Annotated in this window: 99 protein-coding genes and 1 tRNA gene (1 of these 100 cut by a window edge); 44 read left to right on the plus strand and 56 right to left on the minus strand. The window is 38.0% G+C overall.

From position 1 onward, the window contains the following. The 7 genes from FVB32_RS08375 to FVB32_RS08405 all read left to right on the plus strand — a co-directional run. A protein-coding gene (locus FVB32_RS08375; protein WP_147743154.1) for an alpha/beta hydrolase crosses the window boundary here: on the plus strand, nucleotides 1-1597 show its 3' portion. The gene continues 215 nt to the left of window position 1, outside the view; only the last 1597 of its 1812 coding nucleotides appear in the window; its start codon lies beyond the left edge, outside the window; its stop codon occupies nucleotides 1595-1597. 19 nt (nucleotides 1598-1616) lie between these two features. After that, nucleotides 1617-2999 (plus strand): alpha/beta fold hydrolase, encoded by a 1383-nt coding sequence (locus FVB32_RS08380; protein ID WP_147743157.1) that lies wholly within the window; start codon nucleotides 1617-1619, stop codon nucleotides 2997-2999. A gap of 4 nt (nucleotides 3000-3003) precedes the next feature. Further along, complete coding sequence (locus FVB32_RS08385; RefSeq protein ID WP_147743160.1) at nucleotides 3004-3846, plus strand: DUF5694 domain-containing protein; 843 nt, start codon at nucleotides 3004-3006, stop codon at nucleotides 3844-3846. 78 nt (nucleotides 3847-3924) lie between these two features. Then, a complete protein-coding gene (locus FVB32_RS08390; protein ID WP_147743163.1) occupies nucleotides 3925-4431 on the plus strand; it encodes a hypothetical protein in 507 nt (168 codons plus the stop codon). Between the two features lie 6 nt (nucleotides 4432-4437). Then, nucleotides 4438-5139 (plus strand): LolA-like protein, encoded by a 702-nt coding sequence (locus FVB32_RS08395; protein ID WP_147743166.1) that lies wholly within the window; start codon nucleotides 4438-4440, stop codon nucleotides 5137-5139. Between the two features lie 25 nt (nucleotides 5140-5164). Then, nucleotides 5165-7327 (plus strand): xanthine dehydrogenase family protein molybdopterin-binding subunit, encoded by a 2163-nt coding sequence (locus tag FVB32_RS08400; RefSeq protein ID WP_147743169.1) that lies wholly within the window; start codon nucleotides 5165-5167, stop codon nucleotides 7325-7327. A 1-nt stretch (nucleotide 7328) separates the two neighbouring features. Then, nucleotides 7329-7775, plus strand: coding sequence for a (2Fe-2S)-binding protein (locus tag FVB32_RS08405; RefSeq protein WP_147743172.1), 447 nt, complete (start codon nucleotides 7329-7331; stop codon nucleotides 7773-7775). A gap of 3 nt (nucleotides 7776-7778) precedes the next feature. Here FVB32_RS08405 and FVB32_RS08410 read toward each other — a convergent pair whose 3' ends face one another. The 8 genes from FVB32_RS08410 to FVB32_RS08445 form a co-directional block, all read right to left on the minus strand. Continuing rightward, nucleotides 7779-8444, minus strand: coding sequence for a DUF2461 domain-containing protein (locus tag FVB32_RS08410; RefSeq protein WP_147743175.1), 666 nt, complete (start codon nucleotides 8442-8444; stop codon nucleotides 7779-7781). Between the two features lie 2 nt (nucleotides 8445-8446). Beyond that, nucleotides 8447-8782, minus strand: coding sequence for a hypothetical protein (locus FVB32_RS08415; protein ID WP_147743177.1), 336 nt, complete (start codon nucleotides 8780-8782; stop codon nucleotides 8447-8449). Between the two features lie 52 nt (nucleotides 8783-8834). Further along, nucleotides 8835-9206: a VOC family protein gene (locus FVB32_RS08420; RefSeq protein WP_147743180.1), complete on the minus strand. Its 372-nt coding sequence runs from the start codon at nucleotides 9204-9206 to the stop codon at nucleotides 8835-8837. 95 nt (nucleotides 9207-9301) lie between these two features. Then, on the minus strand, nucleotides 9302-10105 hold the full coding sequence (locus tag FVB32_RS08425) for a sigma-70 family RNA polymerase sigma factor (RefSeq protein ID WP_147743183.1): 804 nt from the start codon (nucleotides 10103-10105) through the stop codon (nucleotides 9302-9304). Continuing rightward, nucleotides 10093-10377 carry a Dabb family protein gene (locus FVB32_RS18050; RefSeq protein WP_147743186.1) on the minus strand — a complete coding sequence of 95 codons (285 nt, stop codon included), beginning with the start codon at nucleotides 10375-10377 and terminating at the stop codon, nucleotides 10093-10095. The genes FVB32_RS08425 and FVB32_RS18050 overlap by 13 nt, the downstream gene beginning before the upstream one ends. Nucleotides 10378-10389: 12 nt before the next feature. Beyond that, complete coding sequence (locus tag FVB32_RS08435) at nucleotides 10390-11004, minus strand: hypothetical protein (RefSeq protein WP_147743189.1); 615 nt, start codon at nucleotides 11002-11004, stop codon at nucleotides 10390-10392. Nucleotides 11005-11110: 106 nt separating this feature from the next. Next, nucleotides 11111-12481 (minus strand): SusD/RagB family nutrient-binding outer membrane lipoprotein, encoded by a 1371-nt coding sequence (locus FVB32_RS08440; protein ID WP_147743192.1) that lies wholly within the window; start codon nucleotides 12479-12481, stop codon nucleotides 11111-11113. A 6-nt stretch (nucleotides 12482-12487) separates the two neighbouring features. Continuing rightward, nucleotides 12488-15712, minus strand: a complete 3225-nt coding sequence (locus FVB32_RS08445; RefSeq protein WP_147743194.1) for a SusC/RagA family TonB-linked outer membrane protein — start codon at nucleotides 15710-15712, stop codon at nucleotides 12488-12490. A gap of 419 nt (nucleotides 15713-16131) precedes the next feature. On the opposite strand from FVB32_RS08445, the gene FVB32_RS08450 reads away from it, so the two are divergent. Together FVB32_RS08450 and FVB32_RS08455 are read left to right on the plus strand one after the other, a co-directional pair. Further along, nucleotides 16132-17223: a sensor histidine kinase gene (locus tag FVB32_RS08450; protein WP_147743197.1), complete on the plus strand. Its 1092-nt coding sequence runs from the start codon at nucleotides 16132-16134 to the stop codon at nucleotides 17221-17223. Further along, nucleotides 17220-17987: a LytR/AlgR family response regulator transcription factor gene (locus FVB32_RS08455; protein ID WP_147743200.1), complete on the plus strand. Its 768-nt coding sequence runs from the start codon at nucleotides 17220-17222 to the stop codon at nucleotides 17985-17987. The genes FVB32_RS08450 and FVB32_RS08455 overlap by 4 nt, the downstream gene beginning before the upstream one ends. A gap of 534 nt (nucleotides 17988-18521) precedes the next feature. On the opposite strand, the gene FVB32_RS08460 is transcribed toward FVB32_RS08455, so the two are convergent. Beyond that, nucleotides 18522-19394 (minus strand): AraC family transcriptional regulator, encoded by an 873-nt coding sequence (locus FVB32_RS08460; RefSeq protein WP_147743204.1) that lies wholly within the window; start codon nucleotides 19392-19394, stop codon nucleotides 18522-18524. 154 nt (nucleotides 19395-19548) lie between these two features. Between FVB32_RS08460 and FVB32_RS08465 the strand changes: the two genes are divergently transcribed. The 5 genes from FVB32_RS08465 to FVB32_RS08485 all read left to right on the plus strand — a co-directional run bounded on the left by FVB32_RS08465 (nucleotide 19549) and on the right by FVB32_RS08485 (nucleotide 23165). Further along, a complete protein-coding gene (locus tag FVB32_RS08465; protein ID WP_147743207.1) occupies nucleotides 19549-20640 on the plus strand; it encodes a glycoside hydrolase family 15 protein in 1092 nt (363 codons plus the stop codon). A 16-nt stretch (nucleotides 20641-20656) separates the two neighbouring features. After that, nucleotides 20657-21016 carry a gamma-glutamylcyclotransferase family protein gene (locus FVB32_RS08470; protein WP_147743212.1) on the plus strand — a complete coding sequence of 120 codons (360 nt, stop codon included), beginning with the start codon at nucleotides 20657-20659 and terminating at the stop codon, nucleotides 21014-21016. After that, on the plus strand, nucleotides 21017-21502 hold the full coding sequence (locus FVB32_RS08475) for a gluconokinase (protein WP_147743215.1): 486 nt from the start codon (nucleotides 21017-21019) through the stop codon (nucleotides 21500-21502). A 136-nt stretch (nucleotides 21503-21638) separates the two neighbouring features. Beyond that, nucleotides 21639-22211, plus strand: a complete 573-nt coding sequence (locus FVB32_RS08480; protein ID WP_147743218.1) for a TetR/AcrR family transcriptional regulator — start codon at nucleotides 21639-21641, stop codon at nucleotides 22209-22211. Nucleotides 22212-22367: 156 nt separating this feature from the next. Further along, complete coding sequence (locus FVB32_RS08485; protein WP_147743221.1) at nucleotides 22368-23165, plus strand: alpha/beta fold hydrolase; 798 nt, start codon at nucleotides 22368-22370, stop codon at nucleotides 23163-23165. Between the two features lie 62 nt (nucleotides 23166-23227). Here the strand turns inward: FVB32_RS08485 and FVB32_RS08490 are convergent, their stop codons facing one another. From FVB32_RS08490 to FVB32_RS08505, 4 genes are all read right to left on the minus strand, one after another. Then, complete coding sequence (locus tag FVB32_RS08490; protein WP_147743223.1) at nucleotides 23228-24145, minus strand: NAD(P)/FAD-dependent oxidoreductase; 918 nt, start codon at nucleotides 24143-24145, stop codon at nucleotides 23228-23230. Nucleotides 24146-24248: 103 nt separating this feature from the next. After that, complete coding sequence (locus tag FVB32_RS08495; protein ID WP_147743225.1) at nucleotides 24249-24440, minus strand: hypothetical protein; 192 nt, start codon at nucleotides 24438-24440, stop codon at nucleotides 24249-24251. A gap of 60 nt (nucleotides 24441-24500) precedes the next feature. After that, the gene (locus FVB32_RS08500; RefSeq protein ID WP_246139848.1) at nucleotides 24501-25106 is read right to left on the minus strand and encodes a TetR/AcrR family transcriptional regulator; all 606 of its coding nucleotides are present in this window, start codon (nucleotides 25104-25106) and stop codon (nucleotides 24501-24503) included. A 184-nt stretch (nucleotides 25107-25290) separates the two neighbouring features. After that, a complete protein-coding gene (locus FVB32_RS08505) occupies nucleotides 25291-26427 on the minus strand; it encodes an alpha/beta hydrolase-fold protein (RefSeq protein WP_147743227.1) in 1137 nt (378 codons plus the stop codon). Nucleotides 26428-26552: 125 nt separating this feature from the next. Here FVB32_RS08505 and FVB32_RS08510 point away from each other — a divergent pair, with 125 nt between their 5' ends. Further along, a complete protein-coding gene (locus tag FVB32_RS08510; protein WP_147743229.1) occupies nucleotides 26553-27437 on the plus strand; it encodes a winged helix-turn-helix domain-containing protein in 885 nt (294 codons plus the stop codon). Between the two features lie 65 nt (nucleotides 27438-27502). Then, nucleotides 27503-27892, plus strand: coding sequence for a hypothetical protein (locus FVB32_RS08515; protein WP_147743231.1), 390 nt, complete (start codon nucleotides 27503-27505; stop codon nucleotides 27890-27892). Between the two features lie 640 nt (nucleotides 27893-28532). Here FVB32_RS08515 and FVB32_RS08520 read toward each other — a convergent pair. Next, nucleotides 28533-28605, minus strand: a tRNA-Met gene (locus tag FVB32_RS08520). A gap of 113 nt (nucleotides 28606-28718) precedes the next feature. On the opposite strand from FVB32_RS08520, the gene FVB32_RS08525 reads away from it, so the two are divergent. Together FVB32_RS08525 and era are read left to right on the plus strand one after the other, a co-directional pair. Then, on the plus strand, nucleotides 28719-30086 hold the full coding sequence (locus FVB32_RS08525; protein WP_147743233.1) for an alanine/glycine:cation symporter family protein: 1368 nt from the start codon (nucleotides 28719-28721) through the stop codon (nucleotides 30084-30086). Continuing rightward, nucleotides 30073-30957 carry a GTPase Era gene (gene era / locus FVB32_RS08530; RefSeq protein ID WP_147743235.1) on the plus strand — a complete coding sequence of 295 codons (885 nt, stop codon included), beginning with the start codon at nucleotides 30073-30075 and terminating at the stop codon, nucleotides 30955-30957. Before FVB32_RS08525 ends, era begins: the two co-directional genes overlap by 14 nt. Before the next feature lie 29 nt (nucleotides 30958-30986). Here the strand turns inward: era and FVB32_RS08535 are convergent, their stop codons facing one another. Beyond that, nucleotides 30987-31490, minus strand: a complete 504-nt coding sequence (locus FVB32_RS08535) for a GTP-binding protein (protein ID WP_147743237.1) — start codon at nucleotides 31488-31490, stop codon at nucleotides 30987-30989. A gap of 76 nt (nucleotides 31491-31566) precedes the next feature. Here FVB32_RS08535 and der point away from each other — a divergent pair, with 76 nt between their 5' ends. After that, nucleotides 31567-32868: a ribosome biogenesis GTPase Der gene (der, locus tag FVB32_RS08540; protein ID WP_147743239.1), complete on the plus strand. Its 1302-nt coding sequence runs from the start codon at nucleotides 31567-31569 to the stop codon at nucleotides 32866-32868. A gap of 5 nt (nucleotides 32869-32873) precedes the next feature. On the opposite strand, the gene pbpC is transcribed toward der, so the two are convergent. Together pbpC and FVB32_RS08550 are read right to left on the minus strand one after the other, a co-directional pair. After that, a complete protein-coding gene (gene pbpC, locus FVB32_RS08545; protein ID WP_246139849.1) occupies nucleotides 32874-35210 on the minus strand; it encodes a penicillin-binding protein 1C in 2337 nt (778 codons plus the stop codon). Nucleotides 35211-35251: 41 nt separating this feature from the next. Next, nucleotides 35252-40807, minus strand: a complete 5556-nt coding sequence (locus FVB32_RS08550) for an alpha-2-macroglobulin family protein (RefSeq protein ID WP_147743241.1) — start codon at nucleotides 40805-40807, stop codon at nucleotides 35252-35254. Nucleotides 40808-41023: 216 nt separating this feature from the next. Here FVB32_RS08550 and FVB32_RS08555 point away from each other — a divergent pair, with 216 nt between their 5' ends. Beyond that, complete coding sequence (locus FVB32_RS08555; protein ID WP_147743243.1) at nucleotides 41024-41434, plus strand: nuclear transport factor 2 family protein; 411 nt, start codon at nucleotides 41024-41026, stop codon at nucleotides 41432-41434. An 11-nt stretch (nucleotides 41435-41445) separates the two neighbouring features. On the opposite strand, the gene FVB32_RS08560 is transcribed toward FVB32_RS08555, so the two are convergent. From FVB32_RS08560 to FVB32_RS08585, 6 genes are all read right to left on the minus strand, one after another. Beyond that, complete coding sequence (locus tag FVB32_RS08560) at nucleotides 41446-41925, minus strand: hypothetical protein (protein WP_147743245.1); 480 nt, start codon at nucleotides 41923-41925, stop codon at nucleotides 41446-41448. Nucleotides 41926-41998: 73 nt separating this feature from the next. Then, nucleotides 41999-42787 carry a TPM domain-containing protein gene (locus FVB32_RS08565; protein ID WP_147743247.1) on the minus strand — a complete coding sequence of 263 codons (789 nt, stop codon included), beginning with the start codon at nucleotides 42785-42787 and terminating at the stop codon, nucleotides 41999-42001. Continuing rightward, nucleotides 42768-43205 carry a TPM domain-containing protein gene (locus FVB32_RS08570; RefSeq protein ID WP_147743249.1) on the minus strand — a complete coding sequence of 146 codons (438 nt, stop codon included), beginning with the start codon at nucleotides 43203-43205 and terminating at the stop codon, nucleotides 42768-42770. Before FVB32_RS08570 ends, FVB32_RS08565 begins: the two co-directional genes overlap by 20 nt. A gap of 4 nt (nucleotides 43206-43209) precedes the next feature. After that, nucleotides 43210-43809 (minus strand): LemA family protein, encoded by a 600-nt coding sequence (locus tag FVB32_RS08575; protein ID WP_147743251.1) that lies wholly within the window; start codon nucleotides 43807-43809, stop codon nucleotides 43210-43212. 30 nt (nucleotides 43810-43839) lie between these two features. Next, nucleotides 43840-44169 (minus strand): MerR family transcriptional regulator, encoded by a 330-nt coding sequence (locus tag FVB32_RS08580; RefSeq protein ID WP_112377459.1) that lies wholly within the window; start codon nucleotides 44167-44169, stop codon nucleotides 43840-43842. Further along, complete coding sequence (locus FVB32_RS08585; protein WP_147743253.1) at nucleotides 44169-45146, minus strand: M23 family metallopeptidase; 978 nt, start codon at nucleotides 45144-45146, stop codon at nucleotides 44169-44171. The genes FVB32_RS08580 and FVB32_RS08585 overlap by 1 nt, the downstream gene beginning before the upstream one ends. A gap of 105 nt (nucleotides 45147-45251) precedes the next feature. On the opposite strand from FVB32_RS08585, the gene alaS reads away from it, so the two are divergent. The 4 genes from alaS to FVB32_RS08605 are packed head-to-tail and all read left to right on the plus strand — an operon-like array spanning nucleotide 45252 to nucleotide 50142. Then, entirely contained in the window at nucleotides 45252-47876 is a 2625-nt protein-coding gene (gene alaS / locus FVB32_RS08590) for an alanine--tRNA ligase (RefSeq protein WP_147743254.1), read from the plus strand. A gap of 3 nt (nucleotides 47877-47879) precedes the next feature. Continuing rightward, on the plus strand, nucleotides 47880-48539 hold the full coding sequence (locus FVB32_RS08595) for a hypothetical protein (protein WP_147743256.1): 660 nt from the start codon (nucleotides 47880-47882) through the stop codon (nucleotides 48537-48539). Between the two features lie 19 nt (nucleotides 48540-48558). Further along, nucleotides 48559-49515: a GSCFA domain-containing protein gene (locus FVB32_RS08600; protein ID WP_147743259.1), complete on the plus strand. Its 957-nt coding sequence runs from the start codon at nucleotides 48559-48561 to the stop codon at nucleotides 49513-49515. Further along, nucleotides 49516-50142, plus strand: coding sequence for a DUF4230 domain-containing protein (locus FVB32_RS08605; protein WP_147743261.1), 627 nt, complete (start codon nucleotides 49516-49518; stop codon nucleotides 50140-50142). On the opposite strand, the gene FVB32_RS08610 is transcribed toward FVB32_RS08605, so the two are convergent. The 3 genes from FVB32_RS08610 to FVB32_RS17725 all read right to left on the minus strand — a co-directional run bounded on the left by FVB32_RS08610 (nucleotide 50110) and on the right by FVB32_RS17725 (nucleotide 52774). After that, nucleotides 50110-51867: an aromatic amino acid hydroxylase gene (locus FVB32_RS08610; protein ID WP_147743262.1), complete on the minus strand. Its 1758-nt coding sequence runs from the start codon at nucleotides 51865-51867 to the stop codon at nucleotides 50110-50112. The two genes, FVB32_RS08605 and FVB32_RS08610, sit on opposite strands and share 33 nt — an antisense overlap. Nucleotides 51868-51969: 102 nt before the next feature. Beyond that, complete coding sequence (locus tag FVB32_RS08615) at nucleotides 51970-52548, minus strand: DUF4136 domain-containing protein (RefSeq protein WP_147743264.1); 579 nt, start codon at nucleotides 52546-52548, stop codon at nucleotides 51970-51972. A 64-nt stretch (nucleotides 52549-52612) separates the two neighbouring features. Then, a complete protein-coding gene (locus tag FVB32_RS17725; RefSeq protein ID WP_187269524.1) occupies nucleotides 52613-52774 on the minus strand; it encodes a DUF5522 domain-containing protein in 162 nt (53 codons plus the stop codon). 159 nt (nucleotides 52775-52933) lie between these two features. Between FVB32_RS17725 and FVB32_RS08620 the strand changes: the two genes are divergently transcribed. Genes FVB32_RS08620 through hemL form a run of 4 tightly spaced genes read left to right on the plus strand, consistent with a single transcriptional unit; the run spans nucleotide 52934 to nucleotide 56300 of the window. Beyond that, nucleotides 52934-53263: a hypothetical protein gene (locus FVB32_RS08620; protein ID WP_147743266.1), complete on the plus strand. Its 330-nt coding sequence runs from the start codon at nucleotides 52934-52936 to the stop codon at nucleotides 53261-53263. Nucleotides 53264-53272: 9 nt separating this feature from the next. After that, nucleotides 53273-54178 carry a 1-aminocyclopropane-1-carboxylate deaminase/D-cysteine desulfhydrase gene (locus tag FVB32_RS08625; protein ID WP_147743268.1) on the plus strand — a complete coding sequence of 302 codons (906 nt, stop codon included), beginning with the start codon at nucleotides 53273-53275 and terminating at the stop codon, nucleotides 54176-54178. After that, complete coding sequence (locus FVB32_RS08630) at nucleotides 54175-55026, plus strand: glucosaminidase domain-containing protein (protein WP_147743270.1); 852 nt, start codon at nucleotides 54175-54177, stop codon at nucleotides 55024-55026. The genes FVB32_RS08625 and FVB32_RS08630 overlap by 4 nt, the downstream gene beginning before the upstream one ends. Then, nucleotides 55023-56300: a glutamate-1-semialdehyde 2,1-aminomutase gene (hemL, locus tag FVB32_RS08635; protein WP_147743272.1), complete on the plus strand. Its 1278-nt coding sequence runs from the start codon at nucleotides 55023-55025 to the stop codon at nucleotides 56298-56300. The genes FVB32_RS08630 and hemL overlap by 4 nt, the downstream gene beginning before the upstream one ends. Nucleotides 56301-56372: 72 nt before the next feature. Here hemL and FVB32_RS17995 read toward each other — a convergent pair whose 3' ends face one another. The 4 genes from FVB32_RS17995 to FVB32_RS08655 form a co-directional block, all read right to left on the minus strand. Next, nucleotides 56373-56588: an endonuclease domain-containing protein gene (locus FVB32_RS17995; protein WP_317132204.1), complete on the minus strand. Its 216-nt coding sequence runs from the start codon at nucleotides 56586-56588 to the stop codon at nucleotides 56373-56375. 335 nt (nucleotides 56589-56923) lie between these two features. Further along, a complete protein-coding gene (locus FVB32_RS08645) occupies nucleotides 56924-58087 on the minus strand; it encodes an MFS transporter (RefSeq protein WP_147743274.1) in 1164 nt (387 codons plus the stop codon). 81 nt (nucleotides 58088-58168) lie between these two features. Then, nucleotides 58169-58753 carry a hypothetical protein gene (locus FVB32_RS08650; protein WP_147743276.1) on the minus strand — a complete coding sequence of 195 codons (585 nt, stop codon included), beginning with the start codon at nucleotides 58751-58753 and terminating at the stop codon, nucleotides 58169-58171. 48 nt (nucleotides 58754-58801) lie between these two features. Then, complete coding sequence (locus tag FVB32_RS08655; protein WP_147743278.1) at nucleotides 58802-59533, minus strand: hypothetical protein; 732 nt, start codon at nucleotides 59531-59533, stop codon at nucleotides 58802-58804. Nucleotides 59534-59747: 214 nt separating this feature from the next. On the opposite strand from FVB32_RS08655, the gene FVB32_RS08660 reads away from it, so the two are divergent. The 3 genes from FVB32_RS08660 to FVB32_RS08670 all read left to right on the plus strand — a co-directional run bounded on the left by FVB32_RS08660 (nucleotide 59748) and on the right by FVB32_RS08670 (nucleotide 61863). Then, on the plus strand, nucleotides 59748-60305 hold the full coding sequence (locus FVB32_RS08660) for a TetR/AcrR family transcriptional regulator (RefSeq protein ID WP_187269526.1): 558 nt from the start codon (nucleotides 59748-59750) through the stop codon (nucleotides 60303-60305). A gap of 69 nt (nucleotides 60306-60374) precedes the next feature. Next, nucleotides 60375-61340, plus strand: a complete 966-nt coding sequence (locus FVB32_RS08665) for an alpha/beta fold hydrolase (protein WP_147743282.1) — start codon at nucleotides 60375-60377, stop codon at nucleotides 61338-61340. 100 nt (nucleotides 61341-61440) lie between these two features. Further along, nucleotides 61441-61863, plus strand: coding sequence for a nuclear transport factor 2 family protein (locus FVB32_RS08670; protein ID WP_147743284.1), 423 nt, complete (start codon nucleotides 61441-61443; stop codon nucleotides 61861-61863). A gap of 63 nt (nucleotides 61864-61926) precedes the next feature. On the opposite strand, the gene FVB32_RS08675 is transcribed toward FVB32_RS08670, so the two are convergent. The 5 genes from FVB32_RS08675 to FVB32_RS08695 all read right to left on the minus strand — a co-directional run bounded on the left by FVB32_RS08675 (nucleotide 61927) and on the right by FVB32_RS08695 (nucleotide 66945). Further along, nucleotides 61927-62349, minus strand: a complete 423-nt coding sequence (locus FVB32_RS08675) for an SRPBCC family protein (RefSeq protein WP_147743286.1) — start codon at nucleotides 62347-62349, stop codon at nucleotides 61927-61929. Nucleotides 62350-62424: 75 nt separating this feature from the next. After that, entirely contained in the window at nucleotides 62425-63186 is a 762-nt protein-coding gene (locus FVB32_RS08680) for a helix-turn-helix domain-containing protein (protein ID WP_147743288.1), read from the minus strand. A gap of 314 nt (nucleotides 63187-63500) precedes the next feature. Further along, complete coding sequence (locus FVB32_RS08685) at nucleotides 63501-63947, minus strand: DoxX family membrane protein (RefSeq protein WP_147743290.1); 447 nt, start codon at nucleotides 63945-63947, stop codon at nucleotides 63501-63503. A 1-nt stretch (nucleotide 63948) separates the two neighbouring features. After that, complete coding sequence (locus FVB32_RS18000; RefSeq protein ID WP_147743292.1) at nucleotides 63949-64827, minus strand: IPT/TIG domain-containing protein; 879 nt, start codon at nucleotides 64825-64827, stop codon at nucleotides 63949-63951. A gap of 12 nt (nucleotides 64828-64839) precedes the next feature. Beyond that, nucleotides 64840-66945 carry a TonB-dependent receptor plug domain-containing protein gene (locus tag FVB32_RS08695; protein ID WP_147743294.1) on the minus strand — a complete coding sequence of 702 codons (2106 nt, stop codon included), beginning with the start codon at nucleotides 66943-66945 and terminating at the stop codon, nucleotides 64840-64842. Nucleotides 66946-67047: 102 nt separating this feature from the next. On the opposite strand from FVB32_RS08695, the gene FVB32_RS08700 reads away from it, so the two are divergent. Next, nucleotides 67048-67974 carry a DUF6607 family protein gene (locus FVB32_RS08700; protein ID WP_147743296.1) on the plus strand — a complete coding sequence of 309 codons (927 nt, stop codon included), beginning with the start codon at nucleotides 67048-67050 and terminating at the stop codon, nucleotides 67972-67974. A 22-nt stretch (nucleotides 67975-67996) separates the two neighbouring features. Then, nucleotides 67997-68482, plus strand: a complete 486-nt coding sequence (locus FVB32_RS08705; RefSeq protein ID WP_187269528.1) for an FMN-binding protein — start codon at nucleotides 67997-67999, stop codon at nucleotides 68480-68482. 74 nt (nucleotides 68483-68556) lie between these two features. Here the strand turns inward: FVB32_RS08705 and FVB32_RS08710 are convergent, their stop codons facing one another. Further along, nucleotides 68557-68973, minus strand: a complete 417-nt coding sequence (locus FVB32_RS08710) for a VOC family protein (RefSeq protein WP_147743300.1) — start codon at nucleotides 68971-68973, stop codon at nucleotides 68557-68559. 67 nt (nucleotides 68974-69040) lie between these two features. Here FVB32_RS08710 and FVB32_RS08715 point away from each other — a divergent pair, with 67 nt between their 5' ends. Next, the gene (locus tag FVB32_RS08715; protein WP_147743301.1) at nucleotides 69041-69898 is read left to right on the plus strand and encodes a helix-turn-helix transcriptional regulator; all 858 of its coding nucleotides are present in this window, start codon (nucleotides 69041-69043) and stop codon (nucleotides 69896-69898) included. A gap of 1 nt (nucleotide 69899) precedes the next feature. On the opposite strand, the gene FVB32_RS08720 is transcribed toward FVB32_RS08715, so the two are convergent. Further along, entirely contained in the window at nucleotides 69900-71006 is a 1107-nt protein-coding gene (locus tag FVB32_RS08720) for an adenylate/guanylate cyclase domain-containing protein (RefSeq protein WP_147743303.1), read from the minus strand. A gap of 54 nt (nucleotides 71007-71060) precedes the next feature. Here FVB32_RS08720 and FVB32_RS08725 point away from each other — a divergent pair, with 54 nt between their 5' ends. From FVB32_RS08725 to FVB32_RS08735, 3 genes are read left to right on the plus strand one after another with little or no spacing between them, the layout of a single operon-like run. Next, nucleotides 71061-71465 carry a DUF5367 family protein gene (locus FVB32_RS08725; protein ID WP_147743305.1) on the plus strand — a complete coding sequence of 135 codons (405 nt, stop codon included), beginning with the start codon at nucleotides 71061-71063 and terminating at the stop codon, nucleotides 71463-71465. Nucleotides 71466-71476: 11 nt separating this feature from the next. Further along, nucleotides 71477-71968, plus strand: coding sequence for an anthrone oxygenase family protein (locus tag FVB32_RS08730; protein WP_147743307.1), 492 nt, complete (start codon nucleotides 71477-71479; stop codon nucleotides 71966-71968). Nucleotides 71969-71995: 27 nt separating this feature from the next. Continuing rightward, the gene (locus FVB32_RS08735; protein WP_147743309.1) at nucleotides 71996-72832 is read left to right on the plus strand and encodes an NmrA family NAD(P)-binding protein; all 837 of its coding nucleotides are present in this window, start codon (nucleotides 71996-71998) and stop codon (nucleotides 72830-72832) included. A 42-nt stretch (nucleotides 72833-72874) separates the two neighbouring features. On the opposite strand, the gene FVB32_RS08740 is transcribed toward FVB32_RS08735, so the two are convergent. The 7 genes from FVB32_RS08740 to FVB32_RS08770 all read right to left on the minus strand — a co-directional run bounded on the left by FVB32_RS08740 (nucleotide 72875) and on the right by FVB32_RS08770 (nucleotide 80293). Beyond that, nucleotides 72875-74197, minus strand: coding sequence for a vanadium-dependent haloperoxidase (locus FVB32_RS08740; protein WP_147743311.1), 1323 nt, complete (start codon nucleotides 74195-74197; stop codon nucleotides 72875-72877). Nucleotides 74198-74362: 165 nt separating this feature from the next. Further along, nucleotides 74363-75085, minus strand: coding sequence for a DUF3307 domain-containing protein (locus FVB32_RS08745; protein ID WP_147743313.1), 723 nt, complete (start codon nucleotides 75083-75085; stop codon nucleotides 74363-74365). After that, complete coding sequence (locus tag FVB32_RS08750) at nucleotides 75082-75690, minus strand: transcriptional regulator (RefSeq protein ID WP_147743315.1); 609 nt, start codon at nucleotides 75688-75690, stop codon at nucleotides 75082-75084. Before FVB32_RS08750 ends, FVB32_RS08745 begins: the two co-directional genes overlap by 4 nt. A 187-nt stretch (nucleotides 75691-75877) precedes the next feature. Beyond that, nucleotides 75878-76690, minus strand: coding sequence for an SH3 domain-containing protein (locus FVB32_RS08755; RefSeq protein WP_147743317.1), 813 nt, complete (start codon nucleotides 76688-76690; stop codon nucleotides 75878-75880). A gap of 188 nt (nucleotides 76691-76878) precedes the next feature. Further along, nucleotides 76879-77325 carry a hypothetical protein gene (locus FVB32_RS08760; RefSeq protein WP_147743319.1) on the minus strand — a complete coding sequence of 149 codons (447 nt, stop codon included), beginning with the start codon at nucleotides 77323-77325 and terminating at the stop codon, nucleotides 76879-76881. A 105-nt stretch (nucleotides 77326-77430) separates the two neighbouring features. Continuing rightward, nucleotides 77431-77619 (minus strand): hypothetical protein, encoded by a 189-nt coding sequence (locus FVB32_RS08765; RefSeq protein ID WP_147743321.1) that lies wholly within the window; start codon nucleotides 77617-77619, stop codon nucleotides 77431-77433. A gap of 175 nt (nucleotides 77620-77794) precedes the next feature. After that, nucleotides 77795-80293 carry a zinc-dependent metalloprotease gene (locus FVB32_RS08770; RefSeq protein WP_147743323.1) on the minus strand — a complete coding sequence of 833 codons (2499 nt, stop codon included), beginning with the start codon at nucleotides 80291-80293 and terminating at the stop codon, nucleotides 77795-77797. Nucleotides 80294-80560: 267 nt separating this feature from the next. Between FVB32_RS08770 and FVB32_RS08775 the strand changes: the two genes are divergently transcribed. After that, entirely contained in the window at nucleotides 80561-81295 is a 735-nt protein-coding gene (locus FVB32_RS08775) for a hypothetical protein (RefSeq protein WP_147743325.1), read from the plus strand. 358 nt (nucleotides 81296-81653) lie between these two features. Beyond that, nucleotides 81654-81956, plus strand: coding sequence for a hypothetical protein (locus FVB32_RS08780; protein WP_147743328.1), 303 nt, complete (start codon nucleotides 81654-81656; stop codon nucleotides 81954-81956). A 77-nt stretch (nucleotides 81957-82033) separates the two neighbouring features. Here FVB32_RS08780 and FVB32_RS08785 read toward each other — a convergent pair whose 3' ends face one another. From FVB32_RS08785 to FVB32_RS08795, 3 genes are all read right to left on the minus strand, one after another. Further along, nucleotides 82034-83464 (minus strand): SLC13 family permease, encoded by a 1431-nt coding sequence (locus FVB32_RS08785; protein WP_147743330.1) that lies wholly within the window; start codon nucleotides 83462-83464, stop codon nucleotides 82034-82036. A gap of 124 nt (nucleotides 83465-83588) precedes the next feature. Next, entirely contained in the window at nucleotides 83589-86837 is a 3249-nt protein-coding gene (locus FVB32_RS08790; RefSeq protein WP_246139850.1) for a TonB-dependent receptor domain-containing protein, read from the minus strand. Nucleotides 86838-86917: 80 nt separating this feature from the next. Continuing rightward, entirely contained in the window at nucleotides 86918-88075 is a 1158-nt protein-coding gene (locus FVB32_RS08795; protein ID WP_147743332.1) for a FecR family protein, read from the minus strand. Between the two features lie 88 nt (nucleotides 88076-88163). Here FVB32_RS08795 and FVB32_RS08800 point away from each other — a divergent pair, with 88 nt between their 5' ends. Then, nucleotides 88164-88712, plus strand: coding sequence for an RNA polymerase sigma factor (locus tag FVB32_RS08800; RefSeq protein ID WP_246139851.1), 549 nt, complete (start codon nucleotides 88164-88166; stop codon nucleotides 88710-88712). 164 nt (nucleotides 88713-88876) lie between these two features. Here FVB32_RS08800 and FVB32_RS08805 read toward each other — a convergent pair whose 3' ends face one another. The 5 genes from FVB32_RS08805 to FVB32_RS18005 all read right to left on the minus strand — a co-directional run bounded on the left by FVB32_RS08805 (nucleotide 88877) and on the right by FVB32_RS18005 (nucleotide 95189). Then, a complete protein-coding gene (locus FVB32_RS08805; protein ID WP_147743334.1) occupies nucleotides 88877-89779 on the minus strand; it encodes a DUF6999 family protein in 903 nt (300 codons plus the stop codon). 9 nt (nucleotides 89780-89788) lie between these two features. Next, a complete protein-coding gene (locus FVB32_RS08810; RefSeq protein ID WP_147743336.1) occupies nucleotides 89789-91639 on the minus strand; it encodes a 3-oxoacyl-[acyl-carrier-protein] synthase III C-terminal domain-containing protein in 1851 nt (616 codons plus the stop codon). 96 nt (nucleotides 91640-91735) lie between these two features. Next, the gene (gene lysS / locus FVB32_RS08815; RefSeq protein WP_147743338.1) at nucleotides 91736-93427 is read right to left on the minus strand and encodes a lysine--tRNA ligase; all 1692 of its coding nucleotides are present in this window, start codon (nucleotides 93425-93427) and stop codon (nucleotides 91736-91738) included. Nucleotides 93428-93477: 50 nt separating this feature from the next. Beyond that, entirely contained in the window at nucleotides 93478-94035 is a 558-nt protein-coding gene (locus FVB32_RS08820) for a TlpA family protein disulfide reductase (protein WP_147743340.1), read from the minus strand. Nucleotides 94036-94154: 119 nt separating this feature from the next. Then, entirely contained in the window at nucleotides 94155-95189 is a 1035-nt protein-coding gene (locus FVB32_RS18005) for a response regulator transcription factor (protein WP_147743342.1), read from the minus strand. Between the two features lie 92 nt (nucleotides 95190-95281). On the opposite strand from FVB32_RS18005, the gene FVB32_RS08830 reads away from it, so the two are divergent. Genes FVB32_RS08830 through lipB form a run of 3 tightly spaced genes read left to right on the plus strand, consistent with a single transcriptional unit; the run spans nucleotide 95282 to nucleotide 96937 of the window. Continuing rightward, nucleotides 95282-95437, plus strand: a complete 156-nt coding sequence (locus FVB32_RS08830) for a YqaE/Pmp3 family membrane protein (RefSeq protein ID WP_082433465.1) — start codon at nucleotides 95282-95284, stop codon at nucleotides 95435-95437. A gap of 10 nt (nucleotides 95438-95447) precedes the next feature. Then, the gene (locus FVB32_RS08835; protein WP_147743344.1) at nucleotides 95448-96188 is read left to right on the plus strand and encodes a hypothetical protein; all 741 of its coding nucleotides are present in this window, start codon (nucleotides 95448-95450) and stop codon (nucleotides 96186-96188) included. A 32-nt stretch (nucleotides 96189-96220) separates the two neighbouring features. After that, entirely contained in the window at nucleotides 96221-96937 is a 717-nt protein-coding gene (lipB, locus tag FVB32_RS08840; RefSeq protein WP_147743346.1) for a lipoyl(octanoyl) transferase LipB, read from the plus strand. Nucleotides 96938-96967: 30 nt separating this feature from the next. On the opposite strand, the gene FVB32_RS08845 is transcribed toward lipB, so the two are convergent. From FVB32_RS08845 to FVB32_RS08860, 4 genes are all read right to left on the minus strand, one after another. Beyond that, on the minus strand, nucleotides 96968-97663 hold the full coding sequence (locus tag FVB32_RS08845; protein WP_147743348.1) for a TapB family protein: 696 nt from the start codon (nucleotides 97661-97663) through the stop codon (nucleotides 96968-96970). 3 nt (nucleotides 97664-97666) lie between these two features. Next, nucleotides 97667-98992 carry an OmpA family protein gene (locus tag FVB32_RS08850; RefSeq protein WP_147743350.1) on the minus strand — a complete coding sequence of 442 codons (1326 nt, stop codon included), beginning with the start codon at nucleotides 98990-98992 and terminating at the stop codon, nucleotides 97667-97669. A 131-nt stretch (nucleotides 98993-99123) separates the two neighbouring features. Beyond that, complete coding sequence (locus FVB32_RS08855; RefSeq protein WP_147743352.1) at nucleotides 99124-101583, minus strand: ribonuclease HII; 2460 nt, start codon at nucleotides 101581-101583, stop codon at nucleotides 99124-99126. Nucleotides 101584-101612: 29 nt separating this feature from the next. Continuing rightward, on the minus strand, nucleotides 101613-102209 hold the full coding sequence (locus tag FVB32_RS08860) for a ribonuclease HII (RefSeq protein ID WP_147743355.1): 597 nt from the start codon (nucleotides 102207-102209) through the stop codon (nucleotides 101613-101615). 235 nt (nucleotides 102210-102444) lie between these two features. Between FVB32_RS08860 and FVB32_RS08865 the strand changes: the two genes are divergently transcribed. Beyond that, on the plus strand, nucleotides 102445-104457 hold the full coding sequence (locus FVB32_RS08865; RefSeq protein ID WP_147743357.1) for a putative porin: 2013 nt from the start codon (nucleotides 102445-102447) through the stop codon (nucleotides 104455-104457). The last annotated feature ends 272 nt before the right edge of the window (nucleotides 104458-104729 follow it).

Consider the following 104729-nt stretch of genomic DNA (forward strand, 5'->3'; position numbering starts at 1 on the left):
AAATCTTTTTATTCCAAGAACAGTTGATAATCCGCCCATTGTTTTGTGGATTCATGGTGGCGCATGGGCTTTTGGTGGACGAAAATTTGAAACCGATCTGGCCCGAAGTTTTGCCAAAGAAGGAATTGCCGTTGCCGCCATTAGCTATAGGCATAGTCCAGCTACATGGAAAAACCCTAAATGGAATAGCGGTGTTCAACATCCCGAACACATTAAAGATGTGGCCAAGGCTTTTTCATGGGTATATGATAATGCAGCATCTTATGGATATGATAAACATTCCATCTTTGTCAGTGGATTTTCTGCTGGCGCTCATCTTTCGGCATTGCTTGCCATGGACCCAAGGTATTTAACAAACGAAGGAAGATCAATAAGAGAAATAAGGGCTGCAATTCCTATAGCTGGCGCTTACGATTTGGTTGCCTATTACAATTCTCATTTAAGATATAATGGTAAAGGAATGGCCGATAGCCATGTTAAAGGAGTATTCGGAAATTCAATGGAAGGCATTAACAATGCTTCACCTACCAAATACATGGACAACCAGTGGGTCCCGCAGCTTGTGATTTCCGAAAGGGAAACTTACGACTACACATTACTGTATGAAAATGAGGCAAAAAAAGCTGATTATAGAACCATGGAATTTCACCATGTGAAAAACAGGAATCATAATGGGTTATACCAAGACCTCAAGAATAATGAAAGCCAAAACAAAAAGCTAATAATCGATTACATCAAAAACAACAGGGCAAACTACAGGTATTTAAACAGAGATGGATTTAAGTTGGCTTATAAAATATTCGGGAATGGCGAACCCGTATTTCTACTCAATGGCGGACCAGGATTTTCCAGTCATAATTTTCAATCTCTAGCTGGAAAAATTGCCAAAGAAGCTCAAAAACAGGTAGTGTTATTTGACCAACGTGGTACTGGGTATTCAGAACTGCTTACCCCTAATCCGTCAAACATATCCTTAAACCTTATGGTGGATGACCTTGAAGCCTTAAGAGAATATTTGAACTTTGATCAGATTTCCCTAATGGGTCAATCATTTGGAGGAATCTATGCGATGGCATATACCGCAAAATACCCTGAAAATGTGGATAAAATTGTGCTATCGCACTCTGCTGGGATGAATATGGAGTTTATGCAAGATGTTGATGAAAGACTGAACAATAGTTTAAGCAGTCAAGACCATGAATTGTTGGATAAATCTATGTCTGAGAACAACCCTGACATAAGTTCGAAGTTGCGTTATAAAGCGCTTTCTTCCGGTTATGTTTTTAACAAGGAGAACAAAGAAAAAGTTTATAGAGGACTGGCGTTTAACTCCAAGTTTTATCCTGAAATCAACCGTTTGATGTGGCAAGACATGCGCAGTAATTATAATGTGGTAAACGCAATGAAGTCGATAAAAAGTCCGGTGCTCATTATACACGGGGATAATGACATTGTTAACCCAAAACATGCCCGGCACACGCACATGACTATTCCCAATTCCAAACTGGTTTTATTGGAGAATTGTGTGCACTATGGCTGGATAGATAATCCTGAAGTCTATTTCAGGGAGGTCTTAAGTTTTCTAAAAACATCATAACTCAATAAAAAAATTAAGAATGAGGTTAAAACTCTTGACATTTCTTCTAATATTAGCTTTCTCTTCTTGGTCACAAGAATTGCCCAGGAAGGCTGCCTTCGGAATCGGTGTTGTTAATTTAAACGATTCTATTATTAAAGCCAATAAACTCCAACAGAAAGAAGGAGTTTTAATAAATAGGGTATTGCCAAATACTACCGCTTCCAGCCTTAAGTTGCTACCAGGTGATGTAATAACCCAGATTAATCAAACTAAAATCACTCATCGAGTTCAAGTCTTTTCAATTAGTCGGGATGCGAGAGCAGGAGATAATTTTGAAATACATTATACAAGAGCTGATAAAAAACTAATATCAAAGGCAAAAGCCTTGGCTAAGCCAAAAGAAAACTCCCCCTTTGGGGAAGTGATTTATGGCAGTGTGCCCACGGAATTTGGTTTGCTAAGAACTATAATACATAAACCCACAGGGGTTGGGAATGCTCCGGCAATATTCTTTCTACAAGGTATCTACTGTTCATCCCAAGACTTTTGGTTGGCTTCAACCGAACCGACAAAACTATTAATAGACGATTTTGTCAAGGCAGGTTACATAGTCTATAGGGTCGAAAGGCCCGGTTTAGGGGATAGCGAGGGAATAAAACACTGCAGAGACCTAGATTTCAATGAAGAACTGGATATAACCAAATTAGCATACGAAGACCTATTAGGTCGAAAAGATGTGGACAGTTCCAATGTTTACCTGTTTGGTCACTCCATGGGAAGTGTAACCGCTCCATTACTGGCTAAAGAATTTCAACCCAAGGGAATTATTGTATATGCACCAATTTATAAAACATGGTTTGAATATTTTCTGGATAATTTCCGGGAACAACCGGTACATTTTGGAGTAGAATCCAAAGTCCAAATGGATGAAATGGTTAGAAATTCTATCCCGTTACTCTATCAATGGTTAATTGAGGGCAAGTCTCCTAATCAAATAAGAAATGACCCAAAAAATAAAGAGCTACTGAACCAATCACAAACTGTATTCAACTACAATCAGGGGCAAGATGAGTATTTCTTTGGAAGACACTATAGTTTCTTCAGCACTTTAAATTCTGTAAACAATGCCCTTGCTTGGTCAAAGGTAAAATCCCATGTTTTGGCTATTTACGGCACATCAGACTATGTTGCATTAAGTGAAGAAGGCGCACAAGATATCGTGGCCACCGTGAATGAAAATAATGAGGGAAAAGGAACTTATTTGGAGGTCCCTGAAGGCGACCACTACTTTGCCAAGGTAGCATCAAAAAGAGAAGGTGCCAAACTCTCTCAATATAACAATTACGTACAATACGCGAGACAAAATTATCATGCTGATATTTCGGCGAAAACCATTGAATGGATAAAAACAATAAACTAGAAAAATGAAAAGCTTGATTCCAGTCCTTCTAATCTTTCTTTCGGTGTTCAGTTTATCTGCCCAAAAGCTACCCAGTGAATTTTTCGAACAAAAACCAGTTGAAGTGATGGTTTTGGGAACCTATCACATGGCTAATCCTGGTTTGGATGCGGCCAACATCAAAAGTGATGATGTGAAATCCTTAAAAAGACAGAAAGAAATACAGCAAGTGGTTGAGAAATTGGCACAATTCAAACCAACCAAAATTGCAATTGAAAGAAGTTATAGTAAAAAAGATTTGTTTAATGAGAAATATAGAAAATACGTTTCCCATGGTATAAATGATAGTCTTTCGCGCAGTGAAGCTGAGCAAATCGGATTTCGACTAGCACGTAAATTAGGTCATTCTTCGATTTATTCAATTGACCACAAACTAAATATGGATAATGAAGCTATGAGAGAATTTCTTCAAAGGAACAGTGATGTGGCAAAAATCATTGGAGAATCAACCCAAAACATACAAAACGCATTAAATCAACTGACCGACGAGAAATTATTCAACGGTAGTATATGTGAGTTCTTAAAATTTATGAATTCCGAGGACGCCATCTACGAAAACCATCTAATGTATATGCAATTTCTAAGACTCATTGGGAAAGATGAAAATTATGGGGGCGTGGACATGGTCTCGAGTTGGTATAAGCGTAATCTAGGGATTTTCCATAATCTAACGAGGATTACAAACTTTGAAAATCCCGAGGAGGAGCGAATTCTAGTAATCTTTGGTCAAGGACACTCTTATCTACTAAAACAATTTATAAAGGAGGCAAATTATTACCGTCGCATAGATGCAACTAATCTCTTATAAAAGGATGAATATATCTATAGCTATTTGTCTCCTTTAATTTTAGCCTTTAAAAGGCTGGGATTGAAATAAAATCATGGAATGAAAAACCTCTGTATAATTGTTTTTTTCTTTGCCGCCAACCTTATAATCGCTCAACATAGCCCAGGATGTTCTAGTCAATCTTATGCCTTGATGGATTATTGGGTAGGTGATTGGAATGTCTATGAAAACGATGAACTGGTAGGAACCAACAGCATCGAAAAAATTGTTGACGGGTGTGCTGTGCTAGAAAATTGGAAAAGTAAATTTGGTCAACCAGGGTTAAGTCTTTTTTACATTGATAATAAAACCAAAACGTGGAAGCAGATTTGGGTCACTGGGCAATCCAATAAACCATGGGGGCAAAAGGAAAAGTCACTCATTTATCATAAAAAGGATTCTCTATTAATATTTCAGGGTTCATATGTAGTTAAACAAGAAAACTATTTGGATAGAACATTACTTCTCAAACAATCAGATACAGAAGTTCTACAAACTATTCAAATATCCAAGGATGGAGGTTTAACTTGGGAAACAACCTTTAACGCATTCTATAAAAGGAAGTGATTGACTATGAAAAAGTTGTATCTACTAATACTTGTACTAATTGCAGTTCAAGGAATATGGGCACAGCAAAGTGCACAAACTATAATTGAAAAATATGCCCAAAAAATTGGGGGCAAAAAAGCTTGGCAAGCCTTAAAGTCATATCACATGGAGCTTGACGGAAAAGCTGGTGAAAATCAATTTTCAAGTCATCAATATATGCTCAAACCCAATTGCTTTAAAATGACATTCAAGTATCCCGAAAGATTACGTGTTTTGAGTTATGACGGCATCAGTGGTTACATAACCAATAATGAAATACCAGAAGAAATGCCCAAGGGAATGGAAACCGAAATGCGGGAAGAAGCAGAATTCTTTGATGAATTGATACTGTATAAAGAAAAAAGATATACCACAAGGCTAGAACGAGATACAATAATAAATCATAAGGATTATTATAAAATAAGTCTGTATAAAAATTCCAAAGACACACAGTGGTACTACATTAATAAATCAAGCTATTTAGTAGAGATTGTTGAAGAATACTCTGAAGAAAAAAAATGGAATGGCACACTTTTTAAAACAGTCTTTGACAACCATCGGCAAGTTCAAGATGTCAAATTTCCTTTTAAAATAAGCTTATTTGCCAACAATGATTTATTAATGGAATACAGCATCACGAGAATTGAGCTGAACCCTCAATTATCGAAAGCCGATTTTAAACTATAAGATAACCAACAAGATATTTCTAAAGATGATCAATAGAAGAGATTTTATGAATCTAAGCTTTACAGCGGGTTCGGGCTTAATTTTAGGGGTAAACTACTCTTGTATTCAAGGAAACACTGAAAAGCATGAAAAGATTGAAATAAAAAATTACTCCTTTAACCCCTTTCTCGAACTTACTAACACCAATAAAGCTACTATATATATTCCAGTGCCTGAGATAGGCCAAGGACCAAGGACAGCACTCGCAATGATTGTATGCGAAGAATTGGAAATTCCCTTTGCTAATGTTAGTGTGAAGCAAGCTATTGCCTCGACAATTTATGGGGATATGTCAGCAGCAGGTTCAGAAACAATAGATAAATTTTATTTGCCATTAAGGGAAGCAGGAGCGACAGCAAAGGATATGTTAAAGCTTGCGGCCGCTAATATTTGGAACGTAACTTCCAAGAATTTACATTGCAAAAATGGCTATGTCCTAGACACTGAGAGTGAAAGAAAATTATCGTACGGCGAATTGGCTGATGAAGCTTCGAAGCTGCCTATTCCCGAAAGTGTTGGTCTGAAAAAACCACAGGACTTCAATCTGATAGGAACCAAACAAAAGAGCCCGGATCTAAGAGATATGGTTACCGGAAAAGCGATATATGGTTTTGATGCCTCATTGGAGGGCATGAAATATGTTTCAATTGTACGTCATCCAGTAAGAGAAGCCAAGGTCAAGTCATTTAAACCGGAAAGGGCCTTGGCCATTCCTGGTGTTTCACAAGTCATAGAAGTTAAGCACTTTAAACCGATTCCGTATGCCGAAGTTCTTCCTGGGGTTGCAGTGATTGCTAAAGATTCTTATACCGCTTTAAAGGCGAAAAAACTACTTGAAATTGAGTGGGACCTGAGCGAAATCGAAAATGAAGATGAGGAGGCTTTCCAAAATCAATATCAAAAGCTAAAATCTCAACCTCCTGAGTTCGTCTTGAGAAAACCAGATATAAGTAAAATAATCTCGGATAGGGTACTAGAATTTGACTATAAGATACCTTTCTGGGGGCATTTTTGTATGGAACCCATGAATTTTTTAGCTTCATATCATGATGACAAATGTGTGTTAATTGGATCCAATCAGCGACCCAACCTTATTCAAGATTTAATATCAAAAATATTTAAACTCCCTTTGGAAAATGTGATTGTAGAGACAACCTTAGGGGGGGGTGGTTTTGGTAGAAGATTGGCCGTTGATTATGCTCTTGAGGCTTTGATAATTTCCAAAGAAGTTGGTCATCCGGTCAAGACTCTTTGGACCAGGGAAGAAAATACTCTTCAAGACTATTTTAGAAGTCTTTCATATCATAATTTCAGAATAGGTATAAAAAATAACCAAATACATAGCTGGTTTCATCATATTATGACGAAACCTATAGCTGGCGGTCCAAGATATGAAGTCCAAGGAGCAGCAGATATTCCTTTTAATATTGAGAATATTGCTATTGGTTATACTCCTTTAAAAACAAACATCCGTATCGGGTCGTGGCGCTCGGTTTCACATTCTTACAACGTGTTTGTTGTGAACAATGTTATTACAGAGGTCGCATTGGGCTTAGGACTTGATCCTTTTAGATATTATTTAGAACTATTAGGCAATGAGAATTCAAAAACAATAAAACTGCCATTAAGAGGGTCACGAGGTACCGTTGAATGCAATCTTGATAGATTAAGAAATGTATTAGTCAAAGCAGCAGAATTATCAGGATGGAACGACCAAAATGGAAAAAACAGTGCACTTGGTATAGCTTGCACTTACTTTAAAAAATCTTATGCTGCTCATGTTGCAGAAGTAATTATGAAAAACAATAAAGTGCGCTTAACTAAAATTACATCTGTTTTGGATTGCGGGAAAGTGGTAAACCCTCTAGGAGTACGAGCACAAATGGAAGGCTCAATTTCAGACGCTATTGCAGTCACCTTGAAATCCAATATTACCATTCAAGATGGCCAACCTCAAGAGTTAAATTTTGATGCACATGATATAACAAGGATTCAAGATATGCCTGAATTACAACTCCATATCATAGATTCCAACGAGAACCCAAGCGGGGCAGGCGAGCCCCCTTTTCCTTCAGTCCCTCCGGCAATAGCCAATGCTGTATTTACATTGACCAACAAAAAGATAAGAACACTACCAATACAAATTTAAGATGATAACACTAACGATCAATAATGAAAAGTATCAAATAGATGCGTCTTCGGAAACTCCTTTGTTATGGGTGCTACGAGACCATTTGAATCTTAAGGGTTCAAAATACAGCTGCGGAATTGCAGCGTGCGGTGCCTGCAAAGTTTTGGTTGATGGAAATGCCGTACCTTCATGTGTATTGCCAATAGCATCTGTTATTGATGCCAAGATAACTACAATAGAAGGTTTGGGTACAGCTGAAGAATTACATCCCGTACAGAAAGCGTGGATTAAGGAAAATGTACCACAGTGTGGTTATTGCCAAACTGGACAAATCATCACAGCTGTTTCAATCTATGACAAACATGATAACTTAAAAAAAGATGAAGTACTTTCAATTATGAATAGCAATATTTGCCGCTGCGGTACATACGATAGAATAAAAAAAGCCCTTGACGGGCTCTTTTAACGATTAATTCAAAGCATTTTCGAAAAACCTATTTAATGGAAGTGCTTTTTTATACTTTGAAATCAATAATGCTATTAAATCATCTTTGAGTAATTCTTCTGGGCTTATCTTAAAATACCAATAAAACTCCTTGTTCTTTATCAGCGGTTGTTTTTGGGCAACTTCGGTATATTCTTTTGGAATACGTTGATGCTTTTCCCCTAAAATCTGGCCATACAAATCAACAAAATCCTTGCTCGAGATCAAATCATTAAATTCGGTCAAATGGACATTTATTTGCTCCCTAATGGATTGCAATTGTGTCTTGTCCAAACCATGACACCCCGAGTATACGCGCACATCCTTATGATTTGCTTGTATGTAAAACCCAGGTTTAGATTTGTCTTTTTTCCCATTTGGCAAAATAATTGACGACATCTGAATTTTATATGGAGTCTTATCCTGGCTAAACCTTGTATCTCTATTAATTCGCATAATAGAATGGTTCTCTTGGAGGTTTTTGTCTGGATACAACACTTGAAGATCATAAACTAGGTCGGATACAAACTTCTTAAAGGGAATTTTTACGGATTTTTCATATCGCTTCCGGTTTAAATCAAACCAAGATTTGGAATTGTTTTTTTCCAATTCTTTGAAAAAAGCCAAAAAATCTTCGTCAAAATACTTCATATTCAACAAATTGAAATTAATATCAAAACGATTGCCGAAATTGCAAAAATGCCATGAATTAAGATTGCTGATTTGGGTCCAAGCTGACCCTTTTTGTGGTTATTGACCAAATATAAACCTCCAAAAGCGGCCATTAAAAGCATGGCAAAAGCAATCCATAGTTCCAATATTCCCATTGTGATAGCATTGTAAAAGACCAATATTAAGACTAGAAGACCTATAACACCGTGAATATTTGCTGCAGACAGTGGTGGTTTTTTATTAGAAAAAATTGCAAACGCCAAATAAATACCTCCAATTACGGCTAAACTTAAAACTAGAATAAGAACGATTTTCATTTAATTAGATTTTAATTAGGAAAAAGTGGTTTGAGTTTCGTAATGGAACAAATTAAACTGCCGAGTGCAACCCAACAATGTTTCCTTCAGTATCCATTATTAGCGCTATGTTTCCAAATTCTCCAATATTAGTTTTGGGCATAATAATTTGACCCCCTGAACCGGGTACAAGACCTAAGACTTCGTCAATTCGTCCATTTACATCAAAATAAATGGTGGTTCCCTCGGTACTTGGCTTTTGTTGTGGATTAGATCCTATGGCTCCGCTTACACCACCATCCTGAGGGTTAGAAAAAAAGGCATTTTCAAATCCATCCGGACTTGGCATTCTAAACATTTGAATTTCTAGTACTGTACTATAAAATTCGATCGCTCTATCAAAATCTATTGATGGTAAATTAAACCAATTAATTACATTTTTCATTTCTTTAGTTTTTATTTATAAATGCGTACAATACTTAGACGATTTATAATCCAAAAACGGACGAAAAAAATTATAAATAATTAAAAATCAGTGATTTAAGCGTTCTTTGCAAGCTGATGTTTTGCCCATCGAGGGGAGTTTTCGATTAAGTAGTTGTGAAGATCAATGCCCTCTCCTTTTAAAGGATCAATATTGCGGGTAAGTTCCAATCGCAGGGCCAGAAGCTCTTCATAATTTTTATTTCGAGCTTCCTTTATCATTTTTATTTTATTTGACTCAATATATAAATCTTGATCAGGATTAAAACGCTTATTCAAACCTGTACATTGATGACATATGCCCTGCTTGTTGATCAAGGCGCAACGTTTTTTGAATATTCTTATCATGTCTTTTCGAGAATTAGCAATGGCATGTTTGACTTTACCCTTGGTTAAATTCGTAATAAACATTATCTCATCAATTTTAAAATTGTATACTTCTTTTAATAAAAGGCAAACCTGATTGGTTAGCGGTAATGTCTTGGTAACACAGCTAAAACAGTAGTTGATATGCTCTCTTATTATGAATTTACCATGCTCAGAGGTTCTGGATACTTCAAATTTCTTTTTTAGTAGTTTTTTATCCTGGATATGAGCATCTTTAACCAATTCCATCCAATCTTCTCCCCAACGCTGACGAGCTCTTAAGCTGTCTTTGGCCAAATTGATTGCGATGGTAAAAACCCATGTTTTAAAAGAGGCCTTTTGCTCATACGATTTTATGTTGGCGAAGGTTTTTATATAAGTCTCTTGAGCTATGTCTTCTGTTTCCTGTTTATGTGTAACAATGCGATATATAAATGATTTTAGCTCATCTTGAAATAAGATAAATTGATTCTGATAATGCTTTATATTGTCCATAGGTATTGCTGTAAAGTTTCCATTGAACTAAATTCCATATCAATAATAACATCAAAGTTTCCAGTAGACTTTTTAAAACTGTTTATTGATATATTATTTATGCCTTCGATTTTTAATGGCAATGAGTCAAATATCTTTAAAAATTCGAACTTACCGTTCTTGGGGACGTTTTTCGACCATTTATATAATAATATTTGATGAATATCTTTAGATTCTTGACCATGAACGTTTAAGATAACAACACTGAAAAAGAGAAAGAAATATTTGTGCATACTAAGGTTGTTTCAAATGATTGGAGAGAGAGGGTCGTACGAGATATGGGACATGTCATTTAAGAGTTGATAATCAATCAGTTCAATGCGCTGTTTGCCTCCTTGCTCCACAGCCTCTTTCCATAAATTTATTTTGCGGTAACTTGTCATTTCACCAAGAAAATACGTTTTACTTTTAGGATTAGAATTTCCATGTGCACTGGGATTGCCACCGTGATCTAAAGCAATCCAAAATATTGAATTGCCTTTGAAAGAAAAATGGATTTTGTTAGACTCCATTTCATAAGATAGATTTCGTTCTTTCCTAGATAACAAATGAAAAATTCGAGTTGGGATACCTTGCCAAAACAAATGATAATCATTGACTGTTTTTTCATCCCAAAATGAAGAAACACCTTTCTCAATAGTCCATCCATTCGTTCTATTTAAAACTTTGGTGCTATTCTTCTGGTTGCTTCTAGTTTGAATCTTAATCCTAGGTTCTTCGAAGTCTATCCAAAAACTCCTGACCATAGGCAATTCTAGATTTCTTTGGTGAGCTATTGCCAGCATATAACATCCTTTTGCATTTTTCCAGACCTCTTTATCACCAATGGCCTTCATGAGCTGCTTTACCAAATCTTGCATTCCTTGGAAGGTTATTCATTATGCTAATAATACTATAACAAAACCACCCAATTGATATTAATCAGGTGGTTGTTCTAACTCAAATCAACTATTTACTAATGTAAAATCAATTGCTTGGAAAAGCCCACAAATCATCATCTAATAAATGCCCCCCCTGTGATGATATTGCGGCCTCATAGTTAGCTGTGTTTGTCTGTCTTTCAGTAAGTGGATATAAATACCTTCTTGGAATAACCCCGGTTGGGTTTACGCTCGGTACAGCGTCGGGATTTGGCACTAAATCAGGATACCCTGTACGCCTGTAATCTACCCAAGATTCAAATGGGGCATTACCGTATAGAGATTTATACTTTTCTTCTATTATGGTTTCTATTTTTTCAGATTCAGTGCCTGAAATAGCTAAACTACTGGTGTATGAATCCGCATCGGTTTGCGACACCCCAATATATAGCATATTGGCTTCAACAGCATCTCGCAATGCTTGTAAAGCATCAGCATCAGCACCTCCAGTTCTAACAATGGCTTCAGCCTCTATAAATTTCACTTCCCAATAAGAAATCAATGGCGTGGGCGACGAAAATTGTCCCCAAAAGAGTCCTGCCAAACCAGCAAATGATTCACCGTCCGTTGTATATAGGGGTAATCTAGGATCGCCCACCATCATAGCACTTAATGTCGGTGAAAATCCCATAGTACTTGGTCTATCATTATCAAATAAGGCCAATGGATTTGCATTTTGAGCAGGCGAACTGTATATAAAATCTGGTTGTTCGGCAGTACTTGTAAAAGCTTGTTGCGCTTCCTGCAAGGCGTTTTGAGCGGCTGATACCCCGTTAACTGATGTAAGATGCATATAGTATCTAGCTTTTAAAGCGTGAGCTACCCCTTCCCAGTTTACGTTATCTGCTGAACCAGCACCCGCAAAGGCACCTACACCGGCACTAACTCCCTCGTTTATTGATTCATCCAACAATCGTTGGATAGCATCATATAAATTGGATTGTTGATCGTATACAGGGATTAAATTTCCTTGGTCTCCAATAAAAGCTTCTGAAAATGGAACATCTCCCCAAGAACTAGTTGCTACGCCTAAGTTTGCAGCCATGTATAATTTAGCCAAAGCACTAATTTCGCCAGAACTATTGTCAATTATTACAAAACAGTCCCGCATAGATCCTGCACCGTATAGACCAGTATCCCATAAACCGGCTACGCCACCCTCAGGAATATTATACTGGCCAATGGCAATCTGTTGCGCATCCAATCCTTCAAAATGTTGAATTATGATTCCAGCGGACCTACCACCAAGAGCGACCAAATTTCTATGTGTTTGAGCAATCATACCGGGATAGATCGCCCCAGCATTTATACTTTCTGCAGAAGGATTATCCGGGTCAACGTTTATATCAGTTATTTCACAAGAGAAAAAGACTGAGAAAAATAAAACTATTGATGATATTTTTTTAATTGTTTTCATATTCTTCTAAAAGTTAAGTTTTACATCAAGACCGTAGCTTTTTGTATTAGGTTGGTTAAAGTATTCCAAACCAAACCCATTAGTATCTCCGGTTAGGTTGGTTTCCGGATCCAATCCTGGATAATCAGTCTCTAGCCATAAGTTCCTACCATGAACAGAAATTGACAACCCTTCCAGAAACGTCTTATTCAATATTTTATCTGGAAAATTATAGGTCAACGAGACCTCTCTTAAACGTATCCAGGATGAGTCAAATACGGCACTTTCCGAAAGTCCACCGAAGCCATATCGTCGATAAAAATTATTGTTTTCACTAATAGTTGGATCTGATATCGCTACAACTTGATTGTTAACCTGGCCAGTGGATTGAACTACACCTGGAAAAACAGTAGTTTGGTCCCTGTTCAATGTCAACTCTGACACTCCGAAGTAGTTCAATATGCCACAGGTACCACACCAAACATCGCCTCCCTCTCTTATATCCAGCAAAGCTGTTAAAGTGATGTTTTTATATCTAAAAGAATTGTTGATGCCGGCAGTCCAATCAGGTATGGGGTCTCCTACTACTCCTTGCGTAGGATCAGCTAACGGATAACCATTATCATCAATTAGGACATCGCCATTATCATTGCGCAAAAAGCGAGTGCCAAATAATGCTCCATAGGGTTCTCCCACTACCGCCCTGGAACTAGTGCCCGCAAATCCATTTAAAGTAATGGATTGTACTCCTTCAACTAATTCCTCAACGGTATTTTCATAAGTTGTCCAGTTCACATCAAGATTCCACGTAAAATTTGCAGATTGAATCGGGACTATACCTAAAGCGACTTCGAAACCTTCATTTGTTACTAGTCCAGCATTCGCAATTCTCGTAAGAAAACCAGAAGACGAAGCAGTATTTACTGGTATGATTTGACCATCTGTTTCTTTATCATAGTATGTAAAATCCAATTTTACACGATTCTGAAACAAGCCTAGTTCTAGGCCAATTTCAAATTCAGTAGTTTCTTCCGGTTCTATAAATGGATTTCCTGCCTGGGATGATCTCTCAAATGAAGTACTATCGTAAGCTGGGAAGGTAACACTTTGAATAAACCCGTCACCACTCACAAAAGTACTTGCAAAGTTTGTAATGGTTGAGAATACAGGTGCATCGTTACCCTGCTTACCCCAAGAAGCTCTTAGTTTTCCATAATTAACGACTGAATCTTCTTTTAGCAATTCAGAAAAGACAAAGCTTCCCCCAAAAGAAAAAGATTGGAAGGTATTGTTCCCTACTGGTAAGGTTGAGGACCAGTCATTTCTAAAGGAAGGTGTAAAAAACAACATATTGTTATAGCCCACTGTGCCTGTTGCGAAGGCACCGATCAACTTCTTGGGAGTTTGCGATAATTCTTGGGCTTGCGTCGTACTAACGTTGCTTAAATTAAAAAACCCAGGAATTGTTAATCCATCTCCTATAACAGTTTGTCGATTACTTTTTGTGTAAAACCCATCATAACCTATTGCCCCGGTTAAACTAAGTTTTTCATTAAAATCATAATTAATATTAGCTAGAACATTCCAGTTAATATCTTGATTGGCAATTACGTCGTTGATAACCCTGCCGTTACCAAAACTGGCATCGATAATATCGAAACCTATTTTTCTAGTATCCGTATATCTGTCAATGGAAACGGTTGATTTTATGGACAACCAATCCCTGAAGTCATATGACAAACCTACTTTACCTATAAATCGGTTAACGTCATCCAGATTGGTGTTTCTAGCAACCGTGAAATAGGGATTGTTGTAAATCCCATTCCTATAACTTCGATGTCCTGGAAGCTCCGCTCCTGGAATGTCATAAAAATAAGAAGATTCATTATCCGCTCCAGCTTGTCCTGTCAAACCATTTCCATTGTCAAAAGTGGGAGTTGTTCTTAATAGGCCTAACATGATACCAGAAATATTTGAACCTCTTTGTACTCTATTACCTCCAGAATTGGTATATTGACCGGAAGCATCCAAGGCTAGTTTATCGTTAAGTTGGGCTTTGACGTCCAACCTATACGTTTGCCTATCAAACAATTCATTAGGTGCTATACCTTTTTGGTGCAATCTCCCAACGTTGAATCGATAATTTACTTTTTCGTTCCCTCCACTTACACCAAAATTGATGTCTGTACGCTGTCCTACTTTAAAGAAATCATAATGATCAAAGGTTCTAGCTTGCTGTCCATTGCCTGTGCCTGCAGGAACCAATCGACCTCTAGGATCAAAGGGGTATGTTGCGTCTCCGTCATATTCCAGATCTGCTACCCGTGGACCCCATGAATCGCCTTCAAAAGTTTCAGGCCCTCTCCATTGTAACCCGCTACCATCTGGATTATGACGACCCTGGGCGTATTCTCTTTGTAATCTAGGTACCTTATTGAATTCTGACAAAGAGGTGGAAGTGGAAAAAGTATATCTGGTTTTTCCTGCACTACCTTTTTTGGTGGTAACAAGTATTACCCCGTTAGCTGCACGTAAACCATATAAAGTTTGAGCTGCTACCCCTTTCAAGATATTTATAGATTCAATATCACTCGAGTTTAGGTCTACTGCCCTATTTGAGAAATCTGACCCTCCCAAGCTGGAATTGTTGAATGACTGTGTTGGATCTTCAGAAAAGGAAGAGTTATCTATGGGCACTCCATCAACTACAAATAGTGGAGAATTTGATCTCGTAATAGATGTATTACCTCTTATCCGAATATTTGCGGATGCCCCCACAGAACCGGAAGAAGTAGTAACCTGAACCCCGGCAGCTTTTGCGCTTAAGGCCGAAACCAAGTTGGTTTCTTGGGACTTGGTCACGTCATCCGAACCAACACTTTGAACGGAATAACTTAAAGAGCGTGGTGTAGCCTCGATACCTTGGGCCGTTACAACAACTTCATCCAGCGCATTACCAAAATTCAAGGAAGCATTGATAGTATTTGAACTCCCAACTGATATTTCTTGCTCGGTAAAACCGATATAACTGAAAACTAGTATATCCCCAGTGTCAGCGTTAATAGTATAGTTCCCATCAAAATCTGTTTGGGTACCGTTGGTGGTACCTTTAACAACAACGTTTGCTCCAGGCAGTGGTTCACCAGACTCATCTGAAACAGCACCTGAAATTACTCTTTCTTGTGAGTAGGTAAAATTGGTGAACATCATCAAAAATGCCCCCACATACAGAAGTTTTAAATTTTGTTTCATAAAACATTTTTTAAAGTTAGTTGGGTCAAATGTATCTGCTTGCAGCCTTGAAGAAGTAATTTATGATGCCGTTGGAAATTATTGTTGCGAGCTGTTTTGAAGGCAGGATTATCTTGGATGGGAAAAAGTAAAATCAGCTGTTGTGTCCAAAATTAAATCCTGTCGCAACATCAATTGTTCATTCGCAACATATTTTTTAATCTATAATACCTTAGGAAATACATTAGCAAAAAGTCCCACTTAGACTTTGTCTTACAGTGTGATTATTTGAATTAGCAAACAGGCCAAGGAGTGAATACCTTGGCTTTTTTGCTTTTTCTAATGGTATAAATCCCCAAAAAAGATGTAGAATGCAATTTTCGATGCGCATGACAATAATGAAGCAGAACTCAAAAAAAATTAATACCTAAATTGCAAGGATGCAATTCTTTAGAAGGAAGAAAGCTCCAATAAGGAGATTACATATTTATTTGATTGCTCTTTTGTTTGCTACAATTGTCACTATACAATCAGCTACAACAAATGAGAATGGTCAAATTGTACTGAACATCACTTTTATAATTCTATTTTATATAAACTACATTGTATGGGCTTTAATTTTTGATTGGGTTTTTGGATTGTTTTTAAGCATAAAGGAATTCAAAAAACCAGTATTAAAAAACCTTATCTCAGTAGTAATAAATTTGCTTCTATTAGCTCTTGCGCATAGTTTTATATCCAATATTATCTTTTATATCTATAGATTGATAATAGGTTCAAAGAAATTTAATGAGATAGTCCCTCAGTTTCTAGAGTATTTCTCACGAATATATTCGCAAAGACTTTTGGATATTATAATAATACTGGGGCTCTTAAAGATTCTTGATCTTTTTAGAACCTCTCAAAGTAGAAAATTAAAGGTGGCAGAACTTGAAAATCAACTTCACATGTCGCAACTACAATCTTTAAGAGCTCAATTGAATCCACATTTCTTATTTAATTCACTTCATGCTTTGCACACTTTAATAGGCCATAATGATGAAAAAGCAAAGAATATGGTAATTAAAATTAGCAATCTACTGAGAAGAATATTGGACCATAGTGACAAGCAATTAATAACTTTAGAAGAAGAATTGGAGTACTTAAAAGACTATTTGGATATAGAGCAAGAACGTTTTCATGACCGCTTGACCATAGATTTCAATATTGATTCAAATTCAAAAAAGTTCATGGTGCCGTCACTTATGTTACAAACTTTGGCAGAAAATGCCTTTAAACATGGTATTTCATTACTAGTGGGTAAAGGAATAATAAAATTATCTACTAAATTAAATGAGGATAGATTATTAATTTCAATGAGTAATACAACACCGCTGGAAAATAATGGCCTACGTAATAATTCGACCAAAGTTGGTTTAAAAAACTTAAGAAAACGCTTGATTGGAATCTACGGCGAAAATCAAAGTATCGCCACTATTAAGAACAAAACTATTTTTAAGGTAGATATCATGCTTAAAAGTACTCGAGAATGAAAGCAACCCTTATTATCGTTGATGATGAACCTCATGCAAGAAGATACATTCTCAGTCTTTTGCAAAAGGATATAGAGATAGAAATTCTAGGGGAATGTAAAAATGGTCGCGAGGCGCTTGAACTTATTTCCACCCATAAACCAGATATAATATTGTTGGATATACAGATGCCTGGAATATCAGGGATTGACGTAGCAGATAGTTTGAAAAACTCCAATTCTATTGTAATTTTTACTACTGCGTATAACCAATATGCATTAAAAGCCTTCGAAACAGAAGCTTTCAATTACTTGTTGAAACCCTTTGATGAAAAGCGTTTTTTTGAAGTAATTAACCGTGCTAAAAGTATCATTCAGTTAAAACAACGGGCGAATTTCAATAATAGGATTATGCGTTTGTTCAACGATTTCAACAAATCGCAATCTCCGCAGTTAACTGAATTCAAAATAAAAGATAAGGGCTTGGAGCGGGTGATTAAAATAAGTGAAGTTGTTTATCTAGAAGCCCGATCTGTCTATATCATTATCCATACTAAGGACAAGGATATCCTTTACAGAGCTGCCTTAAATTTGCTTGAACAACAATTACCTGCAAATTTTTTACGAATTCATAGATCGCAAATCATCAACCTTAATGAGGTGACGAAGTACAAGTACTTAAACAATAACACGTTTGATTTTATAATGTCAAATGATCAAAAAATTACTTCAAGTAGGTCTTACAAAAATCAAATAAGCAATAAGCTTATGGAATCTCAAAATTAATACTGTTTTATTTTTTAGAATATTCTTAAGAATTAAATTGACACAGATATTTCCGACTTAATTCCGGCATAATTTTTTATTATATAAGTTAAGCATTTGATAATCAAATAAATACAACCATTTAATATCTGCCTTCAAAGCAGACGGTATTGGTTCGAATCCTATCGCGATCACACCTTAAAAGTCCTAGTTTTTCTGTTTTTTTGTTATTACGAAGGTAATTCCTTCCTTGAGGAGTGCATCCAGTTGCAAATCCAAATTTTACTCTTGGGTGCTTACCCTGACGTATCCAAAAATCATATAGGTTAAGTTTAAATAAAGGTAAAAATCTAGACTATTTATTTAGTATTGGCAAATAGACTTTATGGAAATAGCGAACACATCATTCGTGAGAAGTTCAATAAAAAGCTGAATTAAATGTAATTAGATTGTCCCGTAAAAAGTGAATTAACGAAACTACTAAAAAAGACCAGAAATAGGACTCCATTATCAAAAGCGCTTACTCGAGCAAAAGTGTCTCAAAAAACGTTCCTTTTACGGGACCCTCATTTTGCGCAAATTCTTCTTTCTATAGAGCGTTGGAGTAGTTGCAATCACATTATTGAATGACTTATAGAAGTGAGGTATGCTGTTGAAGCCAACCCTGATTGAAATTACATTCACCTTAAGGTTTGTGTTAAGGAGTAAATTACATGCTCTTTGAATCCTGAATTCATTTAACATGGTTTTGAAAGTCTTCCCGGTTGTACCAACAAAAAAGCGACAGAAAGACGTTTCCGTCATGGACAATTCTTTCGCGACACTTCTTGTGCTTATCGGGTTTTGATAACCATCATTAATAATATCCAAAACCTTTCGAATCCGTTCCATGTCCCCTTTGGTAGATGCAACCAATTTTCCCGCACCTAAATTTATCTTATGGGGGGAACGCTGAATTTCACCTAGAATCTCAAACAGTTTTAAGAGCCTAAGAGCTGGTTTACGGTTCATCATTTCTGAAATAAGGGAACCGATATCATGTTTTGATCCGTGCTCGATACAAATACCGGTCTCCGCTGCCGTAAGAAGCTCTTTCAATTGTCGAAACTCCTTAAAGGTTTCTGCTATCCTTTCAATCTTTTCCTGCCCTATCTGAATGATATATTGCTCGCTATCATCGGTTGTACGGCCATAGTAGAAGGTGTTGTGGGGAATATTTGGGCCAATGATGAAAAGGTCACCATTCTGGAAATGACTAATGTTGGTATCTATATATCTCACCCCATTTCCCCTTGGCACATATACCAGTTCAAATTCAGGGTGAAAATGCCAAAAATCAAAACATCTCGGGGTAGGCCGTTTTTGGTGCAGCATATAAAATGATGACTGCGGTTGCGGTCTTATTTCCTCCAATCTTGGCTTGTTCATACGCTAAATTTCCATTAAAAGTATAAAATAAGACAATCTTGATTAGTAATTGGATAATCGGAAATAGGAATACGAATGCCAAAAGCTGGAATTTAGAGCCTTATTAATTACAGAAAAACAATCACATTAAATAAACATAAAACCCAAGAAAAGAATGGAAAAAACTAGACCTGAACTGGTCAATATAAGTCTGGAACTGTTGAAGGAGCATCAGCATAGCTCCGGCTCTTTTCCCGCTAGTCCCAATTTTAAGGAATTCAACTACTGCTTTTTACGGGATGCCAGTTATTGCGCCTATGCTTTGCTGTTATATGGTGAGGCCGGAAGCTGTAAAAAATTCCTTCAGTGGTGTCATAATACCATAATGGCTTGTTCAGATAATATTGAAGCCGTAAAACGTAAGGCATTGGGAAGTGACCATATAGAAACCAATGAATTTCTTGCCGTTCGCTTTGAACTTGATGGTAGCCTCGACAGAAGTGATTGGCCCAACTTTCAAATCGATTGCTATGGGGCGTGGTTATGGTGTTTGGAAGAATACGTTACTATGACAGGTGACCGAGAGTTTTTGTTGGAAGTCCGGACTTCTGTTGGGCTTACCGTTTCTTACCTTGAAACCGTATGGACCTTTGCCTGTTTCGATTGTTGGGAGGAACACAACTACAGAAGACATACATCATCCCTCGTCTGTGTGGCAGGTGGCTTAAATTCTGTAGCTCGATTGTACGGTAATCGAGATGCCAAGCAATTGGCAGAAAAAGTCCAATACCAAATATTGAAAGCAATAACCCCAGATGGGATTTTTCCAAAGTTCCTTACTGGATATGGTATTGACTCAAGCAACATATGGTTATCCGTGCCATTCAACGTTATTCCCAGGGATGCTCCGGCGATGGCCAGAACGATAGAGGCAATCGAATCCAATTTAAAAAAGGATGGGGGATTATACAGGTATCCAGAGGATTCATATTATGGTGGTGGTCGTTGGCCATTGCTCAATTCCTTTTTGGCTTGGCACAAAATTGAAATAGGCGAGATTGAGGAGGCCGAAGAACTGCTTGTTTGGGTCGAGGGCCAAGCAGATAAAAATGGGTATTTTCCTGAAAACAATTATGAAATTCCATTACATCCGGAAAAGACCCAGAAATGGATAGAGAAATGGGGTATCCGTGTATCGACCCCATTGTTATGGACCCAGGCCATGTACTTGATTGCCGTTCACTTTTTAGATGGAAAAAACAATTGACCAAGGAATGTATTTCATGAAGCCCAAAACTGAATTGTTGTTCTCCTATGGTACGCTACAAATGGAAAAGGTTCAGCTTGAGACCTATGGAAGGAAGCTGACGGGAACCAAGGATGCCCTTTCAGGATATTCGCTCGGAGAGATAGAAATCAAGAATCAAGAGGTACTATTGAAGAGCAACTTAAAATTCCATCCTATCGCCATCAAAACAAATAATATTGATAATCGGGTAAAAGGTCATGTTTATGAGATAACCCAAGAAGAGCTAATGGAAACCGATAAATACGAGGTCGGGAATTACAAAAGGGTACTTGAGAAATTCCAATCGGGCAAAAAAGCCTGGGTCTATGTGGCGAAAGAATTTGTCTATGAATAAATGATTATTGTGGTTATGGGTGTTAGCGGGTCGGGCAAGACGACCATTGGGAGAAAGCTGGCCGAAAGATTATCCATCCCTTTCCATGATGCCGATGACTATCACTCCGTGGCCAACAAAGACAAAATGGCAAACGGTAATCCTTTGAGCGATGCGGATAGACTTCCATGGCTCGAGGAGCTGGGCAATTTGCTCTTGGAGTGGAATTCTGATAAGGGTACCGTATTGGCCTGTTCAGCGCTCAAGGAATCTTACCGTGCCATATTGAACTCTAAATTGGAAGATATAAAATGGGTGTACCTTTATGGCTCAAAGGAAGTCCTTAAGTCCAGAATCGAAAAACGATTAGGCCATTTCATGAAGATTGAAATGCTAGATTCTCAAATCGGGGCTTTGGAACCACCTGACTATGGCTATCATTTTCCTGTGACAGATACACCAGATGCTATTGTCGAATCTTTTGTCAGAACTCTTCAAGTTAATTGAGTTGAATTGAGTGCTAAAAAAAGGCCTTTTTATGAAAGCTTTTTTCGGAACCATTTACATTAGAACATTTTAAAATGTTAGCACCAAGTTGTATAGAAAAATTGCAACTATGAATAAATATTCATAATTTTGATATATGTCCGACACCAAAACAAAACGTCTTAATCAAATTTTTGATGCGACACTTCGACTTACAGGAGAAGTTGGAATTGCAGGTTTGAAAATGTCCAATATTGCGCAAGAAGCATCAATAGCAACTGGCACACTTTACATCTATTTTGAAAATAAAGAAGAACTATTGAACGCTTTATATTTCAAGTTACAGAAAGAGAGTGTCCCAGCTATTATCAATGATATTAGCCACCTTGCAATAAATATTCAGCTGTACAAGATGTGGAAAATTGCTCTAGAGCGTTTGGTTGACAACAATCTTAGGATAATTTTTTTAGAACAATTCGTCATCTCACCATACATATCAGAGTCCAATAAACAAATAGATATTGGATTTAAGAATTACTTGAAACAAATATTAGAACAAGGGAAGTCAGAAAATTTAATTAAGGATGCCAACAGCGATATGCTCATCACATTGATAATTGGTTTTGTAAGAAGTTTTTCGACCCAAATAGTCAACGATTGTAGCGGGCAGCTCACTGAAAAATCCATTGATGAATCGTTCTCTATATGTTGGGATGCAATAAAGAAGTAAAAAAAATTAATTATAGAATGAATATTTATTCATAAAATAATAGATTATGAAATTGGAACTAATCCTACTGAACCTAATAATCCCCATAATTTTTATGCAATCATATGCACAAACTTCAAAATCAAAAACTAAGGAACATCAAAAAATATTTTCACTATGGATAAAACAAAGAAAATCGATATCAATGGAGAAAGCTTGGCGTATTTTGACAATGAGAAAGGAAATACAACATTATTATTTCTTCACGGCGCATTCATCAATAAGGAATATTGGAACGCGCAATTATCCTATTTCTCAAAAAACTACCGCGTTATAGCAGTCGATTTACCAGGTCACGGAAAATCTACTTATAATAAAGGGGATTGGACAGGTCCAAGATTTGGTAAGGACTTTAGCAAGTTCATTCAAGAGTTGGCATTACAAAATGTAATACTCATAGGACACTCTTTCGGTTCGGACGTTATGCTCGAGACCGTTGCTGTAAATGATACCGGTATTATTGGTTTGATTGAAATCGACCATATGAAAAACGTAGGGATTGAATTGCCCCAACAGGTCATTGACCAATTGGTACAAGGACTGAATGCTGACTTTGAAAATACTTGTCAGCAATTCGCTAAACAGGTATTGTTGACCGAAGCAACTGACCCAGAGATTGTTTCAAGATTATTGGCGGATTATAAAGAAATGAATCCCGAAATAGGCATTCCTTTACTTAAGTATGGTTTTAGCTATCCACAGCGCGAAGTAGAACTCTTAAAAGGCTTAAAATTAAAGTTGTATTCCATTCACGTGAACTATGTACCTACCAACGAAGAGAGTCTTAAAAAATATCTAGGTGATAATTATGAATTACATACTATGGAAGGTACTTGCCACTATCCTATGCTAGAGCATCCCTTGAAATTAAATACATTACTTGGAAAGCTTATTGGAGAAATTACAAGTAAATAGTAGTATTTAGTTCAATTCTCGAGGTATTATGATTTAATACCGTATACCAAGGCAAGTAGTGGTTAAGAATCTATCCAATCTTCCTGTATCATTTCCATATTGGAAACACCTCCAGAAAGATTTCCAGCATATACCGCTTGGGCAACCGAACGTATAAAAGTTGTGTTGTCCCCACAGGCAAACACGCCAGAAACGGATGTTTTTTGAAACATATCCACTTCGATATACCCGTTCTCGTCTAGTTCACATCCCAATGTTTCAGGAATAGCTGAATGCTGTTTAAAAGGTACTCGTGCATAAAGTGCCTTTAGGGTTTCCATAGTACCATCCTTAAATTTTAGTTTTTCAATATGACCTTCCGTATGCTCAATAGAAGCGATTGGCTTTTCAATTACAACGATATTGTTTTTGCTGAGTTCCTTAAGCTGGTCCTTATTCAATTCTGATTTTCCATTGGTGTAAATGGATAGTTCGTCCGTCCAGTTTGAAATCAGTTTTGCTGTTTCAAAAGCACCATCCCCATTTGCGAGGATTCCAGTTTTTACTTTCCGTACCTCATAGCCGTGGCAGTAGGGACAATGTACCACAGTGATTCCCCAGCATTCGGCAAAACCATCTATTTGGGGGAGAATATCCTTTATACCGGTAGCGAAGACAAGTTTTCTTCCCTGAAACGATTGACCAGATTGCGTTGTGATCTCAAAACCGTCTTTCGTTTTTTTTCCTTGTACCGCAAAATCCTTTAAAAATTGTACCGTTGGATATTCCAAAACCTGTTCTTTTGCTTTGGCTGAAATAGATGCGGGGGTAGCGCCATCTTGCGTAATAAAGTTATGGGAATGTGGGGTCTGCTCGTTGCAAGGGTTTCCCGCATCGATGATAAGTACATTTCTAAGTGACCTTCCCAAGGCCATTGCTGCAGAAAGACCTGCATAGCTGCCACCTATAATCAACACATCAAATCTTGTTTCTTTTGTCATAATATCTAATTTTTTAAAAGCAGATAACGGCAAGGGTAGCATTACCACCGCTGACGCAAATACACTTTGTTTTATAAATTTTCTTCGGTTTCCCATTGTGTTCTCAGAGTAAACTTTGGTGTAAATCATTAATGGCTTCCTCTATGGAATCACCATACCCTTTGAGAATTCCATCACCATTTAAATCAGTAAGTACGACTGTATATTTGGAATTCAGGACTTCTATTTTCAGGTGTTTTAAATCCATTGGATTTATGGAACAACTTTTTAAGTTTTCTTCTAAGGTTTCAATCATTGAGTTTCAAAGTTTTTATTGAATATGTCACAATTTTGAGACATATAGATTTAAATTTTTTTAAGGTGCAATTCCTTTTATAAATGAATTCCAAGCGAGATTTTTGATATTGGATTTTGATGATTTACTTGTGTCATTCATATTTACTGTACTATTAATGATTCCAGTGTGTAAATTTTGAATCCACTGAACGGTCATCTGTTCATTGATAATACCAGTTTTCTGCAACTCTTTAACGATGTTACTAAAACTGTTATATATGAAATCATAGTCAGCACAATCCTTATTATTCTTACTATGCTTATGACCATCTTGCTGATGAAGCTTGTAAAAAAACGAATACTTTGCACCACAATCAATGCCAGCGTATAGCATATTTTCAAGTTGAATCAATGGAACGTCAGAACCCTTTATTGCTGCTATCATTGCCTTCTTGCAACTTACTTCCATTTCGCGCTCACAGGTTGCAACAAGCTCTTCTCTATCCTTAAAATAGCGATGTAAGGTTCTTCGCGTAATTTTCGCATTGTTGGCTACTTTTTGTAGTGGTGCAGAAAAGTCCTGATTGAAAACTTCAATAGCTGATTCAATGATTCTGGATTTTGTAGTTACCAACATAGTTGCAAAGATGCAGATAATATTTAAAATGTCACAAATCTGTGACATGTAAATTTATACGAAATATGGCTTTTGCCCATCATGTATTTTAAAAAGGCCGTAATAAAGAACTGATTTCCAAGAACACATAATCTTTCTCTCGAGCGTCCTATTCTTGGTCTCTTTTAGTATTCTCGTTAATTCACTTTTTATGGGACCAATGGGTTTACTTTTTCCACCGAACCTTTACACCTCAATTTCCATTTAGCTTATCAAGTCTTTTTTTTGCATAATCATAGCCAGGATTCATCTTTAATAATGTCTCAAGGCAAAAAATAGCCTTCTCCTTGTCGTTGTTTTTGATATAAATATCTGCCATTGCATCATACGGCACTGGGATTGTAGGGTGTATCTCCGCATAAAACCCAAATACATCCAGTGCCTCATCATTTCGACTGTTCTCCATAAGGTAGTAACCATAGTTCATTAATGTCCTTTGAGGAACTTTGATAGGTATATTGTATTTATTTTTCAAATTGGCATAATATGTTTTCAAATACTCAAGCCCTTTGATCTTGACAATTTCATCTTCTAAAACAAGATCTTGAAATATAAAACGAAGTCCATCTAATGTTGCAATAAGAGGGGTTGTGGAATGGTTTTCTTTTTGATAGTATTCAAATTTCCAATTAAGATCGGACGGGGCTTCTTTTTTGAATAATTCATTGAGATGAAATACTGCATCTCCTTCGGGGTTGAGTTCATTTCCCACTGAAAAAAAGAACGATGTCGGTAAGGTATTCTTATTGCGGAAAAATCTTCTCAATTTATTTCCAGAATAGAAGTTGTCGTAAACGACGGTAGGTGTTATTGCAACATACGCGTTAAAAAGGCCAGGTTCTGTGTATAAGGTGTGTGTAGCAAATAGACCCCCAAATGAGTGTCCTATAAGAACTTTAAAATCATGGGTGCGATAGTTTTCGTCAACATATGGTATAAGTTCCTCCTTAAGAAAACGCAAAAAATTATCCGCTCCTCCACCAGACGTGGTTTCTCCATAGGCGGTGGGAGTTAGGTCTCTATCGCGATATGTACTTGGAATCCCGATAACCAACAATCTTGGAAAACCACTTTGATACAAAAGTTCGGCAATTCCAGAAGTAAAACCGGTATTCATGTTCCCATCTAGAACATATACTACAAAATACCTTTCGTTTCTTTCTTCATACAACGTAGGTTTGGAAATGAGTATGGGCCTTTTCTCCTTAAGGACTTGGGAACTGAAAGATATTTCCTCAATAGTTCGCCGTTCAAATAATTGTCCAACGGAAGGTGTTGACAAAACCAGAAACAGACAAGGAACCAAGAATCGTATCAACATTTTTTTCATCTTTGTTTACTTTTAATTCCACAATACTAGAAACCAAAGAGTTAGATTGGGGGAAGTTTTTCTGAATTCTTTCTGAATTAATGAGATGCCCTAAAGGTTGGTTCTGAAATATATCTGGATTACCCATGGGAGGACAAAATATTAAGTATTTGATTACTGGTTGGACCATAGACCCAGAGGCTCTTGAAATAGCCAAAGGGAAGAAAAGGATCAGAACACAGAACAGAATAGTTCAAGTACTGGTAGTTCTTATTGAGGCCAATGGTAATGTAGTCACAAAGGAGGAACTTTATAATAAAGTATGGAAAGGTATTGTGGTAACCGAAAATTCCCTGAACAAAGCCATTTCGGAACTGCGCAAAATATTTGGAGATTCACGTACCGAACCAAAATTTATCGAGACGATTCCCAAAAAAGGGTATCGAATGTTAGTAGAGGTGAAAAAGGTTGCGATTTCTAAAGATGACATACCGGTATATGTAAGGAAAAGAAAGCTAATTCTGCTGTTTTTTATGGTATCAATTCTCGTACTTTTGGCTATAGGTCAATATAAAAATCTTGAAATTAACCAACAGCAGGTATTATCGCCCGATGGAGAAAAAATAGCCTATTTTAAGAAAGGAAATGGACATTCCCAGTTGTTGGTAAAAAATGTAGTGAATGGGAAGGTTGACACTCTTGTACAATTGACCAAACCAGAATCCTTTGCCCTTAATTGGTCCCCAAAAAATGATAAGATTGTGTATAATGCCACCTTGCCACAAGACCCCTACTACTCAATCAATATTATGAATCTGGAAGATCGTAACGTATTGTATATAAAATTTGCCAAAAAAGAAGAGAACCATGCGTTTCAATCAGTCCCTGAAGACCTTGACAAGGAGTTACTCTTTTTAGACCACAGGGAGTTAGTTATGGGAGAGAATAAGATTCACCATATTTACTTGGCAAACAACGATACCATCAAAGTTCTTTTTAAGAAAGCGCTGATAAATGATTTTAATTGGTAAGTACATATGTGGTATTTCAAGTCGAAACTAGCAATGAAATTGATAAATTAAAGTTCAAATAAAGGGTGATCAAGAAACGAATTGATACCACATTGCATTACGCACAATTTTTAGGTATACGTTTTGGTTTGGCTGTGATTGTAGGATTCTTAATTTACAGCATTTGGATTCAAAGAACATCGGGAATTGTTTTTTTTACCATTTTCTTAATCTATGTATTGTTCATCTTAAAGAAAGTATTTGATAAACCTACAGAATTGTCTTTTGATGAAAACTATATTTATCTGAATGACGGAACCAAACATGTTGATTTTAAAAATATTACTTTGTTAAAGCGTGGTCAAATTTTTTATCATTCAGATGGCAAGGAATCAAAAATTAAACTGCCTAATTTCTATTTTTTGGACAAAAATTGGAAAGAATTAAGGCAATTGATAGACGAAAATAAGGAGTGAGGCCAGTAGAGCAAATGCATTAAAAGTTCAAAAAAACGATGAGAAGATGTAAAAAAAGAATGCTGACAGTAAGCGATGGATGGGCTAAACATTTACGGCCGTTCTATAAAAAGTTATTTTAGAGTTCAGAAAGACAAGCAGGTAAAAAAATGATAGATCGTGAAATCAAACAAAAATTCAAATAAACCGTAGCAAAGAAACGCCCTTCGGGCTCACTTTACACTCTTATCGCAAACAGGTATTTTTTTATCCAGTTGCAGGTCATTGGCTTTTGTTCGAATGAAATAATATTCAAAATAGAAACTCGATACTGAACCCTGCCGAAGTGTATTTTGATTTAAATTCCCTATCGATGTGGTTCAGTTGTTCCAAAAATAAAACTAAAATACAAGATGGAAATTGGTTTGACGGCGAGTAAGATTATGCATGTAATTGTAGAAGCTTTGACTATTGAATAAATCGAGGCTACTTTGATACAAAAATCACCAACAGAATACCTAAGATAGTATGCTAATATTGATTGATACATGTCAATCAATGTTTATATAGTAAAGATTTTCACAGGCATACTTTATATAAAATTAGTTTTAGGTAGAAATTAAAAAAGCTTCCGATTTCTCGGAAGCTTTTTCTTTTCTAGTAGCGGGAACAGGACTCGAACCTGTGACCTTCGGGTTATGAGCCCGACGAGCTACCTACTGCTCTATCCCGCGATGTGGACGGCAAAGATACAACCGTTTTTTGATTATTTCCAAATTAAAGTGAATATTCATCAAGCCGTTTCAACTCAGTCAAACATAAAATCCATAAATTCGGATTTTACTTTATGGAAGCTTTTAATGACTTTTTATCCGCTATGTTGCCATACACCGAATGGGCAATGCTTATTTTGCTAATTGGTGGGGGATTATTCCTTGTTTTTCAATCTAAATTTTTACCCTATCGACACTTTGGGCATGCAATCGCTATTACGGCGGGCAAGCACGATAAAGAAGATGCAAAAGGAGATGTAAGTCATCTGCAAGCTTTGTCAGCGGCAGTTGCTGCAACTGTGGGCCTCGGAAATATTTCAGGTGTGGCCATTGCCATATACATGGGTGGCCCGGGAGTCGTATTTTGGATTTGGGTTACCGCATTGATTGGCATGTGCATCAAGTTTTATTCCTGTAGCCTTTCCATCATGTTTCGCGGAACAGACTCTGAAGGGAAATTGCAAGGAGGCCCCATGTTCTATATAACACAAGGAATGGGTAAACAAGCCAAACCGTTGGCTACTTTTTTCTGTATAGCAGGACTCTTTGGGTTTTTAGGCGTATTTACAGCAAACCAGTTTACCCAGACTTTTATGAATGTGGTAAAACCAAACGAGAGTTTAGCATTACTGGGGGATTTTAATTGGAAATTGATTATAGGTATTGTTTTAGCAATAATAACCTCCTTTGTTATTTTTGGAGGCCTTAAAAAAATTGCCAAAGTAGCTTCGGCCATTGTTCCATTTATGGTACTTGTCTATTTTGTGGCGGTCTTGGTAGTTATGGCCACAAATACCTCAGAAATTTTACCCTCCTTTAAATTGATTTTTTCCGAAGCCTTTAATTTTGAAACTATGGTGAAGGGAGGATTTTGGGGCTTGGTAATTCTTGGGGTGCGTAGGGCAATGTTTTCCAATGAAGCAGGTTTGGGTAGTGCACCCATGTACCATGGACAATCCAAAACAGATGAGCCGGTTCAAGAAGGTTTGGTGGCTATGTTGGGTCCTTTTATAGATACTATTGTTGTCTGCACCTTAACTGCAATTGTTATCATTTTAAGTGGAGCGTATCTTGAAGCTGAAAGTAATGGCATTTTAATGACCTTAATTGCTTTTAAAAAGTCACTCTTTGGTTATGGTGATGTTTTATTGATGGTGATTGTTTCTGCATTTGCGCTATCAACCCTGTTCACCTATTCCTATTATGGAGTAAAATGCCTTTCCTTTTTAACCAATGCTAAAATTGGAAAGTACTACAACTGGTACTTTGTAGCTACCATAGTCTTCGCAGCTGTAGCTTCGGTAGATTTGGTCATTAATTTAATCGATTTGGCCTATGCCCTTATGGTTATTCCAAATATGATAGCGGTACTTTATCTTTCTCCCAAAGTGAATGTGGCAGCGAAAAAATATTTTTCAAAAATGAAGTATGAAAAAGCATAAAGCGGGTTTTGTAAATATTATTGGCAATCCCAATGTTGGAAAATCTACTTTGATGAATGCCTTTGTAGGTGAAAAACTTTCTATCATCACTTCCAAAGCGCAAACCACAAGACATCGGATTTTGGGCATTGTCAATGGAGATGATTTTCAGGTTATTCTTTCAGATACCCCTGGAATCATCAAACCAGCCTATGAGCTCCAGACTTCCATGATGGACTTTGTAAAATCGGCTTTTGAAGATGCTGATGTGTTGCTTTATATGGTGGAAATTGGAGAAAAAGGCTTGAAAGATGAAGCATTTTTCAAAAGAATTGTAAACAGCAAAATTCCTGTGCTACTGCTTTTGAACAAAATAGATACTTCTGAGCAACAAGTACTGGAAGAACAAATACAATACTGGCAAGAGTTACTTCCCACAGCTGAAATACACCCTATTTCTGCACTGGAGAATTTTAATGTGAAAGAGGTTTTTGAGCGGATTTTGGAATTGCTTCCAGAAGCGCCACCATATTATCCAAAAGATCAATTAACAGATAAACCAGAACGTTTTTTTGTGAATGAAACCATCCGGGAAAAAATATTGCTGCACTATAAAAAAGAAATTCCCTATGCGGTAGAAATTGAAACGGAAGAGTTTTTGGAAGACAAGGACATTATTAGAATCCGTTCTGTGATCATGGTAGAACGAGACACCCAAAAGGGAATCATTATTGGTCATAAAGGAAGTGCTTTAAAAAGAGTTGGCGTGGAATCGAGAAAGGATTTGGAAAAGTTTTTTGACAAACAGGTACATATAGAACTCTACGTAAAAGTCAATAAAAATTGGAGAAGTAGCTCGCGTCAGCTGAAACGCTTTGGATATAACAGTTGAATTTAAACAATCAGGCCGTACCCTTTTCTTTATGGTTTTTGATAATCTTGAATCAATTCCCTTAAGTAATTTTTAAGCTGATTCATTTGAGGTTGCCCTTTCGAACGGCCCATCCGTCCAAAAGCATAAAGTGCAAACCAAATCAAGGTCAAGAAAACCATACCCACCATCCAAAAGGTAATATCATGCCCAAGGGAATAGTTAGAATAGGCAAAAACCCCGAGAATAATAAACAAGGTCCCTACCCCAAAATGAAGGAACATAAAAAATGTCCATAAGGTCGGATTAGGCCCAAATACCCCATGAATCTTACTTACCCCTTTTTCAAAGGAGGTGAGCTCCAAATGAAGCTGGGGTGACCAAAAGGTAGTATCCATCTTTTTAAATCGGATATAGATGTGCTCATCCAAACGTTTTATTAGAAATTTATCCTGCTGACTTTGGTCAAAAGCAGACTTCAATGCTTCAATATCCGCCCTTAAAGAAACCTCAAAACGGGGACGTAATACAATTTCATTTGCCAAATCACTCATAACTAGTTGAAATTGATAAAAAAAGGTATCATTTTTTATTCATAAATAGTGGTATTTTTGCCAAAATTTAATGTAGATGGGAGCTATTGTAGCCATTGTTGGAAGACCAAATGTAGGGAAGTCCACTTTTTTCAATCGACTCATTCAGCGTCGTGAAGCGATTGTGGATGCTGTGAGCGGGGTAACGCGTGATCGTCATTACGGAAAAAGTGATTGGAATGGAAGGGAATTCTCCATAATAGATACTGGAGGTTATGTAGTTGGAAGTGATGACATTTTTGAACAAGAGATCGACAAACAGGTGGAGCTGGCCATTGATGAAGCGGACGCCATTATTTTTATGGTGGATGTAGAATCTGGTGTCACAGGAATGGATGAGGATGTTTCCAAATTACTTCGTAAAGTAAACAAACCTGTTTTTTTAGCCATAAATAAAGTAGATAATGCGCAGCGTGAAGCAGATGCCGTTGAATTTTATGCGCTTGGACTTGGGGATTATTATACCCTGTCAAGTATAAATGGTAGTGGAACAGGGGAGTTGTTGGATGCTTTGGTTAAAGTGTTGCCAGAGGTTGAAGAAGAAGAAAGTGAACTGCCCAGATTTGCGGTTGTTGGACGTCCCAATGCTGGAAAATCTTCGTTTATCAACGCCTTGATTGGAGAAGATAGGTACATTGTTACCGATATAGCAGGAACTACACGAGACAGTATTGACACCAAATACAATAGATTTGGTTTTGAATTTAATCTTGTGGATACTGCAGGAATTAGGAGAAAGGCCAAGGTTAAGGAAGATTTGGAGTTTTACTCCGTTATGCGTTCTGTTAGGGCAATTGAACATTGCGATGTCTGTATTCTGTTGGTAGATGCTACACGCGGATTTGATGGACAGGTACAGAATATCTTTTGGTTGGCACAACGCAATAATAAAGGTGTTGTGATTTTGGTGAACAAATGGGATTTGGTGGAAAAAGAAACCAATTCTGTAAAAGAGTACACCAAAAAAATACAGGAGGCGATTGAACCATTTGATGATGTGCCAATTCTTTTTATTTCTGTATTGACCAAACAACGAATTTTCAAAGCGATTGAAACCGCAGTAGACGTCTTTAAAAACCGTTCCAAAAAAGTGGTGACCAGAAAGCTGAATGATATTATGCTGCCTATTATTGAGCATACACCACCACCAGCATACAAAGGAAAATATGTAAAAATCAAGTTTTGCACCCAACTGCCAACACCCTATCCGCAGTTTGCTTTTTTCTGTAATTTGCCGCAATATGTACGTGATCCTTATAAGCGTTTTTTAGAAAATAAGCTAAGAGAGAACTTTGATTTTAGTGGCGTGCCCATCACAATTTTTATGCGTAAAAAGTAAGGGTATTAATTCGAGGCCATTTTTACGCTTAATTTTTGTTGAATCCTGTTGCCTTCATCATCCATAGCCGTTAAGAGGTAATCACCTAATTTGGCATCAAGAATTAATTCATGGAACTGGGTTGTGGAACCAACATAAGTTTCATCCAAATACCAATGAACTGTACTTTCAGATTGTTGATGGGCTAATTTAAATAGTACTTCTTGGGTATTTTTGCCTAAATCCTTTGGAATAAGGATTTCCTCATTTTTTTTAGGAAAAATAAATTCCATTAACTGGCTTTCCTCCGTAAAACAACCCTCAAGAAATGGAGGAATGACTTTATAGTTTGGATTGGAATTTACATAATAATATTCAACTACGGTTGGTAAGCGAAACCAGTTTTTTTGAACCATATTTTCCAAGGGATAGCAATCAGAATTTACCCTGAACTTCCCTTTTTCATCCAAAAATATTTGATGATGATATGGGCATTGTTTGCTTCTGGTTCCTTTTATAGGGAGAAATTCTTTCTGTGTAACATCACAAAATGTGGAAGCTCGAAATCCACTTTCTTTGCAAATTTCGAACTCCACAAGGTCATCAAAAGGTTCTTGAAACCATCCACTTTGGGGCAAAACGTCTAAAACATCAAAAAGAAGAGGTGCTGCAGCGGTTATGCCGGTGAGCCCTGGCCTGCCCTCACCGTCTGCATTCCCAGCCCAAACACCAATAGCATACTTCGGAGTTACCCCAACCGCCCAAGCATCCTTGAAGCCAAAACTGGTTCCTGTTTTCCAGGCAATGCGCTGTGATGAATCAAAAAACTGCCAATTCTCATTCCCGTCAGGCCGATTCACTTCTTGCAATGATTTAAATGTATGGTAAATAGCACCTGCATTCAGTATCGATGGTTCAAATTGCTGCGGACCAAAGTCTTTTTCATCCTCAAACAAATAGGTGGGGTCCACAAATTCATTAGCCCTGTAGGTGCTGGAGTTGGAAATGTAATAATTCAAAGTAGAAGCTGCCGATGCATAGGTTTTGGTAATATCCCACAAAGAGCTTTCAGCTCCACCTAAGATTAATGCTAAACCATAATGCCCAGCAGGTTTATCCAACTTCAAATTCATGTTATGAAGCTTGTTATAGAATTTTTGAAGCCCAAATTGTCTAAGTAAGCGAACCGCAGGTACATTTAACGAGCGCGATAATGCTCTACTTGCAGGAACAGCCCCAGCGTGCTTTTTGTTGAAGTTTTTCGGATTGTACCCATTAATTACCGTGGGAATGTCTTTTACCAAACTATTGGGAAGCAATTGGCCTTCATTAAGCAGTGAAGCAAATAAAAAAGGTTTTAGCGTACTGCCTGTGCTTCTTTTTTTGGTAATGATGTCTACCTGATTCCCATCCGCCGTGGTTGATGGAGCATTGCCAATATAGCTCAGCACCTTTCGGGATTCAATATCCAAGACCAAAATGGATAAATTCTGGATTTCGTTACTTTTTAATCGCTGAAAATGGCGTTCGGCCAGAATGTTGTTTTGATACTGCAAATGACGATCAATGGAAGTTTTGATACGTTTACCGGGATGCTCTTTTTTAATTCTTTCGGTAAGATGCGGAGCATTGTTGGGCAGCGTAAGCGGTTTTTGGGGCAAAGGTTCAGCAATGGCCAGTTCATAAGTGGTTTGATCAATATGGTTTTTATCCCACAACTTTTTTAGCAGACGATTGCGTTTTTGTAGCAAGGTTTGCTCATTCCTTCCTGGGAAAATCAATGATGGAGCGTTGGGTAGAACTGCGAGAGCTGCAGATTGCCCCCAGCTCAATTCATGTGCTGGTATACCAAAATAACGCCAGGAAGCGGTTTCCAACCCCACTACGTTGCCACCATACGGAGTGTGCGTGGCATACAACTTAAGGATATCGTCTTTAGAATATTTGAACTCTAATCGGGTTGCCATAAAAAGCTCAATGCATTTTTCAAAATAGGTTCTGGAAGTATTCTTTCTACTTAATCGGACGACTTGCTGGGTTATGGTGCTTCCACCTCGGCGGGTATTTTTGGTGAGATTATGTTTTATGGCATTGAAAATGGAAATGGGGTTGAATCCGGGATGTCTATAAAAATATTCATCCTCAAACAACAGCACACTTTGCTTGAATCGGTTTGGTACCGAATCTATTTGAGGAAAACGCCACTGGCCATCCTCAGCGATACGAGCACCAATCAATACATTATCAGAGCTTGTTACAACAGTTGAGGTTGGGTCTTCGAACAAGGTTTTGGGTAAACAAAACAACCATACTAAAAAAACAATCAACATCATCGAAAGCGTAATTCGATGTTTCTTAATCATATGTTTTAGTACCGATAGGAAACCTTTCATTCACTGGGGTATCATTGAACCACTTTTATCCATTTTCCTTTGTTTCGGGCGTAGTAGTTGTTGTCATACATGGCTTCAACTTGAGATCCAGGTAAATAATAATCCCCCAAAAAGGAAGCATTTAGCTTAATAGTAAACGTTGCCGCTTTTTTTGGACCTAAATCAAAATAAAGATTGGTGCGATCATCGCGGGTATCGATATAATCTGCTTTATTGGAATTGGAATCTCCCCCGCCAGCGTATGAGGTATTTACAATTTCCCAACCACTGGGCACAATTTGGGTTAAGGCCAGATTTTCAATAAAATCATCAGAGGCGTTAAACACAGTTAATTTTGCCTGTAATTCGGTACCCTGACGTAATTCTGTCACATCAATATTGTTTCCAACCGCATCCAAATATTTTACCGAGAGCCTTAAATTTTGTTGTTGTTCCAACTCTTGCCCTACGGGCAATTTTCCGCTTTGTGTAAGGGTAGCATAAATGGTATTGTTCTGTTTGTTTTCAATCTTGATTTCGTTTGTGGCTGATGAAATAACAAGACCCCTTTGCGCAATGGCACGATCTGTTTTTATCGTTATTTCCTTTCCGTTATTGGTGAAGGTTAGATCGATGGCCTTTCCTCCGTTTTTGGAAACCATTTTGGCCATTGCGAGCAAGGCATAAGCAGTTTCTTGGGTGCTGTACCAGCGTTGCGAAGAGAGGTTTTTCGCTAATGAAATAGCCATTTCTCGTTGTTGGGAATCACCAAGAATTACCATGGTTTCCAAAGCCATTGCTCTATTTCGGAAAACAGAACCATAGGTTCTATAATTGTAAGAATTGGGTTTGAAATTAATATTGGCAATTTGAACAAGCTCTTTGGCCACCTCCTTTTTACCTACTAAAGCATAAGCAGCTGCCAATCGCCATTTGGCTTCGTTGCTAAGATTTTTCGACTCTCGTAATCGGTTCATCGCAGCTAATTCTGGTTGTTGGGCCAGTGCAAGGGTATATAGTCTATATGCCTGTGCAATGTCATTGTTATACCTAGTGCTCTGATTACTCCATTGGCGTGCTGTATTTTTCTGATAGCGCAACCAATTGCTCAAAAAGGTCAAAGGCAATTGATATCCTTTTTGCTTCGCTTCCAACATAAAATGACCTGCGTAGGAGGTGCCCCAATCATTTGCAGAACCATAACCAGACCAATAACTTAAACCTCCGCTTGGCACTTGAAAGTCATTTAATCTTTTAATTGCTGCCTTGATGTTTTTTTCAATTTCCTTTTTCTTATCAAATGTGATATCCAACACTTCCGACAAAAACAATTGTGGAAACGCAGCAGAGGTGGTTTGTTCTACGCAACCATGTGGGTATTGTAGCAAATACTCCATACGTTTTGAAAAATCCATGGGAGGGAGGGTGGAAAATTCGATTGTGGCCGTATTGGTACCTGAAGTCCCAAAAGTGTCAAAAGAAATGGTTTGAGATTGATTTTCTACTATAGTATAGAGGGTACTTTTCGTGGTAATCGGATTTGGATTTTCCACATCAACTTCAGTTTCATTACTAGCTTGCTCACCATGTCCAGAAACGGTTACCTTTATGGTTTGAAATGATTTTGTTGGATTTACCTTAAAATCAAAATTCACAATTTGCTCCCCAACGGCATTGAATGTGATGTTTTTATACGTTGAGCCAATAGGTTCAAGTGCTTTTCCAGCATCTATGGAAACCTTTACATTTTTCACCTTCTTTTCCATAGCAAAAACAGTAACGGGAATAGTCACTTTTTCACCAGGCGACAATTTTCTGGGTATTGAAGTCAGTACCATCAGTGGTTTACGTACCGGGGTGGTTTTTTCAGTGTTGCCATAGGCGCTATTTTGGTTTCCGGCCACCACCATAGTTTTAACTGAGCCTACATAATTAGGCATATTGATGGTATGAGATGCTTTTTCACCAGCATTTAAAGTAAACGGCCCCAAATACGTTACCACAGGCTTAAATCGCTGTGCTTTTCTATTTTTAGAACCTTCACCAATTCCACCACCACCTATCTCATAGATATTGTCCACACTTATGGAATAAGCGCCCATGACATCATCAAAAATGTCAAAAGTCTTTACTCCAAGCGTTTGTCTAGCGTAGAATGTGCCGTGGATATCTGGTGTCTTAAATCGAGTTAAATCCAGCAACCCCTCATCAACAACAGCTAGGGAGTACGTCATTGGTTTTTTGTTGGTCTCGGATACGGTAACCTTAAATGATTGTTCTGGTTGCAATACCTCTGGCATTTGAAGTTCTGGTTTCAAAAAAGTAGCGGGATTTTCAACAAGAAGGGGTACAACTCCGTATAAACGAATAGGAAGATCATTGGCCACCTGTCCATGCGGTTGCAATAATGAAATATTCGCATAGGCATTAGGAGCCATATCAGCGGTAATTGGAATGGTTGCTTTGGTCTCTTTTGCCGAAGTTTCAATCCATTGTTGTGATAATACTTCGGAACCGTTTTCAATACTCAGCAAAGCGCGTCCACCTCTATCTGAAGGAAAAGTCACGACCGCTTCTTCTCCTAAAGTGTATTTTTCTTTATCAGCAGAAAAAATTAAGATTTTTGAGCTCTCAGTATCTCCAGATGCGGGCCTCCTCCACCAATTTCTATAAAAATATGCTGTACGGCCTGTGGCATGGCCAGAAGCTTCATCAATTACCCGAATCAAGAAACGTCCGCCATCATCATCAGGAATATTAACTTTAAAATTCGCTTTTCCATTATTGGCCGTGGTTACTGCCAGTTCTTTATAAGGACGATGTACTGTTGCGTTTTCATAACGGGAAAGATTGTCTCGACCTCGGTTCCACCACCAACGCCATTCTATTTTAAAGATTTGGACTTTAAGTTTTCGGTTACCGACTGATTTTCCCTCGGCATTAACACTTGCCAAATCGAAAGTGGTATTCTCATCAGTTAAAAATGACCCATATTGTCTAGCTTTTGGGGAACGCAAGCCTACAAAATGTGTGAAAGGCGCCAATTTTTTGGAGAATACGTCGATAGAGAAATCTCCACCGCCCTCAAATACTTTTGTTGTAAATGTGGCCTGCAACATACCAGGGGCATTGTTGTTGGCACTTAGTTTTTCGTTGATGCTCAATACCCCATTGTCATCTAATTTTGAAGTGATGAATTGGATTTCCGTTTCATTGAAAGTACGAACCGGGTCTTGAAAAACATAACCCTTAAAATCAGGAAATGCGGTGGATGTACTTTGTAATTTGGCATTGATATCAATTTTAAGATTGCGTGCAGGTGCACCATGTAACCACTGAACTTCTGCTTTTCCAATAGTGTTGGCGTTTGCTTTTAAAATCTCATCCTCAAAGTCAAAATTTACTTTTAAGCGATTTGGTTTTATGGTGGCAATCTTTATGTTTTTATTGAATTGTGCTCCTCCTACAACAACCTTGGCATTCCATGTTCCAGTAGGGTCACTTGCTTTGGTGGGAATTGGGAAATAATAGAACTTACCTTCTTTTTTGGCGTAAAGGCCATCGGAAATAGGAACGGTGCCTGCTTTAAGCACATTTCGTTGCACGAGTTTACCTCTTGCATCACTTACTTCTAAAGTAACAGGATGGTTTTCGGGTAGGGGATTGCTACTATCATCCAAAACAAAAGTCAAATGGACCGTATCACCAGGTCTATGAACACCTCTTTCTGTATAGATAAAACCTTGCAAACCACTTTGCAATTCTTGACCAGAAACATCAAACTTGCTCAATGAAAGGGCATTGCCATCGGCAAGCTTTGCATAAGCGAAATTGTTGTTTTTTTCCGCAATGGCGAATGCTACTTTTTTCTCACTATCAAATATTCCAAACCCAGAGGCATCCGTAGTTACCTCGCCCAACAATTGCTGCTGGTAGTTGTACAATTTTATAGCGGTATTGGCTTCTGGAGTGGTCGTGAGCAAATTGGTTGCTGCAAAATGATAAGAGCGATTGTTCCCTTTTTTCACAATCAACCCCAAATCACTACCCAACAGATTAGTAGTTACAAGTCTGGTGTCGTTGTAATAGGCAGCATGACACGGGTTGTCCCGCTCTTCCCAGTTCCAATCATAATTTCTCCAGTTATATAGTTCATTGTCCCAATAGCGTTCTTCTTGGGTTTCGTCATGAGTGGATAAGGCAATGTCATCTGAAATTCCTTCGGAACCTTCTACAACTCCACAGTCGTATGTGGTATGTTCTTTTTTAAAGCTGAATTCGATTCGGTACAAGGACCCGGGATTCACCTTAATAAGTTCGGATAGGTCTAGGGCGTGAGCCTTCCAATAACTGGAATTTTCCTCTCCCTCGTCCGTAAGCGAAATCACTTTGTATGCTACCCGTCGCCCTACCGGTCTCAAATCTGAATTATAGCTCTGGGTAAGATTATTGTTTTGAAGGTATTGGAGCATATTATTTTTAAAAACTTGGACAACACGTACTTCTACTGCTGAAAGATTTACAGTTTCAAAGTAAATAGGCGTTGAGGCTGCATTTGGCAAAATGGTTCCTTTGGAAATTAACCGGACGCTCGGTTTTAATTGCTCAAAGGAGACCAATTCTGAAAAGGTCCTTTTTAAGGTGAAACCATATTCGCTCTCTATACCCTCAAAAGCTTTGATCCGTACTTGGCCCAATATTCTGTTAGAGGGATACACCTTTAAAACGTTGCCGTCAATTTCGTAACGGAGACTCTCAGCATTTTCAATGGTAACAAGGCCATTTAGATTCTGATTTTGTTTTAATGGCTCTGAAAAGTTAAGCGTTAATGCCGCGTTGGGAGCGGTAGCGGTTTTGGCATCAATAACCACAAATTTATTTAGTCCAGGGATGGTATAGGTTTCAGTACCTTGATTATCCGCACCTAATTCCTTTCCATTCCAGCTGATGTTCAATTCGCTGTCGTCCGTTTTACGGGAAATACTGTCTATTTTAAAACTAAAGTATTGTGCGTTTTCAGTTGTATTATCCCATTTTACCTTAATCTTTTTGTCACTTTGCTCAACCGCAAGAACAGTGTTTATTTTGGAAGCGGTGAGAATATCCGAAGCTTCTAAAGCTCCGGTTAGGTATTGCCAATTTTTATCATAAGATTGTAGGTTTCCTAAATTGATTTTGAAATTAGGTGCAATGGTCTTAAAGCTGAACGTATAGGTTTTAAAATCCCTGTCTATATCCTCAAAAAGCTTGTTTAGCGCTACCGTGACTGCATATTCGGTATCTGGCTCCAAGTAGGTTGAAGGGAGAAAAGTAAGTTCTCTGCCATTTTCAATAGCCAATTTCCCTTCAATTTTAGGGCTCACCTTCAAATATTCTGAAGGGAGCTCCTGCTTAAGCTCGAATTGTGTAAGCTGTTGGGCCAACGCAATGGTAATGGGTGCTGAAATACTCTGCTTTCCATGGGTATGGTAACTGATATAATCTTTAAACTTAAAAAGATTATCAGTTTCTGAAGTGCCCGTCTTTTTTTTACAGGAAGCAATAAGTACAAGAAGCGAAACAATGAAAATTTTGAGAAAACGAGACATGTAAAACGGTATTGATTAATACTATTAGTTAACCATGACTAAGATAGCTCAAATAAAGAAGGTGGGGCACTATCGTTTTACCGATGTAGTGTTAGGATTTACGAATGGTTTTCTTCCCGTGGACTTAACCTTATGAAATATTTATGATTTGTGTTGGTAGAGATGAATTCTAAAATAATAACTTGAAATCAGTAAAACAACCTAAAAATCATCATCATGAAAAAGCTAGTCCTATTGTTTTTTACAGCAGGTGTTTTTTGCGCTATCAACGCACAGGAATCAGATTATCAATTGGTGGAACAGACCTTGAATTATTATATGGAAGGAGGTTCCAATCGGGATTTTAACACACTAAAAAAGGCATTTCATGAAACTGCAACCATGAAATACATTACAGATGAAGGCTATAAAGAGGTAAATGCGCTTGAGTTTTTTAGTGGGATGAAAACGGGATCTAGAATTGACCGAAAGAATCGTATTGCAGAAATTACCATATCTGGTCATGCGGCCAACGCGAGATTGGAATTGGAGTACCCGGATTTTACTTTTGTAGATATGATGAACCTATTAAAGATTGATGGGGAATGGAAAATCGTCAATAAGATTTTTTATAAACGAATGGACTAATCCATTCTTTTTTAAGGAACAAAAACGGAAACCTCAATGGGAAGGATGCCCCGATTTATATAGTCACCCTCAATTCCCGACAACGATACGTCATCGATGCCTGTGTAAGGACCGCAGCAGACGCTTCCTGCGTCAGAAAAAGTGGTTAAGGCAAAATTGAACGAAGTTGTGTCTCCCAACATTATTTGGTAGGACTGTTCTCCAATGTCCGCATTTTGCAAATCCAGTATCAAAACATCTTCGTTTTCAAAATCCTTTTGCACCTCAAAGTCTACAGGACTGGTATCAGAATCTGAAATGGCTATTTGGGATACTTGGAAACTACCATTGGTGATTAGGTTTTCACCGCTCGCACTATCTAGGAATTTAACATACACAGAATTGTCAACAGACATGCAATCTACAAGGGAGCAGTCCTCGATGTCATCTTCTGGGCAGCACAACGTAGCGCAGAGTAGGATAGAGGAGTAAATCAATTTTTTTAGGAGCATGGGGATTTATTTTAAAGTGAAGATGATATAATTGACGCAGCGTTGCGTTCTAAGACAAAAATTTGCGGTTATGTTACCACCCCCCTGAGGCTCCGCCACCGCCAAATCCACCACCACCGAATCCGCCGCCAAAGCCGCCTGAGCCAAATCCACCACCTCCAAAACCTCCAGAGGAATTAGAGCTACGGCCCATATTGCTCAAAATAATCATATCCCAAATGTCAAGACCCTTTCCGCGATTTCTGCCACCGCGCCCACCTTTATTATTCTTGCTACGTCTTGATAGTATGATGAGAATAATAATAAAAATGATAAATGGGAGCAATGCTTTAAACGAAAAACCTTGGTTGTCTCCAAAAGTGCGTTCCTCGTTGAACTCACCGTTGAGTACCTGAAAAATAGCATCGGACCCCTTGTCCAGTCCGCCATAATAATCTCCTTTCTTAAATTCTGGGATAATGACAGATTCAATAATGCGCTTGGACATAAAATCGGTTAGAGCACCTTCGGTGCCATAACCCGTGTTAATGGCAATTCTTCTATCGTTTTTGGCAAGAAGTACCAATATGCCATTATCTTTATCAGCCTGGCCAATGCCCCATTTTTGACCCCATTGTGCTCCCAAGTAATTAATATTCTCTCCTTCTGTGGAGTTAATTATTGCAATCACAATTTGTGTGGAGGTGCTATCAGAATACCGAATAAGCTTTTGCTCCAAAGCGCTGCTTTGAGATGGTTGTAGCAGGTTTATATAATCATAAACGCTGGTTTGCTTTTGTGGTTTTTCGGGTATGGTAAACTGTCCCCACCCAATGGAAACACATAAAAAAGCAATAAGAAGACTACCCTTTGGATATGGCATCGCTCAGTTCATTGATGTCATTGTTATCCCATGGAAAGTGAGCTTGTAGTTCCTTGCCTGCCCTTAAAACACCCTCAACAATACCTTGCTTAAAGTTTTTATTTTTAAAATGGGCTTCGATAGTATCTTTGGTGGTGTCCCAAAAACCTTTGGGCACAGCATGGTCTATACCGCTATCCCCATAGATTACAAATTTTTTATCATCCACAGCTACATAAATAAGGACGCCATTTTCATCTTTGGTATTGTCCATTTTTAGAAAGTGGAATATTTGTTGAGCTCTACTAAAATGGTCCATTTTAGCAGTAGCTTCAATATGGACGCGTATCTCTCCTGAAGTGTTTTTCTCGGCCTCCTGAATGGCTGCAACAATATCGTTCTCCTCTTCAGCAGTTAAAAATTCTTCTACGTGCGACATGTATTTAATTAAATTCGAAGTTCACATCTGGTGCATTTTCAGAACCTGGATTAGCTTTATAGCGTGGCATTTCACCAAAACCAAACCAACCTGCAAGCAATTTTCCTGGAAATTTGGTAGTATGAATATCATAGATATTAACTTTTTCATTGTATCTATCTCTTGCTACATTAATCCTATTCTCGGTACCTTCCAATTGTGACTGCAATTCCAAAAAGTTTTGATTTGCCTTTAAGTCAGGGTAGCGTTCCACAGTGACCAAAAGTCTTGAAAGAGCAGATGAAAGCCCTGTTTGTGCTTGTTGAAATTCGGCCAATTGCGCTGGCGTAATATTATTGGCATCTATAGTAGTAGAAGTTGCCTTTGCACGTGCTTCAATAACATCTTTTAATGTGCCTCTTTCAAAATCCGCAGCCCCTTGAACTGTTTTGACCAAGTTTCCTATCAAATCGTTTCTTCGTTGATAGGAACTTTCTACATTGGACCAAGCCGTCTTCGCATCAGCTTCATATTGTACGGCAGTATTATTAAACCCCACTGCCCATTGATAAATTATAAATGCAATGACCCCAATAACAATTAACGGAATTAACCATTTTTTCATTTTCTTAAGTTTTTAGTGTTTATAGTGTTATTATAGTTGTTCTTTGATTTTAAGAAGTTCAGCCCGTACTTTTTGCAGTTTTTGGACTACTTCAAAATTGGAAAGTGTTTTTTGCTTTTCCTCTTTCAAATGGATTTTTGCACCTTCCAGAGTAAACCCACGTTCCTTTACCAAGTGATAAATCAACTGCAGGTTCGTAATATCTTGTGGAGTGAATTTTCGATTCCCCTTGGCATTTTTTTTGGGTTGCAGTACATCAAATTCCTTTTCCCAAAACCGAATCAAAGAGGTGTTCACCCCAAAAGCCTTGGCTACTTCGCCAATGCCATAATATCGTTTTTCAGGAAGATCTACATGCATTAATCCAAGGATTGATTCTCTTGATTGGCGAACTTGAGCATATTTTCAAACTCTTCCGCCGTTAAACTTCCATAATAGAAGTTAATAGGGTTGATGCGTTCCTCATCTTTAAAAACCTCATAATGTAAATGAGGAGCTTCTGAACGACCTGTGTTTCCAACAAAGCCAATTAAATCACCACGTTTTACCTTTTGGCCTTTGCTCACATTGTATTTGCTTAAATGAGCATATAACGACATATAACCGTAGCCATGATCAATTCTAATATGTTTTCCGTATCCAGATGACCTATTGTCTGCTCTTTTTACCGTTCCATCGCCCGTTGCATAAATGGGTACACCCCTGGGAGCTGTAAAATCCATGCCCCAATGCATTTTTCTGGCTTTGGTAAACGGGTCGGATCGCCATCCATAACCAGACGCCATTCGGGTAAGATCTTCATTTCGTACCGGCTGTATGGCTGGAATAGCTGCTAAAAGTTTTTCTTTTTCCTCTGCTAGCTTAGCAATCTCATCCAAAGATTTGGATTGTATAACCATTTGTTTTTGGATAATATCCAAACGTTGCGTAGCGTTGATGATAATTTCAGAATTGTTGAAACCTTCTAAAGAGTTGTATCTATTTACCCCTCCAAACCCAGCTCTACGCTGTTCCTCTGGAATGGGATTTGCTTCAAAATACAAGCGGTAAATATTATTGTCGCGGTCTTCAATATTGGCGAGTACCTGCTCCATCTGGTTCATTTTCCTTGTCAGAATTTCATATTGAAGCTCATAATTGCGCACCTCACGATCTAGGGATAGCTCTTTTGGTGTGTTTAACCAGTTGGTATTTAACAACACAATAAGCCCAAGAAGCCCGAATAAGGCAGAACCAACGAGAAAAAAGAAAAGATTCCGATACTTTTTGGACTTTTTAGGTTCTATCTTTCGGTAGGAAAGAGTATCTGGATCGTAATAGTACTTAACTTTAGACATGAAGGGATTTTATCCTATTTTTGCGCATTCTTTTTTAAGAGAACAAACAAATATAAAAATTGTTTTGCTTAAAGTGTTAAATTTAATAAAACCCTAGGAATTCCAATGACATCCCAAGAAGTAAGAGATCAGTTTTTAGACTTTTTTAAAGGGAAAAAGCACAAAATAGTACCATCTGCACCAATGGTGATGAAAGATGACCCTACTTTGATGTTCACCAATGCCGGAATGAATCAGTTTAAAGAGTTTTTCTTGGGTAATTCCGTACCCAAGTCCAAGCGGGTTTCAGATTCCCAAAAATGCTTGAGAGTTAGCGGAAAACATAATGATTTGGAGGAAGTGGGTAAGGATACCTACCACCACACCATGTTTGAGATGCTGGGCAACTGGAGTTTTGGGGATTACTTTAAAGAGGAAGCCATACAATGGGCATGGGAGTTGCTAACAGATGTTTACAAAATTGACAAAGACAGTCTTTACGTTTCGGTTTTTGAAGGAAGTGATGATGCCGATAATTTGGAAATGGACTCAGAAGCTTTTGAATTATGGAAAGCTATTGTTCCAGAAGACCGGATTATCATGGGGAACAAAAAGGACAATTTCTGGGAAATGGGAGATCAAGGTCCTTGCGGTCCCTGTTCAGAAATTCATGTAGATATTAGATCTAAGGAAGAAAAAGCTAAAATACCAGGAGCTTCACTGGTAAACCAGGATCATCCGCAGGTGGTGGAGATATGGAACTTGGTTTTTATTCAGTACAATCGCAAAGCCAATGGTTCTTTAGAAAGCCTTCCAGAAAAACATGTGGACACGGGAATGGGTTTTGAACGTCTGTGCATGGTTTTACAGGATGTAAAATCCAATTACGATACCGATGTGTTTACCCCGCTGATTCGCGAAATAGAAACAATCACCAGATCTAAATACGGTAAAGACGAGGAAACTGATATAGCCATTAGGGTTATCGCTGATCATATTAGAGCTGTATCATTTTCTATTGCCGATGGGCAATTGCCAAGTAATACGGGAGCAGGTTATGTCATTCGCAGGATTCTACGCCGTGCCATACGCTACGGGTTTACCTTTTTGGATACCAAAAAGCCATTTATTTACCGATTGGTCAAGGTTTTGGGCGAGACCATGGGCAAAGCCTTTCCAGAGCTTCGCGAGCAGTATCAATTGATTGAGAATGTGGTGAAGGAGGAAGAAAATTCATTTTTAAGTACTCTGGAGCAAGGATTGGTGTTGTTGGATTCCGTTATTAAATCTTCCAAAGGCAAAACAATTGATGGCCAAAAAGCTTTTGAGCTTTATGATACTTTCGGATTTCCAATTGATTTGACTTCCTTGATTTTAGAAGAAAAAGGGTATCAACTGGACACAGAAGGTTTTGAAAAAGCATTAAAAGCCCAAAAGGACCGATCCAGAGCAGCTTCTGAAATATCAAAAGAAGATTGGACCGTTTTACTTGAAGATGGAGAGCAGGAATTTATTGGTTATGATGGCCTGGAAGCAGATGTGAAATTGGTAAAATACCGAAAGGTAACCAGTAAAAAAGGAGGAGATCAGTATCATCTGGTCTTTAACCTTACTCCATTTTATGCAGAAGGCGGTGGTCAAGTAGGTGATAAAGGATATTTAGAGGCCTCAAATGGGGATGTAATCTATATTCTTGATACTAAGAAAGAGAATAATGAGATAGTTCATTTTTCTGAGAATTTACCTAAGGACACCTCAGGAACCTTCAAAGCTGTTGTGGACAAAAAACAACGCTGGCGAACCGCTAGCAACCACACGGCAACCCATTTATTACATCAGGCATTACGGGAGATTTTGGGAACCCACGTGGAACAGAAAGGTTCGGCAGTACATTCCAAATACCTCCGTTTTGACTTTTCACACTTTTCCAAATTGAGTGTTGAAGAATTGAGGGACGTAGAGAACTTCGTAAATGCACGTATTGAAGGTCAGTTACCGTTTGAAGAAAGTAGAAACATCCCCATCAAAGAAGCGATGGACCAAGGCGCAATGGCCCTTTTTGGAGAAAAATATGGAGATACGGTGCGCACGGTTCGTTTTGGGCAATCCATTGAACTTTGCGGAGGGACACACGTAAAAAATACGGCGGATATCTGGCATTTTAAGATTGTATCCGAAGGAGCAGTTGCAGCAGGAATACGAAGAATTGAAGCCATTACCTCGGATGCGGTAAAGGAATTTTACTTCAAAAACAACCGAATGCTTTTTGAGATAAAGGACTTGCTGAACAATACAAAGGACCCTGTTAAGTCGGTTATCGGTTTGCAAGAGGAAAATTTAGCATTAAAAAAGCAAATAGAGCAGTTGTTGAAAGACAAGGCCAAAGGATTGAAATCTGAACTTGTTTCCGAGTTGAAAGAGATTAATGGCCTTCAGTTTTTGGCTAAGAAGGTAGATTTGGACGCTTCAGGAATTAAAGATTTGGCTTTTGAAATAGGAGGACAGTTTACCAACCTATTTTTATTGCTTGCTGCAGAAAAAGATGGAAAAGCACTGTTGTCTTGTTACATTTCCAAAGAATTGGTGACCAATAGAAAATTGAATGCTGGGACCATAGTTCGTGAATTGGGCACATACATCCAAGGTGGTGGTGGTGGACAGCCATTCTTTGCAACAGCTGGAGGTAAAAATCCTTCAGGTATTCCAGATGCTTTGAAAAAAGCTGTGGAACTGGTCAATCAAATGGAATAGCGTATGCGATTTATTAAACTAGATGCAATTAATTGGAAGTATATTCTTAGTGAAATCTTCTTGATTTTTGTGGGGATTAACCTAGCTATTTGGTTTAATGATTGGAATTCTTCTAAAACCAAAAACGCCAACATAACAATTGCTTTGGATAAGATTAAAGGCGAGCTCAATGCAAATTTAGAACAGCTTACTGAGAATAGGACGAGCAATGAAAAAATCACTTTTTTCTTAGATGCTATAGAAGCAATACAAAAAGAGAATAAAGGTAAATTATTGGTTTCACCGAAAACCATGAATGCTTTTGAGGATAAATATAAAGACTTTTTTACGGTTACAGATTCTACTTATGTAGAGCCGGAGTTATACAGCTATGTTGGGGAAACCTACATCAATCTTGATATTACTGAACTAAGCAGAATTGCGTGGGAAACCTCAAAATCTACTGGGATATTTCATGAATTTGGTTATGAATGTCTCTATGAATTAGAAGGGATATACAATACCCAGAATTTGGTTCAAAATGAAATTGACAAAGCTACGGAGGCTTTGCGCAATGAGTCCATTGAGGACTTAGGACGCATTTTAAAGTTTGTAAATCAGTTAGAGCTACAGCTAGAATCCCAATACAAAAAGATCCTTAAAAACATAGACGATTGCCATTAGGAGAACCGTTGCTTCCAAAATGAAACTTCAAACCACAATTCCACTGTCAAAAGCTGATAATCCAATCGATTATCAAAGTTCAATGTTGCTTTTAGGGTCTTGTTTTGTGGAAAATATGGGTGAAAAACTGGACTATTTTAAGTTTCAACAGCTTCAAAATCCATTTGGGATTCTTTTCCATCCGCTTGCCATTGAAAATCTGATTGTCCGTTCCATAGAAAATCAGAACTACAAAGAAAAGGAGGTTTTTGAGCAGCATGGAAGATGGTATTGCTTTGATGCACATTCTGATAAAAGTTCTGGTACCAAAACGGAATTGGTCCAAAGTTTGAACGATGCACTTGAGGAAACCAGACGACAACTGATGCAAACCACTCATCTTATTATTACGCTGGGAACGGCATGGGTTTATAGAAATATCGATACTGAAAAGACGGTAGCTAATTGTCATAAGGTTCCACAAAAAAACTTTACAAAGGAGTTGTTGTCCGTGCAGGAAATCAGAGAAAGTCTGGAAAAAATATGTAACACAGTTCAATCTATTAATCCAAAGACACAGTTGGTTTTTACCATTTCACCTGTTCGTCATTTAAAAGATGGTTTTATTGAAAATCAACGTAGCAAAGCCAATTTAATCACTGCGGTTCACGATTTGCTGTCATCCAATGCTAAGTCAAGCATTTCTTATTTTGAGAGCTATGAGATTATGATGGATGAACTGCGTGACTATCGCTTTTACGGAAAGGATATGGTGCATCCCAACGAATTGGCAGTAGATTACATCTGGGAAAAATTTAAAGCTATATGGATTTCTGAAGATAGTCATGACACAATGAATCAAGTTGAGGTCGTTCAAAAAGGATTGAGCCATAGACCGTTTAACCCAGATTCGGATGAGTACCTAAAATTTAAAAAGTCGCTCCAGACCAAAATTACGTATCTTCAAGAAAGGTATCCTTTTATGAAATTCGGATAGATGAAAAAAATACTTCTTGGAGCACTTATTGCGCTTGCATCCATACTTATTTATAAATCCTGCGCAGACGATAGGCATCAAAAGGCAGTACTTGAGGAAAGCTCACTTTTGATTCAGCAAGAACTAAAACAGGTTTCCAAATTAATTGTAACTGAAGGACATTTTGTAGAGGTTTACAATTATGCAGATTCCAAAGAATTGTTTGGGTCTTTAATGACCGCGAATAAGAAAGCCTTGGTGGTTGTGAATGCGGAAGCTACCATTGCATATGATTTAGCAAGGCTCGAATATGAAGTGGATGAAGCTTCAAAAATCATTCGGATTATAAAAATCCCTGAACCTGAAATCCAAATCAATCCAGATTTTGAATATTACGATGTGTCGGCAGATTACTTTAATCCATTTAATGCTCAGGATTATAATGTGATCAAAGACAATGTGAATGCCTCATTATTGAAAAAAGTAAATGCCTCTTCATTGGTTTCTAACGCGGAAAACAGACTGATCAGTGAGTTGTCCAGAATCTATACATTGACCAATTCCTTAGGATGGACGTTGATTTATAATGAAAATGAAGTCAATTCAACAGAGCAGCTATTTGACCTTGGCAAACTCTTGGTTGATTAGCGTGAGACCATCATCTATTAAATGCCCAACTTCGGGCCTTGATTTTTTAACCTCCTCTAAATGAACCTTTATGTTATCTGCCAAGTTTTCGCGCTGCCCTTTTTTAGCAAGCTCATAAAGCTCAATAGGCAATAGCCAATCTTCGGGAAATTCTGCTTTGATTTCCTCAAAAAGTTTGCTTCTAGAAACAAACGTATTAATGCCATCTCTATAATCCCGAACTCTTTGATAATAAGCTTCCAACTGTATTCTTTCCTGATCTGGAGCCTTTTTAATCGTGGTTTCTGTAAGTTCATGCGTAGTTAAATCAAAGCTATTCAGGTCAGCGGGCCCGTTAAACGCAGATACCACTTTTTGCCCTACTGCCATATGATACAATCCCCAACTTGGCAAAAACAATAGCGTACCATCGTGGGTGACAGTGCAATCTTTAAACGTGATCAAAATGATTTTTCCCTGTAAATTCCTGGTTCCTGTTACAATGGTTCCTTCAATTTTTACGCCTCCTTCAAATTCCAGAGATATCTGTTCGCCTTCAAAGATTTTGTACGCCATTAAATCTCTAGGCCCCATGTCCTCAATGGCTAGGTTTATGCCCTTAAGCTTCCCAATTGGAGAGCCATATCCTTCTGGATGCTGTTCTGTTCCATGTCCTACCAATTCTTTTTCACGATATGACAAAGCAGTGGGGCCAATAGTACGCATATAAACAGGTTCACCATTATGTTCAATGAGTGAATTGAATTGTCCGGAAATTTGAATACCAGTGCTCAATTCAATGCTTCCAAGCGCTTTGGAATCAATCAATTTTTGAACACCAGAAAGCCCACCCGTCCGTAATGCCATGGTATTTGCAAAATCTTCAAGTACTTGACTTAAATGTGCAAAATTTGGAGTGACGAAAAGTTGAGGTTGTGGTTTGGTGATATCAAATGCTGTTTGAGCAGATTCCAAGGTATAAGGCAATTTTACCACATCACTCTGCATGCACCACTTGCTCTCGCCAATAGAAGAGAGAAGGCCAGCTCCATAGATTTTAGGTTTTTCCACTGAGCCAATCAATCCGTATTCCACAGTCCACCAATGTAGATTTCTAATCAATGCCATCTCACTGGGTTTCCCCATATTCTCCTGTAAATGTTCAATATGCTGCTCGGCCTCGTCGATTTCTTGCTGTGGAGTTCCTTCGGCTTCTTTAATAATGGAGAGATGCCTAACAGCTTGATATAGCTCATAATCTTTTGCGCTGGAGATGGCCTTGCACCCAATTTCTCCAAAACGCCTTAAATATTCTGCGTATTCTGGATTTGCAATAATGGGTGCATGTCCAGCACCTTCGTGAATAATATCAGGCGCAGGGGTATATTCAATGTTTTCCAGTTGACGAATATCCGATGCGATAACCAATATGTTGTACGCTTGAAATTCCATAAACGCCGAAGGTGGAATAAAACCATCCACCGCGACTGCGGCCCAACCAATTTCTTTCAAAATTCGGTTCATGCCATACATATTGGGAATGTGGTCGATAGAAATCCCTGTTTTCAATAAACCATCTACATAAGATTTATGGGCTACCTTACTTAAGTAGTCCACATTTTTTCGCATGACATAACGCCAAACAGCTTGATTTATAGCAGAATAATCCTCATAATCTTGAGGCTTTATAAACTGTTTTAAGTGTTTTGGAAGCTTATCTAAAATGGGATTTGATTCGTAATTCATTGCACTTTTTTAATGGTCACAAAGATACAAAATCGGGATTGCTTATCTCTTTAATAGAAGGAGGTCAATAAAAAACCGCCTCGAGGGCGGTTTTAAAATATTTTAGTTTGCTGCAATCTCTGTGGACGGCGGATATTCTTTTAAAATGTGTGAAACAAACTCACGGATACGTTCTTCTTTCTTTTCAATATTACTGGTGTTGTTCAAAGTGCCAACACCGCGACCTTGCCACACCAATTCTTTGTTTTTGGCATCAATAAGATCAATGTACAATGAACCTTCGGTTCGGGTGCTTACGTTATTGCCGAAACCTCCCCAGCCCCATCCCCATCCGGGACCCCAGACCCAAGGATTGTAAAAGCCGCCATAACCCCAACCAAAGTTGTTGTTATAAACATCTACACGTTCAAGTTCTTTGGTGAAAATACTTATCAAAATATCTGGTTGCTGGGATTTTGCAAAACCGCGCGAGCTCATTTCAGCTTCAATGGCTTTTAAAATTCGTTTTTTATCCAAATCTGAAATTTGGGCCTTATCTATACCTGTTTTATAGAAGGCATAGGTTTTAAAAGTACCAAAATCGGCTTTAGTATCGTAATCAGAAATCACCCGAACAGAACTGCAGGATGCAAGCAAAGTGACTGCAAAAGCAGCCAGTGTAAAAAGTTTTAAATTTTTCATAGTAATCTTTTTTGAGTTCATTGAAATGACGCTAAAACAATCACAAATACTATGCCGAACACGGCTACCTTCTTGTGTTTGTCTTTTGGTTATAGCCATACGGGCAATGACGACATCCACTCTCACAGCAATACCCTCTTTTTAGATGATATTGTCTGGTAAACACTTTATAGCCCTCTTCAGAGAGGTAAAAATCACCCTCTTCTAATGGGATGTGTTCTTTCATATCACATAAAATTAATGTATTCCCAGAAACTGTACCAAGATTTTGTGTCTTTGGATGCAGTTGCGTAGTTCACCGAAATTGTTAATGCAATCATCGATGGAATCCAATTTTCGAATATACTTGCAGTTATATTTGTAGGAAACTTATGATAATTTTAGTTTGGTATTAGTTTTTAAACATTTCTTTTATCGCAATTATGTTGGCCTATCCCTATGGCCATTTATCTTTTTAAAAGAGGATTCCCTCAAAAAAGATGAAGTGCTTATCAATCATGAACGCATTCACCTTAAACAACAGCGAGAATTATTAATTGTGCCTTTTTATATACTGTACATCGCCGAATGGTTGTTGCGTACATTACTTTATTTGGATAGCTACAGAGCATATCAGAATATTAGTTTTGAGCGTGAAGCTTATGCCAATGAAGATGATATGCAGTATCTTTCGCGTAGAAAAACCTTTGGTTTTTTGGATTATTTGACGCGATAATTATCCGATTTGCAAATTCCGAATGAAAAAGTAGCATTGCCGCTTCTTGCGGATAAGGAAGTAAGCCTTTATGTAAAAAGGGAAGATACGATTCACCCATTCATTTCTGGAAATAAATACCGAAAGCTTAAATACAACCTGCTAGAAGCAAAGGACAAAGGAAAAACTACCATACTCACCTTTGGTGGAGCATTTTCCAACCATATTGCAGCAACAGCTTATGCCGGAAAAGAAGCAGGATTAAAAACTATAGGGGTTATCCGCGGAGAAGAGCTTAAAGAAAATTGGAAGGAAAACCCAACCTTGCAATTGGCCGCTACCCATGGCATGACGTTTCATTTTATGTCGCGAATCGATTATAGAGATAAAAATTTACAGAAATTTCAGGAAAAGCTAAAAACTACTTTTGGAGATTGCTATATCCTTCCAGAAGGCGGAACCAATACGTTGGCAGTGAAAGGCTGCGAAGAAATTTTGACCAATACAGATGTAAAATTCGATTTTGTTTGCAGCTGTGTGGGTACTGGAGGTACTATTTCGGGCCTCATTAATACCGCAAAACCACATCAAACTGTTTTAGGGTTCCCTGCGTTAAAAGGCGATTTTCTAAAGCAAGATATTCTTAAATTTGCCCGTAATGAAAATTGGGAGCTAATTCCCGATTACCATTTTGGAGGTTATGCTAAAGTAGATGAACATTTAATAGATTTCATCAATACCTTTAAAAAAGACACAGGCATTCCATTGGATCCTATTTATACTGGGAAAATGCTTTTTGGTATTTTTGACCTTATAAAGAAGGATTATTTTAAAAGAGGAACCCAAATTTTGGCTATCCATAGTGGAGGATTACAAGGTATAACAGGCATGAATCTTGCATTAAGAAAAAGAAATTTACCGGTATTGGACGTATGATCAAACGAATAGGATATGTAATGGTAATAGCGATGTTGCTCACAGGGTGTGGAGCAAAAAAACGAACCGCTAGCAGGCAAGAAAAACCAGTTGCTAAGACCAGTCCAACCCGTAACCCCAATACTGGAATTCCTAAAGATGGCCCTAAAGAAACGGAACTTTATCCCTTACCGATAAATCCTGGAAAATTTGTAAAATTCCCGGTGGCCAATACCCAAGAATATATTCAAACATTTGCCGAAATAGCCAAGTACGAAATGCGTGCCTTTGGCATTCCTGCTAGTATTACGCTTGCGCAGGGTATTTTGGAAAGTGGTTCAGGAAAAGGAGAATTGACCAGAAAGACAAACAATCACTTTGGCATAAAATGTCATACGGGATGGGACGGCGAATTCGATTTTCATGATGATGATGCCAAGGGTGAATGCTTTAGAAAATACAACCACCCCATGTATTCGTTTAGGGACCACAGTATTTTCCTTTCTTCCCGCTCCCGCTATAGTTTTCTGTTTAATTACAGAAGGGACGATTATAAAAAATGGGCCTATGGATTGCGTCAGGCGGGTTATGCCACAGATCGCAAGTACCCACAAAAATTGATTGCCTTAATTGAACGATATAATTTGGATGCATACGATGAAGAGGTGGTCCGCGGTGGATTGGAAACGGTCCGTGCACCCAAGAAATACGAAGTATTTACCCATGTGGTGGAAAGCGGGGAAACCTTATATGCAATCTCTCGAAAATATGCCATTTCGGTGAATGAACTTAAACAAATCAATAACCTGAACAATAATACCATTTCCATTGGGCAAGTGCTCAATATCCGGAAAGAAAAATCCAAATGATCTACCAACGAAGTAGTGCCTTGTTTGCTGAGGCCAAAAAATACATTCCAGGAGGGGTAAATTCCCCAGTTCGAGCATTTAAAGCAGTAGGTGGTGACCCCATTTTTGTAAAAGAGGCAAAAGGAGCCTATTTATATGATGAAGACGGCAACCAACTCATCGATTATATTGCTTCTTGGGGTCCGCTTATCTTGGGACACGCATACGAACCGGTGATCAATGCAGTGGTGGAGAAGGCAAAAAAGGGGACTTCCTTTGGAATGCCTACTGAAATTGAGACCGAATTGGCCAAAATGGCTGTTTCCATGGTGCCCAACATCGATAAGATTCGTTTTGTGAATAGTGGTACCGAAGCTTGTATGAGTGCAGTGCGATTAGCACGCGGATATACAGGAAAAGACAAGATCATCAAATTTGCAGGTTGCTATCACGGTCATTCAGATTCTTTTTTGATTCAAGCAGGGAGTGGTGCGATAACTTTCGGTAGTCCCAATAGCCCTGGAGTAACCCAAGGCACAGCAAAGGATACGCTCTTAGCTGATTATAATGATTTGGAAGGTGTAAAAGCATTGGCCGAGGCTAACAAAGGGGAAATTGCAGCCATTATTTTAGAACCCATTGCAGGCAATATGGGTTGTATTATTCCTACTGATGAGTTTATCCATGGATTGCGACAATTGTGTACAGAAGAAGGCATTTTGCTATTGTTTGATGAAGTAATGACCGGTTTCCGATTGGGAAAAGGTGGCGCACAAGAAGCTTTGGGAATTGATGCCGATATCGTCATGTTTGGAAAAGTAATTGGAGGCGGCCTTCCCGTAGGTGCATTTGCCGCACGTGAAGAAATTATGTCCCATTTGGCGCCTGAAGGGCCGGTGTACCAGGCTGGGACTTTAAGTGGAAACCCTTTGGCCATGAGTGCCGGACTTGCTATGCTGACCGAATTGAACAACAAACCAGAAGTATTTACCAGTTTAGCAGAGAAAACTGAATACCTGCACAAAGGCATTGCCGAGTTATTGACCGAAAAAAGTGTAGCAAACCAAATTAACCGATACGGCAGCATGATTTCAGTGCATTTTTGTGAAGAGGCCGTGGTGGATTTTGCTTCCTCAGCAAAAGGAAACAATGACACCTTTAAAAAATATTTCCATGGCATGCTAGACCAAGGCATTTATTTACCTCCATCCGCATTTGAAAGTTATTTTTTAAACGACGCCATCAGCTATGTTGATTTGGATAAGACCATAGAAGCTGTTAAAAATATTTTTTAAATTCTAATCTGCTCCAACCTTGGAGAAAGGGAAGGTGTATTGGCATGAAATGTCAAGACTGAAGGGTGATTGTTATTTAAAATACTCTTGAATCTCCTGAAGTACAAAAGGTAGATTATTGAATACCATTTTATTTTCAAACCTGATAACAGTAAAACCTAAACCTTCCAGATGTTTGGTTCTGATAAAATCCTTTTCTTGGGCTATGGAATTAAAATGGACTTGCCCGTCAAGTTCAATGATTAATTTTTCAGAAGCACAATAGAAGTCTACAATATAATTATCAATACTGTGTTGCCTCCTAAACTTTCTTCCTTCTAGTTTTTACCTTTAAGTTGTTTCCAGAGAAAGGCTTCTGCTGGAGTCAATTTTTTACGTAGTTCTTTTCGGTACTGTTTGAGTGTAGGTTTGTTATGCCTTTTCATAATATAAAAAGAGATTTGGAGCTAGTAAAGTAGCAAAATATAAATTGGTTCACCCCTCCGTCATGATATAAATATCATGACACCTCCCCTCCTTTGAAGGGAGGAGCTTTTTTAGTTTTTTAAGCACATACGGCTCCTTCCCTATGCAAGGGAAGGTGTCCGAAGGACGGAAGGGTTAGTACTTGTATAGGACAAGACTCATTTCCTAAGCAACCCAACCAACCCTAAAACAGGCCCAAGCGCCAATATCGCATACAAATAATTGAATTGGATTTCTGGTTGAAGCGCAGTAACCAATTGAATACTCACAATGGTAATGGCAAAGCCAATAGAATTGACAATAGTCAATGCGGTACCTTTGATTTCCACAGGAGCATTTTGCGCAACAAGGGTGGAAAAAAGCGGAGAATCTGCAATGACCACCATTCCCCAAAAAATTAGAAAACCAACAAATACCAGTTCTGAATCGACCATAAAAAATAACGGAGATATCAAACAACAAACTCCTGATAGTAACAATGCCGTAGCTGCTGTTTTTTTAACCCCAATTTTCTGGGAAGCATACCCGCCGATGACACAGGCTAAACCACCCAAAGCGATGATTGTAAAAGATAAGAGGGAAATATTTAGAGCTACATCCTCATGTGCGAGGGCGTAGGCATGCAACATTACAGGTACAAAGGCCCAAAACGAATACAGTTCCCACATATGACCAAAATATCCAAATGCCGCTGCCCTAAAATTGGGTTTCTTAAAGATGGTAAAACAAGCTGTAAAATCTAGATTTAGGCTACTTTTTCTATAAGGGCCATTAGGTACGAGCGTAACGATTAAGATACCACCCAAAACGGCAAGGATGGAAGTAGTCAATAAAACCGATTGCCAGGAAAAAATAGTGATAAACCCTTTTAAAAGATAAGGTAAAGCAGTACCCACGACCAAAGCGCCTACCAGATAGCTAAGCGATTTGCCTAACCCCTTATCAAAATAATCTGCGGCGATTTTCATCCCTACGGGATAAATGCCTGCCAAAAAAAAGCCCGTTAAAAAACGAAGCCCCAAAATAGTGCCCAACGTATTGCTCTGCCAAATAACCCCGACATTGCACAATGCCCCAAGCAAAGCACTTACCAAAAACACTTTGGAAGGCGAATACCGATCCGTAAGCGTAAAGACGGCAAAAAGCAGCGTACCTGTAATAAACCCAAATTGCACGGCTGAGGTTAAGTGCCCCAATGCATTGGATTGCAACCCAAAATTAGCAACCAGATCACCCATAACTCCGTTCCCAGCAAACCATAAGGATGTGCAAAAAAATTGCGCAATTACAATGATTGAAAGAATATGTTTGGGAGGTTTCATGCTTCTATTTGGCTATGATACTGTCGTTTTGAGAAGGACAGCTTTACGAAAATAGACGAAAAATAGAATTAATGCCCACTTTCAAAAGCGCATGGCAAGCCCAAACCCCTTACCATCAGCAATTACCCTAAATTCTGGTTGAAATTGATATTGGGCAGTTGCACTCATGGCAATATTGTAGGAATCGATGCCTTTATTGACATTATTAAAGGTTCTAAAAGATAGATGCAAACTTATTAGTGCAATACCACCACCAAGATAGGCAAGTTCCCATGTGGGCTCTCGATGTGCTGATTTTTGGCCTAAAGGTACTCCTATTAAAGCCCCTCCAGAAAAGGCCAAAATATTGGATAGTAATTTTTGGGATTTAGCTCGTTTAATAAGCGCATTGGCTTTTTTAACAGACTCGGTCGCCGAGACCAATTCTTTCCAGGTAAGGCGCTCTCCATCCTTGTAAAACCGATAGCCAAGTGCTCTAACTTTCATTTCTATCTGATCATCGGATGGAGTATTGTCTTGGGCTTGTATCATAGAAGTTGATAAAAGAATACAGCATGCGATTAAGATTACGTTTTTCATAAGGTGGGTTATATAGTAGTTGTTATTTTCTCCATCAGAAACACTCTGAAGACTTATGGATTTATCTAAAAACCGAAAAATAGTCATTTCGAGGTGATAAGAGAAACTAGGATTGAAGAATCTATATAAAATCTTTTAGCCTTTGATTACGGCCCGTAAAAAAGCTTCAACTGCTGGAGAACGACCTAACGGTTCCAAAAAACAGGTATATACATTTACCAAAACCGCCAAATAAGTGGCCGGGTGTTTTATCTTTTTATATTTCCATGCGGCCAAGAGGATCATACCAATGATCAACACTTGCGTAAGATATATGGGAGACATGATATCAATATGGGGCCAATCTTGGGCATTTAGACCAACATGTGCATTTTGTATACCACGGCCCAAAGCGGGCATCATGATCAAAAACACTGTAGTAATTAACCACCAGGCATGATCCTCCAAACTTTTTCGCTTTATAATGCTCATGAGTACGGCGTACCCAAAGGCCAGGATCATTATAATTTCCACAGCCGCCACCCCAAGAAAGAACCATGGCTCAAAAGGGCCAAAATCGTCCTTAAATTGAGCAGCGTCGTTGGCGTTTATTATATCCCTAAACAGCATGCTAAAGGCGGTAATGCAGACACCTCCTGCCAAGAACATGCCTATAATACCATTAGTACGGTGTTTTTGTAATTGACCATGTGTAGCATAGTAAGGCTGTATGATCAGATATAGATACCAAATAGTACCGTTCCAGTAATGTACGTGTACAGACCATGCTTTTTGGGCAAATTCTCCCCAATAATCACCAAAAATGCCAAATTGCATAAAAATCATGGGAATGATCATCCATTTGTACAGACTTTTGTAATGGTCCATTTTGCTATTGTTTAGTTGTTAGAAAATGACATCGTTAATCGCTGCAGGTGGGGGAATGCAGTGAACAGCTTTACAAAAAATAGGGGGAGCTTGTTGCTTACAAGATAATTAAAATTTGATTCGGGAGATAAACATCCATGATTAGTTAATAAATGTTAAAATTTTACCGAACGTTTGGTAAAATTGAAAATGATAGTATATTTGTCCCATGAGAATGGCAAAAGTATCAGATCTAGAAATTTTAAACGGTCTCATGTCCGTGTTCCGTGCAAAGGGATATGACGGGGCGAGTTTAAATGAATTGGCAGAAGCTACGGGTCTAAAAAAAGCTAGTCTCTATCATCGATTTCCTGGGGGCAAAAAAGAAATGACCGCCGCCGTGCTTGACTTTATGGAATCTTGGATTATTAATAAGGTCTATAAAGTCCTCTCAGATGACAAAGTTTCATCAAAGGTTCGTTTGCAGGAAGCTTTGACCAACATAAGTGCAGTTTATGGTGGAGGAAAAGAAGTTTGCTTGTACCGTTCCCTTTCAATGGACACTGGGATGGCCTTATTCGGTGAGAAAATAGAAAAGGGAATCAATCAGTGGTTAGGATCGTTTGTTGTTCTGGGCAAGGCAATGGAACTAGACGAAGCGACTGCCACGCAGTTTGCGAGGCAGACATTTATAGATGTTCAGGGAAGTTTGGTTTTGTCCAAGGCGATGGACAGCACCGAACCATTTTTACAAGCTATCAAACAAATTGAAACACGCTATACCAACGCCTAAAAAAATTTAACCAAATATATTACCGAACGTTCGGTAATTACAAATATCAAAACAATTAATATTAAGACAATGAAAACTAGAAAAATCACAGTTACACTTTTTATGTTGGCAACAGTATTTGCCATAAACCTTAATGGACAGGCCAAAAGAAAATCCGTAACCCAAGATGATTATCCAACCACTTTTCACACAACCAAGGTAGCCGGATTGGATATTTTTTACCGCGAAGCCGGACCTAAAGATGCTCCTACCTTGCTTTTATTGCACGGGTATCCTACCTCTTCGCATATGTTCCGAAATTTGATGGAAGACTTGTCTTCAGACTATCATCTAATTGCCCCAGATTACCCAGGGTATGGACATAGCTCGCAACCCGCCATGGCAGATTTTGAATATTCTTTTGACAATTTTGCCGAAATAGTAGATGAATTATTGGTACAGTTAAAAGTGGACCGTTACAGCCTGTACTTAATGGATTATGGTGCGCCAGTGGGTTATCGCATCTTTGAAAAACACCCAGAGCGTGTGGATGCATTTATCGTTCAAAATGGAAATGCGTATGTTGAAGGTTTGGCTGATTTCTGGGACCCACTACGCAAACTTTGGGCAGACAATTCAGAAGAAAACAAAAAACCTTTGGAAGGATTCCATCAAATAGGCGGCTTAAAATGGCAGTACCTACATGGTGTTCAGGATAGTACTAAAATTAGCCCTGATAACTGGAACCATGATCTACAACATTTAACCCGTCCAGAAAATAATGAGATTCAACTGGCTATGTTTTATGATTATAGAACCAACGTAGGAAGATATCCAGGATGGCAAAAGCTTTTCAGGGAATACCAAGTACCTACTTTGATTGTATGGGGAAAGAACGATTACATTTTTCCTCCTTCAGGAGCTCATCCTTATAAAAAGGATCTTAAGAATGTAGAATTCCATTTGTTGAACACTGGTCACTTTGCTTTGGAAGAAAAAGGTGATGAAATTGCGAACTATATCTACAATTTCCTTGGGAAGAACAATATAAAATAATAATGGCACTGCCCGTAGCATGTTTTTTTTCATGATGCCGCGGGTAGTGTTTTTTTTGTTTTTACGACTCACTAACAAACAACAATAGACAGATTATAAGATGAACCAAGACGAGATAAAATTCCCAATACCTCCCTTTACTTTGGAGACAGCGAAACAAAAAATACAATTGGCGGAAGATGCTTGGAACAGTCAAAACCCAGTGAAAGTCTCTAAAGCCTATACAATGGACAGCGAATGGCGTAACCGTTCCCAGTTTGTGAATGGGCGGGAGGAGATTCAACAATTCCTAACGGACAAATGGCAAAATGAGCGTAATTATCGATTGAAAAAAGAATATTGGGCACATGGAGATGATCGCATTGCAGTTCGTTTTGAATATGAGTACCAAACTAAAGAAGGGGATTGGTTTAGGGCATACGGTAATGAAAATTGGCAATTTGATGCAAAAGGGTTGATGAAGAAGCGTTATGCCAGCATCAATGATGTTCCCATAAATGAAGGAGATAGAAAGTTAAAGTAAATAGGAAAGAAAAGCGGGGCAATTGCCCCGCTTTTCATGTATGGCGAACATAATCTTTAGGTTTTAACCCTTGTTGATATATTCTTCCATATCATTTAATCCCATGCCCCAAAGATTGATAAAAGCTTCCTGGGCCTTTTCAGCGTTCTCTGAAGCAGATTCAAAGGTTGCTGACCAATTTACTATGGCCAGACCATCAGTATTGCTATCCACGCTCATGGTACCAATAATGTTTTCCACAGGCAACATATCTTGTTTTGGAATTGCATATTTAAAGATGCGAGTTTCATGATTCACTTCCAAGATGTCCTCGGTAAACTGATGCCCTTCACCTGTTTCGCAGTAACGTTTGTCACCATCCACACGGCAACTTTTAATTAGCGAGTTGAACCATTTGTCAACTCCACTCACGGCTCCAATAACCTCCCATGCTTTTTCAGGAGTCACGTTAAGTTCTTTTGAAATTTTTTCATGATACGTTTTCATAATAGAAATGATTAAGGTTTTTAATACCTCAAAATTCCCCGTAATCTCCTAGAATGTATTGTTCGAAAAGTCTAACTATTTGTCTGACAGGTTCAATTTAAATACGGTTGGACTCATACCGTATTCTTGTTTGAATTTTTTTGAAAAATGACTAATAGTTTTAAAACCACAATCATATGCAATTGCACTTATTGATAAATCCGAGATGGTTAAGAGTTCCTTAGATTTTTCAAGTCGCTTTGCGCTAATATATTGGGATGGAGAAGTATCATAGGTTTCTTTGAACATACGTTTAAAGGAAGAAAGGCTCATATAGTTGAGTTGGGCAAGCTCCCCCACGGTTACATCTGAAAAAATATGTGATTCAATACTTTTTTTAAAACCTATAACGCGTTTAGAAAACAAGTTTTCCAAAATGTGTCTAACATTTGATGCATCTTTGGTCTGCATCAACAGTAAAATAATTTCTTTGACCTTTAAGACCAACATGTCTTCATTGGCCAGTTGTGGATGGTCAAAATAGAAGAGAATATCCTCAATGTATTTTTCAATAGGTGCAGAAGCATGTATTACGGTCATGTTGTTTCCGGTATATACTTTTTTCTTGTATAAAAAGGAAGGTGTTTCTTTTTCATAGATCTTTCGTAAAACTTCTGGATGAAAATGTACGGCTACAGCCTCATACATGCCTGTTTCAGAATCAGAAACCATCTGTGACAAATAGCTACCACATTTCATTAAAACAGATTGCCCTTGGTAAGACTTTAAGACTTCATCTTCCGAAATGGAATTATAGGCACCTTGGCGAATATGAACAAAACATGCTTCATTGGGCATGGGGTTTGGCTTTTTAAAAGGCGGCCTGATCAGCGCCAATTCAAAAAGTAATTTCCCGAAAAGATATATGGTCTTATGTTCAACAATCACAACAGTTATATTGCATTGGCTAAAATAGGCGTAATTGCGTAGCCAAAATTTTTGTAATGAAAGGATTCACGATGTGAAATTACTTGAATTACACTGAATACTGTTTTACAAAAAGTTCATTTTTTTGTTGAATTAGTTCATTGGATGTAAAAATCATATCGCTATAAAAAAGAAGCGGGGCAATTGCCCCGCTTCTTCAACAAACTAACTAAAACTCAAACTAACTAAATCGGTTTGATCCAAAGCAGGTGTCTCCATTTGCTTCTTTCCTTTAATATCAGCCCTACATTGATGGTGAATAGACCTCCGGTCTGAAGGAGCTCTCCCATTTCATCTGCTTCCAAGAAAACATGGAACAAAAAGATGTGCAAGGTAATCGGCAATAAGAAAATAGCACCTATAAAACTAGTGCCTTGCAGCAGCAAGAGAAGTCCAAAGAACAGCTCGCAAATACCCAAAAGTTGCCAAAAGTACCCTGTTTGTTTTGCACCGCTGATGTACAATATCTTTTGAAGTGTACTTTCCTTTTCGGGAGCTTTAAATTTTTCTGCTTTTTCTACAACTTCAACAGGTGAAGGAATTGGTTTTTGGAATTTTTGAATTCCGCCATAAACCATCATTCCACCCAAAATGAGCCGTAGTATGATAAAAAATATATTAGCTGCTTTCATGTTACTCAGCTAAAGAAGTTTCTCCCTCGTTGGGGTTGTAGACATACTTAAAAGTATATACTCTAGATTCATCAACAAAAGGGTCTGGTTGTGCTGGAGCATCTCTATAATAACTTAAGATTTCCACTTTGGCATATTTTCCATCATGGGTACGAATAACCAAAACTTTACCTGGAATTGGACTTATGGTAAAGGTAGACGGGTTGTAATTGTACCAACCATTATCACTACCGCCAGGAATGGCAAATGCTCCATCAGCATCTTCTGCAAAGCTCAATCCGACAGCAGATGTTACTTCTGAAAAAATACCATTTTCAATAGCAGCACCACCGCTTCCATTTCGGGCAGGTTCGTCAGTAGTGCCTGTTACAGCTCCTCCATTAATTGCGATGGAAGTACCCCGAAAAGCAATATCCCAGTCGGTTTCGCTATCTGTTATAGCCCCAGTTTCAAAACTGAATTTGGCAAATGGACCCCCTACTGGCTCTCCTTGCCCTCCTGTTTGAGGTGCGGCTAGGTTACTCATAGTTTCAGCTACTAAATTGGATAGAACGGTGAAGGAACTAGGAGCAGCTTTGGTGAATCCGTTGGCAACAATACTGACTTCTCCACTAGTAGCTCCTGCAGGAACTTCCGTCACAATTTGGGTGCTGGTTGCAGATGAAATAGTGGCTGCAACGCCTCCAAAGGTTAAATTAATGGCAGTTGCATCAGAAGGAAAATCTGAGCCAGTAATGGTAATTTCAGTACCAACAGTGCCAGAAGATGGAGTTACAGCGGTAACGTTAAATGCTGTAAGCGGGTCACTATCGTCATCACTGCAGCCTACAAAAGCAACAAGCATAACTAGTAGGGTAAAAAGTTTTAAAGTGGTTTTCATGTGTAATTAAGATTAAAATTGAATATTAAGTTTTGTGAATAATTGAATTCCTGGATTAACAAGCAGCTCATTGTCTTGTGCTGCGAGCGGGTTATTTCCCTTAGAATCCAGTAGATTGTTAGCACCTAGTTGTACTTGATAGTGCTTAAAAAATGTCTTGCCAAAGGTGAGGTTCACCAAAGCATAGCCTTTTACAAAAGAGTTGTCAAAATCATCCAGAAGGTCATTGCCGTTCCGGTCTGTTAACCCAAACTTACTGCGGTAGGTAACCCTAAGATTTGCATTGGTGTCCCATTTTGGTATTTCATAAAATGCTTTAAAGTTGAGCGTATGCCGGGAACGATTTTCCAATCCAAAATAGTCTGATTTGGTTAGGCGAATCGTTTCTAAAGTCTCAGGATCCCGTACAAAAACCTCACCATTTTCTATGGCTTCTTCCCGATCCTTATCAAAAGCATACAAAAGTTGATACCCCGCCGAAAGGTTTAGTCCTTCAATGAGCTTATACTTTAAGTCAATTTCCAAACCCTGGGTATATACACTTTCCCTGTTGATATACCCAAAAACATTTTGGCCATTGGTTTTGGCAGCTAAAATTCGAGTATCAACAAGGTTTTTAAAATCGTTTCTAAAGAAGTTTAACGCGGTGGATAACTTTCCTTTTTTATAGTCTAAACCTAGATTGTAACCAACGGAACTTTCGGCATCCAATCCTTCCCCTAGCTCATTTGGATTTACTTGAAGTGTGGCAATTTCGTTGTTATCTTGAAGGCGCTGTATACCTTCCGATTCAACCTCTTTCCCAAATACGGAATATCCACCGCCAGCAGCATTGGTAAAGTCCAGATAAAGCTGTCTAAAATCGGGCGCCTTAAAACCGCTTCCCACAGATCCTTTTATGGAGAAGGAAGGAGTGAAATTGTATTTAGCAGATATTTTTGGACTTAATTGCGAATTGTATTCGCTGTGATTGTCAAATCGGGCACCGACAATTACATTCAGTTTTTCCAAAGGCTTAAAATCGTATTGGGCAAAGGCGTATTGGGATTCAAAAGTCACTTTTTCAGCAAATAGCGAACGATTTAAGTTTTCAAAATTGTAACCGCTTCCAAGGGTCAAAGTATTATGGGGAGAAAAGCTGTGATTGAACCGAATTTCCGGCCGCAGTAGTTTTTGGTCAAAGTCGTTTTCAATAAGCAGTTCATCATTAATAGGGTCTACAATTTGTTCATTGGTGATATAGTTGGTATAATAAAACTCATATTGTAGATTACTCTTTTTAGTGGGATTGTGATTGATGCGCAACTGTAGATTTAAATCTTTTTCTTCACTGATATCAGGAGAGATGTCAAACTCTTGGAAGAAGTAGCGGCCCGAAGCAAAGAAGTCCAATTTCTCCGAAGAGTCATAAAACATACGTCCGTTGAATGTATAATTGAAAAATGGATTGACCGTTTGTCCATCTTGATTTGGGGAGAGATCATACCCATCGGTACTTAGACGGTCAGCAAAAATGGAATACCCAATTTTTTGACTCCGTTGGTTGAGGCTTAGGTTGGTATTTTGATTGTTAAAGGAGGCAATACGATGCGAAATCTGTCCATGAATGTCTTCAGAAGTAGGCTTTTCCGTGATGATATTGATGACACCTCCAAGTGCTTCAGAACCAAAAAGACTGGACGAAGGTCCTTTTACTACTTCAATTTGTTTGATGTTGCCTATCGCAAAACGACTTAAATCCAAATTTCCCGAACTTCTACCTACAACAGGTACTCCATCGAGCAGTACTAAAATATAGTCGGAAGCAATACCCTGAATCTGTACACCTTCACCTCCGCCGATAGTGGCATCAGGCGTCATGATGATTCCAGTTTGTTCGTTTAAAATCTCATTTAAACGAGTTACCCCGGTTTGTTGTAATTGTTTTTGAGGGATTAAGGTTACTGGCAGGGGAAGGGACGATAATTGACGGATAGTCCGCGTAGCGGTAACTACGACCTCTTCTAAATTCTCTGTAAGGATGGAGTCTTTTTCTGTGCTATGGCCATCTTGAGCAATACCTAAGGTGCTAAAAAAAAGTAAAAAATATATTAGAATATTATTTTTATTTAGACTCATTCTATTTAGATTTGCGACAAATATATAGTTATTTATAATTGATCTAAATAAAAATAATAACTTTTTTGAAAAAAATCACAAACACTAAAAGCAAACATTAGAATGAAACGAGTAGCATTTTTTAGCGTCTTTAGCTTAGTATTTATTTGTTCAACAATAGCACAGGAAAAAAAGGAACTGGACAAGAAAGCCATTAAGGATATGTGTGGCTGTTATGACATTACTTTTAAGTATACCGAAACTTTTGCTCCAGAAATTGATTACGAGAAAAAAATGGATTACACTGCCGGGGCTTTAGAATTGGCACTACCCATTTTGGATGAAGAAAATAAGATTTCTATTCAACACCTCTTAGTCGTAAATGATTCTATGGTGATTAAGCATTGGAGACAGGATTGGGAATACGAAAACCAAAATGTTTTCTACTATGACAAGGATAACAATTGGACTTTTAAAAGCTTGCCCGCCGAAGAAGTGAAAGGGCAATGGACCCAAAAGGTATACCAAGTAGACGACAGCCCAAGGTATTCTGGATCTGCAACATGGATACATGCTGATGGGAAACATTATTGGGAAAACAAGACCTATTCCCCACTACCAAGAAGGGAATATTCTAAAAGAAGCGATTACAATGTAATGCTACGAGGCAATCGTCAGGAGATTACGGGCTATGGTTGGGTACATGAACAGGATAATGACAAAATTGTTCGCACAGATGGGCAGGAAGATGTGTTATTGGCTCAAGAAAAGGGAATGAACGTTTACAAAAAAGTGGAAGATTCCAAATGCAAATTGGCCCTTGAATGGTGGAAAGACCATAAAGATTTTTGGGCTGATGTACGAAATTCATGGGAGTGGGTTTATAACCGCAAAGGAGATTTAACCCTGCTTAAAAAGGTAGAAGATAAGCCACTATTTATGCATTTCTATCCTTTGGAGAAAATGGGAGCGGGAAATGATGAGATCACTAAGGTTATCTCAAAATTTGTGGTGGACAGCAAAACAAATTCCAGTGCACAGGGCAAGTAGCTTTCGGAAATATAAATCGGTAATGCTATGCATAGCAGTACTGTTTTTAAGTTTTTCGCCAAGCAAAATTTCACCACGTCTGAAGCAAAAACTGAACAGTGCTGTACAGACTACCTTCACGGTTGAGGTTTTTCAACTGGAAATAATTCAAGCGGATCTTGGAACTGATATGTTATATAAGATCAACCAAGAGGATGAATTATTGGGGTATGCCTATTTGGGTGAAGCGCCAAGCATGAAGGATGTGTTTGATTATGTGGTGCTTTTTAATCCAGATTTAAGCATAAAGAAATCCAAAGTACTAATCTACAGGGAAAATCACGGTAGACAGATTGGAAGTCAACGTTGGTTGAAGCAGTTCATTGGAAAAGGGCTGGGAGATACATTGGAGTATGGTGAGGATATTGATGCCATATCCGGAGCTACCATTTCTGCCAAATCCATGACCAAGGCCGTTGAAAAAACATTGGAGCATCTTGCCGTTTTAAAAAAGGAAAAGGTTTTATAAGAATTTACCATAGTTATCAGAAAAGAAAGCGGGGCCAGTGGCCTCGCTTTTAGATTCAATGGCTATGTTAGTTCTTAAGAATGATATCCTTTCTGAACCAGGCGTTTGGATATCCACCAATAATTGCCCGCCGGATCTATAATTCCTCCCTGGCGATCCTCATACGTCATGTCTTCAGGTTCAAAAACTAGTTTTGCCCCATACTCTAATGCATTTTGGAACAGTGCATCCACATCTTCAACATATAAATAAAACGCAGTCCGCATTCCTTCAAATTGACCTCTAGCCTGGCTGATCATGAAGCAACTATCTCCAATTTTTAGAATAACATTGCTGATATCGCCATTGGCCTCATTAATAGACCTATTTATTTCTTCAGCGTAAAAGGCATTTTTCAAAAAGAGAATCAACGATTCAGGGTCGGCAACAAACAAATAGGCATTGACGGTACCAAAACCGTCAGGGGTATACGTGTTAAAAACTGCTTTCATATATGTGTTTTAATAGCAATGGAATTTGTAACAAATTAGGTATTTTTAGTCTATAGTATTAAGACGAATGGTAAGAGAAATATTGGACATCAATGATTTTATTGTTTTGGTTGAAGAAGGTAATTCTGACACCGTTACGGTGGACTCATGTTTGTTCGATGAACCGGTCATCGCTGTGGCCTTTTACGGATCAGGAAATGTTGCCCTTTCGGTAAAGTACGGGGATAAACAAAGAGATTTTGATCATAGTAAAGGTTTGGCACTTTCTTTTTATGCTGATGAAAAGGTGGAATTTGTACATACGATTTCTCCTGATAAGCCTCTAGAGTGCATTTTAATTGCCACTTCGCCTAAAAATCTTGAAAAATTGCCTAATGAGGAAGGAGAATTATTTTCACAAATGTTGGATCAATTGGTCAATCCAACTGGGCATTATGTAGAGGGCCCAAAGTTTTTTATGACTCCTGAAATGCAATCCATTGTCAATCAGATTTTTCATACCACTTATACTGGTAAGACCAAAATGATGTTCTTTAGGAGTCAGGTAACCGCATTGTTATCGCACTTTTTTGGACAATTGGCCACGAAAGTTGGAGATGATATCAAAACATCGGAAAAGGAAAAATTATTTCAAGCTAAGGAGATTTTATCCACAAATTTGGATACACCACCTTCGTTGACCGAGCTGTCTATGCAAATTGGCCTCAATAGCTTTAAGCTTAAAAAGAACTTTAAAGCACTTTTTGGGGTACCGGTTTTTAAATACCTTCAAAATGAAAGGTTATCCAAGGTACATAACCTGTTACGCAATCGGGACGTTACGGTGCAAGAGGCTGCATGGCATGTGGGGTATGATAGTCTTAGTTCATTTTCTAATGCCTTTTCTAAAAAATATGGATTTCGCCCAAGTGAAATAAGAGGATAAATTAGAGAGAATCCTTGGCTACGGAGCAAATGGAGACAGCTCCTTTTTTCCCCTTAAGGGGAACACTTCCCATAGTCTTAAACGTATAGTTGGCTGAGTCCAGTTGTATTTTAAGGGTTTCGGATAGTAAAAGTTCACTGTCAAAATTGTTGCACTGCCCTTGAATGCGAGCTGCAGTATTGATAGTATCTCCATGATAGGCAATCTCTTTTTTGTATTTACCCACTTCGGTTACCGTTACAATGCCTGCATGAACACCGGCTTTAAAAAATGGAAGACAATCGTACTTTTCTTCATAATATGCTCTTTTTTCTTCTAATTGGCGTTTAAAATTGTAGAAGGTTTTCAGCAGGTTTTGGTTTTGAATTCCTTCTTCCAAAGGCCAAGTAAGGACCGCTTCGTCACCCACATACTGATAGATTTCGGCATCATTGGAAATGGCGATCCCCAAATCGTTAAAACAATCTTGCACTAATTTGCTGTACTTTACATGGCCCAATCTTTCTGCCAATGTTGTGCTGGCCTGAAGATCTAAAAACATGAAAATGCGCTGTTCCTCCCGCGGTGTGTAAAACCTTCCCAAGAGTAATTTTGCCAAATTCCCCTCACCCAACATTAAATTTACTTGTCTTAAGATCGCTAAAAACAAATCCACGGAAAGCATATAAAAGTAAATGGCGCCACTGCCACGATCAAATGCAAAGTCGAGTATGCTCATAGAAGTTCCAAATAACATTTGGTAAATACTATAGGCGGATATTACCATCAATATTAAGAAGAGAATGGTGTACAGGAAACGGATAAGTAACAAGCGTTGTATGGATATGGACTTATAAATTCGTTCTTCCACTAAAATCTGTGCAACCCCTGATACGATACCTAGGATGGGCCCCAGAATAACAGAGATTATGAGATTGTCTGGAAAGTTGAACTGGAGATCTCCCAACTCTTGGGTTCCCACACCTCTTACAATACTCAGGAAAATACAAGCCAAGGTCCAACCTGAAATATAGAATCTGAGTATGCGCCACCTGCGTTTATTGTTTACTGAAAGAACCATAAGTCCAAAGTTATCCTTTTCGAACAAATCTTCCTCCTTTTTGAACAAATGAACTGCATTGGTGGGTTCTAGTTTTGTCCTGTAATTAAAAAGTAAATCATTATGAAAATTTTTAGAGCGATTTTAATCGGAGCCCTAATTTGGTTTTTTGGGGTACTTAGCTATCTAATGGTTCCCTCCATACCATTTTTTGAGGATTTAGGCCTACAAGCTAATAGCGTGTTGGCTATAGTTATATTGCCATTGGTTTGGTTTGGGTTGTCCCTTTACTACAAAAAAAGGGATGCCACACATGGTTATGAAATTGGAGAAGCGATGTTATTAACCTGCGTAGCCTTAGATGCTTTGATAACCGTTCCGTTCACAATTATACCCGCAGGTGGTAGCTATTATAGTTTTTTTACATCTTTTGATTTTTGGTTCATTGCCTTTGAATTTATAGCCGTCGCTGTAATCTACTGGCGTATTATGGTGAAGCCTAAATTGGAAAATAACTTAATTGGATAAAACTGGGACCTATGGAAATTTCATTGAGCAGTTTTGTATTGTTCTTAGCCACTTTGTTAACCGGATTGGCTGCCGGACTATGTTTTACTTGGAGCAATGCAGTAACTTCTGGAATTGGAAACTTGAACGATTTGGGGTATCTGCAATCTTTTCAGCAAATGAATCGCAGTATTTTGAATCCGATATTCTTTATCGTGTTTTTTGGCCCATTTTTCATAGCTCTTGCGGCTGCCATGCTAAACAAATCTAGTTCACCACAAATCTTTTGGATAGCCTTAATAGCAACTGTGTTTTACTTCGTAGGAGTAGCTATAGTAACCATTTTTGGAAACGTTCCTTTGAATGAAATGCTGGACAAGTCCGATTTAGCTTCAAGTAGTCTTGGAGAACTAAAGGCATTACGAGAGAAATTTGAAAAACCATGGACCCAATTCCATTGGATTCGGACCATTACATCAGGGATATCATTTATGCTGTTATTGATAGCGGCACTTTTAAAATAAAAATTTAAACGACAAAAATTAAAAATCATGAAAAGCAACATTTTAGTATTAGGAGGAAAAGGAAAAACAGGACGAAGAATTGTAAAACGTCTACAAAATTTGGAACATAACGTAAGAATTGGGTCCAGAAGTGAAAGCCCTGCATTTGATTGGGACAATCCAGAAGGGTGGTCCGCTGCTCTTGATGGTATGGAAAAGATTTACATTACCTTTCAACCAGACCTTGCAGTTCCAGGTGCGTTGGAAGCAATTGAAGGTTTGGTGACAATAGCTAGGCGTAAAAACATTAAAAAACTGGTGCTTTTATCTGGAAAAGGAGAACGTGAAGCGGAATTGTGTGAACAGGTAGTAATCAATTCAGGAATAGATTACACCATTGTAAGAGCCAGCTGGTTTAACCAGAACTTTAGCGAGAGCTTCTTTTTAGAGTCTATTTTGGGAGGACATGTAGCCTTGCCACAGGCAGAGGTTAAAGTTCCTTATGTTGATGCTGAAGATATTGCAGATGTGGCTGTGGAGGTCTTACTGAATGATGAGCACAATGGGCAGATTTACGAACTTACTGGATCTAGACTGTTGACATTTAAGGAGGTTGTGGCTGAAATAGCTCAGGCCACAAGCAGGGAAATAGCATTTACTTCTATTTCTTTGGAGGCATATGTTAAAGCTATGGAAGAGCAAGGAGTTCCTTCTGATTATGTTTGGTTGATCAATTATTTGTTTACCGAGGTATTGGGGAAAGAATCCAATCAGGTAATTACCTATGATGTTGAGAAGGTATTAGGACGAAAACCAATAGATTTTTCAGATTATGTGAAGAAAGCAGCAGCTACTGGAGTTTGGAATCAGACAGTAGAGGCATAAATTAACCTGTTAAAAGAGGTATGCTCTAGAGCATACCTCTTTTTATTTTATGGGAGTCATAAAATTTTCAATAGCATAACCACCAATTTTTGTTCCCAGGCTATTTCCTTCTTCAGAATCGTACCGAAAATGAATGCCTAAATAAACTCTGGACATAGATGCTTCTAGTCCGGCCTCAGAAAAGCTATTAAAGGATCGTGTAGAAGGTGCCATCTGGACTTTTTCAGAAAATGGCCCTGCGCTATCCACCTCTTCCGTAATCATTACAAAGGAATAATTGTCACCTTTTCCCAAAGTATTGGCTAATGTCTTCATGGCCGCAGAACTTGCAGTACCGTGAGCTGAAGGATAGGAAGGGAAGGGATAAGTATGTTGATGCAGATTATTCCATTCCAAATCTGCATGGGTGTCAGGGTTTTCATCATTTTCTGCCCATCGTATAGCTGTGTAGGGCCTCCAATGATTATAATGAAATTTATTATCAAAAACATTGATATAAGCATCATAGACAGCCATATTCATTAGCGCAAATAACCGAGAAGCTTCCCAAAGATTTAAGTTTTCCTTTAGGACCAGTTGTCTTGCCAATCTATTATGGGAGTTTTCAACAAAATCTTTCCACCACATGGCTAAATGGGTTTGATCTGATGTTCTTGTTGGATTTTGAGTACTTCCCACCGCTTTAACTTCATTGAATGCTTTGGTGTAAGCATCACTTTTGATTTCAGGAGGTGGAGGTGATCTGAAATAGTTCTGGGCAGGAAGCATAAAAGGCTCTGCTTTGGCCCAACCGGATCCAAAAATAAACCCCACTGGGGTTCCGCTGTGTTCGTTAAACTCAGCATACACTCCTGGAGCCATTGGATGCCAGGTGTAATCTGCCTCTCCATTCCACGCATCTTTGTTTCGCTTATTTAGAATATTAAGGGCAGAAGCCTCGGCGAGGGTTTTGGATGTAGCATTTTCATCTTTAATATTCTTTATCCATTTATGCAATTCCGCTTCAAATACACTTTTTTTATCTGGATATTGCCTAACCGCTACGGTATATGCAGCATAAGCAGCTGTAGCAATAGGCTCGGTATAAATTTCTTCTCCCTTGTAAGCATAAGTGTTGTATAAGGGAGCTATGGAATTCAATGCATCGTGAATAGCAATATGCATCATAGTAACGGTTCTAAGCCCTTTTAAAGTTAGTAATCCATCCTCTTCGATAGCGATTTCCATTATTTTTTGATTCCAAGAAATAAGTACCTCTGGAGTATATTTGGCTACACTGATTTTTTGTGGTGCGCAAGCCTGTAAAAGAAGTGTAAAGAAGATTATGCAAAGAAGTTTGTGAAAGGATTGAATGGATTTGTTCATGTCTCCATAGATTTATTGGCAAAAGCATATATCAGGTCAACCTCTAGACTGTTAAAGGGAAGAATCAAGATGAATGATGTTTTGCGTTGATACTAAATTAGGGGGAAGACTTCTAGTATCTAAGATACGTTAAATTTCTAGTAATCAGTAAAATAATGCATTGTTTTAAATAATTTCAAGAAGATAGACATATACCATTCCAGATAGTATGGCGAGGCCAAAACTCAACAATGTTCCAATAAGCACATACTCCGTAAGTTTTCTGTTTTTGCCTTTGTTGAGATCCCCAAATCTAAAAACTGATTTTGCGGTTATCAGTAGACCAATAGCTGCCCATTGGTCCAATAAAATAAAACCAAAAACAAATAGACGTTCTAACATGCCAATGTATTTACCAGCATTTTTTAGAGAACTTCCTTCATCGTCATCTTCTTTTAATATTTCTGCAAAATAGGGCGCTAATAACATACGCATTAGAATACCTGAAACGTATGTAACAAAGACAAGGAAAGTAATAAATAATAGAATTTTTTCGCTAAATAAGGTTTGAAAATCCAAGTCAAAAGGGGTTACCCAATAAATAACTCCTGCTATTACCAATAGATGCAATATTTGATCCGCCACAAAAAGCCATCTGTAATTTTTTTCATTGGTAAAGGTTAGTTTGCCCAAATCAATTAGGTAATGGGAAATAATGATTACAGCTATAACTCCAATATGTTGCAGTTGTAGTAAAGCTAACAAAGCAATTAGATGGATGCCTATATGCCAGTATAGGTATTTTGATTTCCACTTTTTTTCTATTTTGTCTTCTACCCAGTGGGTCGGTTGAAATGCAAAATCTCCTAGAAAATGGGCCAGTATAAGTTTAAGGGCAAAGAGCATCATAGTGTTGTAAGTTGGGTTTTATAGAATTGTATCATTTTTTGTACTTCGTCAAATCCGGCGCGTAATAGTGCTTCACTGATGTTACTTTGGGAATTATCCAATATTGCAGCCAGTTCTTTTTGATTAGCATCGGGGTGTTCCATTGCAGTAGTTACAACTCTGGAAGTGGCCGGTAGCCAATCATCCATGCTTAGGGCTGCCAATTGTAGCATAAGGTTAAGTGTAGTATCAAAAGCTTCTGAATTTGATTTTAGGGCCAGGGTCTGTTTTTTTAGGCCTTCAAAGCATTCTCCAGAATGTACGAATGCTGACCCATTGGATTCTGTAATTTTTTCTGAACTGTAATTTTTTTCACCAAGACCAATGGCCATTCTTACATCAATACCCCTTTCTTGCTTTAAACTTGCTTTGATATGGATGGCGGCTTCCAATGCTTTTTCTGGGAGGATTTCCAATTGAAAGCTATCGCCACGGTAAACTTCCCATTGCTTAGGCTCTCTGCCATAGATATTTAGCACCTTCTTTAAAGAGGATAACCATGCTTCTGGTGTTGCTTTTCTAGAATTGATAATGTCTCCGGTTATTATGGCGGTTGCTATACTCATGTTACAAATATCGGTAAAATAACCGATAATAAAGAATATCGGCAAAATAACCGATAATTAAAGATATCGGCAAAATAGCCGATAATGAAGAATGTTTTAGTATATAGTGTGATAATCAGCACTTATTTGTAATGTAATTTTGCTTAAAATCCCCTTCAAAAAAAGCGAAAGGGGATTTGTATTTGTGCTAATTGGAAGCTTTCTGTTTGTAATCTGGAATTAATTTCCCGTTTACCCAGCTCAACTCTCGCTTTTCTTTAGCCATTTTGGACCAATTAGTGGACTCATCATAAACTTCATTTCTTTCTTTTTTGAAAAGAATTTTTTCTGGGATACCCCCTTCATCTTCTGGAAAAATGAACTTTTCTGAATATTGTAGTATACCCGAATCTGAAATTTGGGAAAGCGTTGCTACTTTGGTAAGCTCATCACCATGCGCAAAAAAGTAGATTCCGCCATTTTCTAGACCACAAGCTTCCGCATAATAATCAACATAGAACATTCCATCTACCCCTGAAAGACCTTTACCATCCAATATTTTAATATCGATATTAGGATGGGCCAAGGGGACCTTTTTTTCAATATAGGCGCCATTTTTCACATTCCTAATGTTCAAATAAGTAGTCTTGCCTTCTTTGGAATATGCAAAATAATAATGGTGCTCATTCAATGTTTTCTTTTGAAAAGACAGTAATCCACCTAAAATATATCCGGTGACTTTGTCATACTTTACTTTGTAAAAAGGGGAATCAAAACCTTTATACGGCCATGAAAAATTGGTTTTCTCAATAATCTCTACCCATTCTCCGATTTTTAAGAGTTCCAATACTTCAGATTCTATCCCGGGTCCAGATCTTAACTTCACATCATTACCAAATAGGTATGCTTTTTCTCCAGGCTGATAAGCACATTCATCTGAAGGGCAATTATATCCTTTTTGTGCGGTAAGGGAAATAGTAAATAGGGTGGCTAGGGCTGAAATAATAAATAATATCCTCATCGTATATATTTTTAAAGGTTACGACAGCCTTTAGGAGGAGTTGTTATTATATATACGGGATAAAATGTTAAAATGGATTTAGGCAATGCAAATTTAGCTTGTGTAATGACTAGCATGGTAAGGTTGGTATATAACCAAAAAAGAAGCCGCACCCATGGCTGATGCGGCTTCAAAATCAACAAAAAACATTATCCTCTTCTTCCTTTCTCCTGCATTTTCTTTTTGCCGTTCATGATCTTTTTCAATTTCAATTTTTTCCATGTTTGGTATTGTTCTTCTGTCAATACCTTTTTCATTTTTTGGTGCTGGGCAATTTGATGATCTAATCGGGTATTTTCAATTTCAAATCGTTCATCTGCCGTAGGTTTTTTCCATTCTCCACTTTCTTTCTTTGCTGTAATCTCTGCATGTTTGGCCTTTCGCATTTCGGCCTGTTCCAAATTAATTTCCATCACCTTTTTTTGCTGTCCATCATCTAAATCCAAGAGCAATGTCAGTTTTTTGGTGCTCAATGTGGCCAATTGTTCGGTGGTCAAATTGGCTTTTAGTTCTCTTCCTTTTCTGGGACCGTCTTGTTTTTGGGCAGTTAGGCCCAATGTGGTCATTAAGACCAGCAGTGTTGCTAATCGCTTCATATGTTTAAATTTTAATGATTTGATTTTTGGACATAGATTACGCCCAATGGTTTAAAACCTATCCATTATTTATGAAGCTTTTAACAGGGATGATGAAGGAGAGACCTACTCTTGTTTATCTGCGTTTTCTTCTTGAAGTTCTTCCAAAACAACTTGATCTTCAAACTCGGTTTTGGAGACTTCTTGGGATTGCATTTTATTTTGGAATTCCTCTCGCTGTTCTACAACATTGTATGCGAAGGCTGCAATCAAAAAACAGGAAAAATAGATAAGGCTTTTGATTTTATAGGTCATGATATTAGGATTTGGGATTACTAAAATAGAGAAACCTTTATCTAATAGCCATGATATGTTGTGAAACGCAGTTTTTTAGGTGTGTATCTGTCAAAAGGTATGGTGTAATCGACAAAATGCACGGTTTGAATGAAACCATGGAGATTTTGCTGCAATTTCTTACAATTTGAGCTATCTATTTAGGATCAAGAATTAAATCAATACGCTCCAAAGCATCTTGAAGATGGTATCTACTCATGCGGTCAGAGATTCTGCCAAGACCATTTCTAATATCTCTTTTTAAATTGTTCAATTCGGCCCGGGCAACGGAACGAATATCGGATTGGCTCGTGTTAACTATGGTTGACTTGCGATACCCACCAAAATCAGAGAGCTTTTTCTGGTTTTCTGCTGTCATCAAATACTCCAATCGGTCAATATGTGCTTTCTGAAGGTTCCTTCTGTAAGTATCAATAACTTTTCCGCTTCGTGTTTCTGACCAAATTCCCTGGCGCAAATCACCCATCATGTCCAATAACTTGTATGCATTGTTTCCATTGGCAGTTTCGTTTTCTATAATCCTGGCCATTTTGCCCAAGTGCAATATGTTATTTAGGTAACGAACTTGTGCAGAGCGAATGCGTTCCACAGAACCAGAGTATTGAATTTTATTGAAGATATCCTGATCGATAAGCCATTTTGGAGTCTTGAATAACTGTTCAAGCATGAAATTCATACTATTTTTTTGATGCTGCTTATCTACATGGGTGTATACGGCTCCTTCTTGATCTGCCGTTTTATGATATTCGTAAACACCACCAATATTATTGGATACATGCCCCATATATCTCCTAAACTGACTTACAACCTGTCCGTATAGTGTTTCTAGGTCATCATAATTTTTTCCTTCTTCGGTAGTCCATTTTGCTAAATTGGGGACAATCCTTTTCAAATTTGCAATACCATATAAACTTGCCTTAATGGCATCGTCACCTAAATCTTCTGTCTGCGAACTGGGATCATGTATGTCACCTATTTGCTGATGTCCAAAACGATACATAGGGTCGTTTTCATGGGTCCTTATCCAGCCGTTTAAAACAGACTTCTCATCTTCTGCTCTGGTATCTAAAATAGGTTTATAGCCCCATCGTATCGCATATTTGTCATAGACACCAATGTCTGGCATTAGAGCCACGCCTTTATCTTCCGGTTGGGCCACATAGTTGAATCTGGCATAATCCATTATAGAAGGGGCGGTCCCAAATTTTTTGGTAAAGGTTGCAGACCGTAGTGAATCCACAGGATATGCCACACTGCTTCCCATATTATGAGGAAGTCCGAGCGTATGACCAACTTCATGGGCAGATACAAAACGTATCAACCTTCCCATAATTTCGTCTTTAAAGGCTACGTTTTGTGCTTCCGGATTGATAGCCGCAGTTTGTACAAAAAACCAATTGCGAAGCAACGTCATTACATTATGGTACCAGTTGATATCGGATTCCAAAATCTCACCGCTACGTGGATCACTAACATGTGGGCCATTTGCATTGGGGATAGGAGAGGCTAAATAGCGAACTACCGAATAGCGAACATCTTCTGGAGACCATTCTGGGTCCTCCTCCTTTGTTGGGGGATCCATGGCCAAAATTGCATTTTTAAAACCGGCTGCCTCAAAAGCAACTTGCCAATCTTCAATGCCTTGTTTTAGATAAGGAACCCATTTTTTTGGGGTAGCGCGATCTACATAATAGATAATAGGCTTTTTGGGTTCTACCAATTCACCAGCTTTGTATTTTTCAATATCCTCATCTTTTACTTCTAATCGCCAGCGGTCTAAATAGCGAACCGTTTTACTTTCTTGCGCATCCAACCCATAATCTACTTGACCTCTTGCAAACCATCCCACCCGTTCGTCAAAATAGCGACGTTTCATAGGTTCTTCTGGCAATAGAATCATGGAATTGTTGATTTCAATGGATATGGAACCTAGGCTTTTATTGCTTGGGGCTTCTTTCGCAACATAGGTTTTTACATGTCGCGCTTCAATGTTTAAAGGATAACTATGTATAGATTCAATATAGCTACGTTCTCCATCTAAACGACTAACCTTATATCGTTTGCGATAGAGTTCTGGCATACCTAAAGCATTGACATCTTTTGTAAATAGAGCGTCTACTTCTATTACGGTAGCAGGATTCAACGAATCTTTTTCATTGAGGGCTTTAATATTAAAAGAAAATAGGACGGGTTCAAAATTGGAATTAACTACTGCCTCATGCACTGGTAAGGAATCAGCAGCTACGTTTCCGTAAGATACCACACGCACCAAAACTTTTTTATGTTTTTTCTCCCAACGGAGTACTTGTGTATTGATTTTTCCACCACCAAATCCAATTCCCGTAGCGGTTTTTGAAATTCTACTTACCATAAGCATCTCCCGATTGAACAAAGAATCTGGAATCTCATAGTAATGTTTATTGTCAACCGTATGCACTAGAAAAAGACCCTTGTCTGTTTTAGCATCTTTGGTGATGACCTTATTGTAAGGTTGTATGTCTCCTTTTTTAGGTTTGGCTTCAGCTTTTTGTTCGCTGTTTTTCTTTTTCTTTTTAAAAAGTTGGGCCTCGGTGGTTTGATAAGTACCAATCAAAAAAATAACTAAGACAACCTTGGAAAGCAATTTTTGAATCATTGTTGGGTCAATTTGATATAATCAGTGCCGCCAAAGAACCTAAAAAACATGAAAACAGACTGTTAAATAATTATTAACTCTTATTTTTTTTCAAAAAGCATCAATCTCTGGGAGTATTGCGTTTTACTGGTACTTCCCGTTGAAACACCACCTATAGCTGGGCTCAGCAAACATTAGTTTTCCCTAAAAAAAACAAAAAAGCTGTAACATTTTAAAATTTGGGTAGTCTTATAAGCATATTACATCAATCAAAAAATTCAATCAAAAATGAACAAATTATTAATGATTTACGGATGTGTACTATTAGGTAGTCCCGCCGTAGCAGACGACCAACAAAGTACGGGCGGAACTGTTGTAGAAACCAAATCTGAAACAGCCAGTACGTTTGAGAACAATTTTACAGTATTGAACATCAATACTGAAGCAAACAAGGAAACTTCTAAATTTTATGGTTTATCAAATGAAGGATCCTTTGAATTAGATTTAAAAGAAATTGAGTTTATAGAAGAACAATCGGAAATTGATTTAGGTTTTGATACCTCCGATTACCTTCCTGAGGACTTTAATCCTTATGAAACTTATTTTGATTTGAATTCCCTTATATATATAGAAGCTGATACTGATTTGAATTTGGATTTCAATACCTCGGAATATTTGCCGGTAGGTTTTGATCCCTATGCAGAAAATGTTGATGTACATGCTATACATTATATAGAAGATGAGGATCTAGATTTAGGTTTTAACACCAAAGATTATCTTCCAGAGGGTTTTTCACCATACGAGGCATACATAGATTTAAATGCTATTCCTTATATAGAGGAGGAGGTAGATTTTAACTTAGGAATGGATAGTGACTATTCTTTACCAAAAGGATTTGATCCTTATTCAGCTCCAACGGAAGTAGCTTCCATCAACTTTATTGAGGATGAAGAAATAGAATTGGGTTTTGATACTTCAGTGTATCTCCCAGAAGGATTTGACCCTTACACAAGGTCAAACTAAGTAGGATGTTTTAGTTTTCATTTTACAAATTTTTGAGTTAGTTAGTCATGAAAAGCCCTCTTTTTGAGGGCTTTTTATATGGGCCAATGTTTCCTTTCACCAACAGATGTATCGATTAAAAGCAGTTAACAAAAAAATAACACATAAATCGACCTAGTGTAGATGGCAAAAAAAAAGTTTTAACACTATCAATCTGACAAAATTTGGACACTTCTACTGCCAGTTTGCTAACCGTTGAAACGTAGAATTATCAATGCTTCTTTTTCTGTTTTTTAACCGATTCGTTAACAAAAAACTAAATATAATAATCTTCATTTTTAGTGGTTTTATCTTTGTAACAGATTAAAAAACAACAGTTATGAAATACAGGAATTATATAGTAGCAACAGTACTTTTTGCGTTTGCGGCAACATTCGTTAATGCCAAAAGCGTCAATAGATTAGAAGAAGAATTTGATATCAATAAGGTCATTTTTATTGAAGATGACCAGGATTGGGAACTAGGTTTTGATACCGCAAAATATCTACCGGAAAACTTTGATCCATATAGTGGTGCGTTTTCCTTGAAAGCAATCAATTATATTGATGATTGTGATGAAATTGATTTAGGATTTGAAACCGCTGGTTACTTACCTGCTGGTTTTGATCCCTATATCCAATAGTATAGTTAGTTTCAGACTATTTTTTGAGTTAGTTAGTTTATCAGTGACCCCTCCCCTTATGGAGGGGTTATTTATTTTTAGAACAATAATGGTATTACAAATTGAAATACCAATATCAGAAGGGCTACAGCAATTAGATTTAATAAGATGCCAACCCGAGCCATTTGAGCAATTTTCACATAACCACTGGCAAAAACAATAGCATTTGGCGGGGTAGCCATGGGAAGCATAAAAGCACAGCTACTTGCAATAGTAACGGGAATTAATAAATAGAGAATTGGGATGTCCAATCCAATGGCAATACCCGCCACCACAGGAGCCAGCACAGCGACTAGGGCCACGTTACTCATTAATTCCGTCATAAAGAGCATTAAAAGAATCAGTAAAGATGCGGTAAGAAGAATGCTGATTTCACTCGCGGCAATAGCATTTGCAACCATATCTACAATTCCACTTGATGACATTCCTTTTGCCAAAGCCAATCCTCCTCCAAATAATATTAAAATGCCCCATGCTAGTTTTGAAGTGTCGCTCCATCGAATGATAAAATCTCCTTTTTTTAAGTTGTAGGGAATTCCAAAGAGCGAAATGGCAGCAAAAATACTGATCATGGTATCTGTGAGTCCCAGATTTGGAAAGATAGAATTGATTAAGGTTCTAAAAATCCATAGAAAAACAGTGACACCAAAAATAGCGAGTACCATTTTTTCTTTGCCAGAGGTAGGCCCAAGTTTTTGTAGCTCGGTTTGAATAACTTCTTTGGAAGCATTGAATTTTAAATCTCGATTAGGATACATCCATTTCACTAATACCAAATAACTGATACCAATCATAATGATTGAAAAAGGTAGTCCCAAAGTCATCCATTTAAGAAAAGAGATTTCAGTATTATATTCATTCTCTAACAAGCCAATTAATACAGAATTGGGAGGGGTTCCTATAACTGTGGCAATTCCTCCAGCGTTGGCGGAAAATGCGATGCCAAGCATAACACTTAAAGCAAAATTCTTATCGTTTTTAGTAAAACCATCTTCGTCATTAATCAATAAACTAATCACAGAAAGCGCAATGGGCAACATCACTACAGTACTTGCGGTATTGCTTATCCACATGCTTAGGGATGCGGTAGCAATCATAAATCCAAGAATAACTTTGTTTGGAGTTGTGCCAGTAAGCCTAATAATGTTGAGTGCAATTCGTTTGTGAAGATTCACCTTTTCCAGAGCAAGTGCCATGACAAAACCACCAAAGAAGAGGAATACAATTGGACTCCCATAATTGGCACCTACTTCTGCAATGGGTAATACATTTAACAAGGGTAAAAGTAATAGGGGCAGAAGCGCTGTAACGGAAATAGAAACTGCTTCGGTAATCCACCAAATCAGCATCCAAACGGCAACCGAAATAACAGGGTCTCCTTTTTCTGAAACGAGTTCAATGGGTAAACTATTTAAAATTAGAAAGGCTACTGGGCCAAGAATGAGCCCTAAAATTTTGGATTTTTCCATGGGTGGTTTCAAGATTGAAAAGCCTAAAGATAAGCTGTGTTATGCACATGAAAAAACCTTCCCAAAAATGGGAAGGTTTTTGTAGATAAACTAAACTCAACTAATTCAGAACAACTGTAAAGTACTAAAGTCCTAATCGCAAGCGTGCGAAAAGATATCTACCACTATACCCAAATTGGGATGTTCTTCTTGAATATACAAACTGATCCCCTGAAGTGCCACCCGCTCTGTTTTCATCAGGATACACATCAAAGAGGTTACTGGCACCTACCGTTAGTGATAGGTTCTCTGAAAATGATTTGGTAACGGTAAAGTCTGTAATTAACTTTCCGCCATATACTGCATCATCGCTTACCGTGGTTCCTTCCACACGAGCGTCTCCATTAAAATCATCTGGATCTGTTACTTCACCAAAGAAGACATTTCTTAAAAGGAAATCCCATGAATTACAAGACACCAAATTGGTAAGATTCAATTTTGTTCTTGGCTGTGCCAAGGTTAAAAAAGCTTCCTCTTGACCATCAAAAAATGAACCACTTAATCCAGCATTTTCTATAAGTTGTGGTACAAAAATGTCTTCAACCTCTGTTTTATTGAAGGTAGCTGCAAAGTCGTTTTTAAGGGTGGTTTCTCCCCAATTGATTTTATGGGAAAGGACAACGTCCAACCCAGAAGATTTTGTATCAATGGCGTTGACGAAGAAACGGGCACTTGTGGCACCGGCCGAATCAAAGATTCCAGTAAGTTCTGGGTCGCCTCCGTTGCCGAAACTTCCACTATATACTATGCGATCATCTATGTAGATCATGTAGCCATCAACAGTTATGGAGAAATTACCAAAGTTACCGGTTATTCCTGCACTAATACTGTTAGAGGTTTCTTCTCTTAACTTATCAATTCCAATGAGTGTAGCAGCTCTACTATCATTGGTAAAAGTACCTTGTTCAAAAGGGACATTGTCTACAAAAACGGTACTTGTTCTGCTAAAAAACTGTTGGTGTAAAGAGGGTGCCCTAAAACCTGAGCTGCTTGCTGCTCTTAGTGCAAGATTTTCTGAAAGCTTTAAGCGGGTAGCAAGTTTGTAGTTAAATGTGCTCCCAAAATCAGAGTAGTTTTCATATCTACCTGCCAGGCTCAACAACCAATTTTCGGTAAAATCAGCTTCAAAATCTGCGTAAAGCGAAATGTTATTTCTAAATTTTTCCGTTGCATTTCCTGGATCATATCCTCTAAATACCTGCGAACCTCCACCTAAAGGTGCTCCTGTGAAATTGTTTCGCACCAATTGGTCATCTGGAGTGACACTATTTACTGGATTTCCGTTGATGTCATAGCTAGTATATGAAGCTTCTTCACCTGCAACAATCTCATATTTTTCAACCTTGTATTCAGCACCGAATGCCATATTGAAACCTTCAAAAATATCCTCATGGAATCTATTAAAATCCAAGTTGGTCGTGTTTTGTGTAAAGCCTAATCCACCTGCATCAAAAGAACGGGGAGTGGCAACACCTAATGTTCCGTTGCTGGAATTTCCAACGGTAATATCAAATGTATTTCTACCATAGGTATTGGAAAAATCAACATCCCATTCATTTATCTTTCCCTTAATTCCTATAGCGAGGGATTGATCTAGGATGTCTGTTCCAATATTTGGTAAAAAACCATTTGGAAAAGCAGGAGTATTCGCTCGTCCATCTCCTTGGGCCGGTCTTCTGTAGAATCCTGAAGCAAGTCCTTGGCGATAACTAATGCCCCCAAAGCCATAAACTTCTGTGGTCTCTGAAACAGGAATGGACATATTTGCAAAGAACTTTCCTTCTCTTAATCTAGATGTACCTACTTTAAATCTAAAATCTTCACGAGTAAGTCCACGAGCGGCAAGCTCATCTTCATCGGCATCAAAGCCAAGTAAATCACGAAAAGTTCCGATATCCGTATCATCAGCAAGATTAAGCCCTGCAATTTGATCCTTTACAGATTGATCTAGGTAGCCAATGCCTTGTGCAGCATTTGCGTAATCTTGAAGTGACATATCGGCTACAACCCCACCACCAGCGGCAAAAATACGCTCTGCACCGTGAAATCCTTGAAAAATATCTCCAGCATAATCTTTATTTCGAAGCGCTGGTTCCCTTGTAGATAGGGATCCTGTGAAATTAATATACCCACGGTCTCCAATGGGAAGTCCAAAGTTCGCATCTAATTGAAACTTTTCGCCATCGCTACCGCCTTCAAACTGGTTGCTGTTCTCGCTAAAGTTTGCTCCAGAAGTCAGTGAAAGGTCCAATTTTCCGGTTGCTTTTTTAAGTACGATATTGATAACCCCTGCAATGGCATCAGAACCATATTGCGCTGCGGCACCATCTCTAAGTACTTCAATACGTTGTATTGCTGCTGCAGGAATTGCATTCATGTCTGTACCTACACTACCAGCTCCTACAGTTCCATTTACATTGATTAAAGCAGTATTGTGTCTTCTTTTACCATTGATTAAAACCAAAACCTGGTCAGGACCTAATCCTCTTAACGAAGCAGGATCAATATGATCTGTTCCATCTGATACCGTTTGGGATTGAGAAGTAAATGAAGGTGCAACATAATTTAATATCTGATTTACGCTAACCTGCGGACCTTGATTTGCAATAGTAGCTACATCAATTACATCTACGGGCACTGTGGTCTCTGTGGCAGTTCTATTGGGGTTTCTTGATCCAACTACAACCACATCATCCAAACGTGCCGCGTCTTCCACCAGCACTATATTTACGGTTGATTGTCCGTTTAGGTCTACCTCTGTTGTTTTGAAGCCAAGATAGGAAACGACCAGCGTGGCATTTGTATCATCCAACTCCAATGTAAAATTACCATCAAAATCAGCCTGGGTACCATTGGTGGTCCCTTTGACCAAAATGTTGGCTCCTGGCAATGGACTGCCATCACCATCTTTAACAGAACCCCTAATTTCTTGTTGAATCCGTAATGAGGAACTCGAGTCTTTTTCCAATGATTTCTTCTTTAAAACGATTTGATTTCCATTAATGGAATAGTCAAGGTCTTCTTTTTCCGAAAGCCTGTTCAAAACCGTAATCAGCTTTTCATCATTTGCGATTAAAGAGGTTTTTTTATCATCATTGATTTCCTTTACATTGTAGAAAAACTTATAACCAGATTGTTCTTTTATCTCATTGAGAATATTTTTTAGAGGAACATCTTGAAATTCAAAACGTACTCTTTTCTGCGCGTTAACATCACTTGCAGAGAGCTGACAAATAATAAAGAAAGTGAGAAAAAAACTTAACTTCATTTTTAAGGTCAATTTTGTGCTGGCCACCAAGAAAAAGGGTGACTTGAAAACCATGCTTTTTTTCATAATTTTGAGTGTTTGATTGTTAGTAATTATTCTTGTTAGCGATCTTACATTTAGGGAGGTGCTGCAACACCTCCTTTTTTTTATTTAGTTATTGTAATTATGTTGTTTTCTATTGTATAGTTAAATGGAGTACTTGACGAAATGGTATTAAGAATCGTCTCAATGTTTTCATTTTCAAATTCTCCTTTATAGACCTCGTCTTTAATACTTTCCAGTTTGTTGATAATCGAAACATTATGAGCACGTTCCAATTTATTCAGAATTTGTTCAAAGGATAGGTTGTCTATGATCAATCTGTTTTCCAACCAACTTGTATAGATTCTCGTATCCACTTTTTGCTTTGTTAGTGTACCATTTTCTTTAGTAAATGCTGCCTGATAGCTAGGACTTAATAGAATGTTAGTGTCCGGGTTGGAGTTTTCATATACGTTAACTGAACCTTCTACCAAAGTAGCAGCTATTTTTCCATCGGATTTGTATGCAGAGACATTGAATTGTGTGCCAAGAACCTTAATGTCAACGTTTTCCGCATTCACGATGAAGGGTCTTTTCTTGTCTTTGGTAACATCAAAATAAGCCTCTCCCTCTAAATAAACCACCCTGTTTTGAGTGCTAGCGCTTAGGTTTTGAGGAAACCTTAGGCGCGTTCCAGCGTTCAACCATACTTTGGTTCCATCGGATAGTTTGATTTGAAAAGTTTGCCCGTAGGGAACATAGATTTCATTAAATACCAAATTTTCCGATGACCTGTCGTTGGTGGTGCTAAAATCTAAACCTAGAGCTTGTTTTTTAGCAATGGTTTTACCTTGTTTGTCTGTGAGAAGGGCTTCCCCATTTGCTGTAATATATTGTTTCGTTCCGTCAGCTAGTGTGATGCTAATCTGGTTACTTTCACTAGAAGAGTTGCCAACAATGACTGGGTCAGTGCCTTTGCCATCCTTAAACTGACCCAGATAAACAAAACTAGCTATAGCCATAAGGCCTATAAAAATAGCTGCATACCTTACTAGGTGGAATCTTTTTCTCCTGCCGACCTTATGCTGGTCAATGGTTGTCATGAACTCTTTAAAAGCAGCCGTTCCATCAAAATGGTGATTCAGGTTATTTTTTGAACGATTTGTTATTTCTCGCTTAAACACTTTTAGGTTATCCTTGTTGGCGAGAACCCATCTCTTTAAGCGTTTTCTTTCGCTGGCGGAAATAGTTCGGTTTAAAAACTTCTCAATTAGATCTTGCATTTTTCACAATCTTACACCTCTATGATGTGAATTTGACAAAAAACCCCTACGTATTTTATAAATTTTATACTTTAGCCTATATTTTTTTATGATGAAGGAAGAAATACTCTTGGAAAATTTAAGGAAAGGCAATGTAGATGCCTACGAGTATTTGTTCAATGAATATTATGACTGGCTGTGCAATTATATCTTCAAACTCTGCGGGGATAGAAGCATGTCCAAAGATGTGGTGCAAGAAATTATGATAAAGCTCTGGGAGAAAAAAGGACAACTATCAATCAAGGGGTCTTTAAAAGGATATTTATTCAAATCTTGCCACAATCAATTTTTGCAACAGCTTAGAAAAGAAAAAAAACAGCCTGATTTACTTGATAAGATACGTTGGGATACCATTTACGAGAGTTATTTTGAATTAAAAGAGGACGATGCATATTTTAAATCTGCTCTTTTAAAGTTGGATGAACTTATAGATAAACTGCCTCCTAAGTGCAAGGAAATCTTTATCATGAACAAATTAGAGCGCAGAAAGTACAGAGAAATAGCCCTTGATATGGGGATTTCGGTAAAAACTGTGGAAAATCAAATGTCAAAAGCGCTACGTATTATTAGAGAGAATGCATCCGTTTTTCTTTTCTAAAACCAGTCTGATAAGGGTAAGTTTCAGAGATTATTTCTATATTTTTTTGGGAAACCAAGAGGTGTCTTTTAAAGTATTTTATAAAATAGGAAGGGTCATCAAACCCCACTTTAAAGGCAATTTCTCCTATCTGAAGCGTGGTAATTTTGGGAAACCTTTCTTTTTTAAGCAGAAACAGCGTCTGGGGTCATGATGCCATCTGTGGAACGCCCCAATTTTATATTTACCAATATTTCATGCAAGGTTTCTGTGGCAAGTCCATGCAATACCAAACGATACGCTGCGGTATAAGTTGATGTGGGTACCATAGGGTGTTTGTTGTTAACGAGCCCTAAATGCCCTGGAGTCCCCAATATTTGAGTGGTATAGATGGCAACGGTCTCATCCAGTTGTAATGAGTTAGATGCTCTTACAAAATCGTTTGCCGTAAGGAATAGTTGGTAAAAGGGAGTGAATAATTCTATAGCCGACCTTAAATCAAGAATATTTGTCCATTTCTTTGGAAATTCAATGTGGTTAAATTGGTTCTCCGAAATCATATCCAGATTTAAAGTGTTTTGCTTTTGTATTCCCAGTCCTTTTTCCTTTAACTCACTGTTCAACTTAATCACAAAATTGTACAAGTTTAAATCATGATTCAAGAAAAGATCATCTTTTACGTCATTAAAATCATAAGGTTTCAATGGACTAGTAGTTACTTGAACTCCATCTACATTTTTAGCGATAAACTCTAAAATTTCGCTACCTGCATGAAAATGGCGAAAGATCAACAGATTGGCATCAGGACTCACAAAACGTTTTAATCCCCATGCTAAAATTCTATGAAGCGCCTTGGAAGAATTAAAGAATTTTGGAAAGAAAAACTTAAAAATGTGGATGAAGAACATGGATATTTTTGACCAAAACTTGATAAACGGAAGCAGGTATCTAGTGGACCTACTATTATTATCCCGCATTAAAGCCTGTTTGGTTAAAACGTTGATTGGGATACTGTTATCAAGATACATTGCTAACCACGGATTGGGGTCCCTGGTATCATGATTTTTTATGTCAAATTGATTATTCATGACTGCAAATTAATAATTCCCCAGTTCTTTTAACTGCAAATGATATAATAGTGCTGTGGTTTTTGCTGTTTTTGCAATTTGTGCGGCCAAATCCATATTCATTAACGGATGGTTAAGTGCTTCTTCCAACCGATGAAAATGGTTCTCATCTGCCACTCCGTGATAAGTTAAAAAGGAAACTTGGTTGTCTTCTAGCTCAAGTTGATCTTGAATGAGATTTCCCCAATAGCCTGCAAGGCGTTTTCCGATACCTTCAATAATGAACATGGCTCCAAGAAGATCAATAGGATTGGGTTTGCTGGCTTGTTGAAACATAAAAGAAGACAAAGCCGCACTTCCTATATTTTTTTCTCCAAACTGAATTTTTTCCAAGGACTCGCCAAGTGCCATATAGTTTTTTTCCAAAAGCTGATAATCTTTATGTTCTGTTGCAGTATGCTTAATAAAAGCAGACCGAAGCTCAAATAAAGAAATGTCAATATTAGAGGCAGCTCTGGAAATCCATTGCGAGCCATCAATAACCTGTTGTCTTAAATCGAACAAAAGCAACTTGTAATTTTCAAGGCTAAGGGTACCTTGATGAATCTGTTTCACAATAGGAACCTCCAACAGCTTGTTCTCAAAATCAATCCAAATCTGTGTCAATTGTCTAACCAACCATTCTGATGTTGGATTGCTATCAATATTCAAATCTGGAGCTTGAACTTCCCTAATGGCATATTTTGGGGAAGTTTTTTCTGCATTCCCTACTACTTTAAGTTTCATAAAAGAGGTTATAAACCTCCCACTTTCCGGAACCATACAAATAATGGTATCATGCTCTTTTAACTTGCCGGAATACATCAATTCCTCCAACATAATAAAAATAGATGCTGCCCCGGTATTTCCTTTGGTAGTAAGATTGCTGAACCATTTTTCTTCAGGAATGTGTGCACCACCTTTTTTTAGCAGTTCTTGAATAGGCTGCTTAAAGTAAAGGGAGGAGTAATGGCAACATAACCAATCAATATCTTCCGTAACAATTTTACCATTGTCTATTAATTCAAAATAGTGCGCAACACCTACTTCAACCACTTTATTTAAGAGACGGGTGTTTTGCTTTAGATTGATGGCCCCGTCCTTGGAAGCAGCCTCATAATTGGGATAATCCAACCATCCTTTTAAAGGACCATCTGGATTGTCCATTTGGCCCACATACATGCATAAAGGCTGCTCATTTGCATGTGATTTGATATCGACCCATTCTATTTTCAGAGAAAGCCCAGTTGAATTGGGTTTGTTTTCCATGACCATGGCACCTGCTCCATCTGAGAGCATCCAACGAAGAAATTCGGTATCGAATGGAAGGGATTTCTGCCCTTGGGCTTCAAATCTTGATGCTTTAAAAAGTCGGCTTGCGAATTCACTTCCAATACAAAGTGCATTCTCTTTTTCTTTGGCCTTAATTTGGGCATACGCATTTTTAACGGCCATGATTCCACTTGCGCAAACACTTTGGAAATTTGCCAATTCACAATGGGGAACATCAAGTTCCGCATGCACTAAGCTTGCAAAACCTGGTACAGGGAGGTCTCCTTGGGTTGTGCCTACAGATATCAACTGTATATCCTGATCTAGAACGCTACTTTTTTTAAGCGCAGCATTTGATGCTATTGCTGCGAGCTCTGCATTGGTATGGGTACTGTTTTGATTCTTATCTAAGGCATAATGTCTATTTTGAATACCGTTTTGGCTTAGAATCCTTGATTTTGCCCTACTTGATTTACCATGGATTTTGCCAAGGTAATCTTCCATTTCTTCGTTTGAAATTGGGTTATTTGGTAAGTAAGCCCCCAAGGCATTGATATAAACCTCTTCCATAATTTTGATGATGAATCTTATGGCAAGATAGGATTATTGCATAAAACAAAACGAGTCCTATGGCTGGCAAAACTTAAACAGATCTACAGGTATATATTATCCCTTTAATTTGGCAAGAAGAGCATCTTCAGTTTTTTCAACTTCAAACAAACCTAGTTTTGAAAGATTCTTAGTACTCTTATCCCATTTTTTGCCACTGAGGCCTGCCTTTTCCTTAAGTTCTGCCAATGGCATTTCGCCAACAGGTTTTAGAATGTCCATGATGGCTTTTTCCTCTTCGGTCAATTCTACCGCTTTTTTCTCTGGCCGCATTTGAGGGAAAAACAATACTTCTTGAATTGATGAATTATTGGTCATCAACATCACTAAACGATCAATTCCTATTCCGATTCCGGATGTTGGAGGCATTCCGTATTCCAAGGCGCGCAAGAAATCTTGATCAATAAACATAGCTTCGTCATCTCCTTTTTCAGAAAGTTTAAGCTGATCTTCAAAACGCTCGCGTTGATCTATAGGGTCATTTAGCTCAGAGTAAGCATTTGCCAATTCTTTGCCGTTTACCATCAATTCAAAACGCTCGGTAAGTGCCGGATTGCTACGGTGCTCTTTGGTCAATGGACTCATTTCTTTTGGATAGTCGGTGATAAAGGTGGGCTGTACGTAATGGTGTTCACATTTCTCCCCAAATATTTCATCAATCAGTTTACCTACACCCATGGTCTCATCAACCTCAAGACCTAGTTTTTGAGCAACTTCTCTCAACTGAACTTCATCCATACCTGCTACATCATAGCCTGTATGAATTTTAATAGCTTCCAAAATAGGAACACGGGCATAAGGTGCCTTGAATTCTATTTCAGTATCTCCAACAATAACTTTGGTGCTTCCGTTGGCATCTAGTGCAATTTTTTCCAATAATTGCTCCGTGGTATCCATCATCCAATTGTAATCTTTGTAAGCTACATAGAGCTCCATGACCGTAAACTCTGGATTGTGGGTGCGGTCCATTCCTTCGTTTCTAAAGTCTTTAGAGAATTCATACACACCGTCAAAACCACCAACAATCAACCTTTTTAGATACAATTCATTGGCAATTCTTAGATACAGGGGAATGTTCAATGCGTTATGATGCGTTAAAAAAGGACGCGCTGCTGCCCCACCGGGAATAGGTTGCAAAATAGGGGTCTCTACTTCTAAATATCCCCTTTCATTGTAAAACTCACGAATACTATTAGTGATTTTTGTCCTTTTTATAAAAGTATCTTTTACTGAAGGATTGACCACCAAATCCACATACCGTTGTCGGTAACGCAATTCGGGGTCATTAAATTCATCATATACGTTACCATCTGCATCCTTTTTAGGCAGAGGCAATGGTCGTAATGCTTTACTCAATAAGCTGAAGTTTTTGACCATAACGGTCTTTTCTCCAACCTGGGTGGTAAATAATTCTCCTTCTACACCAATAATATCACCGATGTCCAATAATTTTTTATAGACATCATTGTACAAGGTTTTGTCCTCGCCTGGGCATATTTCATCTCTGTTGAAGTAGACCTGAATGCGTCCTTCACTATCTTGTAATTCTGCGAAAGATGCTTTCCCCTGAATTCTTCTGGACATTAATCTACCGGAAATCACTACTTGTTTCCCTTCCTTATAATCGCTTTTGATGCTCTTGGATGTAGCATCTACTGGGTATAATGCAGCAGGGTAGGGATTAATTCCTATTTCCCTGAGCTTGGTTAATTTTTCCCGTCTAACGATTTCCTGCTCCGATAGTTGCATAGTCTATAAAAAAATTAAAGCGCAAAATTACACTTTTGCGCCTTAATTCCTTACTCCGTCTTGCTTAATGTGGCATAATTTGGGGTATAAGGTTTCCCGAGTATAATTTGAACCATGTCTTCTTCCAGCGATTCAATGGGGCTTTCCACTATTCTATTGACTTCTTTGCCATTTTTTAAGAGGATAAGCGTGGGTACCTTTATAATGTTTAATCCTTTTTCTTCCCCTCCTGGACTTGTTTTGACCAAGCCTTCTCGACGGTCCAGTGCTACAATTTCCAAATTCTTCATGGGAAAATTTGCTGTTTCTAAAATTTTGATGATTCTTGGCACTTCTCTTTTACTATCCCCACACCAGGTTCCTAGAAATAGTTTTATTTGATGCCCTTTTAGCGATTTTCTGATTAGTTTAATCAGTGTTTCGTCAACAGTGTAGGACTTATGGCCTTGCTGATACCAGATTTTGTAAGGATCTGAATCGAAACCATCCAAATTCACTTTTCCCAATAGGAACGTTTTTCCATTTTCTAATGTGACTTCCTGGTTGAATTCTTGTGAGAATACCATGCATGAGCTGATCAACAGCACAGTCGCTAAAACAGATTTCATAATTATCGATTTAAAGTTTGAACCGAAAATTCAATAAAATCACTGGTTGGTACGCTTTTGTGTAGATGGAAATAGGGACTAGACCCTAGGTGGAAATTTCAGAATTGGGGAGAAAGCCATTATTTTAAATCTTTTCTGGTTTCAAGATTTAGTTTCTTGTAAATATTATTGACATGAGTTTTTACCGTGCTTAAACTTATAAAAAGTGCAGTTGCTATTTCCTTATTGGTTTTCCCCTCACGAATAGCGTTGAAAATTTTAAACTCTTGTGGGGTTAAAATGTCCACAGCTTTTTTTTCAATTCTTCTTTTGCGGTTTTTTAGAAGATAATAACACGCTTGAACAAGCAATAAACCCAACAATATGTAGAGAAAATATATTGGTTTAAAGCCACTTTCTTTTTTTGTGTTTCTTTCAATAATTTGTTTATCGGCCCACAGCTCATTTTGGTATTGTTCTGTAAATGATTCTGTTGGATACTTTTTTTTCAACCTCGCCTGAAGTTCATTGTAGTAAGTGCTCGATTCTAAATTTTCAAGATAGTAGGCGTGTGTCTCATTTTTTCTGTCCGAAAGAAAATCGTAAATCAAAAGTTCTGCCAAGGGTTCTTCTGTTTGCTCGCCAAATTGTTGCAAGGTGTTGAACCATTTTCGAAAATTAAGTAACGCATTGGCTTTACTGCTATGATCGGCAAAATCAAAAATCATTTCTTCTTTTAGTGCTTCAATTTCCAGAAACACCGATGATTTTGGGTTGGTCGCTATAATGGCGCACAGGGTTTGGTTTTCAAAAGAAGTGGGAAATTGAAGTGTATCCTTATTGTTTGCGATGAAAAGGACACTTTTGCTGGTATCACATTCCCCCAGAAAGTGTTTGGCATCAGAATTTTCAGCACAACCATCTACGTGAATGCGGTGAATGCGATTATCCGTTAATAGATTATTTCCTTGAAATTGAAAATATCCTAATGAATCTACTGTCGCTTTACCAATGATTTGATCTAGGTAAATACGGGAGGATTTTCTGTAATCTTCTACTAAGGATAAATAAACAGTTTTTCCAGAACTATCCTGTCCCACATTTCCAGAAAAATGATATTGCCCAAATGTCATATAGGCATTCAAAAAAACACTAAGAACAAGCAAAAACCGCATAATGGCTGTTTATTGTGACTAAAATTAGTGGTTTTGTGTAACAAATCAAGGAATTAAGAGACCTATAAGTAACATCAATCAAAATCAAATCAATGAGTTTCTGGAGAGTTTTATTAGCCATTATTTTTCCTCCTTTGTCGGTTATCGGAAAAGGTTGCGGTTCTTTTGTTATTGTATTACTTTTAACACTTTGTGGCTGGGTTCCAGGCATTATAGGGGCACTTGTCATACTAAATAATACAAACTAAAGACAACCAAATGAAAAAAATCCAAGTCTTGGCATTGTTCCTAACAATCGCCCTAACCGCCTCATGTAATTTTACAGAAGAAATTTTTTTGCAGGAAGATGGTTCCGGTAAATTATCCATCAACTTTGATGGGTCTGAGCTTATGGAAATGGCTGGTGAAGAAATGATGAAAAGCAACGAAAAAGCAATCGATTCCCTAATTTCTTTTAAGGATATGCTTGAAGAAAAAAAAGACAGTATTGCAGCCTTGCCGCCAGAAGAGCAGGCAAAATTAAAGCGATTGGAACCTTTTAATATGCATATGGTCATGAATCCTGAGGAAAAGGTGATGAAATTTGACCTTTTTAGCGAATTCAAAAACGTAAGTGAGGTTAATGATGCCTTTAATGCGTTTCAAGGCGCTAGTGCGTTGGGACCTAACAATGGGCAGGCAAAATCACCTCCTATGGGTGGGCAGGATGCTACCACAGAGGTGCAATATGCTTTTTCAAAGAATACCTTTTCAAGAAAAGCCAAAATCATTGATGAAGAACTATTTCAACAGAGTATAGACAGTCTACAAGGTGCCGAAATGTTCCTTTCTGGGTCAACCTACACTTTAAAGTACCACTTTCCGCGAAAAGTAAAATCTGCAAATGTTGAAGGGGCTACTTTTAGTGCTGATGGAAAGACGCTGTTCTATGAGATTGGGTTTTTGGACCTAATGAAAAATCCGGCCGCATTGGATCTTCAGGTGGAACTGGAAGACTAGCTTTCCTATAACGGTCTTTGTATCTTTGCAAGATGAATAAGAACGTTATTCTGCAAGATTTAGGTCGAAAGGACTATAAGGAAACTTGGGACTATCAAGAAACTCTTTTTAAGCACATTGTTGATTTAAAAATCAAGAATAGGAGAGAGTCGGCCAATTTGGAAACCCCAAATCATTTTCTGTTTGTGGAGCACCCCCATGTCTACACTTTGGGGAAAAGCGGCGATATCAATAATTTATTGGTCAACGAAGCTCAGCTTAAGCAAAAAGAGGCTTCTTTTTACAAAATTAACCGGGGAGGGGATATTACCTACCATGGACCGGGGCAGATTGTGGGTTATCCCATATTGGATTTAGACAATTTCTTTACAGATATTCACAAATACCTTCGCTTTTTAGAGGAAATGGTCATCTTGACGCTAGCCGAATATGGTTTGAACGCTGAACGCTCCGAAGGTGAGACTGGAGTTTGGTTGGATGTGGGCACACCTTTTGCACGAAAAATTTGTGCTATGGGTGTGCGCGCCAGCCGCTGGGTCACCATGCATGGCTTTGCACTCAATATAAATACCGATTTGGGTTATTTTGATTTAATGATTCCCTGTGGTATAAAAGACAAAGCCGTTACCTCTCTCAATGTTGAGCTTGGAAAAAAGGAGGTTGATACCAAGGAGGTAAAACAAAAACTGCTCAAGCATTTTGAAGCACTGTTTGAGGCTGAGCTTGTAAAAGAAAAAACCGAAGTCTAGACCTCGGTTTTTTTCCAGTTTAAAAGATGACTATTTTTCTAGCTTGGTCAAAACCATACTATTGGTAAGTTTCCCTTTTTGATTGTAACTTTCTTGTTTTACCATTCCAATGCCCTCTGCTAACCAAATTCTGGATGGAAAGATTTTGTTGCCCATCATAGGCATTTTTGTTTTGTTTTCACTGTAGATAACGTAGCATTCAAAATCTCCTACAGGGGAGGATACTTTTTCCTTTTTTTCTACTTTTCTGTTTATGGTTTCTACATTCATATTCATGGTCATACCTCCCATATCAGCAGCAATTTTCACATCTGCATCTGCTAACTCTTGACCCACAGTTAAATTATTGGGCAATTCAATGTCTGTGCCAGTAACATCAATTTCCACTGCGGCAAACTGCTGCATCATTTGCTGATTCATTAAAGATTGAAAATCTATTTTAACCACATCGCCTTCACAAGTAAAACCATACTCGGATGACATAATCTCTTTGCCTTTATGGTCTTGATATTTCATCTGCATTGTTGCAGAGGTCTTTCCTCCAGAATCTGAAACATTTGTAACAGTATAATCTGTTTTTCCTTCCAGTTTCCCCTTTCCGTTGTAGCTGGTGTATTGAAAGGATGCACCATCTTCAAGAGGATAGTATTTACTACATTGGGATTGAGCTGTTCCAATTTGTGCTGAAAGAAAACAGATTACGGTTACTATGGTTATTTTTTTCATGAATTATTGCTTTATGAATTCTACCCTTCTATTTTGTGCTTTTCCATCTGTGGTGCTGTTGTCTCCTACAGGTTCGGACTCTCCTTTTCCTTCGGAAGAAAGTCTATCTGATGAGATTCCATAAACAGAAACAAGGGCTTCTTTTACGGCTTGAGCACGCTTTTGGGAGAGGGATAGATTGCTTTCATTGCTGCCATCTGCGTCTGTGTGACCAACAATTTTCAAATTCATCGAAGTCTCTTGTTTTAGTACCTGTGAAATTTGACGGATAATTCCCATAGACTGCGGTTGGATGTTCGCCGAACCAGAATCAAACAGTATTCCATTGGTAGACACCTTGCCTTCGGAGATAAGTTTTCTGCGTAAATCTACACCACCCTCTGCCACTTTTAAATTGCTAATAAATAAACGTTCTATACCATCCCTGAAACCGTTCATATGAAACTTAAGTGTCGTAAGCGCAGCTCCAGTTGGTACAATGCGAGGGATGTCTATGTGTTTTTCCTCATTTACCCATAACCGAAAACGTTGTTTGTTTACGGCAATGGAAATATGAGGTCTGCCTTGAAATTCATCTCTAAGATCAGCTTTGACAACACTGTAGATTTCTCTCTTATTATTTATACGATTAGACATGGTAATTCCTATTGGAGCGTATTGGCAAGCGGAAATCCGTGCATGAACAAAATTACTTCCGTCCTTAAATTTATCATCGTCGCTTAAATCCACTCGAAGAATAGCATTGGATGAGGTTTTGTTATCAATTCCAACAGCCATTAAATCAAATTCAACAGTGTATTCTTCTGGGAGTTGGGGCACATCGGGAATATAATAAAGCGCATATCCTGAAATTAATTCCAGCCATTTTTCTGGAGAATCTCCTAGGGTAACCACTTCGCCACCCCCATTGGTGTTCCATTTAGATGGAAAGTCACCTACAAAATCAAAAGCGAAATCGTCAAAGAACATTAGCTTATCACCAGGAACATAGTCAAACTTGCTGTATACCTCTATTGTTTTAGAGCTAGGATTGGAAGTGGAACCTGAGTTTTGTCCTGTACCGGTATTATTTCCTGAGTCGCTTTGCCCTCCAGTGGTTTTAGGGGCTTTGGGAGCTTGTTTGCCACCAGAACCAGGTTCCAATATACTGTCTAAGGCTTGGTCTGTTTTTTTTGCGGTTTCATTTTCGACGCGCCGTTCAATGGTGCGTTCTGCAGCTTTTTCAGCTTTTTTACCTAGCTTTTTTAAAAATTGTGCATTGCCATTTAAGCTAAATCCAAATAAGAGAACTAAAGTCATTAAGACTTTATAAACGGAGGAGGTTTTCATTTTTATAGTGTTTAGATGGTATACCGTTGAGGGTAAAAAGAATTCCTCTTAAATTACAAAAGTCTATGTTTTATTGACTTGTAAGATGTATATTTTGTTAAAACAATTGTATAAGCTGCCGTAAAAAGGGCTTAATTCATTTTATACACAATGATGGAATTCTCTTGGTCCTTTGCAACTAATTCCAACTTCTTATCATTGTTTGTGTCTATTAAATCAATCAGTGAATTGCCAAAAACAGGAAAATTTGAAATAGGTTTCGCCTGACTATCAAATAAAAATATTTTTTGATTTTGGATATCAGTGACACTTACATAAATTTTGTCATAGATGTAAAAGATTTTAGGCTTGGAATAGACCCCTAAATCCAATTCTACTTTTTTACCCCTTATGCTCAAAACATTATCATCCATAAAGACCAATGTTTTGCTCGTGGCATACATGCCATGATCTTTATTGAGGTTGAAATTAGTGCTGGTGAGTTTTCCTTTTAGATCAATTTGATGAAGGACCCCTTTCTTATTGGTAACGGAAAACTTGTTTTTGTACAAGAAAACCTCGTTTTCCGAAAAATCAATTTTTTGGGAGACTTTAATACGATCTCCTCCTGATCTATGCAAAATCTTAAGGGTCTTGTCTTCTAACTGAAATACCAAATAATCTTTGTTGGAGACCCTAAAATGTTTTGGACTGGCAATGATTGGGCTATTGGCTCGGGTATAGGTGAACCCACTTACAATTTCCGCCTTGTTATTGTACATATAGACTTTTTCACCTTGTGTAACCAGAAAGCGGTAATCCTTTTTGCCTTCATAATCAAAAACAGCCAGAGGATTCAAATTTCCTCCTTCAAAGGTTTTGGTGAAAGGAGGCACATCCTCCCCATTACGATCTATTATTAAGAACTGATTATTGGTGCAAAAAGCCAGTTGTAACCTTCCATTTTTATAGATGTCAACCTGCTCTATACGGCCTTGTATTCTTCCATTTAACTGCTTTTTCCAAAGTACTTTTCCATCTGTGGAAATGAGATACAAAAAGTTGTTTTGGTCTTGAACTACTATTTCTTGCTTGTTTGTTCTGTGATTTTTTACGAATTGGGGGTCAATGGCCAAATCGGTATCCAATTCTAGTGTAAAGAGCGGGGTTACAGAATTGGTTTTAACGGTCTGCCCAATTTTGGACGCCAAAAAATTGGCGTGGACAAAATCGGTATCGGCAACCATTTGTGCAGCAAAAGCGAAATCTTTAAAATTAGCTTTCTTAATCTCATTGAAAAGCTTGGGAATAAATGCTTCCTCGGAAAGATGGTCAACCCCCGAAGCATCAGAAATAAAGAGCATGCTAGATTCATTGGCCATAGCTGCAGTAGCTGTGGTGTAAACGGGAGCTTTGCTAAATGAAGAGGCGCTTTTAAAATTGCTGATAACGGTTTGTAAGGGCTCTCTTTTTTCTGAAAAAACAAAGGTATTTTCCAAAATTGTACAGAAGTTGGACTTAAAATTCTTCAATAAAGGGTCAAAACCATCTACAACTAGATTATTGTTTTTAAGACTTATAATCTCACTCCCCTGATAGGTTGTTGATGAAGTTTTATCCTCGTTCAGAAATTCTGAAAGGCTTTCGGTACCAAAGGAATTCAGGAGCACTACTTTTTCTGTATTCAAATAAATAATACCCACTTCTTCAATGGTATTAAAAAGCGTGTCTATTGGTTTTACCCTATCTAAATATGTATTTTGATTTTTGGCAAAGACCTGGTAATCATCAAAAGTATAGGAAACAATGGCCTGTGCATTTAAAGGCGCAAAAGTTGGAGTTTTGTTGCTTAGCGGATTTGTGCCTTTAAATAAATTGATAAAATTCTTGGTTGAATCGGACGCAACGGCGACTCCATTTAGGTTGCTATTGTCAGAATTGGCGGAAAAATCCAAGGAAATCCAATCAGAAAAGAATTTAATGTCATTTTCATCATCATCTTGTTGTGCTGATAAGAGAGAGGATGGCTCGTCCAAATTTATGAATAACGTAGCAGATTTATTAGGCCCAGAAGTCTCATAGAGTTTTTGTAGTGAAGGATTTACAGTAGTTAAACTCTTAGTTCTTGCAATATTCTCCATCAACATAAGGGAAGACCCCAAGATTATGGTATTGTCCCTAAGAATGCTATACACTTCGTAATCTTCTATACTATACTTGGTAATGTTTTGATCTTGATAACTTAGTGTCTCAACAGTCTTATTATTTGCTTCGCTTATATCAAATATGTCGGAGCCTTTATCGGATACCAAAATAAATTCGTAATTGTCTTTTCCAATTTCGTAAAAAGCTAAAAGGCAATTGGCATCTGTTTTAATGTATTCAAATCCGTCAAGTGCATTAACAATTTCTTTATGAAGTGTAAAATTGTTGGTCTTTTCTAAAAACGTATTGTTCTTTAGCTCACTTCTAAAATTGGACAACTGGTTAATCTTAATAATAAAACTTGCATTTTGGGGTAAACAGCCCAACAATGAATCTGTTTGTTTTATCTCGGTTTTGCAGGAAAGGAGGAAAAGGATAAGTAAAGTGAGGAATGCTTTAGATTTCATTTTCTAAGTTTCAAACAAATTTAGGATTTTTATATGTCTAGCGTTAACTGTTCGGGAAGTTGTTTAAAGCTTTTTCTGTGGTACTTGGTCAATCCGAACGCTCTAATCGCCTCCCTATGTTCTTTTGTGGGGTAGCCCTTGTTTTTCTTCCAATTGTACATGGGAAATTCTTCATGTATTTTGCACATATATTCATCCCGATAGGTTTTGGCGAGTATAGAAGCTGCGGCAATGCTCATAAATTTTCCATCTCCCTTAATAATACATTCATGTAAAACATTAGGATAGGGCTTAAAACGATTGCCATCTACAAGAATGAAACTAGGTGTTTGCGATAATTTATCCAAGGCACGATGCATGGCTAAAATAGATGCATTTAAGATGTTTATACTATCTATTTCATTTTCAAAAACATGGCATACAGCGAATGTGACCGCCTCTTTTTCCAAAATAGGTCTCAGCAATTCTCTTTTAACTTCAGATAATTGTTTGGAATCATTTAGGATTTTATTGGAAAATCCTTTCGGGAGAACGATTGCCCCGGCGGTAACCGGGCCAGCCAAACAACCTCGTCCAGCTTCATCCGTTCCGGCCTCATTATAATGTTTGTAAATAGGTTTGAGCATTTTGATAAATTCAAAAAAAGAGGAACATAAGCGTAATGGCGAAATCTAAGAAGAAAAGGCCAAATTTAAAACCCTAAGCCATAATTGTCTAAATCGGTTTTAGTGTTTTTGAGCTAGATCTTAAACTGGAGAGAATATCAATATGTATATGGGAATGGCCATTGTTGCGCAGAGAGAAACTTTCACATTTCTTTAGAAACAAAAAGATATACCTTTGCCAGACCAATAATATGGAATGAGATTTTTATTTTTCGCCCTACTTTTTTTTATTGGGCTTTCCCTGTCCGCACAACAAGATTCTTTGCCACCCATAAAGAAAATAGATTCTGTTAGTCCAATAGATTCTGTCGCCACTAAAAAACCAAGATTCATTGTCCCAAAAAAGGTCGAAGAAGAAGTTGAAGAAGAGGTCATATCTATTGAGGATTATAAAATCATTTCCTATTCCCGCGATACCACTTCATTGGATACTACATTGACCATCAAAAAAGAATATAAATACAATTACTTAAGAAAAGATGATTTTGAGGTAATGCCATTTTCCAATATAGGGCGCGCGTATAACGCATTGGGGAGAACGTTTTCCAAAAATTCTTTTTATCCGCAATTGGGAGCTCGCGCTAGACATTCCAATTATTTTGAAGTTGAGGACATTAACTACTATCATGTTCCAACACCCATGACCGAGCTTATGTTTAAGACAACTCTGGAACAAGGACAGTTGTTAGATGCCTTGCTTACATTCAATATTTCTGAAAGGTTTAATGCCTCAATAGCTTACAAAGGATTCAGGTCTTTAGGAAAATTTCGATTTGACCAAACACAATCTGGAAATTTTAGAACTACATTTAGTTATTCCAACAAAAAAGGTAATTACAACGTTAGAGGGCATATTGCCGCTCAGGATATTGAAGCTCAGGAAAACGGTGGATTGTTGAATCGTGAGCAATTTGAAAATGATCCACAAGGGGATTTTACAGATAGATCAAGAATAGATGTTCTTTTCGCCAATGCAAACAATAGAATATTGGGCAAGCGATATTACTTTGACCATCAATTGAAGCTTTTCAATATCAAAAAAGACTCATCTAATAAAAAACCTACTACTCTTGCAATCGGTCATGAATTCAATTATGAAACCAAATTTTACGATTTTGTTCAAGATTCACCGGTTGATGCTTTTGGCCAAGACCCATTTCTAACACCAATTGAAGATAGGGCGAGGTTAAGGACTATGTTTAATAAAGTGTCCGCAGAGTTTTCCAATAGAACACTGGGTACATTAACCGGGAATGCTAGTCTTTATAACTACGATTATTTTTTCAACAGCATTTTGATAACGGATTCAGGCACTATCCAAAATCAATTAACAGGAGAGGAAATAGCAATTGGCGGGAGTTACTTTAAAGACTTTGGACGCTTATTGTTAAAAGGTGACATTAATTACAACCTTACTGGAGAACTTGCGGGAAATGCGTTTAATGCTTCCATTGATTATCAAATAAATGATAATAATTTGGTTACTGGAGCAATACATGCCTCTTCGCGAATGCCAGACTTTAATTTTTTGCTCTATCAAAGTGATTATCGAAATTTCAATTGGCAGAACACAGATACTTTTCAAAATCAGCAAAGTCAAAGTATTAGATTTGGGTTTGATTCAAAGAAAATTGGATATATAGAAGCTGAATATAGCGCTATAGACAATTATACCTACTTTAAGTCAATTGCTACACAAACACAGCTTGATGCTGGTCAGGAAACTGCCTTTGTGCAACCATTTCAAGAAGGAACTACCATAAACCATTTACGGGTAAAATATACCAAGGAAATTAAATGGAGGAGATGGGCACTTGCCAATACAGTATTATATCAAGATGTCACCCAGGATGGTCAGGTAATCAACGTCCCGCAATTGGTAACAAGGAATACCTTATACTTTTCGAAGGATATTTTTAAAAAGGCGATGTTTTTACAAACGGGAGTCACCTTCAAATACTTTACATCATATAATATGAATGCCTACAATCCATTATTGGGGGAATTTTATATTCAAAACAGAGAGGAGTTCGGGGGGTATCCATTGTTGGACTTTTTCATCAATGCAAAAGTGAGGCAAACAAGGATATATTTAAAAGCAGAACATTTCAATTCTTCTTTCTCAGAACCTAACTTTTATTCCGCACCAAATTACCCATATCGTGACTTTGTTATCCGTTTCGGATTGGTTTGGAATTTCTTTTCTTAAAATTATCTTAAGAATTAAATATTTCGAGGCTGGAAAACAGCATGTTATAACTTTATTTGATTTTTTAGAAAAAAATAGAGGGAAACTATTTGCTGAGGAAAAATAACCTCTTTATATTTGCACCCGCTTAGCAGGTAAAGCTGGGTTGGAAAAGGGTATAAGAGGGGTCGTTTCATAGTGGCCATTTTTTTTCTTTTTTAGATTTAAGAAGTTCATTTGACATATTGTATAGACAGCGTAAAAGAGAATAACAAAGAACCATTTTGATGCAG

Source organism: Flagellimonas hymeniacidonis (genome assembly GCF_008040165.1).
GTDB classification, from domain to species: Bacteria; Bacteroidota; Bacteroidia; order Flavobacteriales; family Flavobacteriaceae; genus Flagellimonas; species Flagellimonas hymeniacidonis.

What these genes read in the sequence shown, in the direction of transcription:
- FVB32_RS08380 (WP_147743157.1), top strand. Translation starts at nt 1,617, where the DNA reads ATGAGGTTAAAACTCTTGACATTTCTTCTAATATTAGCTTTCTCTTCT.
- FVB32_RS08385 (WP_147743160.1), top strand. Translation starts at nt 3,004, where the DNA reads ATGAAAAGCTTGATTCCAGTCCTTCTAATCTTTCTTTCGGTGTTCAGT.
- FVB32_RS08390 (WP_147743163.1), top strand. Translation starts at nt 3,925, where the DNA reads ATGAAAAACCTCTGTATAATTGTTTTTTTCTTTGCCGCCAACCTTATA.
- FVB32_RS08395 (WP_147743166.1), top strand. Translation starts at nt 4,438, where the DNA reads ATGAAAAAGTTGTATCTACTAATACTTGTACTAATTGCAGTTCAAGGA.
- FVB32_RS08400 (WP_147743169.1), top strand. Translation starts at nt 5,165, where the DNA reads ATGATCAATAGAAGAGATTTTATGAATCTAAGCTTTACAGCGGGTTCG.
- FVB32_RS08405 (WP_147743172.1), top strand. Translation starts at nt 7,329, where the DNA reads ATGATAACACTAACGATCAATAATGAAAAGTATCAAATAGATGCGTCT.
- FVB32_RS08410 (WP_147743175.1), bottom strand. Translation starts at nt 8,444, where the DNA reads ATGAAGTATTTTGACGAAGATTTTTTGGCTTTTTTCAAAGAATTGGAA.
- FVB32_RS08415 (WP_147743177.1), bottom strand. Translation starts at nt 8,782, where the DNA reads ATGAAAATCGTTCTTATTCTAGTTTTAAGTTTAGCCGTAATTGGAGGT.
- FVB32_RS08420 (WP_147743180.1), bottom strand. Translation starts at nt 9,206, where the DNA reads ATGAAAAATGTAATTAATTGGTTTAATTTACCATCAATAGATTTTGAT.
- FVB32_RS08425 (WP_147743183.1), bottom strand. Translation starts at nt 10,105, where the DNA reads ATGGACAATATAAAGCATTATCAGAATCAATTTATCTTATTTCAAGAT.
- FVB32_RS18050 (WP_147743186.1), bottom strand. Translation starts at nt 10,377, where the DNA reads ATGCACAAATATTTCTTTCTCTTTTTCAGTGTTGTTATCTTAAACGTT.
- FVB32_RS08435 (WP_147743189.1), bottom strand. Translation starts at nt 11,004, where the DNA reads ATGCAAGATTTGGTAAAGCAGCTCATGAAGGCCATTGGTGATAAAGAG.
- FVB32_RS08440 (WP_147743192.1), bottom strand. Translation starts at nt 12,481, where the DNA reads ATGAAAACAATTAAAAAAATATCATCAATAGTTTTATTTTTCTCAGTC.
- FVB32_RS08445 (WP_147743194.1), bottom strand. Translation starts at nt 15,712, where the DNA reads ATGAAACAAAATTTAAAACTTCTGTATGTGGGGGCATTTTTGATGATG.
- FVB32_RS08450 (WP_147743197.1), top strand. Translation starts at nt 16,132, where the DNA reads ATGCAATTCTTTAGAAGGAAGAAAGCTCCAATAAGGAGATTACATATT.
- FVB32_RS08455 (WP_147743200.1), top strand. Translation starts at nt 17,220, where the DNA reads ATGAAAGCAACCCTTATTATCGTTGATGATGAACCTCATGCAAGAAGA.
- FVB32_RS08460 (WP_147743204.1), bottom strand. Translation starts at nt 19,394, where the DNA reads ATGAACAAGCCAAGATTGGAGGAAATAAGACCGCAACCGCAGTCATCA.
- FVB32_RS08465 (WP_147743207.1), top strand. Translation starts at nt 19,549, where the DNA reads ATGGAAAAAACTAGACCTGAACTGGTCAATATAAGTCTGGAACTGTTG.
- FVB32_RS08470 (WP_147743212.1), top strand. Translation starts at nt 20,657, where the DNA reads ATGAAGCCCAAAACTGAATTGTTGTTCTCCTATGGTACGCTACAAATG.
- FVB32_RS08475 (WP_147743215.1), top strand. Translation starts at nt 21,017, where the DNA reads ATGATTATTGTGGTTATGGGTGTTAGCGGGTCGGGCAAGACGACCATT.
- FVB32_RS08480 (WP_147743218.1), top strand. Translation starts at nt 21,639, where the DNA reads ATGTCCGACACCAAAACAAAACGTCTTAATCAAATTTTTGATGCGACA.
- FVB32_RS08485 (WP_147743221.1), top strand. Translation starts at nt 22,368, where the DNA reads ATGGATAAAACAAAGAAAATCGATATCAATGGAGAAAGCTTGGCGTAT.
- FVB32_RS08490 (WP_147743223.1), bottom strand. Translation starts at nt 24,145, where the DNA reads ATGACAAAAGAAACAAGATTTGATGTGTTGATTATAGGTGGCAGCTAT.
- FVB32_RS08495 (WP_147743225.1), bottom strand. Translation starts at nt 24,440, where the DNA reads ATGATTGAAACCTTAGAAGAAAACTTAAAAAGTTGTTCCATAAATCCA.
- FVB32_RS08500 (WP_246139848.1), bottom strand. Translation starts at nt 25,106, where the DNA reads ATGTCACAGATTTGTGACATTTTAAATATTATCTGCATCTTTGCAACT.
- FVB32_RS08505 (WP_147743227.1), bottom strand. Translation starts at nt 26,427, where the DNA reads ATGAAAAAAATGTTGATACGATTCTTGGTTCCTTGTCTGTTTCTGGTT.
- FVB32_RS08510 (WP_147743229.1), top strand. Translation starts at nt 26,553, where the DNA reads ATGGGAGGACAAAATATTAAGTATTTGATTACTGGTTGGACCATAGAC.
- FVB32_RS08525 (WP_147743233.1), top strand. Translation starts at nt 28,719, where the DNA reads ATGGAAGCTTTTAATGACTTTTTATCCGCTATGTTGCCATACACCGAA.
- era (WP_147743235.1), top strand. Translation starts at nt 30,073, where the DNA reads ATGAAAAAGCATAAAGCGGGTTTTGTAAATATTATTGGCAATCCCAAT.
- FVB32_RS08535 (WP_147743237.1), bottom strand. Translation starts at nt 31,490, where the DNA reads ATGAGTGATTTGGCAAATGAAATTGTATTACGTCCCCGTTTTGAGGTT.
- der (WP_147743239.1), top strand. Translation starts at nt 31,567, where the DNA reads ATGGGAGCTATTGTAGCCATTGTTGGAAGACCAAATGTAGGGAAGTCC.
- pbpC (WP_246139849.1), bottom strand. Translation starts at nt 35,210, where the DNA reads ATGATTAAGAAACATCGAATTACGCTTTCGATGATGTTGATTGTTTTT.
- FVB32_RS08550 (WP_147743241.1), bottom strand. Translation starts at nt 40,807, where the DNA reads ATGTCTCGTTTTCTCAAAATTTTCATTGTTTCGCTTCTTGTACTTATT.
- FVB32_RS08555 (WP_147743243.1), top strand. Translation starts at nt 41,024, where the DNA reads ATGAAAAAGCTAGTCCTATTGTTTTTTACAGCAGGTGTTTTTTGCGCT.
- FVB32_RS08560 (WP_147743245.1), bottom strand. Translation starts at nt 41,925, where the DNA reads ATGCTCCTAAAAAAATTGATTTACTCCTCTATCCTACTCTGCGCTACG.
- FVB32_RS08565 (WP_147743247.1), bottom strand. Translation starts at nt 42,787, where the DNA reads ATGCCATATCCAAAGGGTAGTCTTCTTATTGCTTTTTTATGTGTTTCC.
- FVB32_RS08570 (WP_147743249.1), bottom strand. Translation starts at nt 43,205, where the DNA reads ATGTCGCACGTAGAAGAATTTTTAACTGCTGAAGAGGAGAACGATATT.
- FVB32_RS08575 (WP_147743251.1), bottom strand. Translation starts at nt 43,809, where the DNA reads ATGAAAAAATGGTTAATTCCGTTAATTGTTATTGGGGTCATTGCATTT.
- FVB32_RS08580 (WP_112377459.1), bottom strand. Translation starts at nt 44,169, where the DNA reads ATGCATGTAGATCTTCCTGAAAAACGATATTATGGCATTGGCGAAGTA.
- FVB32_RS08585 (WP_147743253.1), bottom strand. Translation starts at nt 45,146, where the DNA reads ATGTCTAAAGTTAAGTACTATTACGATCCAGATACTCTTTCCTACCGA.
- alaS (WP_147743254.1), top strand. Translation starts at nt 45,252, where the DNA reads ATGACATCCCAAGAAGTAAGAGATCAGTTTTTAGACTTTTTTAAAGGG.
- FVB32_RS08595 (WP_147743256.1), top strand. Translation starts at nt 47,880, where the DNA reads ATGCGATTTATTAAACTAGATGCAATTAATTGGAAGTATATTCTTAGT.
- FVB32_RS08600 (WP_147743259.1), top strand. Translation starts at nt 48,559, where the DNA reads ATGAAACTTCAAACCACAATTCCACTGTCAAAAGCTGATAATCCAATC.
- FVB32_RS08605 (WP_147743261.1), top strand. Translation starts at nt 49,516, where the DNA reads ATGAAAAAAATACTTCTTGGAGCACTTATTGCGCTTGCATCCATACTT.
- FVB32_RS08610 (WP_147743262.1), bottom strand. Translation starts at nt 51,867, where the DNA reads ATGAATTACGAATCAAATCCCATTTTAGATAAGCTTCCAAAACACTTA.
- FVB32_RS08615 (WP_147743264.1), bottom strand. Translation starts at nt 52,548, where the DNA reads ATGAAAAATTTAAAACTTTTTACACTGGCTGCTTTTGCAGTCACTTTG.
- FVB32_RS17725 (WP_187269524.1), bottom strand. Translation starts at nt 52,774, where the DNA reads ATGAAAGAACACATCCCATTAGAAGAGGGTGATTTTTACCTCTCTGAA.
- FVB32_RS08630 (WP_147743270.1), top strand. Translation starts at nt 54,175, where the DNA reads ATGATCAAACGAATAGGATATGTAATGGTAATAGCGATGTTGCTCACA.
- hemL (WP_147743272.1), top strand. Translation starts at nt 55,023, where the DNA reads ATGATCTACCAACGAAGTAGTGCCTTGTTTGCTGAGGCCAAAAAATAC.
- FVB32_RS08645 (WP_147743274.1), bottom strand. Translation starts at nt 58,087, where the DNA reads ATGAAACCTCCCAAACATATTCTTTCAATCATTGTAATTGCGCAATTT.
- FVB32_RS08650 (WP_147743276.1), bottom strand. Translation starts at nt 58,753, where the DNA reads ATGACTATTTTTCGGTTTTTAGATAAATCCATAAGTCTTCAGAGTGTT.
- FVB32_RS08655 (WP_147743278.1), bottom strand. Translation starts at nt 59,533, where the DNA reads ATGGACCATTACAAAAGTCTGTACAAATGGATGATCATTCCCATGATT.
- FVB32_RS08660 (WP_187269526.1), top strand. Translation starts at nt 59,748, where the DNA reads ATGGCAAAAGTATCAGATCTAGAAATTTTAAACGGTCTCATGTCCGTG.
- FVB32_RS08665 (WP_147743282.1), top strand. Translation starts at nt 60,375, where the DNA reads ATGAAAACTAGAAAAATCACAGTTACACTTTTTATGTTGGCAACAGTA.
- FVB32_RS08670 (WP_147743284.1), top strand. Translation starts at nt 61,441, where the DNA reads ATGAACCAAGACGAGATAAAATTCCCAATACCTCCCTTTACTTTGGAG.
- FVB32_RS08675 (WP_147743286.1), bottom strand. Translation starts at nt 62,349, where the DNA reads ATGAAAACGTATCATGAAAAAATTTCAAAAGAACTTAACGTGACTCCT.
- FVB32_RS08680 (WP_147743288.1), bottom strand. Translation starts at nt 63,186, where the DNA reads ATGCCCAATGAAGCATGTTTTGTTCATATTCGCCAAGGTGCCTATAAT.
- FVB32_RS08685 (WP_147743290.1), bottom strand. Translation starts at nt 63,947, where the DNA reads ATGAAAGCAGCTAATATATTTTTTATCATACTACGGCTCATTTTGGGT.
- FVB32_RS18000 (WP_147743292.1), bottom strand. Translation starts at nt 64,827, where the DNA reads ATGAAAACCACTTTAAAACTTTTTACCCTACTAGTTATGCTTGTTGCT.
- FVB32_RS08695 (WP_147743294.1), bottom strand. Translation starts at nt 66,945, where the DNA reads ATGAGTCTAAATAAAAATAATATTCTAATATATTTTTTACTTTTTTTT.
- FVB32_RS08700 (WP_147743296.1), top strand. Translation starts at nt 67,048, where the DNA reads ATGAAACGAGTAGCATTTTTTAGCGTCTTTAGCTTAGTATTTATTTGT.
- FVB32_RS08705 (WP_187269528.1), top strand. Translation starts at nt 67,997, where the DNA reads ATGCTATGCATAGCAGTACTGTTTTTAAGTTTTTCGCCAAGCAAAATT.
- FVB32_RS08710 (WP_147743300.1), bottom strand. Translation starts at nt 68,973, where the DNA reads ATGAAAGCAGTTTTTAACACGTATACCCCTGACGGTTTTGGTACCGTC.
- FVB32_RS08715 (WP_147743301.1), top strand. Translation starts at nt 69,041, where the DNA reads ATGGTAAGAGAAATATTGGACATCAATGATTTTATTGTTTTGGTTGAA.
- FVB32_RS08725 (WP_147743305.1), top strand. Translation starts at nt 71,061, where the DNA reads ATGAAAATTTTTAGAGCGATTTTAATCGGAGCCCTAATTTGGTTTTTT.
- FVB32_RS08730 (WP_147743307.1), top strand. Translation starts at nt 71,477, where the DNA reads ATGGAAATTTCATTGAGCAGTTTTGTATTGTTCTTAGCCACTTTGTTA.
- FVB32_RS08735 (WP_147743309.1), top strand. Translation starts at nt 71,996, where the DNA reads ATGAAAAGCAACATTTTAGTATTAGGAGGAAAAGGAAAAACAGGACGA.
- FVB32_RS08740 (WP_147743311.1), bottom strand. Translation starts at nt 74,197, where the DNA reads ATGAACAAATCCATTCAATCCTTTCACAAACTTCTTTGCATAATCTTC.
- FVB32_RS08745 (WP_147743313.1), bottom strand. Translation starts at nt 75,085, where the DNA reads ATGATGCTCTTTGCCCTTAAACTTATACTGGCCCATTTTCTAGGAGAT.
- FVB32_RS08750 (WP_147743315.1), bottom strand. Translation starts at nt 75,690, where the DNA reads ATGAGTATAGCAACCGCCATAATAACCGGAGACATTATCAATTCTAGA.
- FVB32_RS08755 (WP_147743317.1), bottom strand. Translation starts at nt 76,690, where the DNA reads ATGAGGATATTATTTATTATTTCAGCCCTAGCCACCCTATTTACTATT.
- FVB32_RS08760 (WP_147743319.1), bottom strand. Translation starts at nt 77,325, where the DNA reads ATGAAGCGATTAGCAACACTGCTGGTCTTAATGACCACATTGGGCCTA.
- FVB32_RS08765 (WP_147743321.1), bottom strand. Translation starts at nt 77,619, where the DNA reads ATGACCTATAAAATCAAAAGCCTTATCTATTTTTCCTGTTTTTTGATT.
- FVB32_RS08770 (WP_147743323.1), bottom strand. Translation starts at nt 80,293, where the DNA reads ATGATTCAAAAATTGCTTTCCAAGGTTGTCTTAGTTATTTTTTTGATT.
- FVB32_RS08775 (WP_147743325.1), top strand. Translation starts at nt 80,561, where the DNA reads ATGAACAAATTATTAATGATTTACGGATGTGTACTATTAGGTAGTCCC.
- FVB32_RS08780 (WP_147743328.1), top strand. Translation starts at nt 81,654, where the DNA reads ATGAAATACAGGAATTATATAGTAGCAACAGTACTTTTTGCGTTTGCG.
- FVB32_RS08785 (WP_147743330.1), bottom strand. Translation starts at nt 83,464, where the DNA reads ATGGAAAAATCCAAAATTTTAGGGCTCATTCTTGGCCCAGTAGCCTTT.
- FVB32_RS08790 (WP_246139850.1), bottom strand. Translation starts at nt 86,837, where the DNA reads ATGAAAAAAAGCATGGTTTTCAAGTCACCCTTTTTCTTGGTGGCCAGC.
- FVB32_RS08795 (WP_147743332.1), bottom strand. Translation starts at nt 88,075, where the DNA reads ATGCAAGATCTAATTGAGAAGTTTTTAAACCGAACTATTTCCGCCAGC.
- FVB32_RS08800 (WP_246139851.1), top strand. Translation starts at nt 88,164, where the DNA reads ATGATGAAGGAAGAAATACTCTTGGAAAATTTAAGGAAAGGCAATGTA.
- FVB32_RS08805 (WP_147743334.1), bottom strand. Translation starts at nt 89,779, where the DNA reads ATGAATAATCAATTTGACATAAAAAATCATGATACCAGGGACCCCAAT.
- FVB32_RS08810 (WP_147743336.1), bottom strand. Translation starts at nt 91,639, where the DNA reads ATGGAAGAGGTTTATATCAATGCCTTGGGGGCTTACTTACCAAATAAC.
- lysS (WP_147743338.1), bottom strand. Translation starts at nt 93,427, where the DNA reads ATGCAACTATCGGAGCAGGAAATCGTTAGACGGGAAAAATTAACCAAG.
- FVB32_RS08820 (WP_147743340.1), bottom strand. Translation starts at nt 94,035, where the DNA reads ATGAAATCTGTTTTAGCGACTGTGCTGTTGATCAGCTCATGCATGGTA.
- FVB32_RS18005 (WP_147743342.1), bottom strand. Translation starts at nt 95,189, where the DNA reads ATGCGGTTTTTGCTTGTTCTTAGTGTTTTTTTGAATGCCTATATGACA.
- FVB32_RS08830 (WP_082433465.1), top strand. Translation starts at nt 95,282, where the DNA reads ATGAGTTTCTGGAGAGTTTTATTAGCCATTATTTTTCCTCCTTTGTCG.
- FVB32_RS08835 (WP_147743344.1), top strand. Translation starts at nt 95,448, where the DNA reads ATGAAAAAAATCCAAGTCTTGGCATTGTTCCTAACAATCGCCCTAACC.
- lipB (WP_147743346.1), top strand. Translation starts at nt 96,221, where the DNA reads ATGAATAAGAACGTTATTCTGCAAGATTTAGGTCGAAAGGACTATAAG.
- FVB32_RS08845 (WP_147743348.1), bottom strand. Translation starts at nt 97,663, where the DNA reads ATGAAAAAAATAACCATAGTAACCGTAATCTGTTTTCTTTCAGCACAA.
- FVB32_RS08850 (WP_147743350.1), bottom strand. Translation starts at nt 98,992, where the DNA reads ATGAAAACCTCCTCCGTTTATAAAGTCTTAATGACTTTAGTTCTCTTA.
- FVB32_RS08855 (WP_147743352.1), bottom strand. Translation starts at nt 101,583, where the DNA reads ATGAAATCTAAAGCATTCCTCACTTTACTTATCCTTTTCCTCCTTTCC.
- FVB32_RS08860 (WP_147743355.1), bottom strand. Translation starts at nt 102,209, where the DNA reads ATGCTCAAACCTATTTACAAACATTATAATGAGGCCGGAACGGATGAA.
- FVB32_RS08865 (WP_147743357.1), top strand. Translation starts at nt 102,445, where the DNA reads ATGAGATTTTTATTTTTCGCCCTACTTTTTTTTATTGGGCTTTCCCTG.